This is a genomic window from Anoxybacillus mongoliensis (assembly GCF_014201515.1).
Lineage (GTDB): Bacteria > Bacillota > Bacilli > Bacillales > Anoxybacillaceae > Anoxybacillus > Anoxybacillus mongoliensis.
The window spans coordinates 1-113,790 of record NZ_JACHEQ010000002.1 but is presented as its reverse complement, the minus strand read 5'-3'; the positions used below and the strand labels follow the sequence as shown (position 1 = coordinate 113,790).

General features: G+C 40.7%; 130 protein-coding genes, 1 tRNA gene, 3 pseudogenes and 1 riboswitch. Of the genes and pseudogenes, 109 read left to right on the top strand and 25 right to left on the bottom strand.

Annotated elements, in window-relative coordinates; translation table 11 throughout:
- The first annotated feature begins 8 nt into the window (after nt 1-8).
- From HNR43_RS02650 to HNR43_RS02595, 12 genes are all read left to right on the top strand, one after another.
- Nucleotides 9-200 carry a hypothetical protein gene (locus HNR43_RS02650; RefSeq protein WP_077428873.1) on the top strand — a complete coding sequence of 64 codons (192 nt, stop codon included), beginning with the start codon at nt 9-11 and terminating at the stop codon, nt 198-200.
- A gap of 566 nt (nt 201-766) precedes the next feature.
- On the top strand, nt 767-1,366 hold the full coding sequence (locus tag HNR43_RS14110; protein ID WP_246346220.1) for a hypothetical protein: 600 nt from the start codon (nt 767-769) through the stop codon (nt 1,364-1,366).
- A 5-nt stretch (nt 1,367-1,371) separates the two neighbouring features.
- Nucleotides 1,372-3,111, top strand: coding sequence for a fibronectin type III domain-containing protein (locus HNR43_RS02640; protein ID WP_183241029.1), 1,740 nt, complete (start codon nt 1,372-1,374; stop codon nt 3,109-3,111).
- A 160-nt stretch (nt 3,112-3,271) separates the two neighbouring features.
- Entirely contained in the window at nt 3,272-3,739 is a 468-nt protein-coding gene (locus tag HNR43_RS02635) for a hypothetical protein (RefSeq protein ID WP_183241375.1), read from the top strand.
- Nucleotides 3,739-4,020, top strand: a complete 282-nt coding sequence (locus tag HNR43_RS02630) for a hypothetical protein (protein ID WP_183241027.1) — start codon at nt 3,739-3,741, stop codon at nt 4,018-4,020. Before HNR43_RS02635 ends, HNR43_RS02630 begins: the two co-directional genes overlap by 1 nt.
- On the top strand, nt 4,014-4,151 hold the full coding sequence (locus tag HNR43_RS02625; RefSeq protein WP_183184020.1) for a hypothetical protein: 138 nt from the start codon (nt 4,014-4,016) through the stop codon (nt 4,149-4,151). The genes HNR43_RS02630 and HNR43_RS02625 overlap by 7 nt, the downstream gene beginning before the upstream one ends.
- Nucleotides 4,151-4,555, top strand: a complete 405-nt coding sequence (locus HNR43_RS02620; RefSeq protein ID WP_183241024.1) for a hypothetical protein — start codon at nt 4,151-4,153, stop codon at nt 4,553-4,555. Before HNR43_RS02625 ends, HNR43_RS02620 begins: the two co-directional genes overlap by 1 nt.
- Nucleotides 4,555-4,908 (top strand): hypothetical protein, encoded by a 354-nt coding sequence (locus HNR43_RS02615; RefSeq protein ID WP_012574473.1) that lies wholly within the window; start codon nt 4,555-4,557, stop codon nt 4,906-4,908. Before HNR43_RS02620 ends, HNR43_RS02615 begins: the two co-directional genes overlap by 1 nt.
- Nucleotides 4,908-5,564: an ATPase gene (locus HNR43_RS02610; RefSeq protein ID WP_183241022.1), complete on the top strand. Its 657-nt coding sequence runs from the start codon at nt 4,908-4,910 to the stop codon at nt 5,562-5,564. Before HNR43_RS02615 ends, HNR43_RS02610 begins: the two co-directional genes overlap by 1 nt.
- The gene (locus HNR43_RS02605; protein WP_183241019.1) at nt 5,533-5,880 is read left to right on the top strand and encodes a hypothetical protein; all 348 of its coding nucleotides are present in this window, start codon (nt 5,533-5,535) and stop codon (nt 5,878-5,880) included. The genes HNR43_RS02610 and HNR43_RS02605 overlap by 32 nt, the downstream gene beginning before the upstream one ends.
- On the top strand, nt 5,867-6,223 hold the full coding sequence (locus HNR43_RS02600; RefSeq protein ID WP_183241017.1) for a hypothetical protein: 357 nt from the start codon (nt 5,867-5,869) through the stop codon (nt 6,221-6,223). The genes HNR43_RS02605 and HNR43_RS02600 overlap by 14 nt, the downstream gene beginning before the upstream one ends.
- Before the next feature lie 339 nt (nt 6,224-6,562).
- Nucleotides 6,563-8,059: a recombinase family protein gene (locus HNR43_RS02595; protein ID WP_183241014.1), complete on the top strand. Its 1,497-nt coding sequence runs from the start codon at nt 6,563-6,565 to the stop codon at nt 8,057-8,059.
- 5 nt (nt 8,060-8,064) lie between these two features.
- On the opposite strand, the gene HNR43_RS02590 is transcribed toward HNR43_RS02595, so the two are convergent.
- The gene (locus HNR43_RS02590) at nt 8,065-8,454 is read right to left on the bottom strand and encodes a sigma-70 family RNA polymerase sigma factor (protein ID WP_183241373.1); all 390 of its coding nucleotides are present in this window, start codon (nt 8,452-8,454) and stop codon (nt 8,065-8,067) included.
- A gap of 167 nt (nt 8,455-8,621) precedes the next feature.
- Here HNR43_RS02590 and HNR43_RS02585 point away from each other — a divergent pair, with 167 nt between their 5' ends.
- Nucleotides 8,622-9,935: a TrkH family potassium uptake protein gene (locus HNR43_RS02585; protein WP_183241012.1), complete on the top strand. Its 1,314-nt coding sequence runs from the start codon at nt 8,622-8,624 to the stop codon at nt 9,933-9,935.
- Between the two features lie 27 nt (nt 9,936-9,962).
- On the opposite strand, the gene motB is transcribed toward HNR43_RS02585, so the two are convergent.
- From motB to pssA, 3 genes are all read right to left on the bottom strand, one after another.
- Complete coding sequence (gene motB, locus HNR43_RS02580) at nt 9,963-10,718, bottom strand: flagellar motor protein MotB (RefSeq protein WP_183241010.1); 756 nt, start codon at nt 10,716-10,718, stop codon at nt 9,963-9,965.
- Entirely contained in the window at nt 10,702-11,502 is an 801-nt protein-coding gene (motA, locus tag HNR43_RS02575) for a flagellar motor stator protein MotA (RefSeq protein WP_183241007.1), read from the bottom strand. Before motA ends, motB begins: the two co-directional genes overlap by 17 nt.
- A 117-nt stretch (nt 11,503-11,619) precedes the next feature.
- Nucleotides 11,620-12,159 carry a CDP-diacylglycerol--serine O-phosphatidyltransferase gene (pssA, locus tag HNR43_RS02570; RefSeq protein ID WP_183241005.1) on the bottom strand — a complete coding sequence of 180 codons (540 nt, stop codon included), beginning with the start codon at nt 12,157-12,159 and terminating at the stop codon, nt 11,620-11,622.
- 124 nt (nt 12,160-12,283) lie between these two features.
- Between pssA and HNR43_RS02565 the strand changes: the two genes are divergently transcribed.
- Nucleotides 12,284-13,081: a phosphatidylserine decarboxylase gene (locus HNR43_RS02565; RefSeq protein ID WP_183241003.1), complete on the top strand. Its 798-nt coding sequence runs from the start codon at nt 12,284-12,286 to the stop codon at nt 13,079-13,081.
- Between the two features lie 8 nt (nt 13,082-13,089).
- Here HNR43_RS02565 and HNR43_RS02560 read toward each other — a convergent pair whose 3' ends face one another.
- Complete coding sequence (locus HNR43_RS02560; RefSeq protein WP_035019450.1) at nt 13,090-13,230, bottom strand: sporulation histidine kinase inhibitor Sda; 141 nt, start codon at nt 13,228-13,230, stop codon at nt 13,090-13,092.
- A 286-nt stretch (nt 13,231-13,516) separates the two neighbouring features.
- Between HNR43_RS02560 and HNR43_RS02555 the strand changes: the two genes are divergently transcribed.
- From HNR43_RS02555 to HNR43_RS02520, 8 genes are read left to right on the top strand one after another with little or no spacing between them, the layout of a single operon-like run.
- Nucleotides 13,517-14,029, top strand: coding sequence for a YqeG family HAD IIIA-type phosphatase (locus tag HNR43_RS02555; RefSeq protein WP_183241000.1), 513 nt, complete (start codon nt 13,517-13,519; stop codon nt 14,027-14,029).
- Nucleotides 14,030-14,034: 5 nt separating this feature from the next.
- Nucleotides 14,035-15,138, top strand: a complete 1,104-nt coding sequence (gene yqeH / locus HNR43_RS02550) for a ribosome biogenesis GTPase YqeH (RefSeq protein WP_183240998.1) — start codon at nt 14,035-14,037, stop codon at nt 15,136-15,138.
- 20 nt (nt 15,139-15,158) lie between these two features.
- On the top strand, nt 15,159-15,986 hold the full coding sequence (aroE, locus tag HNR43_RS02545; protein ID WP_183240995.1) for a shikimate dehydrogenase: 828 nt from the start codon (nt 15,159-15,161) through the stop codon (nt 15,984-15,986).
- Nucleotides 15,980-16,273, top strand: coding sequence for a ribosome assembly RNA-binding protein YhbY (yhbY, locus tag HNR43_RS02540; RefSeq protein ID WP_055441033.1), 294 nt, complete (start codon nt 15,980-15,982; stop codon nt 16,271-16,273). The genes aroE and yhbY overlap by 7 nt, the downstream gene beginning before the upstream one ends.
- Before the next feature lie 10 nt (nt 16,274-16,283).
- On the top strand, nt 16,284-16,850 hold the full coding sequence (locus tag HNR43_RS02535; protein WP_183240993.1) for a nicotinate-nucleotide adenylyltransferase: 567 nt from the start codon (nt 16,284-16,286) through the stop codon (nt 16,848-16,850).
- Nucleotides 16,840-17,415 carry a bis(5'-nucleosyl)-tetraphosphatase (symmetrical) YqeK gene (yqeK, locus tag HNR43_RS02530; RefSeq protein ID WP_183240990.1) on the top strand — a complete coding sequence of 192 codons (576 nt, stop codon included), beginning with the start codon at nt 16,840-16,842 and terminating at the stop codon, nt 17,413-17,415. The genes HNR43_RS02535 and yqeK overlap by 11 nt, the downstream gene beginning before the upstream one ends.
- Nucleotides 17,412-17,768 carry a ribosome silencing factor gene (gene rsfS / locus HNR43_RS02525; protein WP_055441030.1) on the top strand — a complete coding sequence of 119 codons (357 nt, stop codon included), beginning with the start codon at nt 17,412-17,414 and terminating at the stop codon, nt 17,766-17,768. The genes yqeK and rsfS overlap by 4 nt, the downstream gene beginning before the upstream one ends.
- A complete protein-coding gene (locus HNR43_RS02520) occupies nt 17,765-18,505 on the top strand; it encodes a class I SAM-dependent DNA methyltransferase (RefSeq protein ID WP_183240988.1) in 741 nt (246 codons plus the stop codon). The genes rsfS and HNR43_RS02520 overlap by 4 nt, the downstream gene beginning before the upstream one ends.
- 61 nt (nt 18,506-18,566) lie before the next feature.
- On the opposite strand, the gene comER is transcribed toward HNR43_RS02520, so the two are convergent.
- Nucleotides 18,567-19,397 (bottom strand): late competence protein ComER, encoded by an 831-nt coding sequence (gene comER / locus HNR43_RS02515; protein WP_183240985.1) that lies wholly within the window; start codon nt 19,395-19,397, stop codon nt 18,567-18,569.
- Between the two features lie 77 nt (nt 19,398-19,474).
- On the opposite strand from comER, the gene HNR43_RS02510 reads away from it, so the two are divergent.
- Genes HNR43_RS02510 through HNR43_RS02500 form a run of 3 tightly spaced genes read left to right on the top strand, consistent with a single transcriptional unit; the run spans nt 19,475 to nt 22,828 of the window.
- Nucleotides 19,475-20,062, top strand: a complete 588-nt coding sequence (locus HNR43_RS02510) for a helix-hairpin-helix domain-containing protein (protein WP_183240983.1) — start codon at nt 19,475-19,477, stop codon at nt 20,060-20,062.
- Between the two features lie 45 nt (nt 20,063-20,107).
- Nucleotides 20,108-20,575, top strand: a complete 468-nt coding sequence (locus tag HNR43_RS02505) for a ComE operon protein 2 (RefSeq protein ID WP_183240980.1) — start codon at nt 20,108-20,110, stop codon at nt 20,573-20,575.
- 18 nt (nt 20,576-20,593) lie between these two features.
- Entirely contained in the window at nt 20,594-22,828 is a 2,235-nt protein-coding gene (locus HNR43_RS02500) for a DNA internalization-related competence protein ComEC/Rec2 (RefSeq protein WP_183240978.1), read from the top strand.
- A gap of 48 nt (nt 22,829-22,876) precedes the next feature.
- Here the strand turns inward: HNR43_RS02500 and HNR43_RS02495 are convergent, their stop codons facing one another.
- Nucleotides 22,877-23,011 (bottom strand): YqzM family protein, encoded by a 135-nt coding sequence (locus HNR43_RS02495; RefSeq protein ID WP_003393868.1) that lies wholly within the window; start codon nt 23,009-23,011, stop codon nt 22,877-22,879.
- Between the two features lie 239 nt (nt 23,012-23,250).
- On the opposite strand from HNR43_RS02495, the gene holA reads away from it, so the two are divergent.
- The gene (holA, locus tag HNR43_RS02490; protein ID WP_425486516.1) at nt 23,251-24,231 is read left to right on the top strand and encodes a DNA polymerase III subunit delta; all 981 of its coding nucleotides are present in this window, start codon (nt 23,251-23,253) and stop codon (nt 24,229-24,231) included.
- Nucleotides 24,232-24,239: 8 nt separating this feature from the next.
- On the opposite strand, the gene HNR43_RS02485 is transcribed toward holA, so the two are convergent.
- Both HNR43_RS02485 and rpsT read right to left on the bottom strand, forming a co-directional pair.
- Nucleotides 24,240-24,920 (bottom strand): Crp/Fnr family transcriptional regulator, encoded by a 681-nt coding sequence (locus HNR43_RS02485; protein ID WP_183240974.1) that lies wholly within the window; start codon nt 24,918-24,920, stop codon nt 24,240-24,242.
- Nucleotides 24,921-24,977: 57 nt separating this feature from the next.
- The gene (rpsT, locus tag HNR43_RS02480) at nt 24,978-25,244 is read right to left on the bottom strand and encodes a 30S ribosomal protein S20 (protein ID WP_004889444.1); all 267 of its coding nucleotides are present in this window, start codon (nt 25,242-25,244) and stop codon (nt 24,978-24,980) included.
- Nucleotides 25,245-25,436: 192 nt separating this feature from the next.
- Between rpsT and gpr the strand changes: the two genes are divergently transcribed.
- From gpr to HNR43_RS02315, 33 genes are all read left to right on the top strand, one after another.
- The gene (gene gpr / locus HNR43_RS02475) at nt 25,437-26,540 is read left to right on the top strand and encodes a GPR endopeptidase (protein ID WP_183240972.1); all 1,104 of its coding nucleotides are present in this window, start codon (nt 25,437-25,439) and stop codon (nt 26,538-26,540) included.
- Between the two features lie 65 nt (nt 26,541-26,605).
- Nucleotides 26,606-27,775, top strand: coding sequence for a stage II sporulation protein P (gene spoIIP / locus HNR43_RS02470; RefSeq protein ID WP_425486515.1), 1,170 nt, complete (start codon nt 26,606-26,608; stop codon nt 27,773-27,775).
- A gap of 9 nt (nt 27,776-27,784) precedes the next feature.
- Nucleotides 27,785-28,090 (top strand): YqxA family protein, encoded by a 306-nt coding sequence (locus tag HNR43_RS02465; RefSeq protein WP_183240970.1) that lies wholly within the window; start codon nt 27,785-27,787, stop codon nt 28,088-28,090.
- Nucleotides 28,091-28,184: 94 nt separating this feature from the next.
- Complete coding sequence (gene lepA, locus HNR43_RS02460; protein WP_183240968.1) at nt 28,185-30,011, top strand: translation elongation factor 4; 1,827 nt, start codon at nt 28,185-28,187, stop codon at nt 30,009-30,011.
- 47 nt (nt 30,012-30,058) lie between these two features.
- The gene (gene hemW / locus HNR43_RS02455) at nt 30,059-31,201 is read left to right on the top strand and encodes a radical SAM family heme chaperone HemW (RefSeq protein ID WP_183240965.1); all 1,143 of its coding nucleotides are present in this window, start codon (nt 30,059-30,061) and stop codon (nt 31,199-31,201) included.
- Nucleotides 31,202-31,278: 77 nt separating this feature from the next.
- Nucleotides 31,279-32,313 (top strand): heat-inducible transcriptional repressor HrcA, encoded by a 1,035-nt coding sequence (gene hrcA / locus HNR43_RS02450; RefSeq protein WP_183240963.1) that lies wholly within the window; start codon nt 31,279-31,281, stop codon nt 32,311-32,313.
- 66 nt (nt 32,314-32,379) lie between these two features.
- Nucleotides 32,380-32,964, top strand: coding sequence for a nucleotide exchange factor GrpE (grpE, locus tag HNR43_RS02445; RefSeq protein ID WP_183240961.1), 585 nt, complete (start codon nt 32,380-32,382; stop codon nt 32,962-32,964).
- A gap of 13 nt (nt 32,965-32,977) precedes the next feature.
- Nucleotides 32,978-34,795, top strand: a complete 1,818-nt coding sequence (dnaK, locus tag HNR43_RS02440) for a molecular chaperone DnaK (protein ID WP_183240959.1) — start codon at nt 32,978-32,980, stop codon at nt 34,793-34,795.
- Between the two features lie 131 nt (nt 34,796-34,926).
- The gene (gene dnaJ, locus HNR43_RS02435; RefSeq protein WP_183240956.1) at nt 34,927-36,048 is read left to right on the top strand and encodes a molecular chaperone DnaJ; all 1,122 of its coding nucleotides are present in this window, start codon (nt 34,927-34,929) and stop codon (nt 36,046-36,048) included.
- A 23-nt stretch (nt 36,049-36,071) separates the two neighbouring features.
- A complete protein-coding gene (gene prmA / locus HNR43_RS02430; RefSeq protein WP_183240954.1) occupies nt 36,072-37,010 on the top strand; it encodes a 50S ribosomal protein L11 methyltransferase in 939 nt (312 codons plus the stop codon).
- A 14-nt stretch (nt 37,011-37,024) separates the two neighbouring features.
- Complete coding sequence (locus HNR43_RS02425) at nt 37,025-37,774, top strand: 16S rRNA (uracil(1498)-N(3))-methyltransferase (protein ID WP_183240952.1); 750 nt, start codon at nt 37,025-37,027, stop codon at nt 37,772-37,774.
- A 10-nt stretch (nt 37,775-37,784) separates the two neighbouring features.
- Nucleotides 37,785-39,137: a tRNA (N(6)-L-threonylcarbamoyladenosine(37)-C(2))-methylthiotransferase MtaB gene (gene mtaB / locus HNR43_RS02420; RefSeq protein WP_183240950.1), complete on the top strand. Its 1,353-nt coding sequence runs from the start codon at nt 37,785-37,787 to the stop codon at nt 39,135-39,137.
- Between the two features lie 100 nt (nt 39,138-39,237).
- Nucleotides 39,238-39,411 carry a 30S ribosomal protein S21 gene (rpsU, locus tag HNR43_RS02415; protein WP_003393897.1) on the top strand — a complete coding sequence of 58 codons (174 nt, stop codon included), beginning with the start codon at nt 39,238-39,240 and terminating at the stop codon, nt 39,409-39,411.
- 14 nt (nt 39,412-39,425) lie between these two features.
- The gene (locus tag HNR43_RS02410; RefSeq protein WP_003393899.1) at nt 39,426-39,869 is read left to right on the top strand and encodes a GatB/YqeY domain-containing protein; all 444 of its coding nucleotides are present in this window, start codon (nt 39,426-39,428) and stop codon (nt 39,867-39,869) included.
- Between the two features lie 91 nt (nt 39,870-39,960).
- The gene (locus HNR43_RS02405) at nt 39,961-40,623 is read left to right on the top strand and encodes an NfeD family protein (RefSeq protein ID WP_183240947.1); all 663 of its coding nucleotides are present in this window, start codon (nt 39,961-39,963) and stop codon (nt 40,621-40,623) included.
- Entirely contained in the window at nt 40,620-41,609 is a 990-nt protein-coding gene (gene floA / locus HNR43_RS02400) for a flotillin-like protein FloA (RefSeq protein WP_183240944.1), read from the top strand. The genes HNR43_RS02405 and floA overlap by 4 nt, the downstream gene beginning before the upstream one ends.
- 10 nt (nt 41,610-41,619) lie before the next feature.
- The gene (locus HNR43_RS02395) at nt 41,620-41,949 is read left to right on the top strand and encodes a hypothetical protein (RefSeq protein ID WP_246346219.1); all 330 of its coding nucleotides are present in this window, start codon (nt 41,620-41,622) and stop codon (nt 41,947-41,949) included.
- A gap of 53 nt (nt 41,950-42,002) precedes the next feature.
- The gene (gene yqfC / locus HNR43_RS02390; protein ID WP_183240939.1) at nt 42,003-42,287 is read left to right on the top strand and encodes a sporulation protein YqfC; all 285 of its coding nucleotides are present in this window, start codon (nt 42,003-42,005) and stop codon (nt 42,285-42,287) included.
- An 11-nt stretch (nt 42,288-42,298) separates the two neighbouring features.
- On the top strand, nt 42,299-43,486 hold the full coding sequence (gene yqfD / locus HNR43_RS02385) for a sporulation protein YqfD (protein WP_183240936.1): 1,188 nt from the start codon (nt 42,299-42,301) through the stop codon (nt 43,484-43,486).
- 3 nt (nt 43,487-43,489) lie between these two features.
- The gene (locus tag HNR43_RS02380) at nt 43,490-44,452 is read left to right on the top strand and encodes a PhoH family protein (RefSeq protein ID WP_183240934.1); all 963 of its coding nucleotides are present in this window, start codon (nt 43,490-43,492) and stop codon (nt 44,450-44,452) included.
- Nucleotides 44,453-44,508: 56 nt separating this feature from the next.
- Nucleotides 44,509-44,976, top strand: coding sequence for an rRNA maturation RNase YbeY (ybeY, locus tag HNR43_RS02375; RefSeq protein WP_183240932.1), 468 nt, complete (start codon nt 44,509-44,511; stop codon nt 44,974-44,976).
- 6 nt (nt 44,977-44,982) lie between these two features.
- The gene (locus HNR43_RS02370; protein ID WP_281380316.1) at nt 44,983-45,369 is read left to right on the top strand and encodes a diacylglycerol kinase family protein; all 387 of its coding nucleotides are present in this window, start codon (nt 44,983-44,985) and stop codon (nt 45,367-45,369) included.
- A 66-nt stretch (nt 45,370-45,435) separates the two neighbouring features.
- Nucleotides 45,436-46,344, top strand: a complete 909-nt coding sequence (gene era, locus HNR43_RS02365) for a GTPase Era (RefSeq protein ID WP_183240927.1) — start codon at nt 45,436-45,438, stop codon at nt 46,342-46,344.
- A gap of 99 nt (nt 46,345-46,443) precedes the next feature.
- Nucleotides 46,444-46,587 (top strand): YqzL family protein, encoded by a 144-nt coding sequence (locus tag HNR43_RS02360; RefSeq protein WP_183240925.1) that lies wholly within the window; start codon nt 46,444-46,446, stop codon nt 46,585-46,587.
- A gap of 19 nt (nt 46,588-46,606) precedes the next feature.
- The gene (gene recO / locus HNR43_RS02355; RefSeq protein ID WP_183240923.1) at nt 46,607-47,368 is read left to right on the top strand and encodes a DNA repair protein RecO; all 762 of its coding nucleotides are present in this window, start codon (nt 46,607-46,609) and stop codon (nt 47,366-47,368) included.
- A 91-nt stretch (nt 47,369-47,459) separates the two neighbouring features.
- On the top strand, nt 47,460-48,089 hold the full coding sequence (gene ccpN / locus HNR43_RS02350; RefSeq protein WP_082180317.1) for a transcriptional regulator CcpN: 630 nt from the start codon (nt 47,460-47,462) through the stop codon (nt 48,087-48,089).
- A gap of 12 nt (nt 48,090-48,101) precedes the next feature.
- Nucleotides 48,102-48,908 (top strand): pyruvate, water dikinase regulatory protein, encoded by an 807-nt coding sequence (locus HNR43_RS02345; RefSeq protein ID WP_183240921.1) that lies wholly within the window; start codon nt 48,102-48,104, stop codon nt 48,906-48,908.
- A gap of 305 nt (nt 48,909-49,213) precedes the next feature.
- Nucleotides 49,214-51,025 carry a DNA primase gene (gene dnaG, locus HNR43_RS02340; protein WP_183240918.1) on the top strand — a complete coding sequence of 604 codons (1,812 nt, stop codon included), beginning with the start codon at nt 49,214-49,216 and terminating at the stop codon, nt 51,023-51,025.
- On the top strand, nt 51,018-52,136 hold the full coding sequence (gene rpoD, locus HNR43_RS02335; RefSeq protein WP_055441002.1) for an RNA polymerase sigma factor RpoD: 1,119 nt from the start codon (nt 51,018-51,020) through the stop codon (nt 52,134-52,136). Before dnaG ends, rpoD begins: the two co-directional genes overlap by 8 nt.
- A 74-nt stretch (nt 52,137-52,210) precedes the next feature.
- Nucleotides 52,211-52,747: a hypothetical protein gene (locus HNR43_RS02330; protein WP_183240916.1), complete on the top strand. Its 537-nt coding sequence runs from the start codon at nt 52,211-52,213 to the stop codon at nt 52,745-52,747.
- A gap of 109 nt (nt 52,748-52,856) precedes the next feature.
- A complete protein-coding gene (cccA, locus tag HNR43_RS02325) occupies nt 52,857-53,219 on the top strand; it encodes a cytochrome c550 (protein WP_183240913.1) in 363 nt (120 codons plus the stop codon).
- 84 nt (nt 53,220-53,303) lie between these two features.
- The gene (locus HNR43_RS02320; RefSeq protein ID WP_221248142.1) at nt 53,304-54,014 is read left to right on the top strand and encodes a tRNA (adenine(22)-N(1))-methyltransferase; all 711 of its coding nucleotides are present in this window, start codon (nt 53,304-53,306) and stop codon (nt 54,012-54,014) included.
- On the top strand, nt 54,011-55,129 hold the full coding sequence (locus HNR43_RS02315; RefSeq protein WP_183240911.1) for a Nif3-like dinuclear metal center hexameric protein: 1,119 nt from the start codon (nt 54,011-54,013) through the stop codon (nt 55,127-55,129). The genes HNR43_RS02320 and HNR43_RS02315 overlap by 4 nt, the downstream gene beginning before the upstream one ends.
- 9 nt (nt 55,130-55,138) lie before the next feature.
- Here HNR43_RS02315 and HNR43_RS02310 read toward each other — a convergent pair whose 3' ends face one another.
- Together HNR43_RS02310 and vrrA are read right to left on the bottom strand one after the other, a co-directional pair.
- Entirely contained in the window at nt 55,139-56,086 is a 948-nt protein-coding gene (locus tag HNR43_RS02310; RefSeq protein WP_183240909.1) for a 4-hydroxy-3-methylbut-2-enyl diphosphate reductase, read from the bottom strand.
- Between the two features lie 68 nt (nt 56,087-56,154).
- The gene (vrrA, locus tag HNR43_RS02305) at nt 56,155-56,616 is read right to left on the bottom strand and encodes a VrrA/YqfQ family protein (protein WP_183240907.1); all 462 of its coding nucleotides are present in this window, start codon (nt 56,614-56,616) and stop codon (nt 56,155-56,157) included.
- Nucleotides 56,617-56,773: 157 nt separating this feature from the next.
- On the opposite strand from vrrA, the gene HNR43_RS02300 reads away from it, so the two are divergent.
- Nucleotides 56,774-58,054 (top strand): DEAD/DEAH box helicase, encoded by a 1,281-nt coding sequence (locus HNR43_RS02300; RefSeq protein WP_183240905.1) that lies wholly within the window; start codon nt 56,774-56,776, stop codon nt 58,052-58,054.
- Between the two features lie 13 nt (nt 58,055-58,067).
- Entirely contained in the window at nt 58,068-58,955 is an 888-nt protein-coding gene (locus HNR43_RS02295; protein WP_183240902.1) for a deoxyribonuclease IV, read from the top strand.
- Nucleotides 58,956-58,978: 23 nt separating this feature from the next.
- On the opposite strand, the gene HNR43_RS14250 is transcribed toward HNR43_RS02295, so the two are convergent.
- Nucleotides 58,979-59,233 (bottom strand): DUF2624 domain-containing protein, encoded by a 255-nt coding sequence (locus tag HNR43_RS14250; RefSeq protein WP_055440993.1) that lies wholly within the window; start codon nt 59,231-59,233, stop codon nt 58,979-58,981.
- Between the two features lie 66 nt (nt 59,234-59,299).
- On the opposite strand from HNR43_RS14250, the gene HNR43_RS02285 reads away from it, so the two are divergent.
- The 4 genes from HNR43_RS02285 to HNR43_RS02270 are packed head-to-tail and all read left to right on the top strand — an operon-like array spanning nt 59,300 to nt 62,287.
- Nucleotides 59,300-60,193 (top strand): YitT family protein, encoded by an 894-nt coding sequence (locus HNR43_RS02285; protein ID WP_183240900.1) that lies wholly within the window; start codon nt 59,300-59,302, stop codon nt 60,191-60,193.
- Between the two features lie 58 nt (nt 60,194-60,251).
- Nucleotides 60,252-61,007, top strand: coding sequence for a metal ABC transporter ATP-binding protein (locus HNR43_RS02280; protein WP_183240898.1), 756 nt, complete (start codon nt 60,252-60,254; stop codon nt 61,005-61,007).
- A gap of 14 nt (nt 61,008-61,021) precedes the next feature.
- Nucleotides 61,022-61,855, top strand: a complete 834-nt coding sequence (locus tag HNR43_RS02275; protein ID WP_183240895.1) for a metal ABC transporter permease — start codon at nt 61,022-61,024, stop codon at nt 61,853-61,855.
- Nucleotides 61,856-61,861: 6 nt separating this feature from the next.
- A complete protein-coding gene (locus HNR43_RS02270) occupies nt 61,862-62,287 on the top strand; it encodes a transcriptional repressor (RefSeq protein ID WP_183240893.1) in 426 nt (141 codons plus the stop codon).
- A 2-nt stretch (nt 62,288-62,289) separates the two neighbouring features.
- Here HNR43_RS02270 and HNR43_RS02265 read toward each other — a convergent pair whose 3' ends face one another.
- Nucleotides 62,290-62,865, bottom strand: a complete 576-nt coding sequence (locus tag HNR43_RS02265; RefSeq protein WP_183240891.1) for a 5' nucleotidase, NT5C type — start codon at nt 62,863-62,865, stop codon at nt 62,290-62,292.
- Between the two features lie 130 nt (nt 62,866-62,995).
- On the opposite strand from HNR43_RS02265, the gene HNR43_RS02260 reads away from it, so the two are divergent.
- Nucleotides 62,996-63,334, top strand: a complete 339-nt coding sequence (locus HNR43_RS02260) for a DUF4190 domain-containing protein (protein ID WP_183240889.1) — start codon at nt 62,996-62,998, stop codon at nt 63,332-63,334.
- A gap of 22 nt (nt 63,335-63,356) precedes the next feature.
- On the opposite strand, the gene ispG is transcribed toward HNR43_RS02260, so the two are convergent.
- Both ispG and HNR43_RS02250 read right to left on the bottom strand, forming a co-directional pair.
- Nucleotides 63,357-64,451, bottom strand: coding sequence for a flavodoxin-dependent (E)-4-hydroxy-3-methylbut-2-enyl-diphosphate synthase (ispG, locus tag HNR43_RS02255; RefSeq protein ID WP_183240887.1), 1,095 nt, complete (start codon nt 64,449-64,451; stop codon nt 63,357-63,359).
- 79 nt (nt 64,452-64,530) lie between these two features.
- Nucleotides 64,531-64,842 (bottom strand): type IV pilus assembly protein FimV, encoded by a 312-nt coding sequence (locus HNR43_RS02250; RefSeq protein WP_183240885.1) that lies wholly within the window; start codon nt 64,840-64,842, stop codon nt 64,531-64,533.
- A gap of 163 nt (nt 64,843-65,005) precedes the next feature.
- Here HNR43_RS02250 and HNR43_RS02245 point away from each other — a divergent pair, with 163 nt between their 5' ends.
- Entirely contained in the window at nt 65,006-66,748 is a 1,743-nt protein-coding gene (locus HNR43_RS02245; protein WP_183240883.1) for a methyl-accepting chemotaxis protein, read from the top strand.
- A gap of 12 nt (nt 66,749-66,760) precedes the next feature.
- Here HNR43_RS02245 and HNR43_RS02240 read toward each other — a convergent pair whose 3' ends face one another.
- A complete protein-coding gene (locus HNR43_RS02240; RefSeq protein WP_183240880.1) occupies nt 66,761-67,534 on the bottom strand; it encodes a DUF1189 domain-containing protein in 774 nt (257 codons plus the stop codon).
- 129 nt (nt 67,535-67,663) lie between these two features.
- On the opposite strand from HNR43_RS02240, the gene HNR43_RS02235 reads away from it, so the two are divergent.
- The 9 genes from HNR43_RS02235 (at nt 67,664) to phoU (ending at nt 76,588) form a co-directional block, all read left to right on the top strand.
- Nucleotides 67,664-67,737 (top strand) — tRNA-Ile (locus HNR43_RS02235).
- 167 nt (nt 67,738-67,904) lie between these two features.
- Complete coding sequence (sodA, locus tag HNR43_RS02230) at nt 67,905-68,513, top strand: superoxide dismutase SodA (RefSeq protein WP_183240877.1); 609 nt, start codon at nt 67,905-67,907, stop codon at nt 68,511-68,513.
- Nucleotides 68,514-68,604: 91 nt separating this feature from the next.
- On the top strand, nt 68,605-69,819 hold the full coding sequence (locus HNR43_RS02225) for an MFS transporter (protein ID WP_183240875.1): 1,215 nt from the start codon (nt 68,605-68,607) through the stop codon (nt 69,817-69,819).
- Nucleotides 69,820-69,880: 61 nt separating this feature from the next.
- On the top strand, nt 69,881-72,034 hold the full coding sequence (locus tag HNR43_RS02220) for a peptidoglycan D,D-transpeptidase FtsI family protein (protein WP_183240872.1): 2,154 nt from the start codon (nt 69,881-69,883) through the stop codon (nt 72,032-72,034).
- A 115-nt stretch (nt 72,035-72,149) separates the two neighbouring features.
- The gene (locus tag HNR43_RS02215) at nt 72,150-73,121 is read left to right on the top strand and encodes a PstS family phosphate ABC transporter substrate-binding protein (RefSeq protein WP_183240869.1); all 972 of its coding nucleotides are present in this window, start codon (nt 72,150-72,152) and stop codon (nt 73,119-73,121) included.
- A 75-nt stretch (nt 73,122-73,196) separates the two neighbouring features.
- On the top strand, nt 73,197-74,147 hold the full coding sequence (gene pstC, locus HNR43_RS02210; protein ID WP_183240867.1) for a phosphate ABC transporter permease subunit PstC: 951 nt from the start codon (nt 73,197-73,199) through the stop codon (nt 74,145-74,147).
- A 2-nt stretch (nt 74,148-74,149) separates the two neighbouring features.
- Nucleotides 74,150-75,031 carry a phosphate ABC transporter permease PstA gene (gene pstA / locus HNR43_RS02205; RefSeq protein ID WP_183240864.1) on the top strand — a complete coding sequence of 294 codons (882 nt, stop codon included), beginning with the start codon at nt 74,150-74,152 and terminating at the stop codon, nt 75,029-75,031.
- A gap of 26 nt (nt 75,032-75,057) precedes the next feature.
- The gene (gene pstB / locus HNR43_RS02200) at nt 75,058-75,870 is read left to right on the top strand and encodes a phosphate ABC transporter ATP-binding protein PstB (RefSeq protein ID WP_032100059.1); all 813 of its coding nucleotides are present in this window, start codon (nt 75,058-75,060) and stop codon (nt 75,868-75,870) included.
- A gap of 58 nt (nt 75,871-75,928) precedes the next feature.
- Nucleotides 75,929-76,588, top strand: coding sequence for a phosphate signaling complex protein PhoU (gene phoU / locus HNR43_RS02195; RefSeq protein ID WP_183240862.1), 660 nt, complete (start codon nt 75,929-75,931; stop codon nt 76,586-76,588).
- A gap of 29 nt (nt 76,589-76,617) precedes the next feature.
- On the opposite strand, the gene HNR43_RS02190 is transcribed toward phoU, so the two are convergent.
- Both HNR43_RS02190 and HNR43_RS02185 read right to left on the bottom strand, forming a co-directional pair.
- Nucleotides 76,618-77,034, bottom strand: a complete 417-nt coding sequence (locus tag HNR43_RS02190; RefSeq protein ID WP_183240860.1) for an endolytic transglycosylase MltG — start codon at nt 77,032-77,034, stop codon at nt 76,618-76,620.
- Nucleotides 77,031-77,348 (bottom strand): hypothetical protein, encoded by a 318-nt coding sequence (locus tag HNR43_RS02185; RefSeq protein WP_221248124.1) that lies wholly within the window; start codon nt 77,346-77,348, stop codon nt 77,031-77,033. Before HNR43_RS02185 ends, HNR43_RS02190 begins: the two co-directional genes overlap by 4 nt.
- A 144-nt stretch (nt 77,349-77,492) precedes the next feature.
- On the opposite strand from HNR43_RS02185, the gene HNR43_RS02180 reads away from it, so the two are divergent.
- From HNR43_RS02180 to HNR43_RS02155, 6 genes are all read left to right on the top strand, one after another.
- Nucleotides 77,493-79,880, top strand: coding sequence for a sugar phosphate nucleotidyltransferase (locus HNR43_RS02180; RefSeq protein WP_183240856.1), 2,388 nt, complete (start codon nt 77,493-77,495; stop codon nt 79,878-79,880).
- Nucleotides 79,881-79,960: 80 nt separating this feature from the next.
- Nucleotides 79,961-80,110 (top strand): 50S ribosomal protein L33, encoded by a 150-nt coding sequence (rpmG, locus tag HNR43_RS02175; protein WP_004889517.1) that lies wholly within the window; start codon nt 79,961-79,963, stop codon nt 80,108-80,110.
- 54 nt (nt 80,111-80,164) lie between these two features.
- A complete protein-coding gene (locus HNR43_RS02170) occupies nt 80,165-80,737 on the top strand; it encodes a 5-formyltetrahydrofolate cyclo-ligase (RefSeq protein ID WP_183240854.1) in 573 nt (190 codons plus the stop codon).
- A 157-nt stretch (nt 80,738-80,894) separates the two neighbouring features.
- A complete protein-coding gene (locus HNR43_RS02165) occupies nt 80,895-81,845 on the top strand; it encodes an L-lactate dehydrogenase (protein ID WP_021095204.1) in 951 nt (316 codons plus the stop codon).
- Between the two features lie 76 nt (nt 81,846-81,921).
- A complete protein-coding gene (locus HNR43_RS02160) occupies nt 81,922-82,107 on the top strand; it encodes a hypothetical protein (RefSeq protein WP_055440972.1) in 186 nt (61 codons plus the stop codon).
- A 59-nt stretch (nt 82,108-82,166) separates the two neighbouring features.
- Nucleotides 82,167-83,696 carry a rhomboid family protein gene (locus HNR43_RS02155; protein WP_246346218.1) on the top strand — a complete coding sequence of 510 codons (1,530 nt, stop codon included), beginning with the start codon at nt 82,167-82,169 and terminating at the stop codon, nt 83,694-83,696.
- On the opposite strand, the gene HNR43_RS02150 is transcribed toward HNR43_RS02155, so the two are convergent.
- Nucleotides 83,667-84,518 (bottom strand): hypothetical protein, encoded by an 852-nt coding sequence (locus HNR43_RS02150; protein ID WP_183240849.1) that lies wholly within the window; start codon nt 84,516-84,518, stop codon nt 83,667-83,669. The two genes, HNR43_RS02155 and HNR43_RS02150, sit on opposite strands and share 30 nt — an antisense overlap.
- Nucleotides 84,519-84,639: 121 nt before the next feature.
- On the opposite strand from HNR43_RS02150, the gene HNR43_RS02145 reads away from it, so the two are divergent.
- The 5 genes and pseudogenes from HNR43_RS02145 (at nt 84,640) to HNR43_RS02125 (ending at nt 90,501) form a co-directional block, all read left to right on the top strand.
- Entirely contained in the window at nt 84,640-86,085 is a 1,446-nt protein-coding gene (locus tag HNR43_RS02145; RefSeq protein ID WP_183240847.1) for a spore germination protein, read from the top strand.
- Nucleotides 86,086-86,195: 110 nt separating this feature from the next.
- Nucleotides 86,196-86,405, top strand: a complete 210-nt coding sequence (locus tag HNR43_RS02140; protein ID WP_055440968.1) for a YqgQ family protein — start codon at nt 86,196-86,198, stop codon at nt 86,403-86,405.
- A 7-nt stretch (nt 86,406-86,412) separates the two neighbouring features.
- Complete coding sequence (locus HNR43_RS02135; RefSeq protein WP_183240845.1) at nt 86,413-87,378, top strand: ROK family glucokinase; 966 nt, start codon at nt 86,413-86,415, stop codon at nt 87,376-87,378.
- Between the two features lie 266 nt (nt 87,379-87,644).
- Nucleotides 87,645-89,507: an LTA synthase family protein gene (locus HNR43_RS02130; RefSeq protein WP_183240842.1), complete on the top strand. Its 1,863-nt coding sequence runs from the start codon at nt 87,645-87,647 to the stop codon at nt 89,505-89,507.
- Nucleotides 89,508-89,609: 102 nt separating this feature from the next.
- Nucleotides 89,610-90,501 (top strand): annotated as a pseudogene (locus HNR43_RS02125) (M14 family metallopeptidase).
- 26 nt (nt 90,502-90,527) lie between these two features.
- On the opposite strand, the gene HNR43_RS02120 reads toward HNR43_RS02125, so the two are convergent.
- A complete protein-coding gene (locus HNR43_RS02120; RefSeq protein ID WP_183240835.1) occupies nt 90,528-90,713 on the bottom strand; it encodes a DUF2759 domain-containing protein in 186 nt (61 codons plus the stop codon).
- Between the two features lie 132 nt (nt 90,714-90,845).
- On the opposite strand from HNR43_RS02120, the gene HNR43_RS02115 reads away from it, so the two are divergent.
- Together HNR43_RS02115 and HNR43_RS02110 are read left to right on the top strand one after the other, a co-directional pair.
- Nucleotides 90,846-91,478: an MBL fold metallo-hydrolase gene (locus HNR43_RS02115; RefSeq protein ID WP_183240832.1), complete on the top strand. Its 633-nt coding sequence runs from the start codon at nt 90,846-90,848 to the stop codon at nt 91,476-91,478.
- A gap of 116 nt (nt 91,479-91,594) precedes the next feature.
- Nucleotides 91,595-92,698 carry a class I SAM-dependent methyltransferase gene (locus HNR43_RS02110; protein ID WP_183240829.1) on the top strand — a complete coding sequence of 368 codons (1,104 nt, stop codon included), beginning with the start codon at nt 91,595-91,597 and terminating at the stop codon, nt 92,696-92,698.
- Between the two features lie 28 nt (nt 92,699-92,726).
- On the opposite strand, the gene HNR43_RS02105 is transcribed toward HNR43_RS02110, so the two are convergent.
- Complete coding sequence (locus tag HNR43_RS02105) at nt 92,727-92,969, bottom strand: DUF2626 domain-containing protein (protein WP_004889537.1); 243 nt, start codon at nt 92,967-92,969, stop codon at nt 92,727-92,729.
- A gap of 69 nt (nt 92,970-93,038) precedes the next feature.
- The gene (locus tag HNR43_RS02100) at nt 93,039-93,737 is read right to left on the bottom strand and encodes a helix-turn-helix transcriptional regulator (RefSeq protein ID WP_183240827.1); all 699 of its coding nucleotides are present in this window, start codon (nt 93,735-93,737) and stop codon (nt 93,039-93,041) included.
- A gap of 189 nt (nt 93,738-93,926) precedes the next feature.
- Here HNR43_RS02100 and HNR43_RS02095 point away from each other — a divergent pair, with 189 nt between their 5' ends.
- The 10 genes from HNR43_RS02095 to HNR43_RS02050 all read left to right on the top strand — a co-directional run bounded on the left by HNR43_RS02095 (nt 93,927) and on the right by HNR43_RS02050 (nt 99,068).
- Nucleotides 93,927-94,298: a Spx/MgsR family RNA polymerase-binding regulatory protein gene (locus tag HNR43_RS02095; protein WP_183240824.1), complete on the top strand. Its 372-nt coding sequence runs from the start codon at nt 93,927-93,929 to the stop codon at nt 94,296-94,298.
- 108 nt (nt 94,299-94,406) lie between these two features.
- Nucleotides 94,407-95,477, top strand: a complete 1,071-nt coding sequence (gene comGA / locus HNR43_RS02090) for a competence type IV pilus ATPase ComGA (protein ID WP_183241367.1) — start codon at nt 94,407-94,409, stop codon at nt 95,475-95,477.
- Complete coding sequence (gene comGB / locus HNR43_RS02085) at nt 95,461-96,492, top strand: competence type IV pilus assembly protein ComGB (RefSeq protein WP_183240822.1); 1,032 nt, start codon at nt 95,461-95,463, stop codon at nt 96,490-96,492. The genes comGA and comGB overlap by 17 nt, the downstream gene beginning before the upstream one ends.
- A gap of 8 nt (nt 96,493-96,500) precedes the next feature.
- A complete protein-coding gene (gene comGC / locus HNR43_RS02080) occupies nt 96,501-96,803 on the top strand; it encodes a competence type IV pilus major pilin ComGC (RefSeq protein WP_281380310.1) in 303 nt (100 codons plus the stop codon).
- Complete coding sequence (gene comGD / locus HNR43_RS02075) at nt 96,796-97,233, top strand: competence type IV pilus minor pilin ComGD (protein WP_183240817.1); 438 nt, start codon at nt 96,796-96,798, stop codon at nt 97,231-97,233. Before comGC ends, comGD begins: the two co-directional genes overlap by 8 nt.
- Complete coding sequence (comGE, locus tag HNR43_RS02070) at nt 97,217-97,525, top strand: competence type IV pilus minor pilin ComGE (RefSeq protein ID WP_183240815.1); 309 nt, start codon at nt 97,217-97,219, stop codon at nt 97,523-97,525. The genes comGD and comGE overlap by 17 nt, the downstream gene beginning before the upstream one ends.
- Entirely contained in the window at nt 97,522-97,944 is a 423-nt protein-coding gene (gene comGF, locus HNR43_RS02065; protein ID WP_183240813.1) for a competence type IV pilus minor pilin ComGF, read from the top strand. Before comGE ends, comGF begins: the two co-directional genes overlap by 4 nt.
- A complete protein-coding gene (gene comGG, locus HNR43_RS02060) occupies nt 97,916-98,332 on the top strand; it encodes a competence type IV pilus minor pilin ComGG (protein ID WP_183240810.1) in 417 nt (138 codons plus the stop codon). Before comGF ends, comGG begins: the two co-directional genes overlap by 29 nt.
- Before the next feature lie 14 nt (nt 98,333-98,346).
- Entirely contained in the window at nt 98,347-98,853 is a 507-nt protein-coding gene (locus tag HNR43_RS02055) for a shikimate kinase (protein ID WP_183240808.1), read from the top strand.
- Nucleotides 98,854-98,879: 26 nt separating this feature from the next.
- Nucleotides 98,880-99,068, top strand: a complete 189-nt coding sequence (locus HNR43_RS02050) for a YqzE family protein (protein ID WP_055440955.1) — start codon at nt 98,880-98,882, stop codon at nt 99,066-99,068.
- 14 nt (nt 99,069-99,082) lie between these two features.
- On the opposite strand, the gene HNR43_RS02045 is transcribed toward HNR43_RS02050, so the two are convergent.
- Entirely contained in the window at nt 99,083-99,853 is a 771-nt protein-coding gene (locus HNR43_RS02045) for a YqhG family protein (RefSeq protein WP_183240806.1), read from the bottom strand.
- The gene (locus HNR43_RS02040; protein WP_183240803.1) at nt 99,840-101,483 is read right to left on the bottom strand and encodes a DEAD/DEAH box helicase; all 1,644 of its coding nucleotides are present in this window, start codon (nt 101,481-101,483) and stop codon (nt 99,840-99,842) included. The genes HNR43_RS02045 and HNR43_RS02040 overlap by 14 nt, the downstream gene beginning before the upstream one ends.
- A gap of 186 nt (nt 101,484-101,669) precedes the next feature.
- Nucleotides 101,670-101,758: riboswitch (glycine riboswitch) on the top strand.
- Nucleotides 101,759-101,901: 143 nt separating this feature from the next.
- Here HNR43_RS02040 and gcvT point away from each other — a divergent pair.
- From gcvT to gcvPB, 3 genes are read left to right on the top strand one after another with little or no spacing between them, the layout of a single operon-like run.
- Nucleotides 101,902-102,996, top strand: coding sequence for a glycine cleavage system aminomethyltransferase GcvT (gene gcvT, locus HNR43_RS02035; RefSeq protein WP_183240802.1), 1,095 nt, complete (start codon nt 101,902-101,904; stop codon nt 102,994-102,996).
- A gap of 17 nt (nt 102,997-103,013) precedes the next feature.
- The gene (gcvPA, locus tag HNR43_RS02030) at nt 103,014-104,360 is read left to right on the top strand and encodes an aminomethyl-transferring glycine dehydrogenase subunit GcvPA (RefSeq protein WP_183240801.1); all 1,347 of its coding nucleotides are present in this window, start codon (nt 103,014-103,016) and stop codon (nt 104,358-104,360) included.
- Nucleotides 104,353-105,807 (top strand): aminomethyl-transferring glycine dehydrogenase subunit GcvPB, encoded by a 1,455-nt coding sequence (gene gcvPB, locus HNR43_RS02025; protein ID WP_183240799.1) that lies wholly within the window; start codon nt 104,353-104,355, stop codon nt 105,805-105,807. The genes gcvPA and gcvPB overlap by 8 nt, the downstream gene beginning before the upstream one ends.
- Nucleotides 105,808-105,837: 30 nt before the next feature.
- Here gcvPB and HNR43_RS02020 read toward each other — a convergent pair whose 3' ends face one another.
- Nucleotides 105,838-106,209 (bottom strand): rhodanese-like domain-containing protein, encoded by a 372-nt coding sequence (locus HNR43_RS02020; RefSeq protein ID WP_183240797.1) that lies wholly within the window; start codon nt 106,207-106,209, stop codon nt 105,838-105,840.
- A 126-nt stretch (nt 106,210-106,335) separates the two neighbouring features.
- Here HNR43_RS02020 and HNR43_RS02015 point away from each other — a divergent pair, with 126 nt between their 5' ends.
- The 7 genes and pseudogenes from HNR43_RS02015 (at nt 106,336) to HNR43_RS01985 (ending at nt 113,664) form a co-directional block, all read left to right on the top strand.
- The gene (locus HNR43_RS02015; protein ID WP_183240794.1) at nt 106,336-107,172 is read left to right on the top strand and encodes a lipoate--protein ligase family protein; all 837 of its coding nucleotides are present in this window, start codon (nt 106,336-106,338) and stop codon (nt 107,170-107,172) included.
- A 160-nt stretch (nt 107,173-107,332) separates the two neighbouring features.
- Nucleotides 107,333-109,285, top strand: a pseudogene (locus HNR43_RS02010) (vitamin B12-dependent ribonucleotide reductase); the annotation flags it as partial.
- 264 nt (nt 109,286-109,549) lie between these two features.
- Complete coding sequence (locus tag HNR43_RS14325; RefSeq protein ID WP_343055702.1) at nt 109,550-110,377, top strand: HNH endonuclease; 828 nt, start codon at nt 109,550-109,552, stop codon at nt 110,375-110,377.
- Nucleotides 110,378-110,463: 86 nt separating this feature from the next.
- Nucleotides 110,464-111,072 (top strand): annotated as a pseudogene (locus tag HNR43_RS02000) (vitamin B12-dependent ribonucleotide reductase); the annotation flags it as partial.
- A 115-nt stretch (nt 111,073-111,187) separates the two neighbouring features.
- On the top strand, nt 111,188-112,213 hold the full coding sequence (gene splB / locus HNR43_RS01995; RefSeq protein ID WP_183240792.1) for a spore photoproduct lyase: 1,026 nt from the start codon (nt 111,188-111,190) through the stop codon (nt 112,211-112,213).
- Nucleotides 112,214-112,282: 69 nt separating this feature from the next.
- Nucleotides 112,283-112,711 carry a transcriptional regulator MntR gene (gene mntR / locus HNR43_RS01990; protein ID WP_009373920.1) on the top strand — a complete coding sequence of 143 codons (429 nt, stop codon included), beginning with the start codon at nt 112,283-112,285 and terminating at the stop codon, nt 112,709-112,711.
- A gap of 74 nt (nt 112,712-112,785) precedes the next feature.
- Complete coding sequence (locus tag HNR43_RS01985) at nt 112,786-113,664, top strand: patatin-like phospholipase family protein (RefSeq protein ID WP_183240790.1); 879 nt, start codon at nt 112,786-112,788, stop codon at nt 113,662-113,664.
- Nucleotides 113,665-113,790: the final 126 nt, after the last annotated feature.

Genomic DNA, 113,790 nt, shown 5'->3' with positions numbered 1-113,790 from the left:
AATTATACATGCCTGCTTTAGGAGCTGCTATTGATTTATCAGGTCTTTCTTTACCTTTTACGGTGGCAGATGTGATTGGAAGTGTGAACTCTTTACTTGGTTGGGTGGGACCATTCGTACTCTTGGCAATCGCATTAGGTTTTGCACCAAAAATTATTGCTTTTATCAAATCAATTTTCGGTCGCGCTGCATCGCGATAAGCAAGAAAAAAGGAGGAGCGATCCTCCTTTTTCCATAGAAAGGGCGTGTCGTATTTTAGATGTTTAAGAAAATCAACATCATACTTTGTTTCTTGCTCCTTGTATCATTTTCCAAGCCTTTTTTTGCTTCAGCAGCAGGGGAGTTTCAAGTAATTGAAGTTTACGATCCGCAAAACTTAATCAGTACGCCGCTGCATTATAACCCGAATTATCACGGAATTGATGTTATTCTTGTTTATTTCTCCGGAACAAGTATTAAGAAAGTTCAATTTTCTGATTATGCTGATTCTTCTTTTAGTAATCCGTTAAATACAAAAGTGAAGAATGCATCAGATTATGGATGGAGTTACTTCAATGGATTTTACTTTTCATGTAATAGGTATTATTTAGCTGAATTTTTTGGAGCAAGTGATAACTTACTTTTACGTATAAAAATTCAAGTAACAGGTTTAGTCAATCCTACATGTGATTCGTCATCGTATGGGAATTATGATGACATGGGAGGTAGTGAATCAAATTCTTGCAATTCATGTGAGCTCTTCTCATGTCCAGGATGGAGTGATTATATGGGGAAACTTGATGAAATAAAAAGCGCAATCCCCCCAGCACCTAACTGGAATCAAGTAGCAACAACGTTTCGCGACACAATTGTACCGCAACTTGTGTCAGATATAGGAACGCTCTTTGGATCAGCTCCAAGTGCACCAACCGAGCCAGCTGAATTATCGGGATTAGACACACGAGGAATTGAAAATAAAGTGCCAAGTATGCCTGATTCGGGGCTTGATACATTGGGATTTACGAAAGGAAGAATTGAAAGCGAAGCACCTGTCATTGAAGAACGTGCTGACCCAACAGGAGGATGGGATATTTCAGATCCAATTGCTACACTTCCTGACTTTCCAAGCATGCCAATCCCAGGAGAAACTGATCCGAAAGGTTGGGATGCAGGAAAACCAAAAGAAACGGAAACACAATTGCCAGTTCCAAAAGACCAAGAAGGAACACCGGACACAGGTAATGCACCAACGCCAAGCCAAAACAACGACACACCGCCAAGCCCAGGCGACAATGGAAACAACGCACCAACCCCAAACCAAGCAGATTGGAATGGTACGGAATACTACAAAAAACACCCTGATGATCCAGATGGGAGTGGGGGCTGAAAAAAATGTTAAAAAAAATATTTCTTACGTTATGTTTTCTTTTACTGGGATCTCAACTTCAATTAAGGTATGCTTTCGCTTACTCAGGCGGTCTTTTAGACGGAAAAACTATTTATATTGGGAACAATATTAATAGCATTGTTGGCACGACTAATCTAGTAACGGATAACGATGACTCAACGGGAATACAGCTTGATATTTCAACAGGAACAACAAAAACCTTATGGTATAAATTCGATAACGCAAAAAGCGTGATAGCTTATCAATTCAAAAGTGACAGAACAATGCTTATGAGGTTTTATAATCAATCAGGTAGTATTTTATATTCTTTTTCTGCATCTGGGGTCGGGTTAAAAAAAAATATAACTCAAATTGATAATGTTTATTACGTTAGTGTAACAAACACTGATACAAGGAAGCACTATGTATATGAATTCGATGTTTTTGCAATACAAGACACTATCCCACCTCATGATATTACAAATCTAAAAGCGAATGTTAGCGCTACAAAGATTGACTTGACGTTCGAGCAACCAACTGATGTTGATTTTAATAGCACAAAAATATATCTAAACGGCGTTCTAAAAGCAACGCTAGATAAAACAACAAATTATTATTCACTCAATGGCTTATCACCTGATACTAGCTATGACATAAAAATAACAACAGTTGATAATAACAATAATGAATCGAATGGCGTCACGACAACAGTTCGAACTTTACCGCTTCCTAATGTTATAAATTTAAGTTTAGTGCCTTCAACTAACTCGCTTTTAGCTCAATGGATAAATCCTATAGATTCAGGATTTATAGGAAATGACATTTATTTAGATGGAAACTTTATCACTTCTTTAGATAAAACGGCAACGTCATATAACTTTACTAATCTAAACCCAAACACTTCATACGCTGTAAAAGTTGTTTCTAAATTTATCGATGGGTACTCATCGAAAGGACAGACAGCAACTGCAAAGACAACAATTCCAGTAGAAGATGTCGCTGACCTGCAAGCCGACGCGAAGTATGACCGCGTCAAACTCTCGTGGACACGTCCGAACAGCGAATTTTTTTCTCATGTTAAGATTTATCGAAAAAATGTCGAACGAAAATCTTTTTGGGATCAACTCTTTGGCACGACATCTGTTTCCGCCGAAAACACATCGGATGGCTATACGCCTATGTTCGAAACAAACGGAACGTACTGGATAGACTTGACTGTCACGCCGGACACGACATATTCGTACAAGGTGACATCGGTCAATATTGAAGGGGACGAGTCGCAAGGGGTAACGGTTGAAACAACAACGCCGTCCGAGCCTGTTCCAGTCTTAGCTGGTGTGGCGACAACGCAAAACGAAAACGGCGACTATGTCGTCACATGGACAAGCCCGTCAAAAGGGACAGTCAAGCTACTAATTGAAGGGAGAGAGTATGCACAGGTAGACGCAGCAACAAAACAAATCGTAATAAAAAAAGAAGATATGAAAACGGACTTTTTTGGAGCATATGCAGCGACGCTCATTCCTATTGGTGAATATGGAACGAAAGGACAAGCCGTTAATGTCCCAAGTTTAGGAGGAAAAATTGACTTTCCTTTAAGTTTTCAAGACTTTCTCGAAACGACAATAAGCATTCTTGCGTGGGTCGCACCGTTTATTCTCTTATCGCTTATGTTCATCTTTTGGCGACCAATTTTCAACTTTATCAAGAAAGTAATTAGTAATGAAAGGCGTGTGAAACAATGAATTTTAGTATATTGCAAGCCGTATTGGAAATAGTTTTTCAACGCTATATGGTATATCTCACGCCTATTTTGTTTCTTTTTACCGTTTTTTTGTTTTCTGATCGTCTTGTCGCGTTTTTATACGACGTTTTCAAACGTAGTAGGTGATAGCAATGAATTACATGTACATGTTTGTTGTAGGTGGGATTTTGACCGACGCATTCGGAAGACTTTTCGATGTCATTTGGGGCGGTATCAAATGGATCGGACGACTATTAAAAAAACTGTTTCAAGGGCTTGTTGACCTGTTTGTTGGCTTTTTTGAAGTCATCTATGCGTTGATTGACGGTCTGTTGTATTTTCTCTACAAAATCGGTGTTCTGGCAGTGAAGTTGTTTATGCTGTTTTTTGAACTTGCGAAAATGATTGTCTCCCTGTTTGTCGGTTTTGCTCGAACACTTGCCAGTCTCGTATATGTCCCACGCAGTGGAAGTGGGAATGGCTATTCTGAAATGCTTGGCAAAATTTTCACCGCGATGCAACCATTGAAACTTGAACCGATCGCGTATATATTGCTTTTCATCCTATGGATGTTTACCGCCATCGCCGCAATTAAGTTGCTATCGTCTATTCGGATAGGAGGGGAATAATGGCTATAAAAGAGCAAATTCGCGGTTTTATCGACAAAATTTTTAACCCTCCTATTACGTTTTTAGATATGGCAATAGAGAAATTGAAAGCTGTTGGGAAATTGACAGCACAAGGACTAAACGTTGGAAAGTATTTAGCGATTTTTGGCGATATGCCGAACGCATGGCAGCTTGTCATTTCATCGGCACTGATGTCAGTTGTCATTCTCGGCTCGTTGCTTATTTTCCGTTCTGTTATGCGTTTATATTACAGCTTGAAAGAAGGTGTGAAGTGGTGGTAGATGCGTTTTTCTACATGTTTACGCTCGGAGCTGGGGCAGCTTCCGGTGTTGGTGTGGTCGCATTTTTTGGATGGAAGGTTGTCCAGTTTTCAAATAGAAAGAAAAAACAACAAAGAAAGGCGGTCATCTAATGGCACTTTTCAAACGAAAAGAAAAAGATGAATTCTTTCCAGAAACAAACGACATTCTAATTGTTTTTGATGATGAAAAGAAAACAAGTGATATACAACGTATTTCTGATATTCGTGATAATGCAATATATGTAACGGGTAAGTACCACATTCCGTTGGATGATTGTGAGGTGACGACAGGACCAGAAGGACGGCATTTTTTCTATCGCGCGCCGTCACGTTCTGTCCAGGAAACAAAACGACTTGCGGAGCTTGAAAAAAGTATTGTATTGCGACAAATAACGTCGTATCGCCAGCCAGAGCCTCCGAATCAGCTCGACATCACAAAGATTCTCCTCTTTGGACTTGTGTTTTTCGCTTTCATTGTGATGGGAATTTCAAGCTGTTCCGGAGGTGGATCGTGATGCAAGGAACAAGCAATGCCGAAAAGCTACAAAGCGTCATTTCTGATGATTTGTTTCCGCAGGTGCAGCACATATCGGACGTAAAACAAGTACTTGAAGAAATGACGACAAAAGCTCAAGAACTGCAAGAATGGCAAATTAAAGCGATTTTGTTACTCGAAAGTCTTTCGAAGAATGAATACTTGCACGGAAAAGCCGATCCGTATCGCGAAATTATCAACTTTATTATGCAAGGGAAGGTTCTTGTCGCTGATCCGCAATATTATATCGACACGATTGAAGCACTTATTCCGAAACCGCCGAAGCCTGTCATTGTCGCGCCGAATGGTGTTGAGAAGGGGGGGAAACGGTAGTGGCACATCATTTCTTCATACAAGGTCCGCTCGGTGCTGGGAAAACGTTGATGATGTCGCTTTTAGCGCATCATTGGAGAGAAAAAGTGCGTGCGCGTGGCGGTGATATTCAGTTGTTCAGCAATTATGGTTTGAAAGATTCTATCCCTTTAGAGCATTACACAGACTGGTATAAGGTAGCTGAAGCGCAAGGCAGCATATGCTGCTGGGATGAGGCACAGATGGCATTTTCAAACCGCAAATGGTCGAAATACGGTGCGACGATTGCAACGGAAGTTATGATGTTTACACGCAAAATGAAAAGCGTACAAATATATTGTTCGCCGTCAATCAACAACGTGGACAGCCGTATTCGGCAAATTGTTGAAGTGTTAATCAACGTTCGAAAAATCGGTGACCGCGGTTTTGCGCTTCACTTCACCGACTATCAGACGGGCGAGTTCATGCACAAACAGTTCCTTCCGATGTGGAAGGCAAAGAAAATATTCAAACTTGGTTTGTACGATACGGACACAATGGTACTAGGCTTCCCGTTACCGTCTACTGAACGAGAAGGAAACGAGTTTTTCGAAACACTTGAGGAAATACACGACAAAGCGCGTAAAACGGTTAGGAGGGCTGCCCATGAACTACTCACTAGTGCCGGAGCGATATAAAGAAAAGGATCCACGTACATTGTTGTATCATTTTCCGTCCATTCCAGTCGTGAAATTCGCGAAAATCACGCAGCGATTTTATTTTTTTAAACAACTAGAAATTGCACAGGACATCGTAAATCGGCTGGGCTATATTTTACTTCCGTCCGTCTGTATGCACTGGGAACGAGTGAAACAATTTGCAGATCGACGAATTAAAATCGGTAGAAACTCATTTCTTATGATGAAAATTGAAGAACTTACAGAAAAGGAAAAAGAAAAGCTAAACGAATACGTATCTGAATTGCGAGGAGGAGAAAAATATGCAACTAACTAATGATGAATTAGCTATGCTCATTTTGCATATGAGTATTATGCGTAAAGAAATAAAGAAGGCATTAAAACGCAATTACGGATTTTTTGAAGCAAAGAAAAAAATGAATGTTTATGATTCGATTTTAGACAAAATTACATCGTTTAACGAAAAGAAAACATTACATGATATTGCGCTTGATGACGAAGAATTAGGCATGTTACATGCGTTTTTGTCATCATACACAGTTGAAATTGAACGGCAGGCTCAAAAAGAAAAAATGAATGTGTCAAGTAGCGAGGTATTTCAATTATTAAATGATATTTTATGCAAAGTTGAGGGAATGCAAATTGCAAAAATGCATTGACGAGCTAATAAAAGAATACTATCGCAAACGATATATACTTTCTGAAGCAAAACGGAATGGAAATAAGTTTCTCGCATATATTTACGCGCAAGAGATTGAAGAAATTAAACGCATTTGTTTTGAAAAATACAAAATAATCATTGACTAAGAAACAGATAGCATGCTTGCACATGTTATCTGTTTTTTTTCATTTGTACAACCAGCGCTAGCATATCTTCAAACAAAGGGAGGTATGCGCGATGAATGTACGGGTTATAAAAGGAAAGCATACTGACAACAACATCCAAGCCTGCTATCATTATTTAGTGAAGATATATAGAAGGGAGATAGCAAAGAGAAATGAAAGCTATCTACGCAAGAGTATCGACAGAAGAATCGGCACAGAAAGGATATTCAATCGCTCATCAGATCGAAGAAGCGAAGAAGAAGGCGAAAACGGACGATGTAATGATATACACCGATGAAGGCTTTTCCGGCGAATTTCTTGAACGTCCAGGACTGGAACGATTGCGCAACGATATACGAAACGGAATGATCGATACCGTCATTGTGTATGATCCCGACCGGCTGGCGCGTAATCTTATGCACCAGCTGCTGCTTGATGATGAGTTTCGAAAATACAATGTTGAATTGCTGTTTGTCAATGGAGAGTATGCAAACACGCCGGAAGGGAAGCTGTTTTTTTCGATGCGCGGAGCTATTTCCGAGTTCGAAAAGGCTAAAATTCGCGAACGAACGATGGCAGGGCGGAAAAGAAAAGCGAAACAAGGAAAAGTTGTGAAGAATGACCGAATATACGGTTACGATTACGATAAACAGACGGGACAACTCAAAATAAATGAAAGTGAAGCTGAAATCGTTCGCTTCATATTTGACAGTTTCGTTCAAGAGCGTTTCAAAGGCGTAAACGGCATTGCATTGCATTTGACTGAGAGAAAAATACCGACAAAAACGGGAAAAACGGTGTGGCATCGGCAAGTGGTACGGCAAATATTGATGAATGAAACGTACACGGGAAAAAAACCGCAGAACAAGTGGAATACAGAAGGCATGCTGGCGAATAAGTATCGCAATGAAAAAGTGCCGATGCGCTTGCGTAATAAGGATGAGTGGATCTATGTCGATGTGCCAGCTATCGTTTCAGAAGAACAATTTCAACAAGCGCAAATGTTGCTGGAGCAAGCAAGACGACGCTACACAAAAACACCGAAACGTCAATACTTGTTGTCAGGGCTATTGCGCTGCGCACAATGTGGAAATACGATGACTGGCCGATACGCAAAAAATTGGGGTAAATACTTTCGAGAGTATACAGACATAAAAAATACAGCTGGCGCAAAAAATCCTGGTTGTGGAATGACCATTCGGGCTGATGAAATTGAACATGAGGTATGGATCTACCTTCTTGATTTGTTCAACCATCCAGAGCGAATACGAGAATTCCAGCCTGTTGCTGACGTTGAACATAGCTATGAAACGAAGGAGCTCGCACGGATTGAAAAAGAGATTGACCGAACGCGGAAAGGACGCAAACGCCTGCTTTCGCTTGTCACAATGTCCGATGACGACGAACTCGATCTTGAAGAAGTGAAAGAGGAAATACGCAACTTGCAGCAACGTGAAAAAGAGCTGATTGAACAATACAAACAGCTGGAACAACAACTCAAAGAAATGCAAGAAAACAAGCCAAACGAACACATTTTGCAAGAAGCAATCGACTTTTTCTTGCATCACAAAGAACAACTTGACTTTGAAATTAAACAAACGCTGATCCGTAAAGTTGTTAAAGAGATTCGTGTTATTGATAAAGAAAATATCGAAATTCACTTATTTTAGAACGCTTAAACAGCGTTCTTTTTACATTTTATAACGCACACTATTGTCATAAGTATTTCATTCTCTATACAACGTGCTGCATAAGTGGCAAGTTTCGTTCCTTTTCCGGTTGAATAGCTTTCGATCGCTTTAATTAAGCCGATCGTGCCGATTGAAATTAAATCTTCTGGATCTTCTCCGGTGTTTTCAAACTTTTTTACAATGTGCGCAACGAGACGTAAATTATGTTCGATTAGCTTGTTTCGGGCGTGTTCATCTCCTTTAGCCATCTGTTTTAAATACATCGCTTCTTCTTTTGCATCGAGCGGCTGTGGAAAGGCGTTGTTTTTTACGTAAGAAACTAAAAAGACGAGCTCCTTTATAAACAAAGCAAGTGCAGAAAAAATAGTGCCCATCACCGTTCACCTCACAGGTGGTCATTTTGTTGCTTATGTATGTATATGCATTAGAAAACTTGTTCGTGTTTGGACACATGATTTTTTGTTTTGTGAAAGAAAATGACGTATAATTGTAAACTGTAAATACACACAAGAAAGAAGGGTGAAGCGTGAGAAGGGCGATGATGAAACCGTTGAAACTAACGCCGCCGCAACTATTAGCGTTTATGTTTCTTTTTCTCGTCGTTGCTGGTGGAGTATTGTTGAAGTTGCCGATCGCAACGGAGCGAGAAATTAGCTGGCTTGATGCGCTATTTTTATCAACATCTGCCGCAACAGTAACCGGGCTAGCGCCGATTGATCCTGGCTCTACGTTTACATTGTTTGGAGAAATTGTTTTAATGGTGCTTATTCAAGTTGGTGGACTTGGGATTATGACCTTTGCGGTGCTCGTTGTCATTGTGCTCGGAAAAAAAATTGGAATGAAGCAGCGTATGTTGATGCAGGAAGCTCTAAATCAGCCATCGCTTGGCGGTGTCATTCGTTTGGCGCGCAACTTATTGTTGTTTTCTTTATTCATGGAACTTGTCGGGGCGTCGTTGTTAGCGATCGATTGGGTTCCGAAAATGGGATGGGCAAAAGGATTGTATTATAGTCTTTTTCATACTATTGCGTCGTTTAACAACGCAGGGTTTGCATTATGGCCTGATAATTTGTCACGCTTTGTCGGCGATCCGATCGTCAACGTTACCGTTTCTTTGCTCGTAATTATCGGAGGTCTTGGTTTTACCGTTGTGTTTGATGTATTGTATCAACGCCGTTGGAGAAAACTGTCCCTCCACACGAAGCTCATGTTAGTCATGACGCTTGTTGTGAATGTTGTGGCGATTGTCGCCGTATTTTTATTTGAACATCATAATCCGAAAACGCTCGGTTCACTTTCGCTTCGAGAACAGCTTTGGGCCGCGTACTTTCAAGGCATTACACCAAGAACGGCAGGATTTAATACGATTGATATTGGATCACTTGAACAGCCGACAGCGATGCTTATGATTTTTCTTATGTTTATCGGAGCAGGAAGCACATCGACCGGCGGAGGAATTAAACTAACGACGTTTGCAGTTATCGTTTTTGCGGTCATGAGTTTTCTAAAAGGAAAAGAAGAAACAGTGATCGGGATGAGAACGATCCGTTATACAATTATTTTACGTGCGTTAGCGATCGCATCGATGAGTATGTTGTTTATTTTTATTGTGACAATGATGTTGACACTCACCGAAGATGCTTCACTTCTTGCCCTTTTATTTGAAGTTGTATCTGCATTTGGAACCGTTGGACTCTCGATGAATTTGACACCGCATTTATCAACGATCGGAAAAATGCTTATTATTGGCGTCATGTTGTTTGGGAAATTAGGTCCGTTAACGCTCGTCTATTCGATTGCGAAGCCGAAAAAAACAAACATTCGTTATCCGAATGGCGATATATTGACAGGATGAAAAAAGCGAGGGGGGTGTCCCTCGCTTTTATTGTTTCGGCTCTTGTGGCATAATTAAAATTTCTACACGTCGGTTTTTGGCGCGTCCTTCAGGGGTAGCATTCGAGGCGATCGGTTTAAATTCGCCGTACCCTTTTGCGCTAAATAACTGTGGATTCAACTTTGTATTTTCAAGCAATAGTTTCATAAAGTTAACAGCGCGCATGACGCTTAATTCCCAGTTTGAAGCAAATTTTGCATTATTGATCGGCACATTGTCTGTATGTCCGCTAATGACGATATTTCGTGGCGGATTCATGACAAGCAAGTTCGATATTTTTTTTGCGACATCGCGATATTGTGGTTTAATATCAGCACTGCCTGAATCAAACAGCACGTCGTTTGCGATCGTAACAAGTAACCCTTCCTCTGTCATCGCTACAGATAACTCCCCACTTAGTTGATTCGTTTTGACGTATTCGTTAAATTTACTTTGAATCTTTTTTAATTCCTCGTATTCTTCTTTTGAAATTTTAACGTACGGCTTTTGATTTGGCGAGTCTTTAATGACAGAGTCCATCTCTTCTCTTTCGATCGGGCTTAAATATTGTAACGCCCCTGTCCCGCCTGTAAATACGCTATTAAACGCGCGCGCGATTTCCATAAACTTTTTTGAATCAATTTGACTACTTGCGAACAATACGATAAATAGCGCAAGCAACAATGTTAATAAGTCGGCGTACGGAATGAGCCAGCTTTCATCGACATGTTCTTCATGATGATGTTTTTTATGCTTTTTCGCCATTATTTTGAGCTCCTTGTCCTAAAAGTTTTTGACGTTCGCTCATCGGTAAATAAGAAGCTAATTTTTGCTCAATCGCTCGAGGTGCTTGTCCTTCAATAATGGAAAGCACACCTTCGATCATTACTTGTCGCACTTTAATTTCTTCTTTTGATTTACGCTTTAGCTTGTTCGCAAAGGGATGCCAAAGGACGTATCCTGTAAAAATCCCCATAAGTGTCGCAACGAACGCCGCACTAATGGCGTGACCGAGACGCTCAATATCAGACATATCTTGCAACGCAGCGATTAATCCGACGACGGCACCAAGTACCCCGAGCGTTGGGGCATATGTGCCGGCTTGTGTAAAAATAGTAGCATTCGCTAAGTGGCGTTCTTCCATCGCTTCAATTTCTTCTGTCATGACATCGCGAATAAATTCTTGTGACTGTCCGTCAATGGCTAAACTTAATCCGTTGCGTAAAAATGGGTCATCAATTTCAGCAATTTTTGCCTCTAAAGCGAGCAATCCTTCGCGACGAGCGATGTTTGCCCACTCGACAAACAGCGGGATAAGTTCTTCAATTTTTGGTGTTTTTGATTCTTTAAAAATAACTCCAAACAGTTTCGGCACTTTCGAAATTTCTTTCGTTGGAAAGGCGATCGTAACGGCTGCCGCTGTCCCTAATAAAATGATTAAAATCGCAGCAGGGTTAATGAGCACAGATGGGCTTACACCTTTAAACACCATTCCGACACCGACAGCGATAATGCCAAGAATGAGCCCGATTAAGGACGTACGGTCCATGATATCACCTCTAGTTGTAGATTGAAAAATAAATCCAAGTTTATCATATAATTTATCCGAATGTTTGAAAAGGGAAATTTGTACGAAAAAAACCCTTGAAGTGGAAAACTCCAAGGGTTAAATTTTCTTTAACTTGAATGAACCAACCATTAAAAGAGAAAGCGTAAAAATAATAAAAATAAAGATGTAAGGCGGGAAGTAATGAATCGTTAAATAGCTAAGCGTCAATAAACAACCTGCTGCTGTAATCGGCAAACCGGTGAAATATCCGTTGCTTTCAGTAATGTTAAATCGTGCTAACCGAAAGGCTCCGCAACCGATATAAAAAATCGTAAAAAATGAGCCAGGTGCGCCAAATTCGTGCAATAATCCTTGATAAAGTAATAGTGCAGGTGCTACTCCAAATGATATAATATCACTCATTGAGTCCAATTGTTTCCCTAAGTCTGATTCGATGTTCATTTTCCGAGCGACTGTTCCGTCAAAACGATCGGCAAGTGCTGCTAAAAAAATAAATAATACAGAGACATTCAGCTGGCCTTTCACCGCAAATAAAATGGCGAAACCGCCTAAGCTTAAGTTTGTCAACGTCAATACGTTTGCCGTATGCGCTTTAAGTTTTTTAATGGTATGATCAATATAATCCGATAAAAACATATAAATTCACTCCTTTATTGAAATCGTGCCGACCCACTTGCCAAAAATATCACTCGGTTACTAATATTTTATTGATAATAAGCAAACTAGTAAAGGATATTCTTTACTTTAGGAGGGAAAGTCGTTGTTGAAGTGGTTATATCGACTATTTATTGAATTGACAAATCAGCCGTTGACATCGAAATGTCTCGCTTCGTTCACACGCTCGAAATGGAGTCGGTTAGTCATTCCATCTTATGCGAAAGTATATAAAGTTAATGAAGAAGAAATGGAAAAAAAGTTACATGAATACGAAACGCTCCAACAACTGTTCGTGCGTACGTTAAAACAAGGGCTTCGTCCAGTTGATGCACATCCAGATAGTGTCGTCAGCCCTGTCGATGCCGTTATTGAAGATGTCGGCGTGATTACGGAACAAAAAGAAATCATTGTCAAAGGGAAAACGTACTCTATTCGTGAAATGCTCGGTGATGACCGAATAGCTGAAAAATATTTGCATGGAACGTTTATTATTTTGTATTTAAGTCCGAGTCATTATCATCGCATTCATAGTCCAATATGTGGGGAAGTTGTGAAGCAGTGGGAGCTTGGTGGGAAGTCATACCCTGTAAACCGCCTTGGATTGAAATATGGGAAGGCTCCTCTTTCTAAAAATTACAGAAGAATTACGGAATTGTGTACAAATGGCATGTATACGGCTATCGTGAAAGTCGGAGCGATGTTTGTCAACAGCATTGAATTAACACATGAACATGATTATGTGAAAAAAGGGGAAGAAATCGGATATTTTTCATTCGGTTCTACGGTTGTGTTACTGTTTGAAAAAGATGTGTTCACATTAGACGAACAAATCGTCCCGCCATTTGAAGTAAAAATGGGACAACGAATCGGCTTTTTGGCGCAAAAGAAAAAGAGCCAATAGAGGCTCAATTACGATGTTTGTTTCAGTTTATGATGAAGACGGCGACGGAAAATCTCACGTTCAATCAGTTGAATAAATTCTTTGCTTAGTTGTAATTCTTTCGCTTTGTAGTATGATTCAATTAATAAGTCGTCAGGCAAACATTTCATTTTTTCGCCTCCTTAGGTATACACGAATACATGTATACATATAATGGTAGGTTTATCTTCACTTTACCATAAAACGAAAATAAGAACAATTGTTCTAATTATCCACAGATAGTGGTGGATAATATGTGGATGAATTGTTTATAACGTGTAGAAAAACTTGAGAAATACGTGTGGATGATGTGTATAAAGTTATCCACAAAACACAAAAATCGTCGGATTTTGTCGAAAAATTTTACAATTTGTTTATTTATGTAAAAAGTAAAAAACGAAGAAGGAATGAGGAAGTATGTTAAAATATTTCTTACCGAACGAACATGCAAAAAGTATTTTTGAAATCACCCCTCAACATTTAAAACAAAAAGGAATCAAAGGGATTATTACCGATTTAGACAATACGTTAATTGAGTGGGATCGTCCGCTTGCGACGCCAGAAGTGGCTCGGTGGTTTGAAGACATGAAGAAAAGTGACATTCAAGTGACGATCGTGTCAAACAACAATAAAAAAAGAGTGGAAGCATTCGCCAAGCCACTTGGCATTCCGTTCATTTTCGAGGCGCGCAAGCCATTAACGAGAGCGTTCCAACAAGCGTTGCGCGACATGAAGTTAAAAAACGAAGAAGTCGTCGTCATCGGTGATCAGCTTCTTACCGATGTATTTGGTGGCAATCGTCTCGGATTACATACGATTTTAGTCGTTCCTGTCGCGCAAACAGATGGCTTTTTTACTCGTATGAATCGAAATATTGAACGAAGAATTTTAAATGTCATGCGAAAAAAAGGTATGATTCATTGGGAGTGATGATAATGAGTGAACAAGTCATTTGTATTGGATGTGGAGTAACGATTCAAACAGAAGACGAAACGAAAGTCGGGTATGCGCCTCCTTCAGCACTTGAACGCGATCCGATCATTTGTCAGCGTTGTTTTCGGTTAAAACATTACAACGAAGTGCAAGATGTATCTTTAACAGATGACGACTTTTTAAACATTTTGCACGGCATCGGACAAGCGGATGGACTTGTAGTGAAAATTGTTGACATTTTTGACTTCAATGGCAGTTGGTTGCCTGGGTTGCATCGATTTGTCGGAAAAAAAGATGTGTTACTTGTCGGGAATAAAGTCGACTTGTTACCAAAGTCTGTAAAACACGAAAAGGTCACGCGGTGGATGAGACAAACAGCGCGCGAACTCGGCTTACAGCCACGCGATGTCTTTTTAGTCAGCGCCAATAAAGGTGATGGAATGAAGGAAGTGATGGTTGCGATTGATGAGTATCGCAATGGAAAAGATGTATATGTCGTCGGCTGTACAAACGTCGGAAAATCGACATTTATTAATCGTATCATTAAAGAAGCGACAGGAAAAGGAAACATCATTACGACGTCATATTTCCCTGGAACAACACTTGATATGATTGAAATTCCGCTCGATGATGGTTCGGCGCTTTACGATACGCCAGGAATTATCAATCATCATCAAATGGCACATTTCGTCGATAAAAAAGATTTAAAAGTGATTACACCGAAAAAAGAAATTAAACCAAAAGTATATCAATTAAACGAACAACAAACGTTATTTTTCGGCGGACTTGCCCGGCTAGATTATGTGAGCGGGGGAAGACGTCCATTTGTATGTTATATGTCAAATGAACTATTTATTCATCGAACGAAACGTGAGCATGCCGATGAATTGTATGAGAGACATCTTGGTGAATTGTTGCAGCCGCCGCGCAAAAGCTATTGCGAGCAATTGCCGCCACTTGTCGCCCATCATTTTACGTTAAAAGAACCAAAAACAGATATCGTTTTTTCAGGGCTCGGTTGGGTGACATGTCACGAACCGGGGGCACAAGTCATTGCATATGCACCAAAAGGTGTTGGTGTGATGTTGCGCAAATCGCTCATTTAACAGAAGAGGGGGAGAGGGATTTGAAACTATTTGGGCTTATCGGTTGCCCTGTTCATCATTCGTTATCGCCGCTTATGCATAACGATGCGTTTCAATCGTTACATATCGATGCGCATTATCATGCGTTCCATGTCGAGCCACATATGTTAAAAGAGGCGGTAGAAGGTTTAAGGGCGTTGCAATGTGCCGGGTTTAATGTGACGATCCCACATAAGACAGCAGTGATGGAATATATGGATGAGCTTGATGAAACAGCTAAACAAATGGGGGCAGTCAACACAGTTGTTAATGAAAATGGGAAATGGGTTGGCTATAATACAGATGGTGAAGGATTTGTCCGGGCGTTATGCGAACAAATGAACATTGAATTATTCGGCGCACGCATATTGATTGTCGGTGCAGGTGGAGCAGCGCGTGGCATTTATTTTGCTCTTTTAAACCATCAAGCGTCCACTATTGATATATGTAATCGCACATTAGAAAGAGCGGAAGCGTTTATTAAAAAAGAAAAGTCAGCTGTGTATTCGCTTGAACAAGCAGAAGAGCGTTTAGGGGAGTACGACATCGTCATTAACACGACGTCCGTAGGCATGTATCCGCATGTCGATGCCATGCCAATTTCTCTTCGAAATTTAAAAAAAGATACAATCGTCAGCGATATCATTTATAATCCACTGATGACGAAATGGTTGCAAGAAGCGAAAGAAAAAGGGGCGCGCGTGCAAAACGGCGTCGGGATGTTTGTCTATCAAGGAGCGCTAGCGTTTGAAAAATGGACAGGCATTTTCCCAAATACGAAACGAATGGAACAACTTGTTATTCAACAGTTAGGAGGAAAAACATGTTAACAGGAAAACAAAAACGGTTTTTACGTTCTTTAGCTCATCATTTAACACCGATTTTCCAAGTAGGAAAAGGTGGCGTCAATGAAAACATGATTAAACAAATTGCGGATGCGCTCGAAGCGAGAGAGCTTATTAAAGTAAGTGTATTAAAAAATTGCGATGAAGAAAAAGAAGTTGTTGCAGAACAATTAGCGCAAGGTGCAGGGGCGGAAGTCGTCCAACTGATCGGACATACGATCGTGTTATATAAAGAATCACGTGAACACAAACAAATTGTGTTACCAAAATAGGAGCGACGCGGTGAAAAAAGTAGGCATTTTAGGTGGGACGTTTGATCCGCCTCATTACGGGCATTTACTAATTGCGGATGATGTACGAACGGAGTTGCAACTCGATGAAATATGGTTTATGCCAAACTACATTCCGCCACATAAAGACAAAAAAGTGACAGATCATGTGCATCGCGTCAATATGTTGCATGCGGCGGTTGCCAATCAGCCGCACTTTCGCGTTGAAACGATTGAACTTGAACGAAAAGAGCGATCATATACGTACGATACGATCGTTTTGTTAAAGAAAAAACATCCTCATACGATATTTTATTTTATTATTGGTGGGGATATGGTCGAATATTTGCCACATTGGTATCGTATTGATGAGCTCGTTCAGCTTGTGCAATTTGTTGGAGTGAAACGACCGGGCTATTCCCTTCGTACATCGTATCCAATAATAGAAGTAGACGTGCCGGTATTTGCGGTTTCTTCTTCGCTCATTCGTGAACGTATTCAAAGTGGGAAAAGTGTCACGTATTTGTTGCCAGAAGCGGTCCAATTATATATAAAGGAGAATCGTTTGTATGAAACGTGAAGAAGCGTTAGCGATCGTGCGCAAGCAATTAAAAGAACAACGTTACATTCATACAGTAGGTGTGATGGAAACAGCGATTGAACTTGCGAAAATATATGGTGCTGATATTCAAAAGGCGGAATTAGCCGCGATTTTTCATGACTACGCTAAATTCCGTACAAAAGAAGAAATGAAGCGCATCATTATCGAGCAACAAATGCCACAAGATTTGTTAGCGTATAGCCCAGAGTTATGGCATGCGCCGGTCGGGGCATATTTAGTTCAAACGGAAGTCGGCATTCAAGATGAAGACATTTTACAGGCGATTCGTTATCATACATCAGGAAGACCGAATATGACATTGCTTGAAAAAATTGTATATATCGCCGATTATATTGAGCCGAATCGTTCGTTTCCAGGTGTTGACGAAGTGCGGGCGTTAGCACGAGAGCATTTGGATCGTGCGCTTTTTCGGGCGTTGCAAAATACGATTCAATTTTTAATGGACAAACGTGAACCGATTTATCCAGATACGTTTCATACGTATAATGATATAGCACAAAAATTAAAGGGGGTTTCTTCATGACAGAACGAGATATTTTACGCATTGCTGTACAAGCAGCTGATGAAAAGAAAGCAGAGAACATCGTGGCATTAAATATGAAAGGCATTTCGCTTGTTGCCGACTACTTTATGATTTGTCATGGCAATTCAGATAAACAAGTGCAAGCCATTGCGCGCGAAATTAAAGAAAAGGCGGAAGAACATGACGTTTTAGTAAAACGTGTTGAAGGTTTTGATGAAGCACGTTGGATTTTAGTCGATTTAGGAGATGTTGTCGTCCATGTGTTCCATAAAGAAGATCGTGAATATTACAATCTCGAACGATTATGGGGCGATGCGCCACTTGAACAAATTGAGAGTGATCTCGGAGCATGACGTACGAACGATTTGCGAGTTGGTATGATCAATTAATGAGCGATGCCCCGTATGATGCGTGGTGTGCACTCGTTGAACGAACAGTTGCTTCCTATCACGTTGGAAAACGGTTGCTTGATCTCGGATGTGGTACGGGAGAGCTTGCGATTCGGTTAGCAGAAAAAGGGTTTGAAGTGACCGGTGTCGACTTGTCAGAACAAATGTTGGCTATTGCGCAAATGAAAGCAGAAGAGCGCGGGGTCGCTCTCTCGTTTTTTCAGCAAGATATGCGTGAATTTGGTCCGTTTGAGCCGTTTGATACGATCGTTATTTTTTGTGATTCGCTCAATTATTTATTACAGGAAGAAGACGTGATCGCCACGTTTTCGCGTGCATATGATCAATTGCGTCCGGGTGGCTTGTTTTTATTTGATGTGCATTCTTTATTTAAAATGGAAAACGTCTTTTTACATCATAGAACGTTTGCGAGCAACGATGAACAAGTGAGTTACATATGGAATTGTTATGAAGGATCGTGGCCACATAGCGTCGAACATGAGCTCACGTTTTTTGTGCAATTAGAAGAGGGCATGTATGAACGAGTCGACGAAATGCACGTACAGCGAACATACGATGTGGATCAATATGTGATGTGGTTAAAACAAGCAGGGTTTCGCCTGTTGCATGTATGGGCAGATTTTACAGAACAGCAACCGACAAAAGAAAGCGAGCGCATTTTCTTCATCGCGCAAAAATAAAATCCCAAAAGTGCCTTACTTTTGGGATTTTTCTTTAACAAATAAGCAGGATTTTTTTTTGTTAATCGCGAATATTGTCGATTTGTTGGCGCACCTTTTCCGTTTCTTCATAAAACTTTTCGTGCGTTTTTTGAAAAACATGGACAAACAAGTCCCCAACTTCTTTTTCCAACACTTCAATGCCCGCTCCTGTAATACCGCCTTTCACGCACACTTTTTCCTGTAATGTCGGTAGGGTGTATAATTGTTGCTCAAGTAGTGCCCCAAGCCCGATGATCATGTCTGTCGCTAACGTTGTTGCTTGTTCTTTCGTAATGGACGTTTGTTGAACGGCTGCATCGATAAACTTTTGAATTAAATAGCTGAAAAAAGCAGGGCCACAGCTCGTTAAATCAGAAGCGATGCGCGTAATAGGCTCGTCTATGTATATTGGACGAGAAATGGAGCGGAATAGCTGTTCAATTGTTGCCCGATCTGCCTCTGTGCAACGTTCACTTACAGTAATTAGTGTACTTCCGGCGAGTGCTCGATTTGTAATGCTCGGAATGGCGCGGACGACATGACATGGCACGAGTGACTCCAGTTGCTGTATGGAAATTGGGCTCGTAATCGATACGACACAGTGATGATCGGTCAAGTGTGGACGTAGTTTCTTTAAAACGGCAGGCATATGCAACGGTTTTGTACAAATGAAAAGGATGGTCGCGTGTTTTGCTACTTCTTCATTCGTCGCCATGACGTGAACGTCCGGGTAACGTTTTTGTATATTGTATGCTTTTTCAAGCGTCCGGTTTGTAATGAACAGTTGTTCTGGTTTTACCGCATTTCCGTTAATAAACGATTCAATTAAAATCGTTCCCATGTTTCCTGTTCCAATAAACCCTATATTCAACGGTATTCCCCCCTTATCCGTCACCACTATACGTCATATGTATGCACGAATAATGCTTTTTATGAAAGGGTGAAAGCATGAAGTGGATAAAAACATATGAACGTTGGATATATATAGGCTCAGTTGTCATTGGAGCGATCATTTGGATCGTTCAACAACAAGAGGAAACGCCGATACAACCACTTCCTTTAGAACAGGTAGAACAACAAGAACAGCAAGAAAAGCAAGTAGAGGAGCAATCATCCGTTGTTGTCGATGTGAAAGGAGCCGTCAAACGAGCGGGAGTATATGAAGTGGCATCAACAAGTCGTATTTATGACGTCATTCAACTGGCAGGGGGATTAACAAACGAAGCAGATGAGACGAAAGTGAACTTTGCGATGAAAGTGCATGATGAAATGGTCATTTACGTGCCGAAAAAAGGTGAGGACATCCTTGTGGAAACAGCTAGTCAAACGAGCAGTTCAAGTGGAAAAATCAACATTAACACAGCAACGATTGATCAACTGCAAACACTACAAGGGATTGGTCCCGCGAAAGCATCCGCGATTATAGCATATCGGGAGGAACACGGACCGTTTCAAAAAGTCGAAGATTTATTGCATGTAAGCGGAATCGGCCCAAAATCGCTTGAAAAAATAAAAGAACAAATTGTCGTTCGTTAAAATTGACGATAAACTAAGGGCATAATGGACAAGGGGGAGAAGTAGATGGAGCGAATTACATGGGATCAATATTTTATGGCTCAAAGCCATTTATTAGCGTTGCGTAGCACGTGTACGAGGCTAGCTGTCGGGGCAACAATTGTGCGCGATAAGCGCATTATTGCCGGGGGATATAACGGTTCGATCGCAGGTGGAGCGCATTGTATCGATGAAGGATGTTATGTGATCGACAACCATTGCGTGCGCACCATTCATGCAGAAATGAATGCCATTTTACAATGTGCGAAGTTCGGTGTGCCAACGGAAGGGGCGGAAATATACGTTACCCACTTTCCTTGTTTACAATGTTGCAAAGCGATTATTCAAAGCGGGATGAAAGCTGTGTATTATGCGAACGACTATAAAAACCACCCGTTTGCTTTGCAATTGTTCGAACAGTCTGGAGTAACGGTAAAGCACGTCCCGTTTGATGTAAACTCGATTCCAACATTTTTACATGCAAAGGGGAGATGACGTATCGTTTATGTGGCGATGGCGGCCGTTTTGGCCGTCTTGTCTATGCTAACGAAATCACCTGTTTGTTTTGTATTATCATTTGTGTACAGTTTCTTTTTACTTTGGAGGAAGCGGGAGTTGTTTTTCGCTTGTGTATGTTGTTATTTGTTTTTCTCGTTATGGAGCAAATGGGTCGATGCGCATAATGTGACAACGCTTTCAGGGAATGAAACGACATTTTTTGTCCGATTTATTGCCCCGATTTATATTGACGGCGATCAAGTGAAAACGACTGTCCAATGGCAAAAGGAACGATTGCAACTCGCCTACCGTCTTCGAACAGAAGAGGAAAAACGAAAATGGGAAGACATTCAAATTGGGACAGCGTGCTTATTAAAAGGAACGATTGAACGCCCTTCTTTGCCGACAAATCCGTATGCCTTCAATTATCGTCGTTATTTGTTTTACCAACACATTCATTGGATCGTTCGCCCAGCTTCACTTGAACGTTGTATGCGTACAAATGTGACATGGATAGAACGATTACAAATGATTCGACAACAAGGCATTCGCTACATTCAACATTATTTTCCAGATGACGTAAGTGCGTTTATGCAAGCGTTGATTTACGGTGAACGGAGCGAGATAGAGCCAACGGTGTTGGCGGGTTATCAAAAGTTAGGACTTATTCATTTACTCGCGATTTCGGGTTTGCATATGACGTTGCTCGTCGGTGGTTGTTTTTACTTATTTATTCGCTTCGGCATTCCAAGGGAACGGGCGACGATCATATTGCTTGGATGTATTCCGCTGTATGCTGTTTTAGCCGGTGCTGCTCCGTCAGTGATGCGTGCGGCCATCATGACAAGCTGTTTTCTCCTTTTTTCCTCTCGTCTTCGTACGCTTGATGCGTTAAGTATCGCTTGCCTCATTTTATTAGGAAAAGACCCGTATACAGTATTCCATCTTGGTTTTCAATTATCTTTTCTCGTTTGTTTTGCCTTAATTATTTGCTCTTCGTTCATTCAAAACGAATCCTCTAGTGTTCGCCGATTGTTCATGACGTCCTTCATTGCGCAAATAAGTGCATTACCGCTTTTGCTTTATCATTTTTATGAAGTGTCTTTTTTATCCATTCCGTTAAATATCATCTTTGTTCCACTTTACTCGTTTATTATTTTGCCACTTTCCTTTTTAGCATTGCTTATCCACTTGTTTATGCCATTTGTTAGTTCTTTCATCATATATGTACTGACAGTTGTGATTGAGTATGCGAACGCTCTTGTTCTTGCACTAGCCGATACATTCGTGCTTACGCTCGGTCGTCCGCCACTGTTGTTGCTTGTTGCTTATATCATCTCCATTTTCCTTTTTTTTCTTTCTTTCGAATACGGAAAGCGCGCGGTTGTTTTTCGTTTTTCATTTATTTTTGTTATGATCGCACATTTTATTTGGCCGTTTTTTCGTCCGAGCGGTGAAGTCGTCATGTTAGACGTTGGGCAAGGAGATAGTATATATATTGAACTGCCGTATCGAAAGGCGATTTATATGATTGATACGGGCGGAACGATGTCATTTGGCGATGAGCCGTGGAGAAAAAGGAAGCAATCGTTTCGCGTCGGTGAAGACGTCATCGTTCCGTTTTTGAAAGCAAAAGGAGTCCGCACGCTTGATGCGCTCATTGCAACACACGGTGACTTTGATCATATGGGGGATGCAAACGATATATTCGATGCCGTTCGTGTGCAAAAATTAATCGTTGGCATGCAACGAAACGATTTCATACAATCGGTGATGAAGCAAGCGATAAATAAAGGAACACGTGTACAAATGGTGAAAAGTGGTAATCGTTGGACGGTTGGGAAAGCGCAATTTTACATTCTCTCTCCATTTGGAAATGAAGAGACGACAAACGACAGTTCGATTGTGTTGTATGCATTGATGGGGGGAGCATACTGGCTATTTACAGGTGACTTAGAAGAAAAAGGGGAGCAACAAATTATGAGAACGTACCCGTCATTGCCAGTCGACATATTAAAAGTAGGGCATCATGGAAGTAAAACGTCAACATCTGAACCGTTTTTACGGCATATACGTCCGAAATTGGCACTTATTTCAGTCGGACGACGCAACCGATATGGTCATCCGCATCGTGAAGTCATCGAACGTTTACGTCATTATCGCGTGCGCATATTTCGTACTGATGAACAAGGAGCGATCGTGATTCGTTTTCATAAGCGGATAAGCACCATTCAGACGTTCTCACCATAACATACAAGAAAAAAGAGACTGCAACAAGCAATCTCTTTTGGACGTTCATTATGCGCCGAAAAATTTTACAAGTGTGGCGATAATGAACATGGTGGCGAAAAAGCCGAATGATACGATGAAGCCAACAGCCGAATCAACGGCATCGTTGCGCGTACATTGAACGTTTTTTTCAAATTCGTTCATGACCATCCCTCCTATTTTCTCACCATTAGTATAAGGGAAAAATGAAAGAAAATCTACATCGTTGACAACAGTTGTCACAAATAGTTCGCGCCAGATCGGAAAAGATAATGATACCCGTTGGACAAATAAGTTCCTAGGGCTTGTTTTCCAACGTTTAAATAAATGGGAGTTGGCAACTTTCGTTTGCTAACTCCCTTGTAAAATGCTTCGAAACGTTGTATGTTCTTTAAAGAAAGTCGATGAAGAATGGGGAAGAGAACATGGAACAACTGTATGTTATATATGGTACGGAGCATTTTTTAATAAAACAAGCCCATGAACAAATCATTCGTCATGCGTTGTCAGACGAAGAGCGTGAATGGAACGTCAGTACATATGATTGCGAAGAAACGCCGATTGAAGTAGCGCTTGAAGATGCAGAAACGCTTCCGTTTTTTGGAGAGAGGAAAGTTGTGATCGTCAAACATCCATATTTTTTAACAGCGGAAAAAGGAAAAGAAAAAGTAGAGCACGACGTGAAACGGCTGGAGACTTATATTGAGAAACCTGCTCCGTTTTCAAGCGTCATTTTTGTCGGTCCGTATGAAAAACTCGATGAGCGAAAAAAAGTGACGAAAGCATTATTAAAAAAAGCGCATGTTATCGTTGCGAAACCGTTGAATGAAAAAGAATTAAAACAATGGGTAAAAGGGCAATGTCAAATTGATGATGATGCGATTGACGTATTGCTTACATTAGCAGGCACGGATTTAGCGACATTAGCAAACGAAATAGAAAAGCTTACGCTTTTTGCTGAGCGTCGTTCCATTACAGCTGACGATGTTCGATTGCTTGTATCGCGTACACTTGAACAAAACGTATTTACCCTTGTAGAGCAAATCGCCAAACGCAACATTTCAGCTGCACTACAAACATTGCAAGATTTATTGCGCCAAAATGAAGAGCCGATTAAGCTTGTCGCATTGTTGGCTAGCCAATTTCGGCTCATTTATGAAGTGAAAGAACTGATGAAAACAGGATATGGTCAACAACAAATTGCCTCGATGTTAGGTGTTCATCCATTTCGTGTAAAAATGGCGGCAAGTTATGCGAGCGGATTTTCAGAACAGCAGTTGATGCACATTTTATATGATTTAGCTGAAACGGATTATGCACTCAAAAGTAGTGCGATGGATAAACAGTTGTTGTTGCAGTTATTTTTTTTGAAGTTACAGCGGTAGAGAACAATCTACCGCTTTTGTTGTAGCGCATCGACATCAATGATATAGTAGCCGTTGTCATCCGTTGTTACGAAGCCTTGCTGTTTCATTTGGCTGAGTACACGACTGACTGTTTCGCGTGCGGTGCCGATCATATTAGCCAATTCGCGAGTTGTAAGCGTCGCTTTTAAACGATAACGGCCGTTGACATACACGCCGCTTGTTTTCGCTAATCGGATGAAAAGTCGGGCTAATTGTTCAGCTGTATTGTGAAAGACAAGTTCTTCTAACCGTGTTTGTAATTCAATAATTTTTTCTCCCATGATGCGAAACAGCTTTATGCATAGTTGTGGATAACAAATGAGTGTTTGTTCAAATTGTTCAATAGGAATGACAATAAGCGTCGTTTCATTCATCATTTCAGCGTGCGCTGGGTATGTACCACGTCCAAAAAAGCCGGTGTGCGGAAACATCTCTCCTTCGTGCAAAATAGATACAATTTGTTCTTTTCCGCTAACATCTGTTTTGTAAATTTTTACTGTACCACGGACGATGAAAAAGACACGATCGAGCGGATCTCCTTGCATAAAGACGATCGTTTTCGGTTGGCATGTGCGGACGGTTGCAATATGTACAATCGCATCTAATTCTTCATCAGATAGTTGAGAAAATAAAGAAATGGTTTTTAACTGTTCTTTCACCCAATGCATATGTTCCCCCTCCCAAACAGAAAAACAGCTTGCCGCGTATGACAAGCTGTTTTTTCATTATGCTGTAATGCTGTTTAATTTTTTCGCTAAACGTGATTTATAGCGATTTGCAGCGTTTTTGTGGATTAAGCCTTTGCTAGCCGCTTTGTCGATTTTTTTCGTTGCAAATGCGAAAGCTTCTTTTGCTTTTTCCACGTCTTTTAACTCAACAAGCGCTTCAAATTTTTTGATTGCAGTGCGCATTGCTGATTTCATAGATGCGTTATGAGCGCGACGCTTTTCGCTTGTTTTTGCACGTTTAATTGCAGATTTAATGTTTGCCATTTTTTTCACCTCCGTTAACCGATCGCAAATATATACGTTCAATACGCGACAGTTCGATGAACAATAAGAACAAGTGATATTCTACCAAACTGCTCTTAATTATGCAATAGGGCAAAGCCGGAAAAGTACGATTGTATGAAAAAAGGGGAAAATGGATAAAACAAATGATAAAAAATACATGGAGGAAGCTGTATGATCGATTTACGACCGTATAGTGTACGAACGGATTTAGCGATTGAAGCGCATGAAATAGCGATTGAAGAACGATTACAAAGCAAGCAGGAAACTTCGCTTGAAGGGGTATTGATTCGTGACTGGGAAGAAGATGGTGTTCATTTTTCATTTGTAGAAGTGACGGAAGAAGGCGCAAAAACGTTGGGGAAAAAAGCTGGAAAATATTTAACGATTGAAGCGCAAGGTATTCGAACGCAAGACACCGACTTACAACAAAAAGTAGAAAAACTATTTGCTAAACATTTTCATGCTTTTTTACAGCAACTTGGCATTCCAAAAGAAGCTAGTTGCCTTGTCGTTGGGCTAGGGAATGCAGAAGTGACACCAGATGCGCTCGGTCCATTAGCTGTGTCTAACTTATTGGTGACGCGCCATTTATTTCAGTTACAGCCTGAAAGCGTTCAAGACGGATTTCGCTCAGTGAGCGCTCTCGCTCCAGGAGTGATGGGGATGACCGGAATTGAAACGAGCGATGTGATTGCGGGGATTGTCGAAAAAATTCAACCGGATTTTATTGTTGCGATTGATGCGTTAGCCGCGCGTTCGATCGAACGAGTAAACGCGACGATTCAAATTTCCGATACAGGCATTCATCCAGGGTCGGGTGTTGGTAATAAAAGAAAAGAGTTAAGTAAGCAAACGTTAGGTATTCCGGTCATTGCAATTGGTGTGCCAACTGTTGTTGATGCGGTATCGATTGCAAGCGATACGATTGATTTGTTATTAAAACATCTCGGTCGCGAGATGAAGGAAGGCGAGCGAGCTGCTCGTGCGCTTGCTCCAGCGAGTCTCGTATTTGGAAAGAAAAAAAAGTTAACGGAAGAAGATTTACCAAGCGAAGCGGATCGCTCTGTTTTTTTAGGCATGGTAGGTATGCTTGATGAAGAAGAAAAACGGCGGTTGATTTATGAAGTGCTTGCTCCTATCGGTCATAATTTAATGGTAACGCCAAAAGAAGTGGATGTATTTATCGAGGAAATGGCGAACATATTGGCGAGCGGGTTGAACGCTGCTTTGCATCATCGGATTGATCAAGAAAACGTTGGGGCATATACGCATTAGTTTTTCCGTTCTATCTTTCAAAGCGTTGTCATATTGATAGAGTAGACAAGCTTTGAAAGGGTGAAGTGATGAAAATGATGGTGACCGTTCACGGAACAAGTATAAAAAAGTGGCTTGTATTTATCTTGTTTACATTTATGGGGACGTTGACAGTTGTCGCCACGATGACAGCGACATCGACATATCGCTTTTCTTCTTCTTCTGTTCATGAAGTGACGAATCGGTTTTCAACGGAATCGCTTGTACATTTGCTTTCTTTTGAAAATGTGTACTTTCGTCAAACGTTGCCGAAAGATAAACAACAATTGCCGTATTCTCAATATTTTTTTCAAATGACGACAAGTGTCAATTTGAACGATCCGCGCAGTTTGCTCGGGCGAGAGCTTCCTGGTTTTTCGTTGTATGATAGTGAAATTATTTTAGCTGGGGAAGGAACGGACTTTACAAATATCCCATATGAATCGCCCCCTCCTTTAGAAGTGTTGCTTGCTGAGCGTGAAGCTGCGCAAGAACAGCTTCAGGAGGAAGAAACGCCACCGACGCCTGCTCCTTCTCAAACGACGGGAGGAAAAAAAGTAGTCTACATTTATCATACACATACACAAGAATCGTATTTGCCAGCGTTAAAAGGAGTCACGAATCCAAACTTCGCTCATCATCCGACTGTGAATGTGACGAAAGTCGGTAAAAAACTAGGGGAAGAGTTAGAAAAGCGCGGCATTGGTACCGTTGTTGATACGACTGATTTTATAGGTAAGTTATTGAAAAATAACATGGAATATTATCAAGCATATGATATGTCGCGTAAAACAGTCGTTGAAGCAATGGCAAACAATCGTGACGTGCAATACTTGATTGATATTCACCGCGATTCTCGGCGTCGCAATGATACGACGGTGACGATTAACGGAGTGGACTATGCACGAGTGTCGTTTATTATCGGCGGGGAAAATGCGAAGTATGAAAAAAATTTACAGCTTGTGACGAAATTGCATGAGTTACTAGAAAAAAAATATCCAGGGTTAAGCCGTGGTACGTTTGAGAAAAAAGGAGTCGGTACAAATGGAAAATTCAATCAAGATTTATCGGAAAACGCCATTTTAATTGAGTTTGGTGGTGTGGATAACACGTTTCAAGAGTTGTATCGAACAGTATCGGCTGTTGCTGACGTGTTTAGTGAATATTATTGGCAGGCGGAAAAAGTGAATGCGACACAACCAGCAGAAAAAAAGTAGGTGAGTAAGATGGTGAAATTTACGATACAAAGTTTACTCATCGCCGTCATCTTTTTAGTCGGGGTATTGCTCGGCATGCAACAAGCGAACGAAGGAATGCGGAAAATGAAAGGGTATAACGATCCGTCGCTTGAGAGGGTTGTACACGTATCAAAAGAAGAAACGACCGTCCTTGGGCAATCGATTGAAGAAAAAAAAGAAAAACTGCAACAAATTGAGGCGTTTAACATGTTTTCGAAGGCAGGTCAAAAGCTAGCCACGCTCGTTCATTCGCTCGTTGAACAAATGCTCTCATTGATGCAAAAGGCAGGATAACGATCCGCCTTTTCTTTTTTTGCGTTGAATATTGCAAACGTTGTTGTTATAATCAAAGCTAGCGTATTTCGGAAATTATAGGAGTGGAATATAGATGAATCGTGAAGAAAGATTAAAAAGAAGGGATCGCATTCGTAACTTTTCGATTATTGCACATATCGATCATGGCAAATCAACGCTTGCTGATCGCATTCTCGAGAAGACAGGTGCGCTATCTGAACGCGAAATGAAGGAACAAGCGCTTGACTCGATGGAGCTAGAGCGTGAGCGTGGCATTACGATTAAGCTAAACGCTGTTCAGCTTCATTACAAAGCAAAAGATGGAGAAGATTACATTTTACATTTGATTGATACGCCTGGCCACGTCGATTTTACGTACGAAGTTTCGCGTAGTTTAGCGGCGTGTGAAGGTGCGATTTTAGTCGTTGATGCGGCGCAAGGTATTGAAGCACAGACGCTTGCGAACGTATATTTAGCGATTGATAACAATTTAGAAATTTTGCCTGTGATTAATAAAATTGATTTACCAAGTGCCGACCCTGAACGAGTTCGACAAGAAATTGAAGATGTCATCGGTCTTGACGCATCCGAAGCGGTGTTGGCATCAGCAAAAGTTGGCATTGGGATCGACGAAATTTTAGAACAAATTGTTCAAAAAATCCCTGCTCCATCCGGAGATCCAGATGCACCGCTTAAAGCGCTCATTTTTGATTCGTTGTACGACCCGTATCGCGGGGTTGTCGCATATATTCGCGTTGTCGAAGGAACGGTAAAAGCAGGTCAAAAAATTAAAATGATGGCGACAGGAAAAGAGTTTGAAGTTGTTGAAGTTGGCGTATTTACGCCAAAAGCGAAAATCGTTGACGAATTGACCGTCGGAGATGTCGGATACTTAACAGCGTCCATAAAAAATGTTAGCGATACGCGTGTCGGGGATACAATTACGCATGCGGACAATCCAGCAAGCGAACCGCTTCCAGGGTATCGTCGTTTAAATCCGATGGTGTTTTGCGGATTATATCCAATCGATACAGCGCGCTACAATGATTTGCGTGAGGCATTAGAAAAGCTACAATTAAACGATGCGGCGTTGCAGTTTGAGCCGGAAACGTCACAAGCGCTCGGCTTCGGTTTCCGCTGTGGCTTCTTAGGACTTTTGCATATGGAAATTATTCAAGAACGTCTAGAGCGCGAATTTAACATCGACATTATTGCAACAGCGCCAAGCGTTGTATATAAAGTATATTTAACAGACGGAACAGAACTAGCTGTCGATAATCCATCAAATATGCCAGATCCGCAAAAAATTGAACGTGTGGAAGAACCGTATGTTCGTGCGACAATCATGGTGCCAAACGATTACGTTGGTCCTGTCATGGAATTATGTCAAAAGAAACGTGGTATTTTTGGTGATATGCAATATTTAGACGAGCGGCGCGTCACATTGATGTATGAATTACCGCTTGCTGAAATCGTGTACGATTTCTTTGATATTTTAAAATCGAGTACAAAAGGGTATGCATCGTTTGACTATGAATTAATCGGCTATAAGCCATCTAAGCTTGTTAAAATGGACATTTTATTAAACGGTGAAAAAGTTGATGCGTTATCGTTTATTGTTCATCGTGACTCGGCGTACGATCGAGGAAAAGTGATCGTTGAAAAATTAAAAGACTTAATCCCGCGTCAACAGTTTGAAGTCCCTGTTCAAGCGGCGATCGGTAATAAAATTATCGCCCGTTCGACGATTAAAGCGTTACGCAAAAACGTATTAGCGAAATGTTACGGTGGTGACATTTCTCGTAAGCGCAAGTTGCTTGAAAAGCAAAAAGAAGGGAAAAAGCGCATGAAGCAAGTCGGCTCTGTTGAAGTGCCACAAGAAGCGTTTATGGCTGTATTAAAGATGGACGATCAAAAATAAACCGCAGAACCATTCTGCGGTTTTTTATATAGAAAAGGGTGAAACGAGTGATTCAAGCAGCATATATTCATATTCCGTTTTGTACGCACATTTGCCATTATTGTGATTTCAATAAAGTATTTTTACATCAGCAACCGGTTGATGCTTATATTGATGCGTTAATCATCGAAATGGAGCGGACGTTTGAACGTTTCCCGACGTCACGATTACAAACGGTATTTATCGGTGGAGGAACGCCGACGTCGCTTACCGCCAAACAATTCGATCGATTATTGCGCGCTATTCATCGCATTGTTCCGCTCGCTTCGAATGTCGAGTTTACCGTTGAAGCGAACCCAGATGGAGTGAGTGACGAACAGTTGCATGTGCTCAAACAATGGGGAGTCAATCGCCTAAGTTTTGGGGTGCAGACGTTTGATGATGAGCTGCTAACACGCATTGGACGTACACATACGCAGGAAACGGCAATTGCCACAATTGAGCAGGCGCACAAAATCGGCTTTCATAATATAAATATCGATTTAATGTACGGATTACCGACACAAACGATCGATCAACTAAAAGAAACGTTGCACATGACGTTTTCATTACCTATTCAACACGTTTCTGCCTATTCATTAATTATTGAGCCAAAAACGGTTTTTTACAATTTGATGAAAAAAAATATATTGCCGTTACCGAGTCAAGAAGAAGAAGCATATATGTACGAAATCATTATGGAACAAATGGAACAACATGGGTATAAACAGTACGAATTAAGCAATTATGCACAAAACGGGTTTTATAGCCGTCATAATATGACATATTGGAATAATGAGTACTACTACGGATTTGGTGCGGGAGCGCATAGTTATATGAACGGCGTAAGATACGTAAACGCGGGACCGATTAAAAAATATATTCAACTCATTCAACAAGACCAACTCCCTTATGTAGATACACATGTTGTGTCAAAAGAAGAAGAAATGGAAGAGCATATGTTTCTCGGTTTGCGGAAAATCGAGGGAATAAACAAGGACGAATTTTTCCAACGTTACGGAAAAACGGTACATGCTGTCTTTGACGAAGCGATTGCGTTACAAAAACAAAACGGATTACTTGAGGAGACAGATGAAGCTATTTTTCTCACACATCGCGGCAAACTGCTAGGAAATGAAGTATTTCAGTCGTTTCTTGGCGTTTCATCTTGACATGACAAGTGCAATTTGATACCTTAATAGTAGATTTAGCACTCGCTTTATTAGAGTGCTAACAGAGGTGATGAGCGTTGCTAACAGATCGCCAATTGTTAATTTTAAAAATTATTGTCGATGATTTTATTCGTTCAGGGCAACCGGTTGGTTCGCGGACGTTATCAAAAAAGGAACAAATTACGTTTAGTTCGGCTACCATTCGCAATGAGATGGCTGATTTAGAGGAACTTGGCTTTATCGAAAAAACACATATTTCCTCTGGCCGCGTTCCGTCTCAGAAAGGGTATCGGTATTACGTTGACCATTTGTTGCCGCCTTTCCGATTAACACAAAAAGATGTACAAACGATTCGCTCGATTTTTAATGAGCAAATATATGAACTAGAAAAAATTATTCAAAAATCGGCACAAATTTTATCAGATTTAACAAACTATACAACGGTTGTGCTTGGCCCCTCAGTGAAAGAACATAAATTAAAAACAATTCAAATTGTTCCACTGAATGCGGAAACAGCTGTTGCGATCATTGTGACAGATACAGGGTATGTCGAAAAGCATGTCGTCACGCTCCCACCTTCTATTCCGACATCTGATGTCGAAAAGATGGTAAACATTTTAAACGATCGGTTGGCGGGCGTGCCTTTAGAAGATTTGACAGATAAAATTCAAACGGAAGTTGCGCATGTTCTGCGTGAACACATCCGAAGCTACGACCACATGTTGCGTATGATTTCTACTTCTTTAGATTTAAATGCGCCTGCACAAATGTTTTTAAGCGGAAAAATGAATATGCTTCGTCAACCAGAATTTAATGACATTGATAAGCTTCGTGCTTTATTTAACGTCATTGAGCAAGAAAAAGAGTTTTATCGTTTGTTAAGAAAGCATAAACAACAAGGTGTCCAAGTGAAAATTGGAACGGAAAACGACGTCGAAGGAATGGAAAACTGTAGTTTGATTACTGCGACATATTCTGTCGGTGGAGAGAAACTAGGCACAATTGCTGTTCTTGGTCCAACTCGTATGGAATATTCGCGCGTCATCTCATTGTTGAATCTTGTTGCGACCGACTTATCGAACGTATTAACGATGTGGTATCAAAAAGATTAGCGATGTCAATATTATGGATGGGGAATTTCCCCATCCGCTTTTCAAGTGTTTGAGGGAGGTGAGAAGATGGAGAAAGAACAGCGTACATATGATGAAACGGTTGAGCAACAAAATGAAGACGCACAAAATGCGCAAGCGCAAGAAGAGCAAATGCAAAGTGAAGAGGTACAACAAGAAGAAAAAGACGAGTTATCACTTGCCTACGAGAAAATTGCTCAATTAGAAGCGAAGTTAGCGGAAACAGAAAATCGTTATCTTCGTTTACATGCTGATTTTGACAATTATCGTCGTCGTGTGCGTTTAGATATGGAAGCTGCTGAAAAATATCGTGCTCAAAGCTTAGTTTCTGATTTGTTGCCGATTTTAGATAACTTTGAACGCGCATTACAAGTACAAGTAGAAGATGAAAAAGCAAAATCGTTACTGCAAGGAATGGAAATGGTTTATCGCGCGTTAATTGAAGCGCTAAAGAGAGAAGGTGTCGAAGCGATTGAATCGGTCGGAAAACCGTTTGATCCGCATGTGCATCAAGCGGTGATGCAAGTCGACGATCAAAACTATGAACCAAACACCGTCGTTGAAGAGTTTCAAAAAGGTTACAAACTAAAAGATCGTGTCATTCGACCGGCAATGGTTAAAGTAAATCAATAGGGAGGGATTATGTATGAGCAAAATTATCGGTATTGACTTAGGTACAACAAACTCTTGCGTCGCTGTATTAGAAGGCGGTGAACCAAAAGTTATTCCAAACCCAGAGGGAGGTCGCACGACACCATCTGTCGTTGCGTTTAAAAACGGTGAGCGTTTAGTTGGTGAAGTCGCAAAACGTCAAGCGATCACAAACCCAAATACAATCATTTCAATTAAACGCCATATGGGTACAGACTATAAAGTACAAATCGAAGGAAAAGAATATACGCCACAACAAATTTCTGCGATGATTTTACAATACTTAAAATCATATGCAGAAGCATATTTAGGTGAGCCTGTGACACGTGCGGTCATTACCGTTCCAGCTTACTTTAACGATGCACAACGTCAAGCGACAAAAGATGCGGGTCGCATCGCTGGCTTAGAAGTCGAGCGTATTATTAACGAGCCGACAGCGGCAGCATTAGCGTACGGATTAGATAAAATGGATGAAGATCAAACGATTCTCGTCTACGACTTAGGTGGCGGTACGTTTGACGTATCGATTCTTGAATTAGGTGATGGTGTATTCGAAGTTAAAGCAACGGCTGGTGACAACCATCTCGGTGGTGACGACTTTGACCAAGTCATCATCGATTATTTAGTTGAAGAATTCAAAAAAGAACATGGCATTGACTTATCGAAAGACAAAATGGCGTTGCAACGCTTAAAAGACGCGGCAGAAAAAGCGAAAAAAGAACTTTCAGGCGTCATGCAAACACAAATTTCGTTGCCGTTTATTAGCGCAAACGAAAACGGTCCACTTCACTTAGAAATGACATTAACGCGTGCGAAGTTTGAAGAATTGTCCGCTCACTTAGTTGAACGTACGATGGGACCTGTTCGCCAAGCGTTAAAAGACGCTGGATTGACGCCTGCGGATATCGACAAAGTCATTCTTGTTGGTGGTTCAACGCGCATTCCTGCCGTTCAAGAAGCGATCAAAAAAGAGATCGGTAAAGAGCCGCATAAGGGAGTAAACCCAGATGAAGTCGTTGCAATTGGTGCTGCGATCCAAGGAGGCGTTATTGCTGGTGATGTGAAAGACGTCGTATTATTAGACGTAACACCTCTTTCACTCGGTATTGAAACAATGGGTGGCGTCTTCACAAAATTAATTGAGCGCAACACAACGATTCCAACAAGTAAATCACAAATTTTCACGACGGCAGCAGACAACCAAACAGCGGTAGACATTCACGTTTTACAAGGTGAGCGCCCAATGGCTGCCGACAACAAAACGCTCGGTCGCTTCCAATTAACAGATATTCCGCCAGCTCCGCGCGGTGTGCCGCAAATTGAGGTTACATTTGACATTGACGCAAATGGTATTGTGCACGTGCGTGCAAAAGACTTAGGTACAAATAAAGAACAGTCTATTACAATTAAATCTTCTTCTGGTCTTTCTGAAGAAGAAATTCAACGCATGATTAAAGAAGCGGAAGAAAATGCAGAAGCGGATCGGAAGCGGAAAGAAGAAGTGGAACTTCGCAACGAAGCAGACCATCTCATTTTCACAACAGAAAAGACATTAAAAGAATTAGAAGGAAAAGTAGACGAAGCGGATGTGAAAAAAGCACAAGAAGCAAAAGATGCGTTGAAAGCAGCGCTTGAAGGAAAAGATATCGAAGACATTCGCACGAAGAAAAATGCGCTTCAAGAAGTTGTACAACAGCTTTCAATTAAGTTATACGAGCAAGCAGCTAAGCAAGCGCAAACTCAACAAAGCGAAGGCAAAAAAGACGATAACGTCGTCGATGCCGAATTTGAAGAAGTGAAAGAAGATAAGTAAACAAACAAAAAGTCAAAGTCAGGCCTGCCTTGGCTTTGACTTTTTTGCTATGGAAACATCAAATATATTGCGTAATAAGATGAGACAATGATAAAATTACGTTCATGTGAACGAGTCGGGAGTGGGTGATCATGAGTAAACGAGACTATTATGAAGTGCTCGGTGTAAGCAAAAACGCAACAAAGGAAGAAATTAAAAAAGCATATCGGAAGTTATCAAAACAGTATCATCCAGATATTAATAAAGCGCCCGATGCAGCAGAAAAGTTTAAAGAAATTAAAGAAGCATATGAAGTGTTAAGTGACGATCAAAAGCGTGCTCATTACGATCAGTTTGGTCATACAGATCCGAACCAGCAGTTTGGCGGATTTGGCGGTGCTGATTTTGATTTTGGTGGGTTTGGTGGCTTCGAAGATATTTTCAGTAGCTTTTTTGGCGGTGGGCGCCGACGTGATCCGAACGCGCCGCGTGCAGGGGCAGACTTGCAATATACGATGCGTTTGACGTTTGAAGAAGCGGTATTCGGAAAAGAAACAAATATTGAAATTCCACGTGAAGAAACGTGTGATACGTGTCACGGTTCAGGGGCGAAACCAGGAACGAAAAAAGAAACGTGCGCACATTGTCACGGAACAGGGCAATTAACGATTGAACAAGCAACGCCATTTGGCCGCATCGTAAATCGACGCGTTTGTCATCATTGCGGCGGAACAGGGCAGTGGATTAAAGAGAAATGTACAACATGTCATGGAACAGGTCGTGTGAAAAAACGGAAAAAAATTCATGTCAAAATTCCTGCTGGTGTCGATGATGGTCAGCAATTACGTTTAGCAGGTCAAGGAGAACCAGGAATCAACGGTGGACCATCAGGGGATTTGTACATCGTTTTCCATGTTGAACCACATGAGTTTTTCGAACGCGATGGCGATGACATTTATTGTGAAATGCCAATTACATTTACGCAAGCAGCGCTCGGTGCAGATATCGAAGTGCCGACGTTGTACGGAAAAGTAAAGTTGAAAATTCCAGCTGGTACGCAAACAGGTACAAAATTCCGTTTAAAAGGAAAAGGAGTACCGAATGTGCATGGGTATGGAAAAGGAGATCAACATATTCGCGTACGTGTCGTCACACCAACGAAATTAACGGAACGTCAAAAACAATTATTGCGTGAATTTGAACAACTCAGTCAAGGGAATGGCCAAGAAGACAGCTTTTTTGCAAAAGTGAAGCGAGCATTTAAAGGGGAGTAACGTGAAGGAGGAGTTGGTAGATTATGAAATGGTCAGAAATAAGTATTCATACAACACACGAAGCGGTCGAGGCGATTTCAAATATTTTACATGAAGCAGGTGCAGGTGGCGTTGTCATTGAAGATCCATTTGAACTAACGAAAGAGCGTGAAACGACTTACGGGGAAATCTACCAACTCAATCCTGACGATTACCCCGAAGAAGGCGTTATTATTAAAGCGTATTTACCGGTGAATAGTTTTTTAGGTGAGACGGTCGAAGAAATTAAACAAGCAATTAATAACTTAATGTTATATAACATTGATATCGGACGAAATAAAATTACAATTAGTGAAGTGAATGAAGAAGAATGGGCGACGGCGTGGAAAAAGTATTACAACCCAGTTAAAATTTCTGAGCGATTTACGATCGTTCCGACATGGGAAACGTATGAACCGGTTTCAAGCGATGAATTAATTATTGAATTAGATCCGGGCATGGCGTTTGGCACAGGGACGCATCCGACAACAGTCATGTGTATTCAAGCGCTTGAAAAAACGGTTAAAGAAGGAGATACAGTCGTTGATGTCGGTACAGGATCCGGTATTTTAAGCATTGCTGCTGCGATGTTAGGTGCCAAACGTGTCCATGCGCTCGATTTAGATCCGGTTGCGGTAGAAAGTGCAAAATTGAACGTGAAGTTGAATAAAGTACACGATGTCGTGACCGTTTCGCAAAATAATTTACTTGATCGAATGGATGAACAAGCAGATGTTATCGTCGCAAACATTTTAGCTGAAATTATTCTTCGTTTTGTCGATGATGCGTATCGCCTGTTGCGTTCAGGTGGGGTATTTATTACATCAGGTATCATTCAAACAAAAAAACAAGAAGTAAAGGAAGGGCTACTTCGCGCTGGTTTTGCAATTGAAGAAACGTTGACAATGGAAGATTGGGTTGCGTTTATTGCAAAAAAACAATAAAAAGGGTGTTCGTGTTGCAACGATATTTTGTACGTAACGAGCAAATCGTTGGCGATCACGTCATGATTTCTGGCGATGACGTCCATCATATTGGACGGGTGATGCGTATGAATGAAGGTGATCGCCTTCTTTGTTGTAATGAACGTAGTGAAACGATGCTTTGCGAGATCGAACAAATTTCCAATGATTTTGTTCGCTGCCGTATTATACAATGGATAGAGACAAATGTTGAACTTCCTGTGCACGTATATATCGCAAGCGGATTGTTAAAAGGAGATAAATACGAACTCGTTTTACAAAAAGGAACAGAGCTTGGAGCAAAAGGATTTCTTCCGCTCATCACCTCTCGTTCGATCGTCAAATGGGACGAGAAAAAAGGCGATAAAAAAGTGGAACGTTGGCAAAAAATCGTGAAAGAAGCGGCTGAACAATCGCACAGGGCTTATATGCCATCTGTTTATGCTCCGATGACGATTCGTGAACTCATTGCATGGGCGCGCGATATCAATTATAAATGTATCGCATATGAAGAAGAGGCGAAAGAAGGAAACCATCGTTCGTTTGCTCATCTTCTTCAAACGATGAACAATGGGGACACTCTCCTCGTCGTTTTTGGACCAGAGGGCGGACTATCTGAGCAAGAAGTTGCGCTATTAAAAGAACATGGGTTTGTCGCATGTAGTCTTGGACCGCGCATTTTACGGGCGGAGACGGCGCCGTTATACGCATTATCAGCAGTATCTTATGAATGGGAACTTAAGTGAGGTGATATACATGCCAACGGTTGCATTCCATACGTTAGGATGCAAAGTGAATCATTACGAAACAGAAGCGATTTGGCAGTTATTTAAACAAGCGGGATACGAGCGAAAAGATTTTGAAAGCCACGCCGATGTATACGTTATAAATACGTGCACAGTAACGAATACAGGGGATAAAAAAAGTCGCCAAGTGATTCGTCGTGCAGTGCGCCGCAATCCTGATGCGGTCGTCTGTGTAACGGGCTGTTATGCGCAAACGTCTCCTGCAGAAGTTATGGCGATTCCAGGCGTCGATATTGTCATCGGTACACAAGATCGCGGCAAAATTTTAGAGTACATTGAGCAGTTTAAACAACAACGTCAGCCAATTAACGGTGTGCGCAACATTATGAAAACACGCGTATATGAAGAGCTTGATGTGCCTGCGTTTACGGATCGAACACGCGCATCGCTGAAAATTCAAGAAGGATGCAATAACTTTTGCACGTTTTGTATTATCCCATGGGCGCGCGGTTTAATGCGCTCACGCGACCCGAAAGAAGTTATTCGTCAGGCACAACAACTCGTTGATGCAGGCTATAAAGAAATTGTATTGACTGGCATTCATACAGGCGGATATGGTGAAGATATGAAAGATTACAATTTCGCCATGCTGTTGCGCGATATCGATGAACAAGTGAAAGGATTAAAACGATTGCGTATTTCATCGATTGAAGCGAGCCAAATTACAGATGAGGTCATTGCGGTATTAAAACAGTCCGATAAAATCGTCCGTCATTTACACATTCCGCTGCAATCTGGTTCAAATACGGTGTTAAAGCGGATGCGTCGCAAATATACAACCGAATTTTTCGCGGAGAGACTAGCACGTTTACGTGAAGTATTTCCAGACTTAGCTGTTACATCAGATGTCATCGTTGGTTTCCCAGGTGAGACCGAAGAAGAATTTATGGAGACATACGAATTTATTCGCGAGCAGCGTTTTTCTGAGTTACATGTCTTCCCGTACTCGAAACGGACGGGCACACCGGCCGCGAGAATGCCAGATCAGGTCGAGGAAGAAATAAAAAACGAACGCGTACATCGTTTAATCGCACTTTCCGATCAATTAGCGAAAGAGTACGCTTCAAAGTTTGAAGGACAAGTGCTTGAAATCATTCCAGAAGAGCCTTATAAAGAAGATCTAACGAGCGGATTATACGTCGGTTATACGGATAACTATTTAAAAGTGAAGTTCCCAGCAACAGAAGAAATGGTGGGTAAACTTGTGAAAGTGAAAATTACAAAAGCAGGTTATCCATATAACGAAGGGGAATTTGTTCGCGTCATCGATGATGTTCATGAAAACATTCGGTTAAGCTCATAAAAAGAAGTTGACTTATGAACTTGGTTATATTATACTTTGAAAGTACATGTTCTAACATGTACCAAGGATTAGCGGTTTTGTTCGGAGGGAGGGAAGTAGGATGTCGAAAACGATCGTTCGTAAAAACGAGTCGCTTGAAGATGCTCTTCGTCGCTTCAAACGTGCAGTTTCAAAAACAGGTACGTTACAAGAAGCAAGAAAGCGCGAATTCTATGAAAAGCCAAGCGTAAGACGCAAGAAAAAGTCTGAAGCGGCTAGAAAGCGCAAATATTAAAAGAGGGTGTATTTATGAGTCTTCTCGAACGTTTGAACAATGATATGAAGCAAGCGATGAAAAACAAAGAGAAGGACAAATTGTCGGTCATTCGCATGGTGAAATCCGCCTTACAAAATGAAGCGATTAAACTTGGCAAAACGTTGACCGAAGATGAAGAATTAACCGTACTTTCTCGCGAATTAAAACAGCGTAAAGACTCCCTCCAGGAATTTGAAAAAGCTGGTCGCACAGACCTTGTTGATAAAGTTAAGGAAGAAATTACGGTTCTTGAACTTTACATGCCGAAGCAGTTGAGCGAAGAAGAGCTTGTGCAAATCGTCAAAGAAACGATTGCAGAAGTGGGCGCTTCCTCAAAAGCGGATATGGGTAAAGTGATGGGAGCGATCATGCCGAAAGTGAAAGGAAAAGCAGACGGCTCGCTCGTAAACAAACTTGTTCAACAACATTTGAGTTAAAAACGCCTTACGATATCGTAAGGCGTTTTTCTGTTTTTGAAACTTTTTTTCCTTTCATACGTACATATAAAAGGTGAAAGGAGGAAAAACGATGGCCGGTTTCATTATTGCTTTCACGCATCCGTTCCTTGCTGCGCTTTTACTCATCGCCGGCAGCGTGTTGTTTGTTTGGCAATTATACGATGCGCGCTGGAGCTGGAAAGGAACGGGAAGCCTCGCTTGCTTTTTGCTATTTTTTTCATCGCATTTAGCAGCTGGTTTAACAAGTGTCGGGGCAATTATATTATTTGGTATTGGTCTTATTTTGTTAGTCATTGAGTTGTTTGTGCCAGGTGGGGTAATCGGTGTTGCTGGAGTGAGTACGCTCGTGTGGAGCTTATTTTTAGCAGCTAAGCATTCCCCATTTATTACCGTTTCTTTATCGATAGCCGTCGTTAGTGCGCTCATGATGGGATTATGGCTTAGTCGGGTTAGTAAAAAGAAAATGGCTCTTTTTGAAAAAATTGTGCTGACCGATGAACAGCGAAACGAAAAGGGATATGTGTCCCATGAAGCGCGCATTGATTTGATGGGAAAGCGCGGAGTGTCACTTACTGTATTGCGGCCATCAGGAACAGCGCTCATTGATCGTGAACGTGTAGATGTCGTCACGGAAGGGGAATATATAGAGCGAAATCGTCCGATTGAAGTTATTCATGTAGATGGGCTAAAAATTGTTGTTCGAGAATGTAAAAAAGAGGAGGAAATCGTATGACGCCAGATCAACTTTTATTTATCATTGCAATTGCGTTAGGACTTGTATTGTTAGCTGTATTTTTTTCGTTCGTTCCGGTTATGCTCTGGATTTCTGCCATTGCTTCCGGCGTTCCAATTAGCATTTTTACGCTTATCGGCATGCGATTGCGTCGCGTCATTCCATCGCGTGTTATTAATCCGTTAATTAAGGCGAAAAAAGCAGGGTTAGATGTAACGATTAATCAGTTAGAAAGCCATTATTTAGCAGGTGGAAATGTCGACCGTGTCGTTAATGCCTTAATTGCTGCACAACGCGCAAATATTAATTTGACGTTTGAACGTTGTGCCGCCATTGATTTAGCAGGACGAAACGTACTAGAAGCTGTTCAAATGAGCGTCAATCCAAAAGTCATTGAAACACCGTTTATTTCTGGTGTCGCAATGGATGGAATTGAAGTAAAGGCGAAAGCTCGTATTACTGTACGAGCAAATATTGATCGATTAGTGGGTGGAGCAGGAGAAGAAACAATTATTGCACGTGTAGGTGAAGGTATTGTATCAACAATTGGCTCTCAAGACGACCATAAAAAAGTACTTGAAAACCCAGATATGATTTCTCAAACGGTATTAGCTAAAGGATTAGATTCAGGAACTGCATTTGAAATCTTATCGATCGATATTGCCGATATTGACATTGGAAAAAATATTGGTGCAGAATTACAAACAGACCAAGCCGAAGCAGATAAAAAAATTGCGCAAGCGAAGGCGGAAGAACGTCGTGCAATGGCCGTTGCACTTGAACAAGAAATGAAAGCACGCGTTCAAGAAATGCAGGCAAAAGTCATTGAAGCAGAAGCACAAGTGCCGCTTGCGATGGCAGAAGCGCTCCGTTCTGGCAAGCTCGGTGTCATGGATTACATGAACTTAAAAAACATTATGGCGGACACGAATATGCGTGATTCGATTGGGAAACTCACACAAAGCCCAGACGAAGAAAAAAAGTGAGGAATAAATGATGGTGCTAATCGATTGGCTTCTTAACAACTTATTTGTTGTCTTTGTTTTAGTTGCATTTGTTTCATGGATTGGAAAAAGAATGAAAACAGTACAGGAAACGATTGAACAAAAACAACAGCAACAACAAAAACCGACTGCTGTTGTGAAAGAAATAGAGCTAGAAACAAGACGTGAAGTTAAGAAAGAGCGAGAAATTATTGTGCCACAGCAAATGATTGAGCAACAAGCAAAAACAAGACAATTACCGACGCATCCGCTCGTACAAGGTGTGATTTTTTCAGAAGTGCTTGGCCCACCGCGCGCAAAGCGTCCGTACGGTAGAAAATAAGTGCTATAACCCCCATTTCGCTCATACATATGAGATGAAAGGGGGTTTTGTTTATGATCGGAAAATGGAAAAACAACATGCGACAATGGTTAACAAATCAAATGGAGCTACCTGCGGATGTTGTCGCTGATCTCCCCCGCATTACGATGATTGGACATATTCATATCTACATAGAAAACCATCGCGGTTTGCTTTTGTTTACAGATCGTGAATTACGCTTATTGTTAAAAAACGGGCAACTACTTGTTAAAGGAGAAGCGTTTAGCATTAAAACGATTTTGCCAGAAGAAATTTTGCTCGAAGGGAAAATTAGCCAAGTATTATATTTAGAAGAATAGGGGGGGCGGGTGTGAAAAACGAATGGGTGTATCGAATGTCAGGCAATTTGCGCATACGTATTGTTGGAAAAGGATTAGAACGGTTATTAAATGATTTTACACGCCGAGGAATATACGTATGGAACGTGAGGCGAGAGGACGAAAGCTCGCTCACGTGTTATATGTTTCTTCGCGATATTCGTCATGTGCGAGCAGCGATGCGAAAGAGCGGATGTAAGTTATATGTTCTCGAACGGCGAGGGGTACCGTTTTGGTTGAAAGCGTCATGGAAAAATAGTGGTATCGTTGTCGGATTAGTTGCTTTTATGTGCATCGTTTTTTTATTGTCTAATATGATTTGGCGCATTGAAATAACAGGAGCGAATCCAGCGGTGGAACATACTGTGAGGCAACAATTAAAAAAAATAGGGGTTGAACGTGGTGCGCTACAGTTTGTTATTCCGAGTCCTGAAACGATCCAGCGTACGTTAATAAATAATATGGACACAGTGACATGGATTGGTGTTGAATGGCGTGGAACAACGCTATATTGCCAAGTCGTTGAAAAAAAGCAACCGACACAAACGAAATCGAATACGCCACAACATCTTGTTGCAAAGAAAAAAGCGGTCATTACGTATATGTTTGTTGAGCAAGGTCAAGCGGTTGTAGAAGTGAATGATCATGTTGTTCCAGGACAGTTGCTTGTTTCTGGTTTTATTGGGAAAGAAGGACAAACGGAGATCGTGCCAGCGCGCGGTCAAATTTTAGGGGAGACGTGGTACAAGTCTACGGTGGTCGTTCCGATGAAAACAACGTTTTATATGTTGACAGGGAAAAAGCGCGAAACACATTATGTTCGTTTTTGGTCGTGGAAAATTCCGTTTTTTTGGAATCATAAAGAACAGTTTTCACAATTCGAAAAACAAGTCGATGAAAGAACGTTTCGTTTCTTGACGTGGACGTTACCGATTCGCTATGAAAAAGTAGTGTGGCGAGAAAAAGAAGTCGCTGTTCGTGAATATTCATATGAACAGGCAAAAGCGGTCGCAAAACAAATCGCTCGTGACCAGTTAAAGCGACAGCTACCTGCGGATGCGATCATTCAAGGTGAAAAAGTTTTGCATGAGGCGAGAGAGAATGGTAAAGTAAAAGTAGAAATGCATTACCAAGTCATTGAAAACATTGCGACACCACAACCAATTATTCAAGGAGACTGAGGAATGTCGGAACAGTTTGTCACGATTTATCCTAACGTACAAAATGCAGATGAAGCGCTTGCTTTGTTTGGTACGCACGATGTTCATTTAAAGCGCATTGAGCAAGAACTCGGTGTTTCGATTGTGACGCGTGGAGAAGCGATAAGCGTGTCAGGAAGCAAACAGCATATTGAGCTTGTTGATGAATTGCTTCGCCATTTGTTGCTTGTCATTCGCAAAGGGATCGTCATTGGTGAGCGGGATGTGCTTTATGCCCTACAAATGGCGAAAAACGGAACGATTTCTTACTTCGTTGAACTTTACAATGAAGAAATTGGAAAAAATGCAAAAGGAAAAGCGATTCGCGTCAAAACGCTCGGCCAGCGTCAATACGTTTCTGCTATCCAGCGCCACGACTTGATTTTTGGCATCGGGCCAGCAGGAACGGGAAAAACGTACTTAGCCGTTGTGATGGCTGTACAAGCGTTAAAAAACGGACAAGTCAAGCGGATTATTTTAACGCGTCCAGCTGTGGAGGCAGGGGAAAATTTAGGCTTTTTGCCAGGGGATTTAAAGGAGAAAGTTGATCCATATTTACGTCCGCTTTACGATGCACTTCATGACGTGCTTGGTCACGAACATACGCAACGATTAATTGAACGCGGTGCAATTGAAATTGCTCCGCTTGCCTATATGCGCGGGCGAACGTTAGATGATGCGTTTGTCATTTTAGACGAGGCACAAAATACAACGCCTTCGCAAATGAAAATGTTTTTAACACGCCTTGGCTTCGGCTCGAAAATGGTGATTACTGGCGATATTTCGCAAGTCGATTTACCAAAAGGTGTTCGTTCTGGGCTTGCGATTGCAAAAGACATTTTGACGAATGTAAGCGGAATTTCATTTGTCTTTTTAGAGCAAGCTGATGTTGTACGCCATCCACTTGTCGGCAAAATTATCGCCGCATATGAAGATGCTGGAATGTAAATGCGACCTGCGCCCACGTAGGTCCTTTTTGCACTTTAACAAAGAGAGGGAAGAGTATGTTAATAATCGACTTTATGGATGAAACGAATGAAATAACAGAACAACAAATTGAGCTTATTGAACGGTTATTGCAACATGCCGCAAAGGAAGAAAACGTACGAGATGGCGCAGAAGTGAGCGTCACGTTTGTTGACAATGAAAAAATTCGCGAAATCAACCGCGATTATCGCGGAAAAGATCAACCGACAGATGTCATTTCGTTTGCGCTTGAAGAAATGGGCGAAGAAGAAATCGAAATTGTCGGTGCGGATGTGCCACCTGTACTGGGGGATATTATTATTTCCGTGCCAAAAGCACGCGAGCAAGCAGAACAATACGGTCATTCGTTTATGCGTGAGCTTGGTTTTTTAGCAATACACGGCTTTTTACATTTGCTTGGCTATGATCATGAAACGGAAGAAGGGGAAAAAGTGATGTTTGCGAAACAAGAACAATTATTACAACAATTCGGTTTAACGAGATGAGCGATGATGCATGGGAAGCGATTTGTCGCTAGCGTGTTATATGCCTTAAATGGCATTCGTCTTGCCGTATGTAATGAACGAAATATGCGCATTCATTTAGTAGCAATGATTGCTGTTATCGTTGCTGCAACGGTGTTTCGTATCACGAAAACGGAATGGCTCGTGTTGCTTTTGACGATCGGGGCAGTCATTAGCTTAGAAATCGTCAACAGTGCAATTGAACGGACAATCGATTTAGTGACGGATGAGTATCGGCCGTTAGCGAAAGAAGCAAAAGATTTAGCGGCCGGTGCCGTGCTCTTCTTCGCTTTTCTGTCTATTATCATTGGTATTTCCATTTTCTTACCTTATTTGTATGTATTTTTTAAAAATTCTTTACATTTTCATAAATAGTAGTGAAATCGTGTTCATATTTTGGTAAAATAAAAAGCAAGCATAATTTATGCGATGGAGGTCTCTATGGTTCGAGAAGGATATAAATCAGGATTCGTAGCAATTATCGGACGACCAAATGTAGGGAAATCTACATTTTTAAATCGCGTCATCGGGCAAAAAATTGCGATTATGAGCGATAAGCCACAAACGACGCGCAATAAAATTCAAGGTGTGTACACAACAGATGACGCTCAAATCATTTTTATTGATACGCCAGGCATTCATAAGCCGAAACATAAGCTTGGCGACTTTATGGTGAAAGTAGCGCAAAGCGCGTTGCAAGAAGTTGATTTAATTTTATTTATGGTGAATGCTGTCGAAGGGCTCGGTCGCGGCGATGAGTTTATCATTGAACGTTTAAAACAAGTGCAAACACCGGTGTTTTTAGTCATTAATAAAATTGATGAAGTACATCCTGACGATCTATTGCCGCTGATTGAGCAATATCGCTCACTCCATTCGTTTGCCGAAGTGATTCCTATTTCAGCGTTGCAAGGGAACAACGTGGAAACGTTGTTGCAACAAATTAAAAACTACTTGCCTGAAGGACCGCAATATTATCCTGCCCATCAAGTGACCGATCACCCAGAGCGATTTATTATCGCTGAGTTCATTCGCGAAAAAGCGCTTCATTTAACGCGCGAAGAAGTGCCACATTCCATTGCGGTTGTCATCGACTCCATTGAACGTCGAGAAAATAGCGACACAGTATATGTCGCAGCCACCATTATTGTCGAGCGCGATTCGCAAAAGGGAATTATCATCGGCAAGCGCGGTCAAATGTTAAAGGAAATCGGTCAGCGAGCGCGCGTCGATATTGAAGCGCTACTCGGTTCAAAAGTGTTTTTAGAGTTATGGGTCAAAGTACAAAAAGATTGGCGCAATAAAATGGCACAGTTGCGAGACCTTGGCTATCGTGAAGATGAATATTAACACTGTAAAATTTTAAAAGACATCGTGACAGCGACAAACGGGCAAACTACAAGTGAGCTGCTCAATCACCGTCAACTAACAAGAGAAAGGTGTGGTTCGATGCTCGATTTTACCTGGGAACTATTTAGTCGAACAGGGAATATTGACACGTATTTGTTATTTAAGGAGCTAGAACGCGAAATGCAAGAGCAAGCGAGCGATGCAACGTATCGTTTAACTGAACGAGATTATCACGTCCTGTAACTTCGGAAGGTTATGTTATATGTTTGAAAAATGTGAAGGAATTGTTATTCGGACGATTGACTATGGAGAGACGAATAAAATCGTTACAATATTTACACGCGAATGGGGAAAGGTCGCTGCGATGGCACGAGGTGCGAAAAAGCCGAGCAGCCGCCTTTCTTCTGTTACGCAAATGTTTACATACGGCATTTATTTGATTCAAAAAAGTCGCGGTGTTGGAAGTTTACAACAAGGAGAATTGCTTTCAACGATGCGCCATATACGTGAAGACATTTTTTTAACAGCATACGCCTCGTATGTTGTTGAATTGACAGATAAAGCAACGGAAGATAGACGTCCGAATCCATATTTATTTGAGCTTCTTTTACAAACGCTCACGTATATGAATGAAGGACTTGATGCAGAAGTGTTGACGTACATATATGAAATGAAGCTACTTCCAGCATTCGGATTATATCCGAAGTTAGACGGCTGTGCAGTTTGTGGAGAGAAAGAAGGAACGTTTGCTTTTTCGATTGCACAAGGAGGTTTTTTGTGTCACCGTTGTTTTGAGCATGATCCACATCGCATTCCGATGACCCCATCGGTTTTAAAATTACTTCGTCTTTTTTACTACGTAGATTTGTCCCGCATCGGTCAAATCGCTGTCAAGCAGGAAACGAAACAACAACTACAAACGATTATTTCAGCTTATTACGATGAATATTCGGGTCTTTCGCTGAGAACGAAACGTTTTTTACAGCAGTTGCATACGTTAAAAGGTGAAGGCGGACAAATATAATGTTGTCCGCTTCCCACTTTTGTTTGCAAAATGCGAAGATGAATTATAATATGGTCTTATAGTGTAGCCTATTGTAAGGTGGTGAGCGACAATCGAACTTAATAAACGTCAAGAACAAATTTTGCAAATCGTCAAAGATCACGGACCGATTACAGGGGAACATATCGCTGAAAAGCTCAACTTAACACGTGCGACGTTACGACCGGATTTAGCGATTTTGACGATGGCAGGGTATTTAGAAGCGAGACCTCGTGTTGGTTATTTTTATACAGGAAAAACAGGAACGCAACTGCTTGCTGATAAAATTAGAAAAATTAAAGTGAGCGATTATCAGTCCATTCCGGTTGTCATTCATGAAAACATGAGCGTCTATGATGCGATTGTTACGATGTTTTTAGAAGATGTCGGCACGTTGTTTGTTGTGGATGAGGAGTCGCTGCTTGTCGGTGTGCTATCCCGAAAAGATTTGCTGCGCGCCAGCATCGGAAAACAAGAATTAACATCCATTCCTGTCAATATCATTATGACGCGAATGCCAAATATTACGTTCTGTGAAAAAGATGATTTACTTATTGACGTCGCCCAAAAGCTAATTGAAAAGCAAATCGATGCGATGCCAGTCGTCAAAAAAGTGGACAAAGGTTATGAAGTCATCGGGCGTATTACAAAAACGAATATGACAAAGGTGCTTGTCGCGTTAGCAAAAGAAGACGTGCTTTAAAGGGGGAAAAATATGAGTCAAATCGTATACGTCGTATCCGATTCAGCAGGAGAGACGGCCGAACTCGTTGTTAAAGCGGCGGCGAGTCAGTTCCAAGGGGCGCTCGTTCAATTTCGTCGTGTTCCGTATGTAGAAGATGTTGAAACGCTATCGGAAGTTGTCGCGTTAGCAAAAATGAACCGAGGTATTATCGTTTTTACATTAGTTATACCGGAAATGCGGCGATTTTTATTAGCTGAGGCAGCACGTGAAGGAGTTCCTGTGTACGATATTATTGGACCGCTCATTGAACAAATGGAGCAACTATTTCAAATGGCACCACGTTGCGAACCGGGCCCCATTCGCGTGTTAGATGAAGACTATTTCCGAAAAATTGAAGCGATCGAATTTGCAGTAAAGTACGATGATGGACGTGACCCTCGTGGCATTTTACGAGCCGATATCGTTTTAATCGGGGTATCGCGCACGTCGAAAACACCGCTATCGCAATACTTAGCTCATAAACGTTTTAAAGTCGCTAACGTGCCGATCGTTCCGGAAGTCGATCCGCCAGAAGAATTGTTTCAAGTGCCGCCTGAAAAATGTTTCGGTCTAAAAATTAGTCCAGAGAAGTTAAATGAGATTCGTCGGGAGCGGTTGAAATCGCTCGGTTTAGATGACCGCGCCATTTACGCAAACATTGACCGAATTAAAGAAGAATTGCAATATTTTGATGGGGTTGTAAAAAAAATTGGTTGTGAAGTCATTGATGTGACAAATAAAGCGGTCGAAGAAACAGCGAATGTCATTATGAATATTATGCGCAAAAGAGAGAAATAACCAAACGAAGCACAATCACAACAAGTGATATGTGCTTTTCCTTTTCCATAAAAACGTTTGTGCATTTGTATAGCCAACTAACGTTTTTTATATTATAATAAAAAATTGTGATAAAACAGGTTTAGACTGAACATAGGACGAATAAACTATTTATAGCTAATTGTCAAGTGACAATGCATCGGGATTTTCGACAATATTTTTTTCTCAAAAAGAAGGATTGTTTCGCGCAATGGAGAATAAAAACATACAAAGTAATTGGATCAAAGCCACACGTTTTGTCGAAATATGTTTGGAGCTGTTGAAATATGGGACAACGCATTCCTGAAGAAACGGTTGAGCACATTCGTCGCTCAGTCGATATTGTGGACATCATCCAACAATATGTCTCGCTAAAAAAACGAGGACGCAACTATTTTGGCTTATGTCCTTTCCACGGAGAGAAAACACCTTCTTTTTCTGTTTCACCAGAAAAGCAAATTTACCACTGTTTCGGTTGTGGAGCAGGCGGAAATGTGTTTTCGTTTTTGATGGACATCGAAGGAATTACATTCATAGATGCAGTAAAACGACTGGCACCGCGGGCAAATGTGGATTTGTCGCACATTGCTGATCATTCGACCGCCGAGCAGACAGAAACATCAGTAATGATTGCTGCGCATGAGTTGCTAAAAAAGTTTTATCATCATTTGCTTATGCATACAAATGAGGGAGAGGAAGCATTAAGCTACTTACTTCATCGAGGATTTACGCGAGAAATCATCGAACAGTTTGAAATTGGCTACGCTTTGCCATCTTGGAATGCGGCTGTTACATTTTTAACAAACAAAGGTTTTTCGCTTCCTCTGATGGAACGAGCGGGATTAATCGTAAGAAAATCAGGAGAGGACTCATATTTTGATCGTTTTCGTCATCGCATTATGTTCCCGATCCATAATCATCATGGGGAAACGGTCGCGTTTTCGGGGAGAGCGCTCGGGAACGAAGATCCCAAGTACTTGAATAGTCCTGAAACACCTATTTTCAACAAACGGAATATTTTATATCACTTTCATGAGGCGCGCGTGCCGATGCGCCAAAAACAGCAAGTGGTGTTGTTTGAAGGTTTTGCGGATGTCATTGCTGCTGTGCAAGCTGGCATTTCCCACGCGGTAGCAACGATGGGAACAGCTTTATCAGAAGAACAGGCGCGCATGTTACGGCGAAACGCTTCATCTGTCATCGTTTGTTACGATGGCGATCGAGCCGGAATCGATGCCGCGCTCAGAGCTTCGGAGACGCTTACGGAGGCTGGCTGTTATGTCAAAGTGGCGATGATACCAGATGGGCTCGATCCTGATGAATATGTGCGAAAATATGGTGCCGACCGCTTTCGCCATCATGTGCTTGATGCAAGCTTGTCGCTTACTGCATTTAAGCTAGAATATTTGAAGCGTGGGCGTCATTTACAAAATGAAAGCGAGCGACTTCGTTACATTGAAGACGCAGTCAAAGAAATTAGTCGCTTATCGAATGCTATTGAAGCTGACTATTATTTGCGACAACTAGCGGATGAGTTTTCGATCTCTATGGATGCGTTACGTGAACAAATGACGCTCCATGGGAAAAAGCAACAAACGGAACGGAAACATGAGCGCCGCGAGACAGTCATTCTACCTGCAAAGGCGAAATTGTTACCTGCTTTTCAAAAAGCAGAGCGGATGTTAATTGCTCATATGTTACGTGATAAAGCGATCGCATTAACTGTGCAAGAGACGATCGAAGGCGCATTTAACATCGAGGAACATCGCGCTATTGTCGCTTATTTATATGCATTTTACGAAGAAGGACACGAACCCGATGTAAGCTCGTTGCTTGAGCGCATTCATGACCCACAATTAAAACGCATTGTGACCGAATTGTCGATGATGCCGATGAATGAAGATATTTCATCAGCGGAGTTACAAGATTATATTCAATGCGTGCTCAATTATCCGAAAGAACAGTTGCTTAAGCAAAAAGAAGCACAGTTGCGCGAAGCTGAACGCCAAAAAGACTATGAACGCGCCAAACGCATTGCTAGCGAAATTATCGCGATGCGAAAGTCTTTGCATTTTGGAAGGAGGGGAATAAATGGCTGAAAAGTCAACACATTCCGATTTAACGTTAGAACAAGTGAAAGAGCAATTAGTTGAACTAGGTAAAAAACGTGGTGTTCTTACCTATGAAGAAATCGCTGAACGATTATCTCCGTTTGACCTTGATTCTGATCAAATGGACGAATATTATGAATATTTAAATGAGCAAGGCATCGAAGTCGTTGCAGAATCCGACTTAGATGATGCGGATTTAGATGATCCGGACTTCGATGATTTAAAAGACGAAGAGTTCGACTTAAACGATTTAAGTGTTCCACCAGGTGTAAAAATTAACGACCCTGTTCGTATGTATTTAAAAGAAATTGGTCGCGTTCCATTATTGTCAGCAGAAGAAGAAATTGAGTTAGCGAAACGGATCGAACAAGGTGACGAAGAAGCGAAGCGGCGACTTGCTGAAGCGAACCTTCGCCTTGTTGTTAGCATTGCAAAGCGTTACGTTGGTCGTGGCATGCTTTTTCTTGACTTGATTCAAGAAGGCAATATGGGCTTAATTAAAGCAGTCGAAAAGTTCGATTACCGCAAAGGATATAAATTTAGCACATATGCAACATGGTGGATTCGCCAAGCGATTACGCGTGCGATTGCTGACCAGGCACGTACGATTCGCATTCCTGTTCACATGGTTGAAACGATTAACAAACTTATTCGCGTTCAGCGTCAGCTTTTACAAGATCTCGGTCGCGAGCCATCTCCGGAAGAAATTGCAGAAGAGATGGATTTGACGCCGGAAAAGGTGCGTGAAATTTTAAAAATTGCCCAAGAGCCTGTGTCACTTGAAACACCGATCGGTGAAGAAGATGATTCGCATTTAGGTGATTTTATTGAAGACCAAGATGCGACATCTCCAGCCGAACATGCGGCGTATGAACTGTTGAAAGAACAGCTTGAAGACGTGTTAGATACGCTAACAGATCGAGAAGAAAATGTCCTTCGTCTTCGCTTCGGTCTTGACGACGGCCGTACACGAACGCTTGAAGAAGTCGGAAAAGTGTTCGGTGTGACGCGTGAACGCATTCGTCAAATTGAAGCAAAAGCGTTGCGGAAACTTCGTCACCCAAGCCGAAGTAAACGTTTAAAAGACTTTTTAGAATAACCGTTTACAAGAAATAGTTTACTTCTTACAATGGAAGTAAGCTATTTCTTTATTTAGGAAGGAATGCGTATTCAATGGAACAAAAACGAAAAGAAATTATTATTAACGAAATTAAATATTGGAAACAAACGCGATTGTTGCCGGAACAATATTGTGACTTTTTGCTTGCGTTGTATACCGAAGGGAATCATAACGACGATGTTGATCAACCAACGAAGCAAGTTCCGACATGGGCCGTTCGTTTTACGATGATTTTGATCGGCATCTTTTTACCTTGTGCTCTTCTTGTCATTTATTTTACTGAATTGTCGTTCGTTTTGCAAACGCTCATTTTGTCACTTTTTGTCATAATTTGTTTAATGACCGTGCGTTTTTTTGCACAACATAGAATGCTTACCCATATCGCCCTAATTGTAGGCGCTTTGTCGCTTCTTCTTCTTTCCATTCGTGCATGCGATGTGTACTTTTCAGGAAATATGAGCGCATTGGCGATAACAGTTATGTGTAATTGTTTTGTTTGGCTATTGATTGGTTGGCGTTTTTCGCTTATGTATTTCATCATTTCTGGCGTTGTCGGCATCATTCTTCTTTTTTCTTCATTTTTCATTTAAAAAATTTACATACAGGGCTTTTCCTTTATGGGAATTTAAAGTACAATAAAATTGTTTGTAACGTTTTCATTTTGAAAAACATGCTTTATTACATAAGGGAGGGTAAAGTATGAATCGCAATCCGTTAATCCCATTTGCACTCATTATGGTGATGGGAATTGGTCTCATTTTCTTTCTGTCTGTGAAAGGCCTCGGAGATATGAAAGAAGTTGCTAAAGAGAAAGAAGGCGGCGCGAAGACAGAAGAAACAGCTGCTGCGGGTCCAGAAGACATTTACAAAAAAAGCTGTGTAGCATGTCACGGCGCGAACTATGAAGGTGGCGTTGGTCCGTCATTAAAAGGTGTCGGTGATCGTCTATCTGTTGACCAAATTAAAGAAGTAATAACAAACGGTCGTGGAAGCATGCCGGCTGGATTAGTTCCTGCGGATCAAGCAGAAGAAATGGCAAAATGGCTTTCTGAATTAAAATAAACGGAGAAGAAAGATCCCTTTACTTCGGTGAAGGGATTTTTCGTTTCTTATAAAACATGATAAACTGAAGAAAAAAGTGTGGTGATGATTGTGAACGAATTACAACTATCTAAACGGTTACAAACAGTTGCCTCATTCATTCCAAAAGGAAGCGTACTAGCAGATATCGGCTCAGACCATGCTTATTTACCATGCTATGCGTATTTGCACGGATACATAACAAAAGCGATTGCCGGAGAAGTGGCAGATGGACCGTTTCGCTCAGCAAAGCAACAAGTCGAAAAGAGCGGGCTTTCTCATGTCATTTCCGTTCGAAAAGGGGATGGACTACAAGTTGTAATGCCCAATGAAGTAGATTGTATAACAATAGCTGGAATGGGAGGAACGCTTATTTCGAATATTTTGGAAAATGGAAAAGAAAAATTGGAAAACGTGAAACGTCTTATTTTACAGCCTAATGTCGGCGCACATATCGTACGACAATGGCTATTAAATAACGAGTGGGAACTTATTGACGAACGCATTTTAGAAGAAGATGGACAAATATATGAGGTACTTGTTGCAGAACGTGGTGATCCTTATCGTCCGTACACGCAACTTCAGGTGGAATTGCTGCTCGGTCCATTTTTATTGAAAGAAAGAAATGAAGCATTTGAAAAAAAATGGACGTTGGAAATGAAACATTTGAGCGATGTGATTGAACAATTGGAACATGCGAAAACGGAAGAGGCAATGAAAAAGAAACAACAATTTGTTGATACGTTGCAGATGGTAGAGGAGGCTTTGAAACGATGAAAACGCCAAACGGATATGAAATCATCCAACTGTTTGAACAGTTTGCTCCCAAACATTTAGCGATGGAAGGGGATAAAATCGGTTTACAAATCGGTACGTTAAACAAGCCGATTCGCCGCGTCATGATTACGTTAGACGTATTAGAACATGTTGTCGATGAAGCAATTGCGCATGAAATTGATTTAATTGTTGCGCATCATCCACCGATCTTTCGTCCGCTCAAACATATTGTTACCGATCAGCCGTATGGACGCATGATCGAGAAATGTATTAAACATAATATAGCCATTTATGCTGCTCATACGAATTTAGATATAGCTAAGGGCGGGGTAAACGATTGGCTCGCTGAAGCGTTGCAATTGCAAAACGTTGACGTTCTTGTACCGACGTATGAAGAATCGATGAAGAAGCTTGTTGTATATGTGCCGCTCACACATGCCGATGCGGTGAGAAAAGCCATTGGCGATGCCGGTGCAGGACATATCGGAAACTATAGCCATTGTACATTCAATAGCGAAGGAATCGGTACATTTTTACCAGAAGAAGGAGCAAATCCGTTTATTGGTCAACAAGGGAAGTTAGAAACAGTAGAAGAAGTACGCATCGAAACGATCGTCCCCGCACGTTTGCAACGAAAAGTCATTCAAGCGATGTTACAAGCACATCCGTATGAAGAAGTGGCGTATGATATATATCCACTTGAAAATAAAGGAGAAACATATGGGCTTGGACGAATTGGGGCGTTAAGCGAAGAAATGACGTTACAACAATTTGCAGAACATGTCAAACAGGCATTGCGTGTACCGGCTGTTCGAGTCGTTGGGGAATTAACAAGTCGTGTTCGTAAAGTTGCAGTCATTGGCGGTGACGGAAATAAATATATTCACGAAGTAAAAATGAGTGGTGCGGATGTGTACGTAACGGGTGACTTATATTATCATGTCGCGCATGATGCGTTGATGCTCGGTTTAAATGTCGTTGACCCGGGGCATCATGTCGAAAAGGTGATGAAAGAAGGGGTTGCGCACGTGTTAAAAACGATGTGTGCACAACAAAAATTCGATGTCGATATATACGTGTCACAAACGAACACAGAGCCGTTTACGTTCATATAAAAAAGAGGCTTATTCGCCTCTTTTTTTTACTTTTGGTAAAATTTTTTTAAGTGGTACTTTTCGTTCACGCTTCCATGTTTCAGGATTGTTCGGATCAAACTGCTCTAAAAAGTCGATGACTTCTTTTGTAATGGGTGTTGGTGTGGATGCGCCGGCAGTCACTGCGACTTTTTTGGCGTCTTTAATCCATTCGATGTCGATTTCAGTCACGTCTGCAACACGATATGCTTTCGTTCCGGCAATTTCTTCAGATACTTGTGCGAGTCGATTGGAATTATTACTTCTTGGATCACCGACAACGATCGTTACATCTGCTTCTTTTGCTTGTTCAGCAACGGCTTCTTGCCTTACTTGTGTCGCTAAGCAAATTTCACGGTGCATTTCGACGTGCGGATATTTTTCTTTTACTTTTTCCATAATATGTGCCACGTCCCATTGGCTCATTGTCGTCTGGTTTGTCACAATAATATGTTTCGCTTGAATATTCAGTTGTTCTACATCTTCAGGTTTTTCAATTAAATGAACAGCGTGTGGTGCAACGCCAACTGCCCCTTCAGGCTCAGGATGTCCTTTTTTTCCGATGTAAATGACTTCATAGCCGTTCGCTACCTTTTCGCGAATTAAATCGTGTGTTTTAGTGACATCAGGGCATGTGGCATCAATTGTAACAAGTCCTTTTTCTCTTGCGCGCTGTTTCACCTCAGGTGAAACACCATGGGCAGTAAAAATGACTGTACCATGATCGATACTTTCTAAAATTTCAAGTCGATTCGGGCCGTCGAGGGTAATAATTCCTTCTTCAGCGAATGCATCGGTTACATGTTTATTATGAACGATCATGCCTAAAATGTAGATCGGTCTTGGTAACGTTGGATCGAGCGCGGCGTTGCGGGCGATAACCATCGCATCAACGACTCCGTAACAATATCCGCGCGGCGTAATTTTAATGACTTCCATCATGGATCGCTCCTTCTTAGCGTGTTTGTCGTATTCATTATATAAAAGAAGGAGCGAACATACAAAAGTTAAATATATAGTTTTGGAATAGATTTTCCTTTACCATGCGTTTTCTCTTGTTTTCGTTCTCTTGTTATTGGAACGGGACGTTGTTTTTTCGATGGTTGCTGTTCAATTTGTTTTTCGGTTGTTGCTGCACTTGTTGCATTTGCGGTTTCAGTTGTTTCGTTTGTGTTGTCAGTTTGTTTTAATTCACGAAAAATCCGCATCATCGAGGGCACGCTTTTAATGAGTGGGCCGTATTGTTGTACCATCGGTGTAATCGTTTGGACCATGTTTAACATTTTTTGTACATTTGTTAACATCGAATCAATGCTCGGCAATGCCCCACCAGCACCAAATGCTTGTGTAGGAAGATGGCTCCCGAACAATCGTGAAAACATGCCCCCTTGTGCTTGTCGCATCATTGGTTGTTGCCACATAGGTGGCATCGGTGGACGGGAAGATGGAAACATAAATGGACGTCGCAATGAAGTTCCTCCTTTCCTAACATGGTAAAGCTTTTTGCTGATTTTATCTATATTACGATATGCAAGAAAGCTCATATAGTTGAATGAACGGTCTATGTTCGTATATAATATGTAATTGGTCTATTTTTTTATTGAATGAGAAAGGGGATGAGAAACGATGTTTGAACGTTTTCCGTTTCATCCGTTTATCATAGAGGCGATTCAACATTTAAAGTTTCATAAGCCGACACCTATTCAAGAGCGTGTCATTCCTGCTGTGTTGCGTGGCGAAAGCGTTATCGGCCAGTCGCAAACAGGAACAGGGAAGACACATGCTTATTTATTGCCAATTATTCAGCGTATTGATCCACGTGTAGACGAAGTACAAGCGGTAATTACTGCACCGACGCGTGAATTGGCAACACAAATTTATCATGAGGTATTAAAAATCACAAAATTTTGTCCGAATGATCATCGCATTACAGCCCGATGTTTTGTTGGCGGAACGGATAAGTTACGATCGATTGAAAAACTAAAAACACAGCCTCATCTTGTCATTGGTACACCGGGGCGCATTGATGATCTCGTTCGCGAACAGGCATTATTTGTCCATACAGCCCGAATGCTCGTCGTTGACGAAGCGGATGTCATGCTTGATATGGGGTTTATTGCGGATGTTGATCGCGTCGCAGGTCGTATGCCTGAAGATTTACAAATGCTTGTTTTTTCTGCAACGATCCCAGAGAAGTTAAAGCCGTTTTTGAAAAAGTATATGGAACATCCGACTCATATTCATATCGCACCAAAACAAGTCGTAGCGTCAACGATTGAACACATTTTAATCCCGCTTCGTCATCGCGACCGTTTACAGCTTTTACATGACATATTAGTTAGCTACAATCCATATTTAGCGCTTGTGTTTGTCAATACAAGAAAAACGGCTGACGAAGTAGCGAACGGCTTAATTGACAAAGGATTAAAAGTAGGCGTGTTACACGGAGATTTATCACCACGTGAACGAAAAAAAATGATGAAAGCGATTCGTGATTTGCAATTTCAATATATTGTTGCAACAGATTTAGCGGCGCGTGGAATTGATATCGAAGGAGTTAGTCACGTCATCAACTATGAATTGCCATCAGACCTCGATTTTTATGTTCATCGCACTGGTCGAACAGGACGTGCAGGTTATGCCGGCATTGCTACAACGATTTATGAGTTATCAGATCAGCATGCGTTGGTTAAGTTAGAAAAGAAAGGAATTCATTTTTCTCATCGTGATTTGCGCGACGGTGAATGGATTGAGCTTGATGCATGGAATGGACGGAAGAAAGAGAAAAAAGTTGATGAAGTTGAGCAACTCGTTGAAAAAATAGCGAAAAAACAAAAGAAAGTGAAGCCAGGATATAAGAAAAAATTGCGAGAACAGCTACAAAAGCAAAGAGCGAAAAAGAAATAAGGGAGAGAAGAAAGTGTTAAAAATTGGTTCACACGTATCGATGAGCGGAAAAGAGATGCTGCTAGCTGCGAGTAAAGAAGCGGTATCGTATGGGGCAAATACGTTTATGATTTATACAGGAGCGCCACAAAATACGAGACGGAAACCAATCGAAGAACTAAACATTGATGAAGGGCTTGCCCATATGAAAAAACATGGGATTGATGAAATCATTGTACATGCTCCGTACATTATTAATATCGGCAATACAATGAACGCTGATACATTTTCTCTAGGTGTTTCTTTTTTACGTTCAGAAATTGAACGAACAGAAGCAATTGGTGCTAAGCAGCTTGTTCTTCATCCAGGGGCGCATGTTGGCGCAGGTATTGAAGCAGGGATTGAAAAAATTATTGAAGGATTAAATGAAGTGATTACAGCTGACCAACAAGTACAAGTTGCGTTAGAAACGATGGCAGGAAAAGGATCGGAATGTGGAAGTCGTTTTGAGGAGTTAGCGAAAATCATTGACGGTGTGACACATAACGATAAGTTGTCTGTCTGCTTTGATACGTGTCATACGCACGATGCAGGGTACGATATTGTTCATGATTTCGATGGAGTATTAGATGAATTCGATCGTGTCATTGGGCTTGACCGTCTTAAAGTATTGCATATTAATGATAGTAAAAATCCGTGTGGTAGCCGTAAAGACCGTCATGAAAATATCGGTTTCGGTCATATCGGTTTTGATGCGCTAAATTATATTGTGCATCATCCGCAGCTTATGCATGTGCCGAAGATTTTAGAAACGCCATATGTCGGTGAGAAAGCATCTGCGAAGCCACCATATAAATTTGAAATTGCCATGTTGCGTGCACAACAGTTTGATCCGGACGTTCGCGAAAAAATGGTTAAGTAGAAGGCTGTCTGTAGGCAGCCTTCTTACTGTATAAATTGGCGAATGAAATCGTTGGCTTGTTTAGCGAGTTGTGGTGATGTGCGATGGGCGAGTTCGCGAATCCAGTTTTTTCTTGCTTGTTCATTAAACACATCAATCGTCTTTTCGCGCATCATTTGAATAATCGTTTCCGCATCTTTTGGAGAAAGCGAAACGTTATATTCTTTTGCATACGTCATTAACTCGTTTGCGGTGATGGATTTCATTTTATGTTGAACGATTTTATGATATACGTTCACGTCACATCCCTCCTTGTTTACGATATGAACAACAAAAGGAAGATGTGCAATGATATAATGAAATAGATGAAAGGGGAGATTGGAGTGAAAAGACAACATAAAAAAGAGACGATCAGCCATCTGCTGTATCGTCTTGTCATGATGACAATTGGTGCAACGCTCGCAGCGTTATCCATCGAGTTGTTCTTAGTGCCAAATGAAATTATCGATGGTGGGGTAATTGGTATTTCCCTTATTCTTGATCGCATTCTTCCAAATTATGTATGGTTGAACTTTGCGACACTTGTCATTTTGTTGAATACACCATTTATGTATTTTGGTTATAAACAAATCGGGAAAACGTTTATGCTTTCCTCACTTTATTCCATCGTTGTGTTAGCTGTAATGGAGCGACTGTTTCATCATGTATCTCCATTTACAACAGATTCCATTTTAGCGACAGTGTTTGGTGGAGCCATTCTTGGTACAGGTGTGGGACTTGTGATTCGTCATGGGGGTTCATTAGACGGCACAGAAATTTTAGGTATTTTAATGACGAAAAAATTGCCGTTTTCCGTTGGTGAATTTGTTATGTTTACAAACGTTTTTATTTTTACTTGGGCGGCTTTTGTATTCGGACCAAAGCAAGCGATGTATTCTGTTTTAACTTATTATATCGCTTTTAAAACGATTGATACCGTCATTCAAGGATTAGATGAAACAAAAGCGGTTTTGATCGTGTCAGACCATTACGAAGAAGTATCAGATGCGATTTTAAATCGACTCGGACGCGGGACGACGAAGCTGATGGGGAAAGGCGGATATACGGACGAGCAAAAAGAAGTCATTTATGCCGTTGTTACTCGCTTGGAAGTGACGAAGTTGAAGTCGATTGTATATGAAATTGACCAAAACGCCTTTATTACCATTATGAACACACAAGAAGTACGTGGAGCGAAATTTAAGTCCGCTATTCATTAATAAAAACAAATGCGCTATACTATGAATCGGAATCATTTTGAATTAAGGTGGTCAAACGATGGACGATATTTTACGTGTTGAGAATGTATCGTTTCGATATGATGATGAAGATGTATTGCAACATATCAATTTTCACATTCCAAAAGGTGCGTTCGTCGGTTTAGTTGGGCCAAATGGCTCAGGAAAATCGACATTGTTAAAATGTATTTTACGGTTGCTAAAACCACAAACAGGACAAATTTTTTTATTTGGCACACCAATTGAGCAGTTTAAAGATTGGCATAAAATCGGTTTTGTATCTCAAAAAGCAAACAGTTTTAATACTGGATTCCCTGCGACCGTGTATGAAGTTGTTGCAAGCGGTTTGACAGGAAAGTTAGGTTTGTTTCGACGATTAAACAAAAGCGCTGAGAACGCTATATATGAAGCAATTGATGCGGTTGGCATGAGTCCGTTCATCCGTCGGAATATCGGTGAACTTTCGGGCGGTCAACAACAACGTGTATTTATTGCTCGTGCCATCGTGTCACAACCAGAATTTTTAATTTTAGATGAACCAACTGTCGGGGTCGATGCGCATCATGTGCAAAGTTTTTACGACATGCTTGAACGGTTAAATAAACAACATCATATGACGTTACTCCTTGTGACACACGATATCGGAACGATTACAGAAAAAGTGACCCATGTGGCATGTTTAAACAAACATTTACATTTCCATGGGAGTGTGCAACAGTTCGCGCAACTGAAAACAGAAGATGTCGCATCATTTTATGGGCATCATCTTCACTTACTTGCTCACGATCATGCATAGAAAGGGGGGTGTATATGTTAGAAGCTTTATTTCAATATGAGTTTTTACAAAACGCGTTTATTGTCGGTGTATTGATCGGATTTATCGCCCCTCTTTTAGGCGTGTTCATTGTCGTCAGAAGGTTATCGCTTATTGCTGATGCATTGAGCCACGTAACACTTGCGGGAATTGCGGCCAGCTTACTCGTACAAAAAAAATTTTTACTGTTTGCGACATTAAACCCCATTTATATTGGGATGGCATTTTCCGTTGTTGGTTCGTTATTTATTGAAAAGTTGCGTACAGTATATAAGCATTATCAAGAATTAGCGATTCCGATCATTTTGTCAGGAGGCATCGGTTTAAGTGTTATTTTTATTTCACTTGCGGATGGCTTTAATACCGATTTGTTTTCATATTTGTTTGGAAGTGTAAGTGCAGTAAGCCGAACGGACGTATGGACGATTAGCACCATTTTTTTTATTGTGCTTGCTGTCATTTTTCTGTTTTATAAAGAATGGTTCCTCTTATCATTCGACGAAGAATATGCACAAGCATCGGGAGTGAAAGTAAAGTCGCTTCATTTTGTTTTCATTGTGTTAGTTGCTCTCGTCATTGCTGCATCGATGCGAATTGTCGGTATTTTGCTTGTTTCGTCACTCATGACGCTTCCTGTTGCCGCAAGTATTCGAATAGCGAAAGGATTTAAACAAGCGCTATGGTTGTCTGTTATATTTGGGGAGCTTGCGGTCGTTGTCGGGTTGTTTCTTTCTTATTATTTGAATTTAGCTCCTGGTGGAACGATCGTTTTATTAGCTGTTTGTATATTAATTGGGGCGATTTTGTGGAAAAAATGGAAGAGAGGATGACGAAGCGTGAACGTTTCTGAAGCGCTACGGTTAATGAAAGAAAAGGGGTTTAAATATACAGGAAAGCGCGAAGAAATGCTTGAGCTGTTTGCAAAAACAGATAAATATTTAACAGCCAAAGATGTGCTTGATGTGATGAAAGAACGGTATCCTGGACTTAGTTTTGATACCGTTTATCGCAACTTGGCACTATTTGTTGAGCTTGGTATTTTAGAAACGACTGAGCTATCCGGAGAAAAGCACTTTCGGTTTACATGTAATATGCACCATCATCATCACCATTTTATTTGTATGTCGTGCGGTAAGACGAAAGAGCTTGTGACTTGTCCGATGAACGAATTGATAGAAGATTTGCAAGGATATACTATTTCAGGGCATAAATTCGAAGTGTACGGAACGTGCCCAATGTGCCAACAACAAGCTGACGTGTAATGTCAGCTTGTTGTTGTAAGTAATTTTTCTACTTGTTGTTTCGCCTCATGCCAGTTGTACACACGAATGACCCCTTTTGGTAGTGGACCACGATTGTACGGAGTATCAAATAAAATGACAGGGATAAGGCATTGTTCCGCAATGTCGCATGCGTTATCGTATTTATCTTCAAAAAAAATGTCGATTCCATATTTTTTTACGGCTTCAATTTTATTGTGCGAACCGATAAGCTCAATATGATGATAATGAACACCGTGTTGTTGAAACCATTTTTCTGTAATTTCATATAAGTGGCGACCTCGCGCACTAATGTAATATAGCTCATACTTATCTTTCCAGCTATTAATGACCTCTAACGCTCCGTTCGCCAGAGGGGCTTCACTGTAAATGATCGGCTCATATCGTTCCATCCATTCATTCAATTTTTCTTCTGTCGTATCTAAAAAAGGAACTAAATCGTAATCCGTAATATCATCGAGCGTTAAATTTTTTTGGAACGATTTGTTTAAGTATGGGATAAATGTGCTTGGACATGTAACGGTTCCGTCAATATCGATGCCGAATCGTTGCTTGCTCATGTTTGTTCATCCTTTCTATGATGGGTGTTTCTTGCCCATTATAACATTGACATAAAGTAACATCTATAATGACGTATCGCTTATTGCATAATAATAGTGCTCCTCATTTTACGAAAGCGAGGGAATTGTCATGGATCATGAACGTCAACGTCAAACGTATGACAATACACGAATAGATACAGTCCCAAATATTGAGCAAGATTTTATGGAAGAAACAGCAGGTGAAATTGCTGAGCCGATTCGATTTTCTGATCGAGAGGTAAAGCACGAAGAAAACGGTCGTGGCGTAGGGTGGCTTGCGCTTGCTTTATCGGTTGTTTCCCTTTTTCTTATGCCAGTCATTATGGGGGCAGCTGGCATTATTTTCGGGTTTATCGCCCGCCGTCGAGGAGCAGAAACACTAGGTGCTTGGGCGATTGGAATTGGTGCTGTTTCCATTATTTTAAGCTTTTTTGTCCGATTTTGGTAAAATAAGAGGGGAATACCCCCTCTTATTTTTGCTTTCCTTTCAATGCATACTCTTCGGCTAATTTATCAATTTCTTTTTTCAATTCTTCAACCATCGTTTCTTCTGGTACTTTGCGTACAATTTGTCCATGGCGGAACAATAATCCTTCTCCGCGAGCCCCTGCAATACCAATGTCAGCTTCACGCGCTTCTCCAGGCCCATTTACTGCACAGCCGAGAACTGCTACTTTAATCGGTGCTTTAATTTTTGCGATATATTCTTCAATTTCATTTGCGATGCGAATTAAGTCAATTTCAATTCGTCCGCATGTTGGACAAGAAATTAATGTTGCAGCGTTCGCTGCAAGACCGAATGCTTTCAGCAACTCGCGAGCCACTTTTACTTCTTCAACAGGGTCAGCGCTAAGGGATACACGCACCGTGTTACCAATTCCTTTGCTTAAAATGGCGCCGAGTCCTGCCGCACTTTTTACTGTTCCTGCAAATAACGTACCCGATTCCGTGATGCCGAGGTGTAGCGGATAGTCGAATGCGCGAGCCGCTTTTTCATATGCTTCAATCGCTAAGCGAACATCGGAAGCTTTCAATGACACGATAATATCTTGAAAATCAAGGTCTTCTAAGATGCGGATATGATGCAAAGCGCTTTCAACCATCCCCTCCGCAGTGGGATAGCCGTATTTCTCTAAAATGCGTTTTTCGAGTGAGCCAGCGTTCACTCCAATGCGAATCGGTACGCCACGTTCTTTTGCTGCTTTCACAACCGCTTCTACTTTTTCCCGCTTTCCGATGTTTCCAGGGTTAATGCGAATTTTATCTGCCCCGTTTTCAATCGCTTTTAAAGCAAGGCGATAGTCGAAATGAATATCGACAACGAGTGGAATATTAATACGCTTTTTTATTTCAGCGATCGCATCTGCTGCTCTTTCATCTGGGCAAGCGACGCGAACGATTTGGCATCCAGCTTCTTCAAGTCGATGGATTTGGGCAACGGTTGCATCGACATCATGTGTTTTTGTTGTCGTCATACTTTGAATGACGACTTCATTATTCCCGCCAATGGTGATGTTCCCTACACGAACAGGACGGGTTTTTGAACGATGAATGATTTCACTCACGCGTCAATCGCTCCTTTAACGTATTGATCAAGTCATTTTTTATTGTAGCAATGTTTCGTATTTGTTGACAACGTTTTTGCTATTTCTGCTTATAGTGTGGAATGCGATACGTTTTTCCTGCTTGAAGTGAGTGCGCGTTCACATGTGGATTGAGCGCTTGAAAGTCGGTAATGAGTTGATCGATAGACACCGGCAATTTACCATTCATTTCACGCTCGATAATGGAGAGGAGTGTATCGCCACGTTGGACGGTTACTTCGCGATACGGTAAATCGTTCGTTTGCTTGACCGTTGTTTGCGAACGAATCGTATGAATCGTTCCGTCTGTGAGATCATGGTAAGCGATGGCACATATAGCAATGAACATAAGAAAGATAAACATGTTTTTCATTCCATTCCCCACCTATGTTTCTTCTTTACTCTATTCATATGGCTTGTCCCCGTGATATATGAGTAAAAATTACATTCCCTTTACATCACTTAACATTCTCTTAACGTAACATTTATATTTTTCTGGTATTCTTTGTCTGTATTTGTCGAAGGGGGGGTGTGCCGTGCGTGCACAAATTAAACAGCAATTGAAAAATATAAAAAAGCATATAGGAACATTTCGTGTTCAACCATCACCAAAAGTAAAAAAATGGCTATTAAAAATTAGTTTGCAAAACCGTTTATTCATCTTATTTTTTAGCGTTCTAATTAGTTCGTTGAGCATTGTTGGGATGATTGCTTATCATCAAGCGAAAGAAACGACGGTCAAAGCGATTGAAAACCGTCTTGAGAGAGAAGCGACAATGATGTTTGAAGTGACACGCAATCTTATGTATATTCATGCCGGAAATGAACAACTGTTTGAAAAAAGTTTACGTTCTGCGATCAAGCAACAAAAAGCAGAACTCATGCAAGATGGATTAAGTGTAGATGTATTTTTAATTCGAGAGGGGAAAGTAAAAACATTTGAGCGGAATGAACAACTGAATGTACCGAAATCGATTCAAGAAACGATTGTGAAACAAAAAAATGGCGTGTCGCATTTGGAGTGGAACGGACGTACATATACATTTGCTTATAAAACGATTCAAGAATTAAAAGGAACATACGTTGTAGCCGTACCTGACGAACAGTTTATGCAACCTATTCAACAACTCGCCAATCTAACACTCATGGCTATTGTGATTAGCGTCATCGTTGCAACATTTATGATTAGATGGTTAGTTAGTGGATTAACGAAACCGATTGCTCAACTTCGCCATGCAATGAGTCGATTGTCGCGTGGAGATTTAACTGTTGACGAACATATGTATTCGACGACGCCAGAAATCGATTCGCTTGCGCGTAGTTTTCAACGGATGTTGACGAGCATGAAAAATGTCATTCGTGAAATGAACGAAACAACAAAACAGTTGGCTATTACAGGAGGAGACTTAGAGCAGGTGTCTGAACATGTCATTGAGTCAAACGATCAGCTCATATCAGCTATTGCAACCGTAAAGCAAGGGGCAGAAGAAACAGCAAATGCTTCAGATGAAAGCATTCATCGAGTAGATGAGATGAAAAAACGAATGGAACACGTATTAACAAGTGTACAAAACATTTCAGCGAGTGCGATCGATATGAATGAATCGTCCAAAGGCGGAGAAAAGCGAATAACGCATTTAATTGCTGATATTCATTCGTTTGCTGAACAATTTAAAGAAGTAAGTGACACGATTCAAAGTGTGAAACATCATTCCACGTTGATTACAAAAGTTGTCGATGTCATTCGCCAAATTGCAGAACAAACAAAATTGTTGGCGCTTAATGCAACCATTGAAGCTGCTCGTGCTGGTGAAGCAGGAAAAGGATTTGCCGTTGTCGCCACAGAAGTGAGAAAATTAGCGGAACATGCTTCAAAAGCAACGGAAGAAATTACATCGTCCATTTTCGCGATGGAAGAAGTATCAATCCATGCGACCAAACAGTTTGAAGGGATGGTCACACATCTGCAACATCAAATCACGTCTGCAAATGAAGCGAAGCGTTCCTTTGATCATTTATTAAAAGAGATTCAGCGCGTCAATCGCAACGTAGCGCAAATGGAAAATGAATTAGAACAGTTTCAACAATTATTACCGATGATCGAGACAGTTACGATGGCGTTTGCTTCGGTTGCCCAACAAACGCTAGCAAGTGCGGAAGAAATGATGTCGGTCTCGTATGACCAAACGAAGCAAATGAACGATATGTACCGTGTCGGTGAACGGTTAAACGAATTATCCCAGTCGTTATCTACACTAACTACAGCATTCAAATTGTAAGAAGCAGGCTCATCAGCCTGCTTCTTTCACGGAAGGAAGTTCTTTAATGGAAACGAACAAAATGGTGACAGAAACAAACCAATCTAACGCAACAGCGTATGGAACGACAATTTGTAATGCGTCCATAATTGTAAAAAAAATTGTTGCTAGTGTGATGGAGTAAGCGGAAAGGCTCCACATATGGCGATATGAGCCACGTTTATTTAACGTGCCGCGGAAAATAAGACCGATGAACGCTAGGACGGTAACGTAAAGAAATTTGCTCGTACATGTGAAAAAGTATAAAACAAAAAACGATAGCGAAATGACGATAGGGAGTAGCGATTGTAGCGTGTGCGTAAACTCATATACGTCTTTGTTTGTAAAGCGATCGATTTGCATGACACGATATGGATATGACTGAACGTGTCCATTCGCCACAAGCGCAAACTCCTCTTTTAGAAACGCGACTGCATTTGTGTAGCGTGCTACATCATCTGTTGTTAGTGTGCCTGTGCTATCTAATAACATCGTTACGTCAGGACGTGTAAGCTCAATCGGTTGTTTTTCATTAGATATTAATATTCCATCAACGACTTCAAACGGAGGAAGTTCTTCGATCAATAGTTGATGCGTTGAACCGATCATTTTGTTTATACTTATCGTAAAGTAAATGGCAATCGGTAACGTCGCAATGAGCGATAAAAAGAACACGTAGCTAATCGCCTTTCCGATTGGATGAAAGCGAAAGCGGGCAATATGTATAGGAGAATAAAGACTTTGTAATAATCGTTTCCACATCATCATTCACATCCTTTACGCATCATCATTTCTCATTCTACTTCTTTTTATGTTCGCTACACAACCATTTTGTTTCAAGTGTAGTATGTATTGACGATATATATCTTTTTTGATAAAATTACCATCGGATATGGCGGACCCTTAGCTCAGCTGGTTAGAGCGGACGGCTCATAACCGTCTGGTCGCAGGTTCGAGTCCTGCAGGGTCCATCTGCCTCGCTAAGTGAATTAGCGAGGTTTTTTTGCAAATAATTTGAAACATTCGTTTTATTTTGGTACTCTTAAAGTAGGTTCACTTATGAAACTTTTCTGTTTCTAAATATAATTAATCGGTTTCATTTGTGACCAATTACATAATAAATGAGGAGGAATGAAGTATGGCATTTGAACTACCACAATTGCCTTATGCTTACGACGCGTTAGAACCACATATTGATAAGGAAACAATGAACATTCATCACACAAAACATCATAACGCGTACGTAACAAACTTAAACGCAGCGCTTGAAGGTCATCCAGAATTGCAAAACAAAACAATTGAAGAGTTAATGGCTAATTTAGATGCAGTACCGGAAAACATCCGTACAGCTGTTCGTAACAATGGAGGGGGACATGCAAATCACTCGCTCTTTTGGACTATTCTCTCACCAAATGGTGGCGGTGAACCAACAGGCGAATTAGCTGAAGCGATTAATGCCACATTCGGTAGCTTCGAAAAGTTTAAAGAAGAATTTTCAAAAGCTGCAGCTACGCGCTTCGGTTCTGGTTGGGCGTGGCTTGTCGTCCATAACGGTCAACTTGAAGTAACAAGTACACCAAACCAAGATACACCATTAATGGAAGGTAAAACACCGATTTTAGGATTAGACGTGTGGGAGCATGCGTATTACTTAAAATATCAAAATCGCCGTCCAGATTATATTTCAGCGTTTTGGAATGTCGTCAACTGGGACGAAGTTGCGAAGCGCTACGCGGCGGCAAAATAATGATGAAGAGCTCGACAAATTTTGTCGGGCTCTTTTTGTATATCGCTATAAAAGAGTAGGCAAACTACTTGTCAAGAAAGGGAGTTTGCTTATGAACAGATGGAAACGAATCATCGCGCATATTCGCGCGCATCGACAATTGTTTCTTTTATTGGCGATTGGTGGATTGTATTCTTTAAGTATCGCTTTATCGAATACGTTTGTGAACGTATATGTTTGGAAAAAAGTAAACAGTTTTCATGCGCTAGGTGTGTACAATTTAGCAATCGTTACATGGCAACCACTTGCGTTTATTGTTGCTGGACAAATTGCGAAAAAGATTGATCGAGTCATTGTTTTACGAATGGGCGTTACGTTTTTAGCTCTCTTTTTTTTAGTTGTATTGTTTAGCGGAAATAAGGCGATGAACCATTTGTTTTTACTTGGCGGATTGCTAGGTGTTGGTTACGGTTTTTATTGGCTCGCATTTAACGTATTAACATTTGAAATTACTGAACCGAGCACACGTGATTTATTTAATGGATTACTTGGAGCGATGACGTCTGTGGCTGGAATGATTGGTCCACCACTGGCAGGATGGGTTATCGCTTCAAGTGAGAAGTTTACCGGGTATATGGCGATTTTTTTAGCTTCCTTATGTTTATTTCTTGTTGCTGTTATACTTAGCTTTTTTTTGCATCGAAGAGGTTCGTCAGGGCGCTTTGCGCTTCGTTCAGTGTATGATGAGAGAAAGAAAAATAAAAACTGGAGAATGATCACGAACGCCCATTTTTTTCAAGGATTTCGCGAAGGAACGTTTGTGTTTATTGTTTCCATTTTTTTGTTTATGGCGACAGGAACAGAAAAAGCGCTTGGTGTATTTGGGTTGATTAACGCGATTGTTTCGTTTATTACGTACTCGTTTGCGTCCAAATATATGAAACGACAATGGCGGTTGCGCGCTATTTTATTTGGTGGCTTATTGTTATATGCCTCTGTCTTTTTACTCGTTTTTGATTTATCGTACACAAAGCTGATGATATATGGAGCGCTTATCGCAATCGGCTATCCGATTTTACTTGTTCCGTATTTGTCGCTTACGTTTGACGTGATTGGACAAAGCAATCAGGCGAAAGAGTGGCGAATTGAATATATTGTCATTCGAGAATTGTTTTTGAACGGTGGACGTGCAACGTCTGTGCTATTGTTTTTATTAGCCATTACGCTATTTGATGCAAAAGAAGCTATTCCATCATTAATGCTAATTGTTGGAGCCGGTCATTTCATTATTTATTTTTTTGTTCGACGTATTCAACTTTCAATGTAGAAATTTGCGAGCGTTTCTTTTACAATGATGAAGGAGCAAGTAAAGGAGGTGCTCGCTCGTTTTGAAGCAAATACAACAAGCTCAAAAAGCAAAGAAAAAGAAAAAACGAACGCAGTTGCCATTTCGATTAAATGTGTTATTTTTTGCTGTTTTTTTACTATTTTCTGCGCTTATTTTACGATTAGGTGTGATCCAAATCGTTTACGGGGAACAATATCGCAAGGAAGTAGAGCGTACGGAAAATGTCACTGTCAATACACCGGCGCCACGCGGGAAAATTTATGACCGGAACTATCAAGTTGTTGTTGACAATGAACCTCTTCATGCGATTACGTATACGCGTACGCAAACAACGAAACCTTCTGAAATGATTGAAGTAGCGAAAAAGTTAGCGACATACATTGAAAAGCCGACGGATCGTGTAACAGAACGGGACATAAAAGACTATTGGATTTTAACGAATGAGGAAAAAGCAAAACAAAAAATTACAGAAAAAGAATGGAAACAGTTTCGCGCGAAAAAGTTGAAAGATAAAGATATTTATCAGCTGCAGCTTGAGCGCATTACAGAAGAAGATGTAAAAATGATTAAAGAAAAGGAACTTGAAGTTGTTGCTATTTTTCGGGAAATGAATAGCGGATACGCTCTGACGCCTCAAATGATTAAAAATGAAGGAGTAACAGACGAAGAATATGCGGTTGTTAGTGAGCATTTAGAAGAACTGCCTGGTATAGATGTCACAACAGATTGGAACCGTCATTATGCATTTGGTGATACATTTCGTACAGTGCTCGGAAATATTACATCGTCAGAAGAAGGATTGCCACGCGAAAAGCTTGATTATTATTTGGCGCGCGATTATAACCGAAATGATCGTGTAGGAAAAAGTTACATTGAAGCTCAATATGAAGATGTGTTGCGCGGGCAAAAGGCAAAAATTAAAAATGTGACCGATAAAGCAGGAAATATTATTGAAACAATTGAAATGTCGCAAGGACAACGAGGCAAAGACATCGTATTAACGATCGACATGGAATTACAACAACGTGTCGAGAAAATTATTGAAGAAGAATTAATGACAATGAAACGGCGCGGTGGAACGGAATTACTCGATCGTGCTTTCGTCGTGATGATGGATCCGAACACGGGAGAAATTTTATCGTTAGCTGGAAAACGGTATACACGTGATGAAAATGGAAAAGTAGTATTAAAAGATTATGCTCTTGGAACGATTACATCAGCATATGCGATGGGATCAGCAGTAAAGGGGGCTACTGTATTAACAGGGTTTCAAACCGGTGTTATCCATCCTGGTACAGTACTTATTGATGAACCGTTATATATTAAAGGAACGCCGACGAAAAAATCGCATAGCGGTATTCGTCCAGGACCGATGAACGATTTAAAAGCACTTGAAATGTCGTCGAACGTCTATATGTTTAAGACGGCAATTGCGATTGCTGGCTCTACGTATCGCCCGCATCAAGCGCTACCGATTAAAAAAGAAGCGTTTTCGATTATGCGACGATACTTTAATCAGTTCGGTTTAGGAGTGAAAACAGGTATTGATTTACCTGGTGAAATTATTGGGTGGCCTGGACAAAGTACGCTTCCAGGGCATTTGCTTGACTTAGCTATTGGACAGTTTGACGTATATACACCGATTCAAATGGCGCAATACGTTTCAACGATTGCTAACGGTGGATATCGCATTCAACCGCACGTTGTGAAAGAAATTCGTGAACCAATTAGCGAGAAAAATCAGATGGGCAACGTCATTTATTCGTTTGAACCGAAAGTGTTAAACCGAGTAGATATGAAGACAGAGTATATTGAACGTGTCCGTGAAGGATTTTATCGTGTCATGCATGGCTCAAACGGAACAGCGCGTGCCTTTTTCGCAAATGCTCCTTATGATCCAGCAGGAAAAACAGGAACTGCACAGGCGTTTTACGATGGACCGATCAAATCGAGACGAATGACGCCAACATACAATTTGACGTTAGTTGGGTTTGCCCCTTACAACAATCCAGAAGTGGCGTTTGCTGTCGTTGTGCCTTGGGTATACCAAAATGCGAAAAACCATTACCCAATCAATAACTACATTGGGAGAAAAATTTTAGATGCATATTTTGAGTTGAAAAAACAGCGCCAATTAGGACAACCATCTTCTACTGAATCGTTGAATAATGATGAGGAAACAATGGAAAGATAAAAGAAAGTGAATTTACAAAAGCTTAACATTTGTTTAAAACGAATTTAATACGTGTCCATTATTCTATAATTCGTGAAGCAAAAATTACTGAAAAGAAGTAGGGGGAAATCAAAAGATGAAGAACAACAAATGGTTTGCACTCGCAGGAATGACAAGCGCTGTATTAGCATTTACAACTGCATGTGGTGGCGCTCAACAAGGCGATGAAGCTGGCAAAGAAAACGGTGGAAAACAATTAAGTGGCAACGTTGTTGTTGATGGATCTTCTACTGTTTATCCAATTGTTGAGGCTGCAGCTGAAGCATATGCGGGTGAACAACCAGATGTGAAAGTATCTGTTGGTTTGTCCGGAACAGGTGGCGGGTTTGAAAAGTTTACGAAAGGTGAAACAGACTTTTCAAACGCTTCTCGTCCGATTAAAGAAGAAGAAAAGAAAGCAGCTGAGCAAAACGGCATTCAATTTGAAGAATTTCAAATTGCGTTTGATGGTCTTTCTGTGTTAGTAAATAAGGATAACGATTGGGTCGATTATTTAACAGTTGATGAATTGAAGAAAATTTTTACATCTGGTGCGGTGAACGGTGATGACAAAGTCAAATGGTCAGACATTCGTCCAGAATGGCCGAACGAAGAAATTAAATTATTCTCACCAGGACATGACTCTGGTACGTTTGACTACTTTGATGAAGTTATTTTAGATGGACAACCGTTAAACAAAACAGCACAATTGTCTGAAGATGATAACGTCCTTGTTCAAGGAATTGCAGGTGACAAAAATGCGCTCGGTTACTTCGGATTTGCATACTACATTGAAAATAAAGATAAATTGAAAGCTGTGCCAATTGATAACGGAAACGGTCCGGTAGAACCAACACATGAAACAATCCAAAGCGGTGAATACGCGCCACTTTCTCGACCATTATTTACGTACGTGAACGTAAAATCGTTAAAAGAAAAAGCGCAAGTGTATGATTTTGCGAAATTTTTGTTAGAGAACGGTGCAGAGTTTGTTGAAGAGGTTGGTTACGTAGCTCTTCCAAAAGAAAAGTACGATGAGCAATTGAAAAAGCTTGAAGGATTAAAATAACGAAACGTAAAGATGAGAAGCGACACAATGGTCGCTTCTCATCTTGCCATGAATTTGGAAAGGGGTTTTCATATTATGGCGATGACAGATGGGAATCGTTCATATTCCGTCCGTGACATGATTAAAGAAAATAAGAAAAAACAAAACGGACAACAAGTTATGGAATGGCTCATGCCAAAATTGTTATTGTTAACAGCTATCATTTCAATTTTGACGACAATCGGTATTTTATTTACACTGTTATTTGAAACGTTTATTTTCTTTGAGCGAGTGTCGATCGTTGAATTTTTAACGAGCAAAGAATGGCTTCCATGGGATGAAAAAACAGGTTCATTTGGTATTGCTCCTCTTGTAACAGGGACGCTTTTAACAACAACGATTGCCATGGTCGTTGCGATCCCGATCGGTTTAGCATCAGCGATTTACTTGAGTGAGTATGCATCTGAAAGAGCACGGAAAATATTAAAACCGATATTAGAAGTGTTGGCGGGAATTCCGACGATTGTATACGGATTTTTCGCATTGACGTTTGTTACACCTCTTTTACAAAAATTTATTCCGAGTTTGGGGATTTTTAATGCGTTAAGCCCAGGAATTGTGATGGGGATTATGATTATTCCGATGGTTGCTTCTTTATCTGAAGATGCGATGAGTTCCGTGCCAAACTCCATTCGTGAAGGAGCGCTTGGTCTCGGTTCAACGAAGCTAGAAGTAGCATTAAAAGTTGTCCTTCCTGCAGCGACTTCAGGTATTGCAGCATCATTTATGCTAGCAATTTCTCGCGCTGTTGGTGAAACGATGATTGTAGCAGTAGCGGGTGGCTCATCTCCTGTCTTTACATTCGATGTAACGAAATCGATTCAAACATTAACTGCTTACATTGTCCAAGTGACGACAGGAGATGCAGGATACGGTACAACTGTTTACTACAGCATTTATGCGGTCGGTATGACGCTATTTGTGTTTACATTGGCCATGAATTTACTCGCGCAATACATTTCTCGTCGCTTTAGGGAGGAGTATTAATCATGGAGAAATTAATTGATAAACAACGTGTTGTTCAACATATGAACGGTCGCCTGTTGCGCAATAACGTGTTAAAATTTTTGTTTTTTCTAGCTACAGTATTCGGATTAATTGTTCTCGTCATTCTTCTATATCGGATACTCACTCAAGCAATTGGCTGGCTAAATCTCGATTTTTTAAATAACTTTCCGTCTCGTCGTCCGGAAAATGCAGGAATCAAAGCTGGGTTAGTTGGCTCATTATGGCTGATGGTTATCGTTGCGCCTGTTTCGCTTATTCTTGGAGTGGGAACAGCGATTTACTTAGAGGAATATGCGAAAAAAAATCGCTTCACAGATTTTATTCAAACGAATATTTCAAATCTAGCTGGTGTTCCGTCTATTGTATTCGGTTTGCTCGGATTGACGCTTTTCGTTCGTGAACTTAATTTAGGTCGTAGCATTCTCGCGGCCGGCTTAACGATGAGTTTGCTCGTTTTACCTGTCATCGTTGTCGCGGCACAAGAGGCGATCCGCGCCGTGCCAAATCAATTGCGAGAAGCATCGTATGGTATGGGAGCAACGAAATGGCAAACGATTTATCGCATCGTTCTCCCAGCGGCGATCCCTGGTATTTTGACAGGTAGCATTTTAGCTTTATCCCGTGCTATCGGTGAAACGGCACCGCTTGTTGTTTTAGGTATCCCGACGTTTTTAGCATATTTACCACGCGGCATTTTGGACACATTTACTGTAATGCCGATGCAAATTTACAACTGGACGTCACGTCCACAAGCGGACTTCCAAAACGTAGCGGCAGCAGGAATCGTCGTATTACTCGTTGTGCTAATCTTTATGAACTCGATTGCCATTTTTATTCGCAACAAGTTTCAAAAACGTTATTAATTGCGCGTTGAAAGGGGAACTTATTAATGGAATTAACTGTTGTGAAAGAACGTAAAAATAAACAAGTTGAAGAACGAAGCGAAAAAAATGTAGTGTATCGGACGAAAAACTTAAATTTATGGTACGGGGAACATCACGCGTTAAAAAATATTGACTTAGATATTTACGAAAATGAGGTTACAGCTATTATCGGTCCGTCAGGTTGCGGAAAGTCAACGTATATTAAAACGTTAAACCGAATGATTGAGCTTGTTCCAAGCGTGCGTACATCTGGTGAAATTACGTATCGTGGTCGCAATATTTTTGATAAATCGTACCGTGTTGAAGAATTGCGTACACAAGTTGGTATGGTATTCCAAAAGCCGAATCCGTTCCCGAAATCAATTTACGATAACGTTGCATACGGTCCGCGTATTCATGGTATTCGCGATAAGAAAATTTTAGACGAGATCGTCGAAAGAAGCTTACGTGGTGCTGCAATTTGGGATGAGGTGAAAGACCGTTTGCACACGAATGCATATGGATTGTCTGGTGGACAACAACAACGTTTATGTATTGCACGCTGTTTAGCGATTGAGCCAGATGTTATTTTAATGGACGAACCGACATCCGCCCTTGACCCTATTTCAACATTAAAAGTAGAAGAGCTTGTGCAAGAGTTAAAGAAAAACTACAGTATTATTATCGTTACACATAATATGCAACAAGCGGCGCGTATTTCTGATAAAACAGCATTTTTCTTAAACGGTGAGGTCATCGAGTATAGCGACACAGATAAACTATTCTCAAATCCAGACGATAAACGAACAGAAGACTACATTACAGGTCGATTCGGATAAAAAATCGTGCGGGTACGCTCGCACGATTTTTTCAAAATGATAAAAAGGGGGAGTGAATATGTCTGTACGTGAAAAATTTGATTACGACTTACAAACGTTGCGAGATCAATTATTACAGATTGGGAGTTTGGCTGAAATTGCATTAACTCAGTCATTTGAAGCATTAAAAACAAAAAATAACGATTTAGCTCTACAAGTGCTTGAGAACGATACGAAAATTGATTTGCTTGATGAAGAAATTAATGATTTTGCGATTTTACTAATTGCGAAACAACAACCGGTTGCGATCGATTTACGTCGAATCATTGTCGCCATTAAAATCGCAACGGACGTTGAGCGGATGGCGGACTTTGCTGTTAATATCGCAAAATCAGCAATTCGAATCGGGGAACAGCCGTTTGTTATGCCATTAAATAAGTTAGAAAAAATGCATGAAATGGCAGTAAATATGCTTTCGTTAACGCTAAAAGCATATTACGAAGAAGATGTTGTTACGGCTAAAAAGGTAGCCGATATGGATGATGAAGTCGATCGCTTGTACGGTGAAACGATTCGGGAGTTGCTAGAGCGTACTAAAGCACATCCAGATGCGATGTCGCAAATTACTCAACTGTCGTTCACAGCACGTTACATCGAGCGCATTGCAGACCATGCGACAAACATTGCCGAAAACGTGTTTTATTTAGTGAAAGGAAAGCATTATGATTTAAACGATTGAAGCAAAAGGATGTCCGGCGTTGGACATCCTCATTTTGTTATGTTTCGTGCGATTTGTTCATATGACATGTCGCTTGTCACAACGTACGTCCCGGGGCGCAATGCGCGCGTTAAGTGATGTGTTTCAAGGTACGTTAAAAATGATTGAGCATTGTCAATAATATGCGCTTGTTCAAGACGTCTAGCAATATCTTGACTTGCTTCCCCTTTAGCGATTGTCAACGTATAAATGTACGTTTCTTTTTGAGATGGAGTTGCTTTTTTCATTTCATTTTTTAATTTTTCAAGTTTTTCAGCTAATTCATTTCGTTCAGCAATGAGTTGTTCATATTGTTTTTGTCTGATGGCATCGTTTTGTCGTTGTTCATCATTTGTATAATGAACGATAGCTAGTATCGTTGTAGCAAACAACATCCCAGCCGCAAATGCACGTGTTGTTCTTTTCATCGATCATTCCTCGCGATCATGATGTTTACCTCATCTATCGACATGTTAAGCTTACGAGCAATTTGCTCTTTTGCCCATCCTTGCTTATATAAGTGCCATATTTGCTCTTCATTTGAAAACGACTCGATTCCGACAAGCAATTCTTCTTCAAGCGCTTTGACTCTCTTTTTTACTTCGTATATTTGCTGCATCGTCGATAATGTCAACTGCTCGATTTGTTCTTCTACTTCTTTGACACGATCTTTTTGAAAAAAAGAGATCAACAATAGTATGATAGCAAAAGAAATGAGCCCAATAAATGTATATTCGATCATGTTTGTCACCCCACTTTATTATACATAGGAATGTAGCAATCATGCATCATTTTCATGTAAAATCGACAATTTTCGTATATTGTCCGCATAGAGTTGTCATGATATGATGGAAAAAAGTGTGCTTTCACTTGGGGGGGATACGTTGTGAAAGCGGTCATTATGGCAGGGGGAAGAGGAACACGGTTACGTCCGTTAACTTGTCATGTTCCAAAGCCCATCGTACCACTTATGAATAAACCTGTAATGGAGTATAGTATTGAATGGTTAAAGCAATATGGAATTACGGATATTGCTGTAACCGTTCAATATTTAAGCGATGAAATTATTGAATATTTTGGGGATGGACGTCGATTTGGTGTACATCTTCATTACTTTGACGAGACGACGCCACTTGGAACAGCAGGAAGTGTAAAACATGCTCAATCTTTTTTAGACGATACGTTTGTTGTCATTAGTGCAGATACGTTGACGACAATTCATTTACAGGAAGCGATCAATTTCCATTTCTCCAAACAAGCATTAGTTACCGTTCTTATGCACCACGAAACTACTCCTCTTTCATACGGTGGAATTGTCACAGATCGACACGGAAAAATCGTTCATTTCGTTGAAAAACCAAAATGGAATGAAGTGTGTAGCGATTTAGTCAATACAGGCATTTACATTTGCCATCCAGCTATTTTTAATTATATTCCCGAACACTTGCCTTGCGATTTTAGTCAACATATTTTTCCATATCTCATTCAGCACGAACACCCGATATACGGATGTGAAGTGGATGGTTATTGGTCTGATGTTGGTGTCATCGAACAATATCATCAAACACATATCGATTTATTACAGCAACGTTTCGTTTCTTCTCATTATAAAGAAATAGCTCCTAGTGTATGGATCGGTGAGCGAGTTCACATTGCACAAGGAGTAAAATTAGAAGGGCCGCTTCTTATTGGAGATGATGTGCGTATTGATGCGCATGCAACGATTGGACCATACACGGTAGTTGGTTCACGTTCAGTCATTAGTAAATACGCATCGTTAAAGCGATCAATTGTTTGGTCCGATGTGTATATTGACGAGCATAGCGAATTACGAGGAGCAGTTGTGGCAAATGAAGTGTACATCGGTAAAAAAAATGAAATATTTGATTATGCAGTCATTGGAGCAAAGTGCAGATTAGAAAATAAAGTGAAAGTACGGCATGCTGCTAAAATTTGGCCGAATAAAACAATCGCAGAAAAAACAAAAGTGAAAGATTCGGTCGTATGGGGGGGAAAACGCCCGAACGTATTGTTCCGTCAAAACGGGATAAGCATGCGTGCACATGTCGATGCTCATCCTCCATTTATCACACAACTGGCTTCAGCGTATAGTAGTCTACATGAAAAAGGGAATCGAATATTAATTGGCTTTGACGCTCATCCGTTTTCTAAAGCGCTTGGAACGTTGTTTGCTCAATGTTTGCATATGTACGGTATGTACACGAATATATACGATGGAGGATATTTACCTGCTTTTCGTTATATCATCCGTCACAAACGATATCACGGTGGAGTATTTATAACAATGGACGAACGTGGTGATGAAGTTATTATTGACATACATGATGAATACGGATTTCCCATTGATCGAACGATGGAACGAGCCATTGAACAACAAATGGAACATGAACATTACATGTCAGCGATTCAAATGGGTGAAGCAATGGAGCAAAAGGAGAACGATGAAACGTATATTCGCGCATTGCGTCAATGGATTGCTTTTTCTGCATCGGAACAATGGAAAGTTGTCATCGCTAGCCCTCTTTTATTTCGGGACATGATTCATCATACACTTCAGTTGTTTGCTATTGAAGTGATTTGGACGGAAAATCGCGATGATGAACATATTCGGGAGCAAATAAAGAATGAACAAGCGCAGTTTGCGATTGTTTTTGATCATTCAGGTGAACGTTTTCGCGTTTTTGATGGGCAAGGGATAGCATTGACGAAAGAAGAAATGATCTCATTACATGTGTTAGTGTCCCTTTTATGTAGTGAAACGAAAAAAGTAGCAGTTCCTGCTTGGGCGCCGTCTGTGTTACACACGTTAGCAGAACGACTATATGGCGATATTGTTTATGTAAAAGATACGAGACGAGAGTTTTTGCTCGCACATCATCATGAGTCGTTTCATTTTTATTTTGATGGGCTGTATGCATGTGTGCAGCTGTTGCATTTGTTGTCTATTGAACGTTGTTCGCTTCGCACGATTGTGTCGTCCATTCCAACGATTCATTTATCATGCCGTGATGTTTATTGCCCATGGCATGAACGGGCAGCTGTTATGCGTAAATTGTTAGAAGAATCGTATGACAAGCATGTAGATTTTACAGATGGCATGAAAGTGTATCATGAAGATGGAGAATGGACGCTCATCTTACCCAAAGTAGATGAACCGACGTTGACCATTTATTCTCAAGCAAAAAATGCTCAAAAAGCAAAAGAATATACAAAATACTATATAAAGAAAATTCGGCAATATCAAAACGTATAAAATTGATATGGAAATTGTTTAAGAAAAATGATATCATGGAAAGGTGTGATTACAATACTTTTGTTTGGAGGGAAAGAACGATGCGTGTAAATATTACGTTAGCGTGCACAGAATGCGGCGAACGCAACTATATTTCAACAAAAAATAAGCGCAATAACCCAGAGCGCCTTGAATTGAAAAAGTATTGCCCACGAGACAAAAAAGCAACAGTTCATCGTGAAACGAAGTAAGCAGTAGGATTTTTTTCCTGCTGCTTATTTTTTTGCGAAAGAGGGGGAAGGATAATGGATAAGAAACGATTCCGTCAGCAAATGAAACAACGTATTTTACATATGACTACAGAAGAACGTACACAAAAAGCGGGAATTATTCACGACATATTATTTCAGCAACATTATTGGAAAAAGGCCCATATGATTGGCATTACGATTTCACGACAAATAGAAGTAGACACAATACGTATTATTGAACGCGCTTGGAAAGAAGGAAAAAAGGTTGCAATTCCGAAATGCGAGCTAGCAACGAAACAAATGACATTTCGAGAAATTGATTGTTTTCAACAAATAGAACGTACTTTTTTTGATTTATATGAACCGATTGTAGAAGAAACGAGAGAAGTACAAAAACATGAAATCGATTTGCTATTCGTTCCAGGTCTTGCTTTCGTTCGGCAAGGGTATCGTCTTGGCTACGGTGGAGGATATTACGATCGTTATTTAGTCGATTTTCCGAACGACACCCTTTCACTCGCATATGATTGTCAAATTGTTTCTACGTTGCCGATTGAACAACATGATATTCCTGTTCAAAAGATGATTACGAATAAAGGAATAATTGTTTGTGAAAGCGAATCATAAAACAGCATAAGCGTTTTCATATTATACAGGAGAAAAAATTAACAAAATGTTAATAATTCATGCCTCATAAACTTTGTGAAACAGTGTACAATGTAAGTGTGAAACAGATAAACAATGCACATATTGTAAAATAATATAAACGAAAGGTGGAAGAAATATGTCAAATAAAGTGAATCGTGTTGTTTTAGTTGGGACAGGTTTTGTCGGCTCGAGTTATGCGTTTGCTCTTTTAAATCAAGGGGTGACAGAAGAGCTCGTTCTTATTGACATTAATAAAGAAAAATCAGAAGGGGATGCGATGGACTTAAACCACGGCATGCCGTTTGCACCGTCCCCAACAAAAATTTGGTTTGGCAATTATGAAGACTGCAAAGATGCAGACATTGTTGTGCTAACAGCAGGGGCAAATCAAAAGCCAGGGGAAACACGATTAGATTTAGTGGAGAAAAATACGAAAATTTTCAAAAACATTATTGATCAAGTCATGGCGAGTGGATTTAATGGCATCTTTCTCGTCGCAACAAATCCAGTTGACATTTTAACATATGCAACATGGAAGTTTTCGGGATTACCGAAAGAGCGCGTCATCGGTTCAGGAACGATTTTAGATACAGCTCGCTTCCGATATTTATTAGGCGAATATTTCGACGTCGATACACGTAACGTACATGCGTATATTATTGGGGAACATGGCGATACAGAGTTACCGGTTTGGAGTCATGCATTTATCGGTTGCCGTCCAATTGCCGATATGATGAAAGAAAAGCCACAATATAAGCAAGAAGATTTAGATAACATTTTTGTGAATGTACGTGATGCAGCGTATCAAATTATTGAACGAAAAGGTGCGACGTACTACGGTATTGCGATGGGACTTGTTCGCCTAACAAAGGCGATTTTACAAAACGAAAATAGCGTCCTTACTGTCTCAGCTTACTTAGAAGGACAATATGGTCAAAACGATATGTACATTGGCGTACCAGCGATCGTAAATCGTAACGGCATTCGTGAAGTCGTCGAATTGCAATTGAACGAAGAAGAAAAAGAAAAATTTACTCACTCTGCCAATGTGTTAAAAGATGTAATGAAACGCGTTGGGTTGCAATAGGTTGTCTCATGATGAGGCAACCTTTTTATAATTTCAACGAGAAAAGGGAACGGTAAACGTGAGGAGGGTGATCATATTGAATGGAAAAACATTCATCTTTACGTTGATGGTAGGACTTGTTCTCTACCGCTTTCGTTATCGGTTATTGAATGAAATATTGAAACGAGAAGCTATTCAAAAGCGAGTTGTACAATGGGGGATGTCCATTCCGTTTATTCGCCATCGCCTGATGCCCACATTATTTTTACAAAAGTACAAATAGTTGCACTTTGTAAAAGAGTGTGGTAAAAGAAGGGTATGATAGCGAAGGGAGAGGAAAGGTTGAGTATTCGCTTCGATTTTGTATATTGGCAAATGATATTTCAGTTTTTGCAGGAAAACTATACTATCGTCTATATGTCGCCTGATGAACAAGAAGTTTGGTTGCAATCTGCACGTGAACGAAAAGCGCCACTCATTCGTCTCGTTCGAGCAGACATGGATTGGAGCGTATCATTAAAAAATGATATGGAGCGTGCGCTCGTTGTTGTTGACGAATGGCGGAGAAGTCAATTTCGCCGCCAACTGCAAGTCGTCAACATATACGTCATGATGGATCCTCCTGTTGACGATTGGGAATGGTACGTTCATCGTCCGTTTAAGACTGAACGAGTACATATGCAAACATTTATCATGCATAAAAACAATATGTATGAGACATTACATGAACTAAGTGTGTTGTTTCACCACGCATTGAAAATATATGTACCTGATGATTCCCCGATGTTGCAAAATGAGTTGCAAATATTTAAACAACATGTTTTATCGTCTGCAGAGCGCATGCATGAAAATGAGCGTCGCATATTTGAACGTGGAAAAGCAAGATTTACATATGTATTTATTGCTTTGCAAATGGTGATGTTTTTTATTTTAGAATGGAACGGTGGAAGTACAAATACGTTGACGCTCATTCAATACGGTGCAAAATTTAACCCACTTATTTTGCAAGGAGAATGGTGGCGCTTTTTTACTCCTATCTTTTTACATATTGGCTTTTTACACTTGGTCATGAATACGTTTGCGCTATATTATTTAGGTCCGCTCGTTGAAAAATTGTACGGTTCATTTCGATTTTTATTTATTTATCTTTTCGCTGGTTTTGCAGGCTCGCTCGCTAGTTTTTTATTTTCACCGTCCGTATCCGCGGGAGCGTCCGGTGCAATTTTCGGATGTTTCGGCGCTTTGCTTTACTTTGGAAGAGCATATCCGCATGTATTTTTTCGAACGATTGGGATGAATGTATTAACAGTGATTGGGATTAACTTGGCATTTGGTCTCGTTGTTCCAAATATCGATAATGCGGGTCACATTGGCGGCTTAATCGGTGGATTTTTAGCTGCAAGCATCGTCCATTTTCCAAAAGAACGTGTTCGTCTCGGTCAATGGTTAGCTGCTCTATTTACATTGGTCGTTACGCTTGTTTGCTTATATGTCGGCTTTCAACGACCGCCAGCAGATCAAGCACAACTCATTCTTGCGTTGTCAAAGCAGTATATTGATGAACGAGCATACGAACAAGCAGAACACATGTTAACACTCATTCATGAACAAGATGCTGAAGCATATAAAGCAGATTTTCTACGCGCCTATATTCGTATACAACAAAAAGATTACGACGGTGCAAAACAATATTTATATGCTGCGCTTCATAAAAACGACCGTTTTCACGAAGCCTTTTATTATTTAGCACTGTTGTATGCAGAAGAAAAAAATTATGAACAAGCAAAACAAGCTGCAGAACGTGCGTTGCAGCTTAAACCAAATGACGAACAATATAAACAATTATTTCGTGAACTCGAGCAGTTGTTTTAATATGACGATCTCTCCATCTGCTGTTTCTGTCACGACAAACAGTTTACTGTAATCTTTTTTAATTAAAATGAGCGGAACGGTACTACCGATTGGTGATTCAATCGAACCGTTCTGTTTTTTTATACCTAAAAAATAGTTTTTGTACAAACCTTCCCATAAATTACCGATCATCGTTTCTGTTTTATTTGTCGTTAAATCCATAAATGGTTGCTCATTATATTGAACAAGCTCAGGCAAATACAAATGATAATAATCATCTTTTTCCAATATGCCTCCCATTTGCTCGGCAACTTTGTTTACAATCGTTTGAGTTTGTTTATTTAATGTATTTGCCCATGTTTTTTGTTCGGCTGTCGTTGGTTTGCGAAACGATTGAAGAGGTAAGAAAGATGAGTCAATGACATATAATACATCTCCACTCATTTTTTGACTGCTTCGAATGTTGTTTCCGTTATGCAACTCCCCTTGATGATACGAAATAGCTTGAAACAATCGACTTCCCTTTTGTTTGAGTTGTTTTTGTTGAATAAGATTTTTCCCATTCTCTTTCCATTTTGATTGCGTGGAAATTAGCCTCCCATTAGCAAACAATAACGAAATATCTTGTCGTAAGTAAGCGGTTCGATCAAGCGATGAAGTGACGATCCAATCGACGACATAATTTTTTTGGGGTTGTAGTGATAATTTTGTTTCGGCAGTTGTAAAGCGAACGGTCGGATCGATCGGGAAAAACATAATTGTCTCGCGAGCAGGCCGCTCAAAAGCTTGGACGATGACGATAAATACGAATAGCAGTATAAATAGCGATATGAAACGTTTCATCTCATTCCTCCGGTCAAGCATACATTTATAAAAAATGTATGTGTATACAAACCGAAATATGTATGAATGAATATCGATATGTCAAAGATGGATGGTAGTCCATGTAAGGTAGGTGATCGGAATGAAGCGCGTATCTTCGCGTCTTTCAGAAAACGTTTCATATATGAAAACAAAGCTTGGAGTGGGGAAAAGTTTTGACGTTATTTATTTAGATGTTCATTATGCAGGAAAAGATATGGCTTTATTTATGATTGACGGATTTGTCAAAGATGATATTCTCCATTACTTAATGAAATTGTTGTCCGAATTGCCGGACGGTGTGTTAGATGAACAACCGTTAGATAAATTGTTACGGACGCATCTTCCGTATGTTGAACTCGATCAAACAGACGATTTTGAACGTATCATTGATGGAGTGTTGGCAGGACCGACAGCTTTATTTGTTGATGGAATGGCAAAAGCGATTTTAATTGATGCACGTACATATCCTGTGCGTGGACCTCAAGAGCCAGACATGGAGCGAGTTGTTCGAGGTGCACGTGATGGGTATGTAGAAACAATTGTATTTAATACGGCGCTAACAAGACGGCGCGTACGTGATCGTTCATTACGAATGGAATATATGCAAATTGGTCGTCGTTCAAAAACGGATGTATGTGTTTGTTATATTGAGGATATTGCCAATGCAGAGATTGTCGAAGAAGTGAAACAATCATTGGCGAAAATTGATACCGACGGTTTACCAATGGGAGAAAAAACAGTAGAGGAATTCATTTCTGGTAGGCATTTTAATCCTTATCCTGTCGTTCGTTATACAGAAAGGCCAGATACGGCAGCAGCGCATTTATATGAAGGACATGTTCTTATTTTTGTTGATGGATCTCCGAGTGTGTTAATTACACCAGCAACATTTTGGCATCATTTACAACACGCAGAAGAATATAGAAATAAGCCGATTGTCGGTGCATATTTACGCTTCGTACGATTTCTCGCCGTATGGTTATCTATTTTTTTACTGCCACTTTGGTATATGTGGATGAAAAAACCCGAACTCGTGCCGCACGCTTTATCATTTGTCTCAAAATCAACAGAAGGCAATATTCCATTATTTGGACAAATTTTACTTATCGAGTTTGGGCTAGATATGTTACGGATGGCTGCCATTCACACTCCATCTGCTTTAGCAACAGCGCTTGGGCTTGTTGCTGCACTAATGATCGGTGGGATTGCCGTTGAAGTTGGGCTATTTTCTAACGAAGTCATTTTATATTTTGCGATGGCGACTATTGGGACGTTTGCGACACCAAGTTATGAGCTTGGATTGGCCAATCGGCTCGTTCGCCTTGCTTTGCTGATTGTAACAGCGTTATTTGGTGTTGTTGGCTATGTTGTAGGCATTACCGCATGGTTAGTCATGCTTGCACGCATGCAATCGTTTGGCGTTCCGTATTTATGGCCGTTTATTCCATTTTCATATCGTGGGATGCGCGATGTACTTATTCGTTCCCCAATTCCATTGAAAAATCGTCGTCCAACTGTCTTACATCCAAAAGATCCAGATCGGTAAAAATGTGAAAAATATCGCAAAGACATTGTTCAGTTCTTGACGACCTTTTGTTTTCCTTATACATTTAAAATATGTAAATTGAAAACGCTTATACACGACAGGTGAAGAAAATGAAATCTGTATATGATGTACAACAATTATTAAAAAAATATGGAACGATTATTTATGTCGGTGATCGCCTTGCAGATTTAGAATTAATGGAAGACGAACTGAAAGAATTATTTCAAGCGCAGCTCGTCGACGTGAAAGATTACCAAATGGCGCTTCTCATTTTGCGTCATGAAGCACAAATCGAACGAGAAAAAAGAGAAAAGGGATGAAGGAACAATGGAACAATGGTTAGTTGGTGTAGATTTAGGTGGAACGACAGTCAAATTAGCGTTTGTAAATATGTATGGGGAAATCATTTGTAAATGGGAAATTCCAACAGACAAATCGGAACAAGGAAAACATATTATAACACATATTGCTAAAGCAATTGATGAGAAATTGCGCGAATTAGATGAATCAAAAGAACGACTTATCGGTATTGGGATTGGTGCCCCAGGACCTGTTAATATGGCGACAGGGGATATTTATGAAGCAGTAAATTTAGGGTGGAAAAACTTCCCTTTGAAAGATCGATTAGAAATGGAAACAGGACTTCCTGTTGTTGTTGATAACGATGCGAACATTGCAGCGATCGGGGAAATGTGGAAAGGAGCGGGCGATGGCGCGAAAAATTTAATTCTCGTTACGCTTGGCACTGGTGTTGGTGGCGGTGTGATCGTAAACGGTCAAATTGTTCATGGAACAAACGGTGCCGGTGGCGAAATTGGCCATATCACGTCCATTCCAGAAGGAGGGGCATCTTGTAATTGTGGCAAAACAGGGTGTTTAGAGACAATTGCTTCAGCGACGGGTATCGCTCGTATTGCAACGGAACGTTTACAACAAACGAACGAACCGAGTTGTTTACGAGATGTTTGGAAAGAGTCCGGAACTGTTACCGCGAAAGATGTATTTGATGCCGCGAAGAAAAATGATACGTTAGCGCTACACATTGTTGATGAAGTGACCTTTCATCTTGGTTTAGCGCTCGCTAATTTGGCAAACGGTTTAAATCCGGAGAAAATCGTCATTGGTGGCGGTGTGTCGAAAGCAGGGGATATGTTAGCGCAAGCGGTTGCCCGTCATTTTAAACGTTTTGCGTTCCCGCGCGTCGCCGAAGCTGCTGACATTGTCATTGCTACCCTTGGAAATGACGCTGGTGTAATCGGTGGGGCGTGGCTAGTGAAAGAAAATATTGCATAAAAACAGACGAGGAAATCGTCTGTTTTTTTGTCGAAAATTTGTCGGTAAAAAACGTCTTGCCTTTTTGTAAGAAAAGGTGTAAAACAGTCATATGTGGATGCGCGACTTGTCTATTATATTGTTTATAGTTTAAGATAACAGTTGCTTTTTTGTTAAGAAAGTATTAATATTGTCTTTGGTTAAGATAAAAAAATGTAAAAAAACGGATGTACCTCACACAGCATAGAATAAACATCGGATGTGGATGGATTAAAGGAGGGAGATATATGAAAAAATACCGTTTCATTCTTTTTGCGGTATTACTTTTATGGATGAAGACATATTTAGTGTATAAAAATAGTTTTGATATAAAAATTGAGTCATGGAAGCAGGAGTTTATTTTATTCATTAGTCCATTAAGCTTCCTGTTATTTATTTTTGGGCTTGCTTTGTTTATGAGCGAGAAAAGACGCAATCGCTATATTGTCATTACGAGTTTCATTATTTCATTTGTTTTGTATGCGAACGTTATGTTTTATCGCTTTTTTAGTGACTTTATCACCATTCCTGTGCTGTTCCAAACGAACAACATGGGTGATTTAGGAAATAGCGTATTTGAACTGATGAACGTTTCTGACATTTTCTTTTTCCTTGATGTTGGGTTGCTTGCTTGGATGGCGTATAAAAAAGTATCTATTGCACAATATGTGCCAGCGACAAAACGTTTTCGTCGCACGTATTTTCTTGCGACATTGGCCATTGCTCTATTTAACCTAGGATTAGCGGAAACAGAGCGTCCAGAGCTGTTAACGCGCACGTTTGACCGTGAAATGTTAATTAAAAACTTAGGTATATACAACTATCACGTATATGATATTATTTTGCAGTCGCGTTCAAAAGCGCAACGTGCATTAGCGGATAGTAGTGAATTAGCGGATATTCAAAACTACATTAATGCAAACGAGAAAGCACCGAATAAACAATTGTTCGGTATTGCAAAAGGTCGTAATGTAATCATCGTTTCGATGGAGTCGTTACAAAGCTTCGTCATTAATAATACGGTGAATGGACAAGAAATCACGCCGTTTTTAAATGACTTTATTAAACAAAGTTATTATTTTGATAACTTTTACCATCAAACAGGACAAGGAAAAACATCAGATGCGGAGTTTATTATTGAAAACTCATTGTATCCTCTTGGTCGTGGTGCAGTCTTTTTCACACACGCGACAAATGAGTACAACGCCACGCCAGAAATATTGAAAAACTATGGGTACTATTCAGCGGTGTTCCATGCGAACAATAAAAGTTTTTGGAACCGTGACGTGATGTACCAATCAATGAAATACGATCGTTTCTTCTCGATGACAGACTATAACATTACAGAAGAAAATTCAGTTGGTTGGGGTTTAAAAGACATTCCGTTTTTTGAGCAATCTGTACAACATTTAAAAACGTTACCACAGCCATTTTATACAAAGTTTATTACATTAACGAACCACTTCCCATTTGAATTAGGGGAAGAGGATAAAATGGTTCCAGAGTATACATCAAATAGCCGGACGTTAAACCGTTATTTCCCGACGGTTCGATATATGGATGAGGCGTTAAAAGTATTTATTGAGCAGCTCAAAAAAGAAGGATTGTATGAAAACTCGATCATCATTCTTTATGGAGACCATTATGGTATTTCTGAAAACCATAATAAAGCGATGGCTCAATATTTAGGTAAGGATGAAATTACACCATTTGACCACGTTCAATTACAACGTGTTCCATTGATCATTCATATCCCGGGTGTAACAGATAAACATCCGAAAGTGATTTCAAAAGTGTCTGGGCAAATTGATGTCAAGCCAACACTGCTTCACTTGCTTGGTATTGATACACGCAATCAAATTCATTTTGGTGAGGATTTATTTTCAAAAGATAAGCTTGACTTTGCCGTTCTTCGTGACGGTAGCTTCGTAACGAAAGACTACGTATACACAAAAAACGCATGTTACGATAAGAAAACAGGAACAGAGGTCGATGGATCTTACTGTGAACCGTACATGGAAAAGGCGCGCCAGGAGCTTGATTACTCCGACAAAATTGTATACGGAGACTTGTTGCGCTTCTACAATAAACAACAGGAAAATAAACGATAAGCTAGCTCTGACGACAGGGCTAGCTTTTTTATGTGAAAGGCATATGAAAGCCTTCGACGGGGAATGAATGGCATACATACGGACAAATTCATCATTCATACAATGAAGTAAGGGGGAGAGAGAGATGTACGATTTTTCGACATTGATGCATGATATTGACCAATTGCAACATCATTCGATTGTTCGTATACATGAAATCGGAAGAAGTGTGTTAAACAAACCGCTTGTGGAATTGCAGATTGGCGAAGGTGAAACATATGTGCATATGAATGCGTCGTTTCACGCGAACGAATGGATTACTTCCGCAGTTGTGATGGCGCTTGTTCGTGACTATGTGCAAGCGTTACGGAACAAACAGCATCTTTGTGGCTATGACGTACAACAATTGTATAAAAAAACAACTTTATCCGTTGTTCCGATGGTAAATCCAGATGGGGTGGATCTTGTATTACACGGAAAAAAAGCGGCACAACATTATGAAGATGAAGTGGTACGCATAAATGGGGGAAGCGAAGATTTTTCACAATGGAAAGCAAATATTCGAGGGGTTGACTTAAACAATCAATTTCCTGCAAAGTGGGAAGTAGAGAAAGAAAGAAAAATTCCAAAAACACCTGCACCGCGTGATTTTCCTGGTTTTTCTTCGCTAACTGAACCAGAGGTGCAAGCGATGGCAACGTTGACAAAAGAACGCGATTTTTTAAAAGTGCTCGCATTTCATACGCAAGGAAAAGAAATTTATTGGGGATATGAACAATGCGAACCGCCCGAAGCGGAAGAAGAAGTAAATGAATTTGCGAAATGGAGTGGTTATGTACCAGTTCGGTATATTGACAGCCATGCTGGATATCGCGATTGGTTTATTTTCAATTGGAAGCGATGTGGGTATACGATTGAACTTGGTGAAGGGGTAAATCCGCTTCCTTTTTCTCAATTTCCTTCTATTTACAACGAAAGCATCGGTATTTTTATTACTGCCCTTGCCCGTACGTAAAAAGACGCCAATACGTTGGCGTCTTTTTAATGGGCAACTGGATATCCGTGGTGAATAACAGTCATAATGGTAAACCAACCAAATACAGCAACTGTTCCTACGCCGAACAATACGCCTAGGAAATTTTTCTCGCGTAACGAACGGATTACGCCGTAAGCAGCGAGCAATGTAACTAGCGTAAAGATCACGACTAAAATGATCCCTGTTGGCATAATTTCCCCTCCTTATGTATACCGATTATTCCTTTTCCATTGTAATCGTTTTTGTTACGTTTGTCGAGGTGCAAAACGTATGTTGTTCGTGTACAATAAGGATAGAATATATGCGGAAAGCGAGGAAATGTGATGAAGTGGAAACGAATTCCTTTAGGGCCGTTGCAAACAAATGCGTATGTGCTTGCCCATGAAAATGGGACATGTTTAATTTTTGATCCGGGTAGTGAAGGAAGAAAACTCATCCAGTATATTGAAGAAAACGGTTGGACGCCACTAGCAGTTTTGCTCACACATGCTCATTTTGATCATATTGGAGCAGTTGACGACGTAAGAAATCACTGGTCTATTCCAGTGTATGTACATAAAAAAGAACAACATTGGCTAACCGATCCAATGAAAAACGGGTCTTTATTATTTATGGGAGAAGCAATTATTACAAACGACGCCGACGTCTTCGTTGAAGGAGAAAAAACGTTGACGATTGGTCCTTTTTGTATTCAATTGCTTGAAACACCAGGGCATTCACCGGGCAGTTTGTCATACTATATCGAAGACGCTCAAGTGGTCGTATCAGGGGATGTGCTATTTTCAGGAAGCATAGGTCGTACGGATTTACCTGGAGGAAGTTACGAACAATTGCTACAAAGCATACATCGCAAGCTTCTTATTCTTCCTGAAGAAACAGTTGTTTTATGTGGGCATGGCTCTGAAACAACGATAGGAGCGGAGATGGATACGAATCCATTTTTAAACGGGTTTTAAGCAAAAAAAAATTCCCTTCTCCATACAGAGAAGGGGGTTTGGGGGATGTTTTATTTCCTATAATGGGAGGGGATATAGTTAAGCTACTAAATTAACAATATAACAAATTTAACACTATGTCAATAGTGAAAAAGGGTGCGAATAAAAAAATGTTAGAAAAAATGAGAAATAAACGTTTATCGTATGCACAATATATGGAATTGGCATTATATGATGAACAGTATGGATATTATATGAGAAGAAAAGAAAAAATTGGACGTGAAGGAGATTTTATTACAACGAGCAACGTAGGACATATCGTTGGGCATGTATTCGCGAATGTGTTTATTCGTTTCATAGAAACATATGATGTTCCGCCGCTTATATGTGAAATCGGCGGAGGGACAGGTCGATTTGCTTATGCTGTTTTAGAACAATGGAAACGTCAATCGCCACAAACGTTTTCACAAGGACAATATATAATTGTTGAAACAAGTCCATATCATCGAGAAAAACAAGCGGAAATACTCGCTCCGTTTATGGATCACGTACGTATCATCTCTAGTTTTACTGAACTTTCTTCTCCTTTTTCTGGTATTGTATGTAGTAACGAATTATTTGATGCGTTTCCTGTTCATGTCATTGAGAAAAGAAACGGTCAAATATATGAATGTTTCGTTGTAGTAGAAGCCGATCAGCTTGTTGAACAACGTTATGTACTTGAAAACGAGGAGATCGTTCACTATTTAGAAGAGCGAGACATTCAGCTCGCTGATGGTCAACGATTTGAAATTCCGTTAGCGATGAAAAAATTTATCTTTCAGCTTGATCAAGCGCTTGAGCAGGCGATTATTTTTACGGTCGATTATGGATATACAGATGAAGAATGGAAACATCCGGAACGAAAACAAGGCAGCTTGCGTGGTTATTATCGTCATCAGTTTATTGATAATCCGCTTCGTTATCCAGGGGAGATGGATATCACTACGCATATTCAATGGGATGCGTTACGGTTTTACGGAGAACAAGCAGGATGGACATTTACTCATTTATGGCGCCAAGATGAATTTTTATTGCAGGCGGGCATCTTGAATCATTTGATCGCTCATCATGATCCGAATCCGTTTTCCGAACAACATCGCCACAATCGTGCCATTCGCTCGCTAGTGATGAGTGATATCGGCAGAGCGTTTCAAGTAATGGTGCAACAAAAGAATATGAATATTCCTATTTTTACATAAAAAAGCGATGAGTGCATCTCATCGCTTTTTATTCGCCCATGCCAGGAACCATCATAAATGTTGTCCAGTACGTAAATCCGGCAAAAAAGACCGTTAAGTACGCACCGAAAATGTAAATGTACATTCTTTCCGTTAATTTTAAGTAGCTTAACAAAAGAAAGAATCCTGTTTGGCCGAGGAACAATAATGACGTTGTATGCATATGGCCAAGGTAGAACATGACAGCGAAAATCCCTGTCCAAAATGACAAGACGCGGAACATACGATCCATATGTATCCCTCCTTTTCTGACCGTTTCCCTTACTTATTATAATGTAATTGAAATGGTTGTGTAAACGTTCTATTTTTTAAGAATGGCTTGATACGTGCACGAATTACATCCTGACGGCATAATTTCTTCTGTCACAAGTTCAGCGTTTGTAAATAACACTTCTAGCATTCCTTTTAAAAAGGCGTTATGCATATAGCAAACCGAGTCTGGATGCGTAAAAGCAAGCTCTTTAAACGGGCAGTTGAAAATTTCAAAATAAATTTTCCCTTGATTTTCACTGTAATGGAATGTCGGATAAAATCCAGCGGCTTCGGCTGCTTTTTGTAAAATATTCATTTTTTCTTCTATGCTTAACTGCTCAAGTGCTTGCATCGATTGAACGTGTTGTTGTACAAGTTCTTGTCCGAATAGCTTTCCTGTTTCATACAACGCTTGTTTCCCTGCGTCTCCAAGTTTCATCATCGCTTGGATAGCGATTTTTGATAACAGTTGGTAATCGCGAAATGGAAAATGAAGTTGGATGACATCGTCGGACAGGCGGTATAGTCGGCTCGGTCTTCCACCTTTTCCTGTTTTTTTCGTTTCGGATACAAGCATATTTACATCTTCTAGCTTCGTTAAATGAAGACGAGCAACGTTCGGATGAATATGAAAAGCATCAGCGATTTCTTGAACGGTTACTTCTTGATGTTTTCGGGCGATATACTGATAAATGTCGTAACGAGTCGGATCGGCAAGGACGCTTGTAATTTTTAATACTTGATCCATTATGTCTCACTCCTATAGATTCATTCATTTACATTATAATACATGTATTTTCACAATGGAAATGCATATATACAACTTTATTCCTATCTTTTTGTAACGTTCACAAAGTTTTAAAACAAATTACTGTACAAATATTAAACAAAAGTTATACAATATGTGTAACAGGGGTGAAGAAAGGAGTGTGTTGTTATGCTTACTGTATACATGTATCCAAGTTGTACATCGTGTCGAAAAACAAAAAAGTGGTTATGTACAAACAATATTGAATTTCATGAGCGTCATTTATTTCGTGAAACACCGACGCGCGAAGAACTATTACATTTGTTATCGCTAACAACGGAAGGAATCGATGAAATTTTAGCTACCCGCAGCCAGTCATTTAAGCAACTTGGTGAAAATGTTGAAGAGTGGCCTTTATCAAAGGTCGTTGAGTTGCTTGTGAAAGAACCTCGTCTTCTTCGTCGTCCGATCGTCACCGATGGCAAACGGCTCGTTGTCGGCTATAATCCGTCAGCGTTAAAAAACATCGCAAAAAAATATCGGCGTATTTGTGTCTCGTAACGTTCACCCTATGGGTGAATATTTTTTTTGAATTTTTTACGAAAGAAGAAGGAATTTGACGAAAAATGTTGAATAATGAAGGCGAAAAATAAAGAAAGGAGGATGGCATTGCAAACAATCGAGCAGTTGGCGGATCGACTAATTGAAGACGCTTACGTTCTTCAAGCTTCTGACATTCATATCGTTCCGCGTAAGCAAGATGCGCTTATTCAATTTCGATTAGGAGGGATGCTCGTTACAAAACATGTGTTATCAAAACAGACGTGTGAACGTTTGCTTGCACACTTTAAATTTCTGGCTGATATGGATATTGGTGAACGTCGCCGTCCACAAAGCGGAGCGATGGAAATGAACGTTGCCCACACCACTGTACATCTTCGTTTGTCAACATTGCCTACCATTTATGACGAAAGTTTAGTCATTCGCTTGCTTCCGTTACACTCATTTCTTCCGCTCAACCAACTCGCGCTATTTCCTTCAACAGTAAAAAAGTTGCTCGCGTTATTAAATTATTCCCATGGGCTTATTATTTTCACAGGGCCAACAGGATCTGGTAAAACGACGACGTTATACAGTTTGTTAAATGTATGTCGCCATCATTTTCAACGAAATGTCATTACATTAGAAGATCCGGTTGAAAAGCGAGCGGAAGACGTGTTGCAAGTACAAGTTAATGAAAAAGCTGGGATTACGTATGCTGCAGGGTTAAAAGCAATTTTACGACACGATCCAGATGTAATTATGGTAGGAGAAATTCGTGATGCTGAAACTGCGCGAATTGCTGTGCGTGCTGCATTAACGGGACATCTTGTCTTGACGACGATGCATACGAAAGATGCTGTTGGAGCCATTTATCGTCTTCTTGAGTTGGGTGTACCATTTCAAGAGATGGCGCAAACGCTAGTCGCTGTGACAGCCCAACGTCTTGTGCAACTGAAATGCCCGTTCTGTGTAGGAGAATGCTCGTCATTTTGCCGACAGTATCGACCTGTTCGCCGAGTCGGTGTTTATGAATTACTATACGGAAGTGAACTGGCGCAAGCGATGCGAGCAGCAAAAGGAGAGCAAGCGACATACGTGTACACTCGGCTAAAAGATGTCATGAAAAAAGGCATTGCGCTCGGTTTTTTACATGAGAGTGTTATTGAAAGTTGGTTGTTAGATGAAGCGACGTTGTAATTGGTCGTTACAAGAGCAAAGTTCGTTTTTCATTCAATTAGGGAAATTGCTTAGTAAAGGATATTCGCTTGCTCAAGCCATTGAGTTTTTACAAATTCAACAACCTGCAGCAAAACAAAGAGATTTAGATGATTGCATCCATGCATTGCGGGCTGGTGTACCAATTCATGAAGCTTTTTCACGTATGCAATTTCATCCCCATCTTTTAGGATATGTGTTTTTTGCTGAACAACACGGTCAACTTGCTCACGGATTCATTGAAGCAGGGGAAATCGGACAGATGAGGACACGTTACGTCGAACAAGTGAAGCGGATGTTGCGCTACCCGTTGTTTCTCTTTAGCTTCTGTATGATAATGTTTTTCATATTTCAGCAAGTGTTAGCTCCGCAGTTTTCTCATCTTCTTTCTTCGTTTCATGCTCGCTCTGCTTTTTCTACCTTCATTTTTTCTGTTGCTGTATGGCTTCCTCGTATATTTTCTATTGTGCTCATGATGTCCATTTTGTTCGGAATGTTTTACTTTTTTTTCCTTCGATCATGGCCTATTCATAAAAAAATGAATATGCTTATGAAAATTCCACTCGTGCGCTCATGGGTCGTTTCCTTCCATACACAAGTATTTTCTTTGCAATTAAGTCATTTGTTAAAGGGTGGGTTATCTATTTATGAGGCGTTACAAATTTTTGAACACCAATCCCACCTTCCGTTACTGAAAGAGGAAGCGAAAATCATGAAACAGCAGTTATGTGCAGGCGAAAAGTTAGATGAAATCGTTCAGCAACGGAAGTATTATGAACAAGAACTACCTTTCGTCATTCGTCACGGTCAGTCAAATGGGGAATTAGTTCAAGAATTATTTCATTATAGCCAGTTTTCATTACAAAAACTCGAAACTCGTCTAAAAAAAATTGTATATATTACTCAACCACTGTTGCTTAGTTTTATCGGAATTTTCGTTATCCTTATGTATATGGCTATGCTGTGGCCTATTTTTCAATTGTTAAATCACATATAAATGGAGAGATGTATATGCGAAATGAGAGAGGATTTACATTAATTGAAATGTTAATTGTGTTAATGGTGATCACGATTTTAATTTTAATTACAATCCCAAATGTGACAAAACATAACAGCATGATTAACAATAAAGGATGTTCAGCGTTCATCAAAATGGTTCAGTCTCAAGTGAAAGCATATGAAATGGAGCATGGAACGATTCCGACTATACAACAGCTAGTAGATGAGAAATATATTGAAACCAACCGTTGTCCGAACGGAAAAACGATCGTCATTACAAATGAAGGGAACGTTTTAGAGAGTGAATGAACGAGGATTTACGCTCGTAGAAATGTTAATCGTTCTTTTTATTGTGACAACCATCACGATTTTCACTGTTCCACCACTTCAACAAGTGTTAGCTGAACGACAACTACAATATTTTTTAGAACAGTTTAGTAACGATATGTTATATGCGCAACAGTATGCCATCAGTCGAAAAAAGACGGTAGCTATTATGTTTTATTTTGACACGTGTCGCTATCAAATAAGAGAAGGAGGAACGTTTGGAAAGGAACTGATCGCTCGTTCCTTTCCATCTCCTTTTCAGTTTCAAATGGCTACACTATCTCCGCCATTGTTTTATTATCCAAATGGTAATATCAATAAGGCAGGAACATTGTTTATCACATATGATGGAAAAAAATATAAGATAGTTTTTCAATTAGGGAAAGGGCGATTATATGTACAAAAATTGTAACGGTTTTACGTTCTTTGAATTGCTCGTTTCACTTAGTTTGTGGAGTGGTTTGATCGTCATGATCGTCGCTCATTGGACAATGATTGTGATAGAACGAGAAAACAAAAAAGTAGAGACGATCGCTAATCAAATGTTATATGAGGCAATGATGAACGAGCGCATTGAAAACGAAACGGTCATTGTACGAGGTGCACATACATTTTCGTTGTTTATACGTTCAAATAAACAATGTGTTCGATGGGAAGATAGGTTGAAACGAACAAAAGAAAGATGTGAGCCATTGTTGCAATGATGCAAAAGCAAAAAGGATTTACGTTAGTTGAAGTACTCATGTCGCTTACCGTTTTCTTTATCATTTTATTTTTATTGACAACATCTTTCCAGTTAGCTTCGAATTATACTGTAAAGCATGGAAACTTTCGTTATTTTGAATGGCTTGTTTTTATTCAACAAGCAAAAATTGAGCTAAGGGAATCGAAGGATGTTCGTATATACGGGACGACGATTCAATTCGATAAATGGGCAGGTGAACGTGTGACGTATGAAAAGTATGGAACGATTATTCGGCGGCGTGTGAATGCTACCGGTCATGAAATCATGCTTCAATCCATTCAACAAGTATCATATGAAAGAGAACAAACAGGCATTCGTATTCGTGTATTAACAGATAAAGGAGACTCATATGAAGCGTTTATCCCGTTTTTCCGTTAACATGAAAAATGAACGAGGCGTTATTTTTCCGTTTACCATTATGTGTGCATTATTGATTAGCGCTCTTTTTCTTCATTCTGTCACATTGTACAATACAGAAATACAGTTTTTTGAAGAGGAAAAGAAATGGTATGAAGCAGATTACTTAATGAAGCAAACGCTCATGTATGTGAAACAAGCGCTTGTCAACGCACCAGAAAACGTGTCATCATTAAGCCAAACAATTTTATTTGTTCATGGACAAGCAGCGTATCACGCAACACGAATCGGGTCTACTGTGTGGTCTGTAACCGTATCATGCGTAACGAATAGGCAGTTTCGTTATGACGTTCAATTTCAGTTTCATTCCTTAACAAACAGCATATCGGCATGGAAAGAACTGTATTAGAGAGGGGAGAGAACATGAAAGCGATTTACTTAACAGGATTTATGGGGGCAGGAAAGACGACAATTGGAAAACGATTAGGAGAAGTATTACAGCTACCTGTGATCGATACGGATGCATATATTGAACAACAAGTCGGAAAAACGATAGCGACCATTTTTGCAGAAGAGGGGGAAGAGGCGTTTCGTGCGTATGAGCGGGAAGTATTAAAGAAGCTCCCAACGGAACATATCGTCATCACAACAGGTGGCGGAATCGTTATTCAAGAAGAAAATCGGCAATTTATGCGCAAGCATGGAATCGTCATTTATTTACATTGTGAGCTCCATGAATTGTTTCGTCGCTTAATGGGTGACACAACCCGACCGTTACTGATGGAAAATAAAAAAAGTCAAATGAAACAGCTATTTGAACAGAGGCTTCCGTGGTATCATGAAGCCCATATAACAATTGATACAACAAATCGTACGGTTAATGACATCGTAGAAACCATCGTGTCGTTGCTTAAATCGTCCCGTTTTTGACGATACTAGTATCGAGGTGATGAACGATGGCAGGAAACGACTATGTGAAATTTATGACCGAACAAGTTGTGAAATATTTAGACCAACCGAAAGACGAACGGAAAAAACAAAGGCAACAAAAGAAGGAGTTTAAAAAACAACAAAAGCAACCGTTTTTATATCGTTGGTTCGGTGTCATTCCTTATGCGATTATCCTTTTATTTAAGCGAAAATAAGGCTTGTGTTAGCCTTATTTCGCTTGCAAATAAAATAATCCACCATTGATGACTGACATATGAATTCTCGGTTCATATCTTTGGCGCAATGCTTCTTTTTCTTTTTCATACTCCTCTTGTTTTTCTTCGATGCCCTCGTAAAAATGTTTCAGTAATGCTAATTCTTCTTCCCAACGAGTTCGTGCCTCATCCGCCCAATGATGCGTTTCAGATGCGACCAGACGTTCAACAAAGGCTTCGAGTCGCGCCAGTCCGCTGAGCGGTTTAATGAGCGGAGAAATGGTAAAGCAATAATCAGGTACTGTTGCTGTCCATTGCTTCTCTTTTAACATGCTGTAAAATGATTCAACAATCGTTCCACTAATGAGATGAATGCCTAATGATAGTAGGCGATCTTGTTTCCGATCGCACTCATATGAAAGCAGTATGTTCGTATGAAGCCATGGATGAAGAGCGACTGATCGTTCGGATACTTGTTCATACAGGCGAATGAATCGCCCGTTCATTTTAGCAATCGAAAAAATTTGGTGAAGCCGTGGTGAACCAAAATGAATATATTCTCCTTCTTTCGTAGCTGATGGTTTCGTAATAAGTGATAATTGCAATGGTTCGCCTACGGCACCGATGCGTTCCACGTAATGCCAATAAAATGGACGATTCATTAATTGTTTATCCATTGCGGCGGTGAGTTGAACGCGTATATGTCCGTCGCTGCGTTCTAAAATATGGCAATGGGTAGCTGTAAAAAAACGTTCGAGAAAAGATTGGATATCATGTTGCTGCATGAGCACTATCCTCCATGTTTGTAAAAATCTCCACAAAATTTTGCATTTTGATTTTCAGTTCTCCTTCACTTTTCGACTGAGCAATTATGCGTTCTAAATGGCTTGAAAATGCGGGGGATTGTAGCTTCATTAAAATATCATCCAGTTCACCGACGACCCGTTCAAACAGACGAATTTTTTCATACAGTAACGTAAATATATGTTCTTCGACCGTATTGCGCACGACAAAATTATAAATGTGGACATCTTTCGTTTGTCCGAGACGATGAACGCGTCCGATTCGCTGTTCTAGACGCATAGGATTCCAAGGCAAATCGTAGTTAATGACGTGATTGCAAAATTGTAAGTTAATCCCTTCCCCCCCTGCTTCTGTGGCAATCAACACTTGTGCGCGATGTTGAAATAGTTCTTTCATCCAATCTTTTTTGCTTCTTTTAAATCCGCCGCGGAACGGTACGGAAGAGATGCCATGCTGTTTAAAAAACCATTGCAAATATAACTGTGTGGCACGATATTCTGTAAATACAATAACTTTATCGTTTATTGTTTGAATGAGCTCTAACGCTTTTTTCGCTTTTGTATGTTCGGTGATGTCATTCATTATTTGTAACAATGCACCAATTGTTGCTTCAATATGAGGTTGGCGTTCAAGCATATTTTTTAACGTGCAAAAAAGAGCCTCTTTGCTGCTACATATTTCACGTAATAACGTCATATGTGACAGCGACGTATCTAACGAAGGAGGCTTGAACTGCCGAATCGTTTCATATACATTTCGCTCAGCTTCCGAAAAATCAATGAAAATCGTTTGAACGTGTCGATTTGTCCATTCAATTCCTGTATCGTGGCGACGATGACGAATCATCACTTTGCGAATGAGCTCTTTTAAATGGACGTCATCGTGTAATGTACGCAATTTCCCGTATCTTTTTTGAAATTGTTCGGCATTTCCTAAATGTCCCGGTTTCAGTAGGGAAACGAGATGAAAAATTTCTTCGACACGATTTTGAATGGGCGTTGCTGTTAATAGTAAACAAAACTTTTTTTTCAGCCCTTGAACAAATTCATAATTTTTCGTTTTATTGTTTTTCAACTTGTGTGCTTCATCAATAATAACGATGTCGTATGCTTGGTTACAAATGATGTCCCGATGTGGTTGTTTTTTCGCGGTATCTATCGATGAAACGACAACATCGCACTGCTCCCACACGTAACTTTTCTTTTGGGCAACAGCAGGAATAAAAAATTTTTCATTTAATTCTTGCACCCATTGTGAAACGAGAGAAGCTGGAACGAGAATAAGCGCTTTTTTCACGAGCCCACGAATCATATATTCTTTTAAAATCAATCCCGCTTCAATCGTTTTTCCTAGCCCGACTTCATCAGCTAAAATGGCTTTTCCATTCATTTGTTCGATCACTTGACGGGCAACGTCGTATTGATGAGGTAAAATAGTGATATGTGGCAAATGTTTTGGCGCTTGTAACCCATCAAATTGAGGGATGGTTAACGCTTTCGTTGCTGCAAGCGCTAATTCATACAGCTCCCAGTTTGACCACGGACCGTCACGTTCGATACGTGTGGCAAATTCATCCTTCCAACTTCTCTCCCAATGCATTGTGACGTTCATAGAGTATCCCTCATTTTCCGAACATTTTTAGTTAAAACGAAATGAATTTACGTATTTTATTTATAAAAAGGTATTGCGACAAATGGGAAGTTATAAGATAATAAAAAACGTAAGAAAGTTTGTAAAATTGTTTCATTATATGTTTACATGTAGTGTGGCACAAGAACGACAATTGTATACGGGCGGATGAGAACAAGGGGAGAGACTACGAGATGTAGCGCCGAAGGAGCAAGTGGCAACACGAATCTCTCAGGCAAAAGAACTCTTGTTTGACGCGGCTCTGGAGAGCGTTCACAGACGTGAACCACCCACGAGGACACCTATTCAATATAGGGAAACTTTCAGGTGAAAGGACAGAGACTACCATATGACAATATGGGAGTCGTCTGTCTTTTTTTATGAACAAGGAGGGAAGCATATGTTACAAAGAACGCCGCTATTTCCTCTGTATGCAGAGTACGGCGCAAAAACGATTGATTTCGGCGGTTGGGAGTTGCCTGTGCAATTTTCTAGCATCAAAGAAGAACATGAAGCTGTACGGACGCGCGCAGGATTGTTTGATGTGTCCCATATGGGTGAGTTTGAGATCAAAGGAAAAGATAGTCTTGCTTTTTTACAAAAAATGATGACAAACGATGTCGCCAAATTAACAGATGGTCGCGCTCAATATACGCTCATGTGTTACGAAGATGGCGGAACAATTGATGATTTGTTAATTTATAAAAAAGCAGACGACCATTATTTGCTTGTCGTAAATGCTGCAAATATTGAAAAGGATTTTGCTTGGCTATGTGAGCATGTCGTCGGTGATGTCGAGCTAGTCAATGTGTCAAACGATATCGCACAACTAGCACTGCAAGGACCACTTGCGGAAAAAGTGTTACAGTCATTGACAACCATCGATTTATCTGCAATCAAATTTTTTGCTTTTGTCGATCACGTGGATGTCGCTGGAGTTCAAGCGCTCGTGTCGCGGACAGGATATACAGGAGAAGACGGATTCGAGTTATATTGTCGTGCAGAAGATGCTCAAAAGCTTTGGCGGGCAATTTTAGAGGCAGGAAAAGAAGATGGAGTGCTTCCGTGCGGGCTTGGTGCGCGCGATACACTTCGTTTTGAAGCATGCTTGCCGCTTTACGGGCAAGAGTTGTCCAAAGACATTACGCCAATCGAAGCAGGGCTTGCATTTGCGGTCAAAACGAATAAAGATGTCGACTTTTTCGGAAAAGAAGTGTTGAGAAAACAAAAAGAAGAAGGAGCGCCACGGAAGCTTGTCGGAATCGAAATGATCGACAAGGGCATTCCACGTCACGGATATGCCGTATATCGAAACGATGAGCAAGTTGGAGTTGTCACGACCGGGACACAATCACCGACGCTCAAAAAGAATATTGGATTGGCGCTTATTTCTACTGCGTTTTCGGTACTTGATACAGAAGTAGAAGTAGATGTTCGTGGGAAGCGATTAAAAGCGAAAGTGGTGGCAACACCGTTTTATAAGCGCACAAAATAATGTGAGGAGAGAGAGTCATGCTTCATCGTTATTTGCCGATGACAGAAGAAGATAAGCAACAAATGTTACAAACGATCGGGGTACAATCGATTGATGAACTGTTTTCTGACATTCCAGAAAGCGTTCGTTTTCAAGGGGAGTACAACATTAAACGAGCAAAATCAGAACCGGAGTTAATGAAAGAGTTGATGGCACTAGCGGCAAAAAATGCGGATATGAAGACACACACGTCGTTTTTAGGAGCGGGGGTGTACGATCATTACATTCCGACGATCGTTGACCATGTCATTTCACGCTCGGAATTTTATACTGCATATACACCGTATCAACCGGAAATTTCGCAAGGAGAACTGCAAGCTATTTTCGAATTTCAAACGATGATTTGTGAATTAACAGGCATGGATGTGGCGAATTCATCGATGTATGACGGTGGAACAGCGCTAGCAGAAGCAGCGTTGTTAAGCGCAGCGCATACGAAAAAGAAAAAGGTGCTATTATCAAATGCGGTGCATCCCGAATATCGCGACGTGGTGAAAACGTACGCAAAAGGTCCCGGGCTTGAAATCGTAGAAATCCCGTATAAAAACGGCGTGACGGATGTTGATGCATTGCAAAAAGAGATGGATGAACATGTCGCATGCGTTATTGTGCAATATCCAAACTTTTTCGGACAAATCGAGCCGCTAAAAGAGATTGAGCCAATTGCTCATGCGCATAAAGGAATGTTCGTTGTCGCAAGCAATCCGCTCGCGTTAGGGGTATTAACACCGCCAGGACAGTGTGGTGCAGATATCGTTGTTGGTGACGCTCAACCATTTGGTATTCCAATGCAATTTGGCGGTCCGCATTGTGGTTATTTTGCGGTCAAATCGGCACTTATGCGTAAAATTCCAGGACGTCTTGTCGGACAAACGACGGACGAAGAAGGCCGCCGTGGCTTCGTCTTAACATTACAGGCGCGCGAGCAACACATTCGCCGTGACAAAGCGACATCAAATATTTGCTCTAACCAAGCGTTAAACGCCCTTGCTGCATCGGTCGCAATGACAGCGCTCGGCAAAAATGGCGTAAGAGAAATGGCAACGATGAATATTCAAAAAGCACACTATGCAAAAGAGGCGTTTGCCAACAACGGTTTTCATGTCGTATTTACAGGTCCGTTTTTCAACGAGTTTGTCGTTCGTATGAACAAACCGGTAGCGGAAGTAAATAAAAAGTTACTAGAAAAAGAAATCATTGGCGGATACGATCTCGGGCGTGATTATCCAGAACTACAAAACTGTATGTTAATTGCGGTGACGGAATTACGCACGAAAGAAGAAATCGACACGCTTGTGAAAGAATTGGGGGATTGTCATGCATAAAGACCAACCACTTATTTTTGAACTAAGCAAGCCGGGGCGAATCGGATATAGTTTGCCGGAATTAGACGTGCCAGCTATCGATGTTGCACAAGTCATCCCAACCGACTACATTCGAAAAGAAGCACCAGAACTCCCAGAAGTGTCGGAGCTTGACATTATGCGCCATTATACAGCGCTATCGAAGCGCAATCACGGGGTCGATTCGGGCTTCTATCCGCTTGGATCTTGCACAATGAAATACAATCCGAAAATAAACGAAAACGTTGCTCGTTTTGCTGGATTTGCCCACATTCATCCACTTCAGCCAGAAGAAACGGTGCAAGGGGCGCTTGAATTAATGTATGACTTACAAGAGCATTTAAAAGAAATTACCGGCATGGATGCAGTGACGTTACAGCCAGCTGCTGGTGCGCATGGGGAATGGACAGGGCTCATGATGATTCGCGCCTATCATGAAGCGAATGGCGACTACAATCGAACGAAAGTGATCGTTCCAGATACAGCGCATGGAACAAATCCAGCGTCGGCAACGGTGGCAGGTTTTGAGACGGTGACGGTGAAATCGACAGAAGAAGGGCTTGTCGATTTAGACGATTTACGCCGCGTCGTTGGTCCAGATACGGCAGCGCTTATGCTTACAAACCCAAATACGCTCGGTCTTTTTGAAGAAAACATTTTAGAAATGGCAGAAATCGTGCATAGTGCAGGAGGAAAGCTGTACTATGACGGCGCGAATTTAAATGCGGTGTTAAGTAAAGCACGCCCTGGCGATATGGGCTTTGACGTCGTTCATTTAAATCTTCATAAAACGTTTACTGGTCCGCACGGTGGCGGTGGCCCTGGTTCAGGTCCTGTCGGCGTGAAGGCGGATCTCATTCCGTTTTTACCGAAGCCGACGGTGGAAAAGGGAGAAAACGGTTACTATTTCGACTATGACAGACCGCAAGCGATCGGGCGTGTCAAGCCGTTTTATGGCAACTTCGGCATTAATGTTCGCGCGTACACGTATATTCGTTCGATGGGTCCAGATGGCTTAAAAGCAGTGACAGAATATGCAGTGCTAAATGCTAACTACATGATGCGTCGCTTAGCGGAATATTACGACTTACCATACAACCGTCATTGTAAACATGAATTTGTGTTATCAGGAAAGCGACAAAAGAAATTAGGAGTGCGTACGCTCGATATTGCAAAGCGTCTACTTGATTTCGGCTACCATCCGCCAACGATCTACTTCCCATTAATCGTTGAAGAATGTATGATGATCGAGCCGACGGAAACCGAGTCAAAAGAAACGCTCGATGCGTTCATTGACGCGATGATTCAAATTGCGAAAGAAGCGGAGGAAACGCCGGAAATCGTTCAAGAAGCGCCGCATACAACGGTCGTGAGGCGCTTAGATGAAACGACGGCTGCTCGCAAACCGATTTTGCGTTATCAAAAATAAACAGGGTGCCAGGCGTTTTTGCTTGGCACCTTATTTTTTCTTCACTTTCCCTGTCCACATTTTAAATCCGCCTTTTAAGTGGTATAAGTCTCGATAGCCGTTGCGATACAACATTTGTGCAGCGCGACCGCTACGTATTCCACTTTGGCAATATAAGTAAATCGGTTGATCTTTGCGCAACTCTTTCATGCGCAAACGTAATTGTGAAAGCGGGATGTTACGTGCTCCTAAAATGTGACCAGCAGCGTATTCATCTGGTTCGCGAACATCGATGAGCTGTGCTTTGCGATAACCTGCACGGAACTCTTCTTCCGTCAACGTTTGAACGACTCGTTTCTGGTAAAAGTATGTAATGACCGCGTACACAATAATTGCCCCGAGAATAATAAGAGCTATTGTCATGGTGTCCCTCCTTTTTTCATCGTTGCCATGTCTATTATATAAATGTTTTAGGCAAGAAGCAAAGCATTTTCCATTGACTTATTGTGTTTGCTACACTATAAAATGATAGAGGAAAGGGTGGGGTAGATGGAAAAAGAAGTATGGCGTTTTATTGACTCAGGCAATTGTTCCCCAGCGTTTAATATGGCGCTTGATGAAGCGTTGTTAGAATGGCATAGCGAAGGAAAAATTCCACCAACCATTCGTTTTTATGGTTGGAATCCACCAACGCTTTCGATTGGTTATTTTCAAAAAGTCGAAAAAGAAATTGATATGGAAGCGGTCAAAAAGTATGGTCTTGGTTTTGTGAGACGTCCAACCGGTGGACGCGGTGTGCTTCATGATCAAGAGTTGACGTATAGCGTTATCGTGTCTGAATCGCATCCAGCTATGCCTCAAACGGTGACGGAAGCGTATCGTGTCATTTCGCAAGGCATTTTAGAAGGATTTCGTTTTCTCGGGCTTGATGCGTATTTTGCAGTGCCAAAAACAGAAGAAGAAAAAGCAGATTTAAAAAATCCGCGCTCCGCTGTTTGTTTTGATGCACCGTCTTGGTATGAGCTCGTTGTCGAAGGAAGAAAAGTGGCAGGAAGCGCCCAAACGCGACAAAAAGGAGTCATTTTACAGCATGGCTCGATTTTATTAGACTTAGATGAAGAGATGCTTTTTCGTTTATTTAAGTATCCGAACGAACGAGTAAAAGAGCGGTTACGACAAAATTTTAAAAATAAGGCGGTCGCAATAAATGAATTAACCGATCGAAAAGTGACGATCGATGAGGCGAAAGAGGCGTTTTTCAAAGGATTTGAAAAAGGTTTAAACATTCAACTTGAACGATATGAATTAACAGACGATGAGCTTTTTTACGTTCAGCAGCTAGTGAAAAACAAATACGAAACGGATGAATGGAATTTCAAACGGTAAATTTTTCTCTTGACAAATAAAAAATGCTTGACTTAATTATCAATATGTAGTATGAGTTTTACAAAAAATCATACTACATATTGATTTTTTTGTTGATTATTGTTGTCGATATATGGTAGTTTAATGTAGTAAGATTATGTTGGTAGAGGAGAGGTAAAAAATGACGGTTGCGTTTTCTGAAAAAATGACGGTGAATGTGGATAAGTTGAATAAAGACATTCGCCTGTTTCCACAAGTGCACCCGATTACTCCTGAGATGCACATTACATATAAGGGTGTGTCGCGTTTAGTGATGCTTGATCGCTATTCGTTTAAAGATACGGAAAAGTTGACGTTAAGCGTTGGAGACTTTGTCGTTTTAACTGTAAAGGAAGATCCGAAGTTTCCAGCGCGTGGACTTGGATTTATCGTTGAGTTGGACTGGGAAAATAAAAAAGCACACGTGCTTGTTGAAGAAGAATATCGTCATGTGTTGGAAGGAGAGGAAGCGAAAACAGGCATTGTTGTTCGTTCCCTCGATGTCATTGAAAAGCCACTTGAAATTTTTTATGAGCAAATTGCAAAGCGGAACGCAACCGGACTAGCCGCTGTGGAGCAAACAGAAGAAAAACGACAAGAGTGGTTTGAAAAGTTTTATGAACAGCTCGTCAGCCTTAATTTTGTTCCAGCTGGACGCGTATTGTATGGGGCAGGTTCTGGGACAGAAGTAACGTACTTTAACTGCTACGTCATGCCATTTGTGAAAGACTCACGTGAAGGCATTTCTGAACACCGAAAACAAGTGATGGAAATTATGAGCCGCGGTGGCGGTGTCGGAACGAACGGTTCTACCCTTCGCCCACGCAATACGCTCGCGCGCGGAGTGAACGGAAAATCGTCCGGATCAGTGTCATGGCTTGACGACATTGCAAAACTGACCCATCTTGTCGAACAAGGTGGTTCGCGCCGTGGCGCTCAAATGATTATGCTAGCCGATTGGCATCCGGACATTATTGAATTCATTATTTCCAAAATGCAAAATCCGCGCATTTTGCGCTATTTGCTGGAAAATACAGAAGATGAAGGCATTCAAAAAGCAGCGAAAGAGAAATTAAAGTTTACCCCGCTCACCGAGCAAGAGCGCGCGATGTATCAAGGGATCGTTAATTACAAAAACATCCCAGGTTACGGCGGTTTCACGGAAAAAATAATTCAAGAGGCAGAAGAAAAGTTGCGAACAGGTGGCACGTATAGTGTGCACAACCCAGACTTTTTAACAGGGGCGAACATTTCTGTTTGTTTAACGAAAGAGTTTATGGAAGCGGTAGAAAAAGATGAAGAGTATGAATTGCGCTTTCCAGATGTTGAAACGTATTCAGAAGAAGAAATGCGCATCTACAACGAAAAATGGCATGAAGTTGGCGATGTGCGCGAATGGGAGAAAATGGGCTATCGCGTTCGTGTTTATCGAAAAATTCGTGCGCGCGAGCTATGGAAGCTCATTAACATTTGCGCAACGTATTCCGCAGAACCAGGCATTTTCTTTATCGACAACGCCAACGACATGACGAATGCCAGAGCGTACGGACAAAAAGTAGTTGCAACAAATCCGTGTGGTGAACAACCACTCGCACCTTATTCTGTGTGCAATTTAGCTGCGATTAATTTGGCGAATATGGTCGATAAAGAAAAGAAAGTTGTCGATTATGAAAAATTAAAGCGGACGGTTGAAGTCGGTGTCCGCATGCAAGATAACGTTATTGATGCAACCCCATACTTCCTTGAGGAAAATAAAAAGCAAGCGCTTGGGGAGCGCCGCGTCGGTCTTGGCGTCATGGGACTAGCGGATCTGCTTATTTATTGTGAAAAAGAGTACGGCTCCGAAGAAGGCAATCAGTTAGTGGACGAGCTGTTTCAAACAATCGCGACAACAGCGTATCGTGCGTCGATTGAGCTTGCGAAAGAAAAGGGAAGCTTTCCGTTTTTAGTTGGCGAAACGGAAGAAGAAACGATGAAATTGCGTGAAGCGTTTATTCACACCGGTTATATGAAAAAAATGCCGGACGATATTCGACAAGATATTTTAACATACGGCATTCGCAACTCGCATTTGCTGACCGTGGCTCCGACGGGTAAGTAGTTGCCCCCTGTATTTGTAAAAATACAGTGAAAACTCGGCTATATGCGGGGAAATCTGGCGTATCTCTTGCTACCTGTGCCTTGCCAGCACATGAAAGAGGTAAAAATGCAAGAGTGTTGGATTATCCTACCAGACAATCCGCAGGGAAGTCGTGGCTGACCCCTCAACGACTATACGCCGAGCAACCAAATCTCGTGACAGGAACATCTGTTCTGTTTTATAATAATCATATTAGGACAGAAAAGGAGAGATGTTCCTGTGAAGAAAAAATGTCTTAATTGCGATGAAGAAATTTATGTAAAGCCTAGTCACTTTGAAAGAAAAAAGTTTTGTTCCCGATCTTGCAAAACAGAGTATCAAAAAAAGAATCCACCATTATTTTGGAAAAAGATGAGTAAAAAAGTTAAAGTTTTTTGCTCGTTTTGTGGAAGGGAAATGCTTCGAAAGCCTTCTATTATTCAAAAAAATAATTTTTGTAATAAACAATGTAGGAGAATGTATCTAATACAGAACGCCCATCAAATTAATCAACACTTGAGAAAACGTGTCGAAAAAATTTGTGAAACTTGCGGAAAAACGTTCGATGTCCCAGAAAATCGAAAATTAAGCGCAAAATATTGTTCGAGAACATGTCTAGGCAAAGCGAACGGGGAAAGAGGAAAAGCTCAATATAAAAAGCGAATTATTGTCACATGTAATAATTGTGGCAAAAAAATCGAGAAAAAACCTTCTGTTGTTAGAAATCTTAATTTCTGTTCTGTGCATTGCATGGGTGATTATTATGAAAGAACTAGGATGTTCTCTGGAGAAAACAATGGTGCTTGGGCAGGAGGAGATATAGAATATTATGGGCCAAACTGGAGAGCTCAGCGCAGGAAGGCTAGGGAACGTGATAATTTTACTTGTCAAGATTGTGGAATAACAGAAGCTGAATATGGACGTGAATTATCAGTTCATCACATTATACCATTTAGGGCTTTCAACGGTGATTGGAAAAAGGCGAATGAATTATCTAATTTAATTACCTTATGTGAGTATCCTTGTCATCGCAAAAGACATTCACAGGAGATTTGGTTGAAGATATAGTCTGACCCATATGGCGACATATGGAGCGGGTAGCAATATCGTACCTGCCTTCTGTCCAATATGTATGGATAGAAGTAACATAAGTGAGTACCGGAACCATGATCGGCGTGTCCACAGGACTTGAACCATATTTCTCTTTCTCTTATTATCGAAGCGGCCGTCTCGGCAAGTTTATTGAAGTGAAGGCGGATATCGTTCAAGAATATTTAGATAAACATCCAGAAGCGGATCCGAACAACTTGCCGCATTGGTTTGTAACGGCGATGGATTTATCGCCAGAAGCGCATGCCGATGTGCAATGTATCATTCAACGTTGGGTTGACTCTAGCCTTTCGAAAACGGTGAATGCACCTCGCGGCTATACGGTCGAGCAAGTGCAAAAAGTGTACGAACGGTTATGGAGAGGTGGCGCAAAAGGGGGTACAGTATATGTCGATGGTAGCCGCGATGCGCAAGTGTTGACATTAAAAGCGGAAGAAAATGCAGTCGAAGAACAGCTTGAATTAATTCCAGAAGAACCGAAAAAACGAACCGTTGCTCTCGTTGAAACGATTCCAGATTTACGGGCGACAGACGTTACGATCGGATCGGAAGTCGGCAACATTTGTCCGGTATGCCGCGAAGGAACGGTCGAAGAAATCGGCGGCTGCAACACGTGCACAAGTTGCGGTGCGCAATTAAAATGTGGTTTGTGATGGAAAAATGGAAAAAGGAACGGGAAAATCTCCGTTCCTTTTCATTATGAATGATAACAAAAATTGTATTTCATCACCTCATAACAATCAAACATACTAACATTGAGGTGATTGTATGAAGCCGTTTATTCCGCAACTTGTTTATTTTGAGCCAGAAGCGCTCCGTTATCCACTTGGCAAAGAGTTGTATGAGAAATTTAAACATATGCATATTGACATTCGCGAAACGACATCGCACAACCAAGTTCGCGGTATTCCAGGGGATAATGAACTGCAACAATATCGCAATGCAAAATCAACACTTGTTGTCGGTGTTCGCCGTACATTAAAGTTTGATACATCTAAACCGTCAGCAGAATATGCGATTCCGCTTGCGACAGGGTGCATGGGTCATTGTCATTATTGTTATTTACAAACAACGCTTGGAAGTAAGCCTTACATTCGTGTGTACGTCAATCTGGATGATATTTTTGCCCAAGCGAAAAAATATATTGATGAACGCGCTCCAGAAATTACGCGTTTTGAGGCTGCTTGTACGTCAGATATTGTCGGCATCGACCATTTGACGCATGCGTTAAAAAAAGCGATTGAATTTATTGGTACAACCGAATACGGCCGCCTTCGCTTTGTTACAAAGTATGAACATGTCGATCATTTGCTTGATGCGAAACATAACGGAAAAACACGTTTTCGCTTTAGCGTCAATTCACGGTATGTCATTCAAAATTTTGAACCGGGGACGTCTTCATTTGATGGGCGGTTGGAGGCAGCACGAAAAGTGGCACGTGCTGGCTATCCACTCGGCTTTATCGTTGCACCCATTTATATGCATAACGGATGGGAAGAAGGATATTTTGAGCTATTTGAACGATTACATGCGAATTTACAAGACATCGACTTAACGGGTGTAACGTTTGAACTAATTCAACATCGCTTCACAAAACCAGCGAAAACAGTCATTCAAAAACGGTATCCGAAGACGAAACTCGATCTTGATGAGACAAAACGAAAATATAAATGGGGACGATACGGTATTGGGAAATATGTGTATCGAGATGAAGAAGCCAATCGGCTGAATGACACGATTCGTTCCTATATTGCACAATTTTTTCCCGAGGCAACGATTGAATATTTTACGTAAATAGTTGTCATGCTTGGTAAACATGTTATAATCATAATGATTGCGGATGTTTGTTTAGGAGGGACATATATGCCAACACCAAGCATGGAAGATTATATTGAACAAATTTATATATTGATCGAAGAAAAAGGATACGCTCGTGTATCGGATATTGCCGAAGCGTTATCTGTTCATCCCTCCTCTGTGACAAAAATGGTTCAAAAGCTTGATAAAGACGAATATTTAGTATATGAAAAATACCGAGGGCTTGTACTTACTCCGAAAGGAAAAAAAATCGGTAAGCGACTTGTGTATCGCCATGAGCTACTGGAACAATTTATGCGTCTCATTGGTGTAGACGAAGAAAACATTTATCGCGATGTTGAGGGAATCGAACATCATTTAAGTTGGAATGCGATTGACCGTATTGGTGACTTAGTTCAATATTTTGAAGAAGATCGGTCACGTCTTGAAGCGCTTCGCAACATTCAAAAGCAAAACGAGCAAGAACAGGCATAAACGCTTGTTCTTTTTGTTTTTTTATGCTCAATTTCTCCCGTTCTTCATACATATATGGCGAGGGAGGGAAGGGCATGGAGATTGACGGTGTATTTTCAGGCGGAGGTGTCAAAGGTTTCGCGTTAATCGGAGCATACGAGGCCATCGAGGAAAAAGGTTTTCGCTTTAAACGGCTCGCTGGTACGAGCGCAGGGGCGCTTATTGCGTCGTTTATTGCATCGGGATTTACAAGCAAGGAAATCATAGACATGATGGACGATATGAATTTAATGGATTTTCTCGATGAGCGACGTACGATCATTCCGTATGCGTGGTTAAAATGGCTTTTACTTTATTGGAAAATGGGGTTGTATAAAGGGGAAAAGCTTGAACAATGGATAGCTGAACAGCTCAGCAAAAAGGGAGTGTGTACATTTGCAGATTTGCCACATGAACGATTGCGAGTGATTGCTTCTGATTTAACAAATGGAACGATGCTTATTTTGCCAGATGATTTACCGAAATACGGCATTGATCCTCTTCGCTTTCCGGTCGCAAAAGCGGTCAGAATGAGCGTCGGCATCCCTTATTTTTTTGAGCCTGTACGGCTAAAGACAGACGAAGGGAAGCATATTGTTGTTGATGGCGGCTTACTAAGCAATTTTCCGATTTTTTTATTTGATGAAGAACGGAAAAAGCGACCTGTTCTAGGCATCAAATTAAGCGCAAGACAAGCGCAAAAAGCAAAAAAGAAAATTAATAATGCCATTGAGTTGTATGAAGCGTTGTTTCAAACGATGCGCGAGGCGCACGATGAACGATACATTTCACGCCGTCATGAGAAAAACATTATTTTTCTCCCGGTCAAACATATTGTTGCCACAGATTTTTCAATGACCGATGAAGAGAAAAAGGAGCTTATTTCGTTTGGAAAAGAGCGGACAGAACAATTTTTAAAAACGTGGACGTATTAAAAGAAAAAATCGGGCTAAAAAGAAGCCCGATTCAGACTGTTGACAAAATGGTTGTAAGACAGTTGTTTTACAACCATTTTGTTCCATTTTGGTATTTGTTTTGCTTGATGAACTGACGAAAATAAC

Excerpts from the sequence above, each read along its gene's own strand:
- gcvPB (WP_183240799.1), top strand. The coding sequence starts at position 104,353 with ATGCATAAAGACCAACCACTTATTTTTGAACTAAGCAAGCCGGGGCGA.
- rpsU (WP_003393897.1), top strand. The coding sequence starts at position 39,238 with ATGTCGAAAACGATCGTTCGTAAAAACGAGTCGCTTGAAGATGCTCTT.
- HNR43_RS02275 (WP_183240895.1), top strand. The coding sequence starts at position 61,022 with ATGTTAGAAGCTTTATTTCAATATGAGTTTTTACAAAACGCGTTTATT.
- pstA (WP_183240864.1), top strand. The coding sequence starts at position 74,150 with ATGGAGAAATTAATTGATAAACAACGTGTTGTTCAACATATGAACGGT.
- HNR43_RS02105 (WP_004889537.1), bottom strand. The coding sequence starts at position 92,969 with ATGGATCGTATGTTCCGCGTCTTGTCATTTTGGACAGGGATTTTCGCT.
- HNR43_RS02590 (WP_183241373.1), bottom strand. The coding sequence starts at position 8,454 with ATGGGCACTATTTTTTCTGCACTTGCTTTGTTTATAAAGGAGCTCGTC.
- gcvT (WP_183240802.1), top strand. The coding sequence starts at position 101,902 with ATGTTACAAAGAACGCCGCTATTTCCTCTGTATGCAGAGTACGGCGCA.
- HNR43_RS02650 (WP_077428873.1), top strand. The coding sequence starts at position 9 with ATGCCTGCTTTAGGAGCTGCTATTGATTTATCAGGTCTTTCTTTACCT.
- dnaJ (WP_183240956.1), top strand. The coding sequence starts at position 34,927 with ATGAGTAAACGAGACTATTATGAAGTGCTCGGTGTAAGCAAAAACGCA.
- HNR43_RS02020 (WP_183240797.1), bottom strand. The coding sequence starts at position 106,209 with ATGACAATAGCTCTTATTATTCTCGGGGCAATTATTGTGTACGCGGTC.
- HNR43_RS02605 (WP_183241019.1), top strand. The coding sequence starts at position 5,533 with ATGAACTACTCACTAGTGCCGGAGCGATATAAAGAAAAGGATCCACGT.
- gpr (WP_183240972.1), top strand. The coding sequence starts at position 25,437 with ATGATCGATTTACGACCGTATAGTGTACGAACGGATTTAGCGATTGAA.
- pssA (WP_183241005.1), bottom strand. The coding sequence starts at position 12,159 with ATGTTTTTATCGGATTATATTGATCATACCATTAAAAAACTTAAAGCG.
- HNR43_RS02410 (WP_003393899.1), top strand. The coding sequence starts at position 39,426 with ATGAGTCTTCTCGAACGTTTGAACAATGATATGAAGCAAGCGATGAAA.
- HNR43_RS02555 (WP_183241000.1), top strand. The coding sequence starts at position 13,517 with ATGTTAAAATATTTCTTACCGAACGAACATGCAAAAAGTATTTTTGAA.
- HNR43_RS02185 (WP_221248124.1), bottom strand. The coding sequence starts at position 77,348 with ATGATCGAATATACATTTATTGGGCTCATTTCTTTTGCTATCATACTA.
- comGB (WP_183240822.1), top strand. The coding sequence starts at position 95,461 with ATGAAGCGACGTTGTAATTGGTCGTTACAAGAGCAAAGTTCGTTTTTC.
- recO (WP_183240923.1), top strand. The coding sequence starts at position 46,607 with ATGTTTGAAAAATGTGAAGGAATTGTTATTCGGACGATTGACTATGGA.
- lepA (WP_183240968.1), top strand. The coding sequence starts at position 28,185 with ATGAATCGTGAAGAAAGATTAAAAAGAAGGGATCGCATTCGTAACTTT.
- rpsT (WP_004889444.1), bottom strand. The coding sequence starts at position 25,244 with ATGGCAAACATTAAATCTGCAATTAAACGTGCAAAAACAAGCGAAAAG.
- gcvPA (WP_183240801.1), top strand. The coding sequence starts at position 103,014 with ATGCTTCATCGTTATTTGCCGATGACAGAAGAAGATAAGCAACAAATG.
- comGC (WP_281380310.1), top strand. The coding sequence starts at position 96,501 with ATGTATATGCGAAATGAGAGAGGATTTACATTAATTGAAATGTTAATT.
- HNR43_RS02120 (WP_183240835.1), bottom strand. The coding sequence starts at position 90,713 with ATGCCAACAGGGATCATTTTAGTCGTGATCTTTACGCTAGTTACATTG.
- HNR43_RS02520 (WP_183240988.1), top strand. The coding sequence starts at position 17,765 with ATGACGTACGAACGATTTGCGAGTTGGTATGATCAATTAATGAGCGAT.
- HNR43_RS02635 (WP_183241375.1), top strand. The coding sequence starts at position 3,272 with ATGTACATGTTTGTTGTAGGTGGGATTTTGACCGACGCATTCGGAAGA.
- floA (WP_183240944.1), top strand. The coding sequence starts at position 40,620 with ATGACGCCAGATCAACTTTTATTTATCATTGCAATTGCGTTAGGACTT.
- HNR43_RS02405 (WP_183240947.1), top strand. The coding sequence starts at position 39,961 with ATGGCCGGTTTCATTATTGCTTTCACGCATCCGTTCCTTGCTGCGCTT.
- HNR43_RS02345 (WP_183240921.1), top strand. The coding sequence starts at position 48,102 with ATGAGTCAAATCGTATACGTCGTATCCGATTCAGCAGGAGAGACGGCC.
- HNR43_RS02485 (WP_183240974.1), bottom strand. The coding sequence starts at position 24,920 with ATGCATTGGGTGAAAGAACAGTTAAAAACCATTTCTTTATTTTCTCAA.
- HNR43_RS02370 (WP_281380316.1), top strand. The coding sequence starts at position 44,983 with ATGCATGGGAAGCGATTTGTCGCTAGCGTGTTATATGCCTTAAATGGC.
- HNR43_RS02360 (WP_183240925.1), top strand. The coding sequence starts at position 46,444 with ATGCTCGATTTTACCTGGGAACTATTTAGTCGAACAGGGAATATTGAC.
- HNR43_RS02250 (WP_183240885.1), bottom strand. The coding sequence starts at position 64,842 with ATGAAAAACATGTTTATCTTTCTTATGTTCATTGCTATATGTGCCATC.
- HNR43_RS02560 (WP_035019450.1), bottom strand. The coding sequence starts at position 13,230 with ATGAAATGTTTGCCTGACGACTTATTAATTGAATCATACTACAAAGCG.
- HNR43_RS02260 (WP_183240889.1), top strand. The coding sequence starts at position 62,996 with ATGGATCATGAACGTCAACGTCAAACGTATGACAATACACGAATAGAT.
- comGG (WP_183240810.1), top strand. The coding sequence starts at position 97,916 with ATGAAGCGTTTATCCCGTTTTTCCGTTAACATGAAAAATGAACGAGGC.
- HNR43_RS02300 (WP_183240905.1), top strand. The coding sequence starts at position 56,774 with ATGTTTGAACGTTTTCCGTTTCATCCGTTTATCATAGAGGCGATTCAA.
- HNR43_RS02640 (WP_183241029.1), top strand. The coding sequence starts at position 1,372 with ATGTTAAAAAAAATATTTCTTACGTTATGTTTTCTTTTACTGGGATCT.
- sodA (WP_183240877.1), top strand. The coding sequence starts at position 67,905 with ATGGCATTTGAACTACCACAATTGCCTTATGCTTACGACGCGTTAGAA.
- pstB (WP_032100059.1), top strand. The coding sequence starts at position 75,058 with ATGGAATTAACTGTTGTGAAAGAACGTAAAAATAAACAAGTTGAAGAA.
- HNR43_RS02135 (WP_183240845.1), top strand. The coding sequence starts at position 86,413 with ATGGAACAATGGTTAGTTGGTGTAGATTTAGGTGGAACGACAGTCAAA.
- HNR43_RS02615 (WP_012574473.1), top strand. The coding sequence starts at position 4,555 with ATGCAAGGAACAAGCAATGCCGAAAAGCTACAAAGCGTCATTTCTGAT.
- HNR43_RS02045 (WP_183240806.1), bottom strand. The coding sequence starts at position 99,853 with ATGCAGCAACATGATATCCAATCTTTTCTCGAACGTTTTTTTACAGCT.
- HNR43_RS02040 (WP_183240803.1), bottom strand. The coding sequence starts at position 101,483 with ATGAACGTCACAATGCATTGGGAGAGAAGTTGGAAGGATGAATTTGCC.
- mtaB (WP_183240950.1), top strand. The coding sequence starts at position 37,785 with ATGCCAACGGTTGCATTCCATACGTTAGGATGCAAAGTGAATCATTAC.
- HNR43_RS02630 (WP_183241027.1), top strand. The coding sequence starts at position 3,739 with ATGGCTATAAAAGAGCAAATTCGCGGTTTTATCGACAAAATTTTTAAC.
- HNR43_RS02150 (WP_183240849.1), bottom strand. The coding sequence starts at position 84,518 with ATGAAACGTTTCATATCGCTATTTATACTGCTATTCGTATTTATCGTC.
- HNR43_RS02595 (WP_183241014.1), top strand. The coding sequence starts at position 6,563 with ATGAAAGCTATCTACGCAAGAGTATCGACAGAAGAATCGGCACAGAAA.
- HNR43_RS02110 (WP_183240829.1), top strand. The coding sequence starts at position 91,595 with ATGTCAATAGTGAAAAAGGGTGCGAATAAAAAAATGTTAGAAAAAATG.
- HNR43_RS02100 (WP_183240827.1), bottom strand. The coding sequence starts at position 93,737 with ATGGATCAAGTATTAAAAATTACAAGCGTCCTTGCCGATCCGACTCGT.
- phoU (WP_183240862.1), top strand. The coding sequence starts at position 75,929 with ATGTCTGTACGTGAAAAATTTGATTACGACTTACAAACGTTGCGAGAT.
- HNR43_RS02505 (WP_183240980.1), top strand. The coding sequence starts at position 20,108 with ATGGAGCGAATTACATGGGATCAATATTTTATGGCTCAAAGCCATTTA.
- motB (WP_183241010.1), bottom strand. The coding sequence starts at position 10,718 with ATGGCGAAAAAGCATAAAAAACATCATCATGAAGAACATGTCGATGAA.
- HNR43_RS02130 (WP_183240842.1), top strand. The coding sequence starts at position 87,645 with ATGAAAAAATACCGTTTCATTCTTTTTGCGGTATTACTTTTATGGATG.
- yhbY (WP_055441033.1), top strand. The coding sequence starts at position 15,980 with ATGTTAACAGGAAAACAAAAACGGTTTTTACGTTCTTTAGCTCATCAT.
- yqeK (WP_183240990.1), top strand. The coding sequence starts at position 16,840 with ATGAAACGTGAAGAAGCGTTAGCGATCGTGCGCAAGCAATTAAAAGAA.
- HNR43_RS02015 (WP_183240794.1), top strand. The coding sequence starts at position 106,336 with ATGGAAAAAGAAGTATGGCGTTTTATTGACTCAGGCAATTGTTCCCCA.
- HNR43_RS02165 (WP_021095204.1), top strand. The coding sequence starts at position 80,895 with ATGTCAAATAAAGTGAATCGTGTTGTTTTAGTTGGGACAGGTTTTGTC.
- HNR43_RS02620 (WP_183241024.1), top strand. The coding sequence starts at position 4,151 with ATGGCACTTTTCAAACGAAAAGAAAAAGATGAATTCTTTCCAGAAACA.
- splB (WP_183240792.1), top strand. The coding sequence starts at position 111,188 with ATGAAGCCGTTTATTCCGCAACTTGTTTATTTTGAGCCAGAAGCGCTC.
- HNR43_RS02380 (WP_183240934.1), top strand. The coding sequence starts at position 43,490 with ATGTCGGAACAGTTTGTCACGATTTATCCTAACGTACAAAATGCAGAT.
- HNR43_RS02215 (WP_183240869.1), top strand. The coding sequence starts at position 72,150 with ATGAAGAACAACAAATGGTTTGCACTCGCAGGAATGACAAGCGCTGTA.
- HNR43_RS01985 (WP_183240790.1), top strand. The coding sequence starts at position 112,786 with ATGGAGATTGACGGTGTATTTTCAGGCGGAGGTGTCAAAGGTTTCGCG.
- HNR43_RS02310 (WP_183240909.1), bottom strand. The coding sequence starts at position 56,086 with ATGGAAGTCATTAAAATTACGCCGCGCGGATATTGTTACGGAGTCGTT.
- comGF (WP_183240813.1), top strand. The coding sequence starts at position 97,522 with ATGATGCAAAAGCAAAAAGGATTTACGTTAGTTGAAGTACTCATGTCG.
- dnaG (WP_183240918.1), top strand. The coding sequence starts at position 49,214 with ATGGGACAACGCATTCCTGAAGAAACGGTTGAGCACATTCGTCGCTCA.
- ybeY (WP_183240932.1), top strand. The coding sequence starts at position 44,509 with ATGTTAATAATCGACTTTATGGATGAAACGAATGAAATAACAGAACAA.
- HNR43_RS02320 (WP_221248142.1), top strand. The coding sequence starts at position 53,304 with ATGATTGTGAACGAATTACAACTATCTAAACGGTTACAAACAGTTGCC.
- grpE (WP_183240961.1), top strand. The coding sequence starts at position 32,380 with ATGGAGAAAGAACAGCGTACATATGATGAAACGGTTGAGCAACAAAAT.
- HNR43_RS02095 (WP_183240824.1), top strand. The coding sequence starts at position 93,927 with ATGCTTACTGTATACATGTATCCAAGTTGTACATCGTGTCGAAAAACA.
- rsfS (WP_055441030.1), top strand. The coding sequence starts at position 17,412 with ATGACAGAACGAGATATTTTACGCATTGCTGTACAAGCAGCTGATGAA.
- HNR43_RS02170 (WP_183240854.1), top strand. The coding sequence starts at position 80,165 with ATGGATAAGAAACGATTCCGTCAGCAAATGAAACAACGTATTTTACAT.
- HNR43_RS02395 (WP_246346219.1), top strand. The coding sequence starts at position 41,620 with ATGGTGCTAATCGATTGGCTTCTTAACAACTTATTTGTTGTCTTTGTT.
- HNR43_RS02115 (WP_183240832.1), top strand. The coding sequence starts at position 90,846 with ATGAAGTGGAAACGAATTCCTTTAGGGCCGTTGCAAACAAATGCGTAT.
- HNR43_RS02285 (WP_183240900.1), top strand. The coding sequence starts at position 59,300 with ATGAAAGGGGAGATTGGAGTGAAAAGACAACATAAAAAAGAGACGATC.
- HNR43_RS02280 (WP_183240898.1), top strand. The coding sequence starts at position 60,252 with ATGGACGATATTTTACGTGTTGAGAATGTATCGTTTCGATATGATGAT.
- HNR43_RS02265 (WP_183240891.1), bottom strand. The coding sequence starts at position 62,865 with ATGAGCAAGCAACGATTCGGCATCGATATTGACGGAACCGTTACATGT.
- HNR43_RS02055 (WP_183240808.1), top strand. The coding sequence starts at position 98,347 with ATGAAAGCGATTTACTTAACAGGATTTATGGGGGCAGGAAAGACGACA.
- HNR43_RS02330 (WP_183240916.1), top strand. The coding sequence starts at position 52,211 with ATGGAACAAAAACGAAAAGAAATTATTATTAACGAAATTAAATATTGG.
- HNR43_RS02500 (WP_183240978.1), top strand. The coding sequence starts at position 20,594 with ATGGCGGCCGTTTTGGCCGTCTTGTCTATGCTAACGAAATCACCTGTT.
- rpmG (WP_004889517.1), top strand. The coding sequence starts at position 79,961 with ATGCGTGTAAATATTACGTTAGCGTGCACAGAATGCGGCGAACGCAAC.
- HNR43_RS02465 (WP_183240970.1), top strand. The coding sequence starts at position 27,785 with ATGGTGAAATTTACGATACAAAGTTTACTCATCGCCGTCATCTTTTTA.
- HNR43_RS02145 (WP_183240847.1), top strand. The coding sequence starts at position 84,640 with ATGAAGCGCGTATCTTCGCGTCTTTCAGAAAACGTTTCATATATGAAA.
- HNR43_RS02315 (WP_183240911.1), top strand. The coding sequence starts at position 54,011 with ATGAAAACGCCAAACGGATATGAAATCATCCAACTGTTTGAACAGTTT.
- motA (WP_183241007.1), bottom strand. The coding sequence starts at position 11,502 with ATGGACCGTACGTCCTTAATCGGGCTCATTCTTGGCATTATCGCTGTC.
- prmA (WP_183240954.1), top strand. The coding sequence starts at position 36,072 with ATGAAATGGTCAGAAATAAGTATTCATACAACACACGAAGCGGTCGAG.
- HNR43_RS02600 (WP_183241017.1), top strand. The coding sequence starts at position 5,867 with ATGCAACTAACTAATGATGAATTAGCTATGCTCATTTTGCATATGAGT.
- cccA (WP_183240913.1), top strand. The coding sequence starts at position 52,857 with ATGAATCGCAATCCGTTAATCCCATTTGCACTCATTATGGTGATGGGA.
- pstC (WP_183240867.1), top strand. The coding sequence starts at position 73,197 with ATGGCGATGACAGATGGGAATCGTTCATATTCCGTCCGTGACATGATT.
- HNR43_RS02585 (WP_183241012.1), top strand. The coding sequence starts at position 8,622 with ATGAAACCGTTGAAACTAACGCCGCCGCAACTATTAGCGTTTATGTTT.
- HNR43_RS02495 (WP_003393868.1), bottom strand. The coding sequence starts at position 23,011 with ATGAACGAATTTGAAAAAAACGTTCAATGTACGCGCAACGATGCCGTT.
- HNR43_RS02190 (WP_183240860.1), bottom strand. The coding sequence starts at position 77,034 with ATGAAAAGAACAACACGTGCATTTGCGGCTGGGATGTTGTTTGCTACA.
- HNR43_RS02050 (WP_055440955.1), top strand. The coding sequence starts at position 98,880 with ATGGCAGGAAACGACTATGTGAAATTTATGACCGAACAAGTTGTGAAA.
- HNR43_RS02225 (WP_183240875.1), top strand. The coding sequence starts at position 68,605 with ATGAACAGATGGAAACGAATCATCGCGCATATTCGCGCGCATCGACAA.
- yqeH (WP_183240998.1), top strand. The coding sequence starts at position 14,035 with ATGAGTGAACAAGTCATTTGTATTGGATGTGGAGTAACGATTCAAACA.
- holA (WP_425486516.1), top strand. The coding sequence starts at position 23,251 with ATGAAGAATGGGGAAGAGAACATGGAACAACTGTATGTTATATATGGT.
- HNR43_RS02240 (WP_183240880.1), bottom strand. The coding sequence starts at position 67,534 with ATGATGATGTGGAAACGATTATTACAAAGTCTTTATTCTCCTATACAT.
- yqfC (WP_183240939.1), top strand. The coding sequence starts at position 42,003 with ATGATCGGAAAATGGAAAAACAACATGCGACAATGGTTAACAAATCAA.
- mntR (WP_009373920.1), top strand. The coding sequence starts at position 112,283 with ATGCCAACACCAAGCATGGAAGATTATATTGAACAAATTTATATATTG.
- HNR43_RS14110 (WP_246346220.1), top strand. The coding sequence starts at position 767 with ATGGGGAAACTTGATGAAATAAAAAGCGCAATCCCCCCAGCACCTAAC.
- HNR43_RS02140 (WP_055440968.1), top strand. The coding sequence starts at position 86,196 with ATGAAATCTGTATATGATGTACAACAATTATTAAAAAAATATGGAACG.
- HNR43_RS02510 (WP_183240983.1), top strand. The coding sequence starts at position 19,475 with ATGAAGTGGATAAAAACATATGAACGTTGGATATATATAGGCTCAGTT.
- comGE (WP_183240815.1), top strand. The coding sequence starts at position 97,217 with ATGTACAAAAATTGTAACGGTTTTACGTTCTTTGAATTGCTCGTTTCA.
- rpoD (WP_055441002.1), top strand. The coding sequence starts at position 51,018 with ATGGCTGAAAAGTCAACACATTCCGATTTAACGTTAGAACAAGTGAAA.
- era (WP_183240927.1), top strand. The coding sequence starts at position 45,436 with ATGGTTCGAGAAGGATATAAATCAGGATTCGTAGCAATTATCGGACGA.
- dnaK (WP_183240959.1), top strand. The coding sequence starts at position 32,978 with ATGAGCAAAATTATCGGTATTGACTTAGGTACAACAAACTCTTGCGTC.